General features: G+C 65.4%; 99 protein-coding genes and 3 pseudogenes (1 of these 102 only partly in view). 64 read left to right on the top strand and 38 right to left on the bottom strand.

Features of this window, described 5'->3' with window-relative positions:
• Both BIWAKO_RS25365 and asnB read right to left on the bottom strand, forming a co-directional pair.
• Positions 1-24, bottom strand: the 5' portion of a protein-coding gene (locus BIWAKO_RS25365; RefSeq protein WP_069881012.1) for an acyl carrier protein. Its footprint begins 243 nt before the window's first position; 24 of the gene's 267 nt are visible here — the first part of the coding sequence; its start codon is at positions 22-24; the stop codon falls past the left edge of the window.
• 23 nt (positions 25-47) lie between these two features.
• The gene (asnB, locus tag BIWAKO_RS25360; RefSeq protein WP_069881011.1) at positions 48-1985 is read right to left on the bottom strand and encodes an asparagine synthase (glutamine-hydrolyzing); all 1938 of its coding nucleotides are present in this window, start codon (positions 1983-1985) and stop codon (positions 48-50) included.
• Between the two features lie 509 nt (positions 1986-2494).
• On the opposite strand from asnB, the gene BIWAKO_RS25355 reads away from it, so the two are divergent.
• The 8 genes from BIWAKO_RS25355 (at position 2495) to BIWAKO_RS25320 (ending at position 10378) form a co-directional block, all read left to right on the top strand.
• A complete protein-coding gene (locus tag BIWAKO_RS25355) occupies positions 2495-3871 on the top strand; it encodes a GumC family protein (protein ID WP_069882778.1) in 1377 nt (458 codons plus the stop codon).
• A 38-nt stretch (positions 3872-3909) separates the two neighbouring features.
• Positions 3910-5220 carry an O-antigen ligase family protein gene (locus BIWAKO_RS25350; RefSeq protein ID WP_069882777.1) on the top strand — a complete coding sequence of 437 codons (1311 nt, stop codon included), beginning with the start codon at positions 3910-3912 and terminating at the stop codon, positions 5218-5220.
• Positions 5213-5974 (top strand): polysaccharide deacetylase family protein, encoded by a 762-nt coding sequence (locus tag BIWAKO_RS25345; RefSeq protein WP_069881010.1) that lies wholly within the window; start codon positions 5213-5215, stop codon positions 5972-5974. Before BIWAKO_RS25350 ends, BIWAKO_RS25345 begins: the two co-directional genes overlap by 8 nt.
• Positions 5971-7230: a glycosyltransferase family 4 protein gene (locus BIWAKO_RS25340; RefSeq protein WP_069881009.1), complete on the top strand. Its 1260-nt coding sequence runs from the start codon at positions 5971-5973 to the stop codon at positions 7228-7230. Before BIWAKO_RS25345 ends, BIWAKO_RS25340 begins: the two co-directional genes overlap by 4 nt.
• Positions 7231-7530: 300 nt before the next feature.
• A complete protein-coding gene (locus tag BIWAKO_RS25335) occupies positions 7531-8658 on the top strand; it encodes a glycosyltransferase family 4 protein (protein WP_069881008.1) in 1128 nt (375 codons plus the stop codon).
• A 77-nt stretch (positions 8659-8735) separates the two neighbouring features.
• Positions 8736-9113, top strand: a complete 378-nt coding sequence (locus tag BIWAKO_RS25330; RefSeq protein WP_069881007.1) for a VanZ family protein — start codon at positions 8736-8738, stop codon at positions 9111-9113.
• Between the two features lie 71 nt (positions 9114-9184).
• Positions 9185-9961, top strand: coding sequence for a bestrophin-like domain (locus BIWAKO_RS25325; RefSeq protein WP_210185093.1), 777 nt, complete (start codon positions 9185-9187; stop codon positions 9959-9961).
• 126 nt (positions 9962-10087) lie between these two features.
• Positions 10088-10378, top strand: coding sequence for a GYD domain-containing protein (locus tag BIWAKO_RS25320; protein WP_069881005.1), 291 nt, complete (start codon positions 10088-10090; stop codon positions 10376-10378).
• A 20-nt stretch (positions 10379-10398) separates the two neighbouring features.
• On the opposite strand, the gene hpaR is transcribed toward BIWAKO_RS25320, so the two are convergent.
• Positions 10399-10896, bottom strand: coding sequence for a homoprotocatechuate degradation operon regulator HpaR (hpaR, locus tag BIWAKO_RS25315; protein WP_084651801.1), 498 nt, complete (start codon positions 10894-10896; stop codon positions 10399-10401).
• A 214-nt stretch (positions 10897-11110) separates the two neighbouring features.
• Here hpaR and BIWAKO_RS25310 point away from each other — a divergent pair, with 214 nt between their 5' ends.
• From BIWAKO_RS25310 to BIWAKO_RS36115, 6 genes are all read left to right on the top strand, one after another.
• On the top strand, positions 11111-11509 hold the full coding sequence (locus BIWAKO_RS25310) for a 5-carboxymethyl-2-hydroxymuconate Delta-isomerase (protein WP_069881003.1): 399 nt from the start codon (positions 11111-11113) through the stop codon (positions 11507-11509).
• On the top strand, positions 11506-13056 hold the full coding sequence (hpaE, locus tag BIWAKO_RS25305; protein ID WP_084651799.1) for a 5-carboxymethyl-2-hydroxymuconate semialdehyde dehydrogenase: 1551 nt from the start codon (positions 11506-11508) through the stop codon (positions 13054-13056). Before BIWAKO_RS25310 ends, hpaE begins: the two co-directional genes overlap by 4 nt.
• A 118-nt stretch (positions 13057-13174) precedes the next feature.
• Positions 13175-14155: a 3,4-dihydroxyphenylacetate 2,3-dioxygenase gene (hpaD, locus tag BIWAKO_RS25300; protein ID WP_069881002.1), complete on the top strand. Its 981-nt coding sequence runs from the start codon at positions 13175-13177 to the stop codon at positions 14153-14155.
• Between the two features lie 280 nt (positions 14156-14435).
• On the top strand, positions 14436-16070 hold the full coding sequence (locus BIWAKO_RS25295) for a thiamine pyrophosphate-dependent enzyme (protein WP_069881001.1): 1635 nt from the start codon (positions 14436-14438) through the stop codon (positions 16068-16070).
• A gap of 133 nt (positions 16071-16203) precedes the next feature.
• Entirely contained in the window at positions 16204-16527 is a 324-nt protein-coding gene (locus BIWAKO_RS25290; RefSeq protein ID WP_069882775.1) for a c-type cytochrome, read from the top strand.
• A 79-nt stretch (positions 16528-16606) separates the two neighbouring features.
• Complete coding sequence (locus BIWAKO_RS36115) at positions 16607-16774, top strand: hypothetical protein (protein ID WP_176733403.1); 168 nt, start codon at positions 16607-16609, stop codon at positions 16772-16774.
• A gap of 129 nt (positions 16775-16903) precedes the next feature.
• Here the strand turns inward: BIWAKO_RS36115 and BIWAKO_RS25285 are convergent, their stop codons facing one another.
• Positions 16904-18088 (bottom strand): ROK family protein, encoded by a 1185-nt coding sequence (locus BIWAKO_RS25285; protein ID WP_069881000.1) that lies wholly within the window; start codon positions 18086-18088, stop codon positions 16904-16906.
• 118 nt (positions 18089-18206) lie between these two features.
• Here BIWAKO_RS25285 and BIWAKO_RS25280 point away from each other — a divergent pair, with 118 nt between their 5' ends.
• Genes BIWAKO_RS25280 through BIWAKO_RS25270 form a run of 3 tightly spaced genes read left to right on the top strand, consistent with a single transcriptional unit; the run spans position 18207 to position 21234 of the window.
• Positions 18207-18950, top strand: coding sequence for a glucosamine-6-phosphate deaminase (locus BIWAKO_RS25280; RefSeq protein ID WP_069880999.1), 744 nt, complete (start codon positions 18207-18209; stop codon positions 18948-18950).
• Positions 18950-20002 (top strand): N-acetylglucosamine-6-phosphate deacetylase, encoded by a 1053-nt coding sequence (locus tag BIWAKO_RS25275; RefSeq protein ID WP_244523543.1) that lies wholly within the window; start codon positions 18950-18952, stop codon positions 20000-20002. The genes BIWAKO_RS25280 and BIWAKO_RS25275 overlap by 1 nt, the downstream gene beginning before the upstream one ends.
• 38 nt (positions 20003-20040) lie before the next feature.
• Positions 20041-21234: an ABC transporter substrate-binding protein gene (locus BIWAKO_RS25270; RefSeq protein ID WP_069880998.1), complete on the top strand. Its 1194-nt coding sequence runs from the start codon at positions 20041-20043 to the stop codon at positions 21232-21234.
• Between the two features lie 179 nt (positions 21235-21413).
• Here the strand turns inward: BIWAKO_RS25270 and BIWAKO_RS25265 are convergent, their stop codons facing one another.
• From BIWAKO_RS25265 to BIWAKO_RS25205, 13 genes are all read right to left on the bottom strand, one after another.
• On the bottom strand, positions 21414-22418 hold the full coding sequence (locus tag BIWAKO_RS25265; RefSeq protein ID WP_069880997.1) for a Gfo/Idh/MocA family protein: 1005 nt from the start codon (positions 22416-22418) through the stop codon (positions 21414-21416).
• A complete protein-coding gene (locus BIWAKO_RS25260; protein WP_069880996.1) occupies positions 22415-23443 on the bottom strand; it encodes a Gfo/Idh/MocA family protein in 1029 nt (342 codons plus the stop codon). The genes BIWAKO_RS25265 and BIWAKO_RS25260 overlap by 4 nt, the downstream gene beginning before the upstream one ends.
• A 1-nt stretch (position 23444) precedes the next feature.
• Positions 23445-24635 (bottom strand): extracellular solute-binding protein, encoded by a 1191-nt coding sequence (locus BIWAKO_RS25255; protein WP_069880995.1) that lies wholly within the window; start codon positions 24633-24635, stop codon positions 23445-23447.
• Positions 24636-24900: 265 nt separating this feature from the next.
• Positions 24901-25803 (bottom strand): TIGR01459 family HAD-type hydrolase, encoded by a 903-nt coding sequence (locus BIWAKO_RS25250; protein WP_069880994.1) that lies wholly within the window; start codon positions 25801-25803, stop codon positions 24901-24903.
• Positions 25781-26620, bottom strand: coding sequence for a phosphonate ABC transporter, permease protein PhnE (phnE, locus tag BIWAKO_RS25245; protein ID WP_244523542.1), 840 nt, complete (start codon positions 26618-26620; stop codon positions 25781-25783). The genes BIWAKO_RS25250 and phnE (BIWAKO_RS25245) overlap by 23 nt, the downstream gene beginning before the upstream one ends.
• Positions 26617-27426, bottom strand: coding sequence for a phosphonate ABC transporter, permease protein PhnE (gene phnE / locus BIWAKO_RS25240; RefSeq protein ID WP_069880993.1), 810 nt, complete (start codon positions 27424-27426; stop codon positions 26617-26619). The genes phnE (BIWAKO_RS25245) and phnE (BIWAKO_RS25240) overlap by 4 nt, the downstream gene beginning before the upstream one ends.
• Entirely contained in the window at positions 27423-28220 is a 798-nt protein-coding gene (gene phnC / locus BIWAKO_RS25235) for a phosphonate ABC transporter ATP-binding protein (protein WP_069882772.1), read from the bottom strand. The genes phnE (BIWAKO_RS25240) and phnC overlap by 4 nt, the downstream gene beginning before the upstream one ends.
• A 23-nt stretch (positions 28221-28243) precedes the next feature.
• Positions 28244-29233 (bottom strand): phosphate/phosphite/phosphonate ABC transporter substrate-binding protein, encoded by a 990-nt coding sequence (gene phnD / locus BIWAKO_RS25230; protein ID WP_069882771.1) that lies wholly within the window; start codon positions 29231-29233, stop codon positions 28244-28246.
• Between the two features lie 131 nt (positions 29234-29364).
• The gene (locus BIWAKO_RS25225; RefSeq protein ID WP_069880992.1) at positions 29365-30156 is read right to left on the bottom strand and encodes a DeoR/GlpR family DNA-binding transcription regulator; all 792 of its coding nucleotides are present in this window, start codon (positions 30154-30156) and stop codon (positions 29365-29367) included.
• 111 nt (positions 30157-30267) lie between these two features.
• The gene (locus BIWAKO_RS25220; protein ID WP_069880991.1) at positions 30268-31761 is read right to left on the bottom strand and encodes a carboxypeptidase M32; all 1494 of its coding nucleotides are present in this window, start codon (positions 31759-31761) and stop codon (positions 30268-30270) included.
• Between the two features lie 122 nt (positions 31762-31883).
• Positions 31884-33428: a glycerol-3-phosphate dehydrogenase gene (glpD, locus tag BIWAKO_RS25215; RefSeq protein ID WP_069880990.1), complete on the bottom strand. Its 1545-nt coding sequence runs from the start codon at positions 33426-33428 to the stop codon at positions 31884-31886.
• Between the two features lie 146 nt (positions 33429-33574).
• Positions 33575-34351, bottom strand: coding sequence for a DeoR/GlpR family DNA-binding transcription regulator (locus BIWAKO_RS25210; RefSeq protein WP_069880989.1), 777 nt, complete (start codon positions 34349-34351; stop codon positions 33575-33577).
• Between the two features lie 197 nt (positions 34352-34548).
• The gene (locus tag BIWAKO_RS25205) at positions 34549-35814 is read right to left on the bottom strand and encodes an NAD(P)/FAD-dependent oxidoreductase (RefSeq protein WP_069880988.1); all 1266 of its coding nucleotides are present in this window, start codon (positions 35812-35814) and stop codon (positions 34549-34551) included.
• A gap of 153 nt (positions 35815-35967) precedes the next feature.
• Here BIWAKO_RS25205 and BIWAKO_RS25200 point away from each other — a divergent pair, with 153 nt between their 5' ends.
• The 17 genes from BIWAKO_RS25200 (at position 35968) to eutC (ending at position 55713) form a co-directional block, all read left to right on the top strand.
• Positions 35968-36846, top strand: coding sequence for a MurR/RpiR family transcriptional regulator (locus tag BIWAKO_RS25200; protein ID WP_069880987.1), 879 nt, complete (start codon positions 35968-35970; stop codon positions 36844-36846).
• Positions 36847-36887: 41 nt separating this feature from the next.
• Positions 36888-38471, top strand: a complete 1584-nt coding sequence (locus tag BIWAKO_RS25195; protein WP_069880986.1) for an ABC transporter substrate-binding protein — start codon at positions 36888-36890, stop codon at positions 38469-38471.
• Positions 38472-38507: 36 nt separating this feature from the next.
• On the top strand, positions 38508-39440 hold the full coding sequence (locus tag BIWAKO_RS25190) for an ABC transporter permease (RefSeq protein ID WP_069880985.1): 933 nt from the start codon (positions 38508-38510) through the stop codon (positions 39438-39440).
• Positions 39437-40282, top strand: coding sequence for an ABC transporter permease (locus tag BIWAKO_RS25185; RefSeq protein WP_069880984.1), 846 nt, complete (start codon positions 39437-39439; stop codon positions 40280-40282). Before BIWAKO_RS25190 ends, BIWAKO_RS25185 begins: the two co-directional genes overlap by 4 nt.
• Positions 40283-40347: 65 nt before the next feature.
• Positions 40348-41847 (top strand): M81 family metallopeptidase, encoded by a 1500-nt coding sequence (locus BIWAKO_RS25180; protein WP_069880983.1) that lies wholly within the window; start codon positions 40348-40350, stop codon positions 41845-41847.
• Positions 41848-42061: 214 nt separating this feature from the next.
• Entirely contained in the window at positions 42062-42949 is an 888-nt protein-coding gene (locus BIWAKO_RS25175) for a LysR family transcriptional regulator (RefSeq protein WP_069882770.1), read from the top strand.
• Between the two features lie 154 nt (positions 42950-43103).
• Positions 43104-43910, top strand: a complete 807-nt coding sequence (locus BIWAKO_RS25170; RefSeq protein WP_074471616.1) for a carbon-nitrogen hydrolase family protein — start codon at positions 43104-43106, stop codon at positions 43908-43910.
• Between the two features lie 12 nt (positions 43911-43922).
• Positions 43923-44591 carry an RraA family protein gene (locus BIWAKO_RS25165; RefSeq protein ID WP_069880982.1) on the top strand — a complete coding sequence of 223 codons (669 nt, stop codon included), beginning with the start codon at positions 43923-43925 and terminating at the stop codon, positions 44589-44591.
• A gap of 146 nt (positions 44592-44737) precedes the next feature.
• Complete coding sequence (locus tag BIWAKO_RS25160) at positions 44738-45718, top strand: ABC transporter substrate-binding protein (protein WP_069882768.1); 981 nt, start codon at positions 44738-44740, stop codon at positions 45716-45718.
• Positions 45719-45738: 20 nt separating this feature from the next.
• Positions 45739-46821 carry an ABC transporter ATP-binding protein gene (locus BIWAKO_RS25155; protein ID WP_069882767.1) on the top strand — a complete coding sequence of 361 codons (1083 nt, stop codon included), beginning with the start codon at positions 45739-45741 and terminating at the stop codon, positions 46819-46821.
• The gene (locus BIWAKO_RS25150; RefSeq protein ID WP_069880981.1) at positions 46818-47708 is read left to right on the top strand and encodes an ABC transporter permease; all 891 of its coding nucleotides are present in this window, start codon (positions 46818-46820) and stop codon (positions 47706-47708) included. Before BIWAKO_RS25155 ends, BIWAKO_RS25150 begins: the two co-directional genes overlap by 4 nt.
• Positions 47709-47721: 13 nt before the next feature.
• Positions 47722-48516: an ABC transporter permease gene (locus tag BIWAKO_RS25145; RefSeq protein ID WP_069880980.1), complete on the top strand. Its 795-nt coding sequence runs from the start codon at positions 47722-47724 to the stop codon at positions 48514-48516.
• 144 nt (positions 48517-48660) lie between these two features.
• Complete coding sequence (locus tag BIWAKO_RS25140) at positions 48661-50709, top strand: hydantoinase/oxoprolinase family protein (protein WP_069880979.1); 2049 nt, start codon at positions 48661-48663, stop codon at positions 50707-50709.
• A gap of 11 nt (positions 50710-50720) precedes the next feature.
• Positions 50721-52421, top strand: a complete 1701-nt coding sequence (locus BIWAKO_RS25135; RefSeq protein WP_069880978.1) for a hydantoinase B/oxoprolinase family protein — start codon at positions 50721-50723, stop codon at positions 52419-52421.
• Positions 52418-53449 carry an Ldh family oxidoreductase gene (locus tag BIWAKO_RS25130; protein ID WP_069880977.1) on the top strand — a complete coding sequence of 344 codons (1032 nt, stop codon included), beginning with the start codon at positions 52418-52420 and terminating at the stop codon, positions 53447-53449. The genes BIWAKO_RS25135 and BIWAKO_RS25130 overlap by 4 nt, the downstream gene beginning before the upstream one ends.
• Positions 53450-53530: 81 nt before the next feature.
• The gene (locus tag BIWAKO_RS25125) at positions 53531-54919 is read left to right on the top strand and encodes an ethanolamine ammonia-lyase subunit EutB (protein ID WP_069880976.1); all 1389 of its coding nucleotides are present in this window, start codon (positions 53531-53533) and stop codon (positions 54917-54919) included.
• A complete protein-coding gene (gene eutC / locus BIWAKO_RS25120) occupies positions 54916-55713 on the top strand; it encodes an ethanolamine ammonia-lyase subunit EutC (RefSeq protein ID WP_069880975.1) in 798 nt (265 codons plus the stop codon). The genes BIWAKO_RS25125 and eutC overlap by 4 nt, the downstream gene beginning before the upstream one ends.
• 80 nt (positions 55714-55793) lie before the next feature.
• On the opposite strand, the gene BIWAKO_RS25115 is transcribed toward eutC, so the two are convergent.
• Together BIWAKO_RS25115 and BIWAKO_RS25110 are read right to left on the bottom strand one after the other, a co-directional pair.
• Positions 55794-57422 (bottom strand): GMC family oxidoreductase, encoded by a 1629-nt coding sequence (locus tag BIWAKO_RS25115; RefSeq protein WP_069882766.1) that lies wholly within the window; start codon positions 57420-57422, stop codon positions 55794-55796.
• Between the two features lie 116 nt (positions 57423-57538).
• The gene (locus BIWAKO_RS25110; protein WP_084651791.1) at positions 57539-58606 is read right to left on the bottom strand and encodes a GntR family transcriptional regulator; all 1068 of its coding nucleotides are present in this window, start codon (positions 58604-58606) and stop codon (positions 57539-57541) included.
• On the opposite strand from BIWAKO_RS25110, the gene BIWAKO_RS25105 reads away from it, so the two are divergent.
• Together BIWAKO_RS25105 and BIWAKO_RS25100 are read left to right on the top strand one after the other, a co-directional pair.
• Positions 58589-59665 (top strand): C45 family autoproteolytic acyltransferase/hydolase, encoded by a 1077-nt coding sequence (locus BIWAKO_RS25105; protein ID WP_371332064.1) that lies wholly within the window; start codon positions 58589-58591, stop codon positions 59663-59665. The two genes, BIWAKO_RS25110 and BIWAKO_RS25105, sit on opposite strands and share 18 nt — an antisense overlap.
• Positions 59666-59690: 25 nt before the next feature.
• Positions 59691-61244: an ABC transporter substrate-binding protein gene (locus tag BIWAKO_RS25100; RefSeq protein ID WP_069880972.1), complete on the top strand. Its 1554-nt coding sequence runs from the start codon at positions 59691-59693 to the stop codon at positions 61242-61244.
• 113 nt (positions 61245-61357) lie between these two features.
• Here the strand turns inward: BIWAKO_RS25100 and aptA are convergent, their stop codons facing one another.
• Both aptA and BIWAKO_RS25090 read right to left on the bottom strand, forming a co-directional pair.
• Entirely contained in the window at positions 61358-62695 is a 1338-nt protein-coding gene (gene aptA, locus BIWAKO_RS25095) for an omega-aminotransferase AptA (RefSeq protein ID WP_069880971.1), read from the bottom strand.
• 105 nt (positions 62696-62800) lie between these two features.
• The gene (locus tag BIWAKO_RS25090; protein WP_069880970.1) at positions 62801-63697 is read right to left on the bottom strand and encodes a GntR family transcriptional regulator; all 897 of its coding nucleotides are present in this window, start codon (positions 63695-63697) and stop codon (positions 62801-62803) included.
• An 83-nt stretch (positions 63698-63780) separates the two neighbouring features.
• On the opposite strand from BIWAKO_RS25090, the gene BIWAKO_RS25085 reads away from it, so the two are divergent.
• A complete protein-coding gene (locus tag BIWAKO_RS25085; RefSeq protein WP_069880969.1) occupies positions 63781-64923 on the top strand; it encodes a C45 family autoproteolytic acyltransferase/hydolase in 1143 nt (380 codons plus the stop codon).
• A gap of 74 nt (positions 64924-64997) precedes the next feature.
• Positions 64998-66569, top strand: a complete 1572-nt coding sequence (locus BIWAKO_RS25080) for an ABC transporter substrate-binding protein (RefSeq protein ID WP_069880968.1) — start codon at positions 64998-65000, stop codon at positions 66567-66569.
• Here BIWAKO_RS25080 and BIWAKO_RS25075 read toward each other — a convergent pair.
• Positions 66566-67222: a GntR family transcriptional regulator gene (locus tag BIWAKO_RS25075; protein WP_069880967.1), complete on the bottom strand. Its 657-nt coding sequence runs from the start codon at positions 67220-67222 to the stop codon at positions 66566-66568. The two genes, BIWAKO_RS25080 and BIWAKO_RS25075, sit on opposite strands and share 4 nt — an antisense overlap.
• Before the next feature lie 128 nt (positions 67223-67350).
• Here BIWAKO_RS25075 and BIWAKO_RS25070 point away from each other — a divergent pair, with 128 nt between their 5' ends.
• The 15 genes and pseudogenes from BIWAKO_RS25070 (at position 67351) to cysN (ending at position 84536) form a co-directional block, all read left to right on the top strand.
• Positions 67351-68244, top strand: a complete 894-nt coding sequence (locus tag BIWAKO_RS25070; RefSeq protein ID WP_141740404.1) for an alpha/beta hydrolase family protein — start codon at positions 67351-67353, stop codon at positions 68242-68244.
• A gap of 1 nt (position 68245) precedes the next feature.
• On the top strand, positions 68246-69796 hold the full coding sequence (locus BIWAKO_RS25065; protein ID WP_069880965.1) for an ABC transporter substrate-binding protein: 1551 nt from the start codon (positions 68246-68248) through the stop codon (positions 69794-69796).
• A gap of 79 nt (positions 69797-69875) precedes the next feature.
• The gene (locus BIWAKO_RS25060) at positions 69876-71426 is read left to right on the top strand and encodes an ABC transporter substrate-binding protein (RefSeq protein WP_069882765.1); all 1551 of its coding nucleotides are present in this window, start codon (positions 69876-69878) and stop codon (positions 71424-71426) included.
• A gap of 31 nt (positions 71427-71457) precedes the next feature.
• Positions 71458-72402: an ABC transporter permease gene (locus tag BIWAKO_RS25055; protein WP_069880964.1), complete on the top strand. Its 945-nt coding sequence runs from the start codon at positions 71458-71460 to the stop codon at positions 72400-72402.
• Positions 72399-73214 carry an ABC transporter permease gene (locus BIWAKO_RS25050; RefSeq protein WP_069880963.1) on the top strand — a complete coding sequence of 272 codons (816 nt, stop codon included), beginning with the start codon at positions 72399-72401 and terminating at the stop codon, positions 73212-73214. Before BIWAKO_RS25055 ends, BIWAKO_RS25050 begins: the two co-directional genes overlap by 4 nt.
• Entirely contained in the window at positions 73214-74875 is a 1662-nt protein-coding gene (locus BIWAKO_RS25045) for an ABC transporter ATP-binding protein (protein ID WP_069880962.1), read from the top strand. The genes BIWAKO_RS25050 and BIWAKO_RS25045 overlap by 1 nt, the downstream gene beginning before the upstream one ends.
• A 146-nt stretch (positions 74876-75021) precedes the next feature.
• Positions 75022-76536, top strand: coding sequence for a xylulokinase (locus BIWAKO_RS25040; RefSeq protein ID WP_244523682.1), 1515 nt, complete (start codon positions 75022-75024; stop codon positions 76534-76536).
• 235 nt (positions 76537-76771) lie between these two features.
• Positions 76772-77713: pseudogene (locus BIWAKO_RS36840) on the top strand (ABC transporter permease).
• A 47-nt stretch (positions 77714-77760) separates the two neighbouring features.
• Entirely contained in the window at positions 77761-78702 is a 942-nt protein-coding gene (locus tag BIWAKO_RS25030) for a sugar ABC transporter substrate-binding protein (RefSeq protein WP_069880960.1), read from the top strand.
• Positions 78703-78767: 65 nt separating this feature from the next.
• Positions 78768-79541: an ATP-binding cassette domain-containing protein gene (locus BIWAKO_RS25025; protein ID WP_069882764.1), complete on the top strand. Its 774-nt coding sequence runs from the start codon at positions 78768-78770 to the stop codon at positions 79539-79541.
• Position 79542: 1 nt separating this feature from the next.
• Complete coding sequence (locus BIWAKO_RS25020) at positions 79543-80469, top strand: nucleoside hydrolase (protein WP_069880959.1); 927 nt, start codon at positions 79543-79545, stop codon at positions 80467-80469.
• 13 nt (positions 80470-80482) lie between these two features.
• A complete protein-coding gene (locus BIWAKO_RS25015; protein WP_069880958.1) occupies positions 80483-81001 on the top strand; it encodes a hypothetical protein in 519 nt (172 codons plus the stop codon).
• A gap of 180 nt (positions 81002-81181) precedes the next feature.
• Positions 81182-82003, top strand: a complete 822-nt coding sequence (locus BIWAKO_RS25010) for a phosphoadenylyl-sulfate reductase (protein WP_074471615.1) — start codon at positions 81182-81184, stop codon at positions 82001-82003.
• Positions 82000-82902 carry a sulfate adenylyltransferase subunit CysD gene (gene cysD, locus BIWAKO_RS25005; RefSeq protein ID WP_069880957.1) on the top strand — a complete coding sequence of 301 codons (903 nt, stop codon included), beginning with the start codon at positions 82000-82002 and terminating at the stop codon, positions 82900-82902. Before BIWAKO_RS25010 ends, cysD begins: the two co-directional genes overlap by 4 nt.
• A complete protein-coding gene (gene cysN / locus BIWAKO_RS25000) occupies positions 82902-84536 on the top strand; it encodes a sulfate adenylyltransferase subunit CysN (RefSeq protein ID WP_069880956.1) in 1635 nt (544 codons plus the stop codon). The genes cysD and cysN overlap by 1 nt, the downstream gene beginning before the upstream one ends.
• 50 nt (positions 84537-84586) lie before the next feature.
• Here the strand turns inward: cysN and BIWAKO_RS24995 are convergent, their stop codons facing one another.
• The 6 genes from BIWAKO_RS24995 to BIWAKO_RS24970 are packed head-to-tail and all read right to left on the bottom strand — an operon-like array spanning position 84587 to position 90009.
• Positions 84587-84994: a RidA family protein gene (locus BIWAKO_RS24995; protein WP_069880955.1), complete on the bottom strand. Its 408-nt coding sequence runs from the start codon at positions 84992-84994 to the stop codon at positions 84587-84589.
• A gap of 45 nt (positions 84995-85039) precedes the next feature.
• The gene (locus BIWAKO_RS24990) at positions 85040-86683 is read right to left on the bottom strand and encodes a benzoate-CoA ligase family protein (RefSeq protein WP_069880954.1); all 1644 of its coding nucleotides are present in this window, start codon (positions 86681-86683) and stop codon (positions 85040-85042) included.
• A 1-nt stretch (position 86684) separates the two neighbouring features.
• On the bottom strand, positions 86685-87875 hold the full coding sequence (locus BIWAKO_RS24985; RefSeq protein WP_069880953.1) for an acyl-CoA dehydrogenase family protein: 1191 nt from the start codon (positions 87873-87875) through the stop codon (positions 86685-86687).
• Between the two features lies 1 nt (position 87876).
• The gene (locus BIWAKO_RS24980; RefSeq protein ID WP_069880952.1) at positions 87877-88710 is read right to left on the bottom strand and encodes an enoyl-CoA hydratase family protein; all 834 of its coding nucleotides are present in this window, start codon (positions 88708-88710) and stop codon (positions 87877-87879) included.
• Positions 88707-89249 carry a MarR family winged helix-turn-helix transcriptional regulator gene (locus BIWAKO_RS24975; protein WP_043232269.1) on the bottom strand — a complete coding sequence of 181 codons (543 nt, stop codon included), beginning with the start codon at positions 89247-89249 and terminating at the stop codon, positions 88707-88709. The genes BIWAKO_RS24980 and BIWAKO_RS24975 overlap by 4 nt, the downstream gene beginning before the upstream one ends.
• A gap of 4 nt (positions 89250-89253) precedes the next feature.
• The gene (locus BIWAKO_RS24970; RefSeq protein ID WP_069882762.1) at positions 89254-90009 is read right to left on the bottom strand and encodes an SDR family NAD(P)-dependent oxidoreductase; all 756 of its coding nucleotides are present in this window, start codon (positions 90007-90009) and stop codon (positions 89254-89256) included.
• Positions 90010-90231: 222 nt separating this feature from the next.
• Here BIWAKO_RS24970 and BIWAKO_RS24965 point away from each other — a divergent pair, with 222 nt between their 5' ends.
• The 3 genes from BIWAKO_RS24965 (at position 90232) to BIWAKO_RS24955 (ending at position 94582) form a co-directional block, all read left to right on the top strand.
• Positions 90232-92556, top strand: coding sequence for a bifunctional salicylyl-CoA 5-hydroxylase/oxidoreductase (locus BIWAKO_RS24965; protein ID WP_069880951.1), 2325 nt, complete (start codon positions 90232-90234; stop codon positions 92554-92556).
• 72 nt (positions 92557-92628) lie between these two features.
• A complete protein-coding gene (locus tag BIWAKO_RS24960; RefSeq protein WP_069880950.1) occupies positions 92629-93384 on the top strand; it encodes a metallophosphoesterase family protein in 756 nt (251 codons plus the stop codon).
• Between the two features lie 250 nt (positions 93385-93634).
• Complete coding sequence (locus tag BIWAKO_RS24955) at positions 93635-94582, top strand: ring-cleaving dioxygenase (RefSeq protein ID WP_069880949.1); 948 nt, start codon at positions 93635-93637, stop codon at positions 94580-94582.
• A gap of 115 nt (positions 94583-94697) precedes the next feature.
• Here BIWAKO_RS24955 and BIWAKO_RS24950 read toward each other — a convergent pair whose 3' ends face one another.
• Entirely contained in the window at positions 94698-96329 is a 1632-nt protein-coding gene (locus BIWAKO_RS24950; RefSeq protein ID WP_069880948.1) for an AMP-binding protein, read from the bottom strand.
• A 146-nt stretch (positions 96330-96475) separates the two neighbouring features.
• Positions 96476-97413: pseudogene (locus tag BIWAKO_RS24945) on the bottom strand (glycine reductase).
• A gap of 152 nt (positions 97414-97565) precedes the next feature.
• On the opposite strand from BIWAKO_RS24945, the gene BIWAKO_RS24940 reads away from it, so the two are divergent.
• On the top strand, positions 97566-98501 hold the full coding sequence (locus BIWAKO_RS24940; RefSeq protein WP_069880947.1) for a helix-turn-helix domain-containing protein: 936 nt from the start codon (positions 97566-97568) through the stop codon (positions 98499-98501).
• A gap of 107 nt (positions 98502-98608) precedes the next feature.
• Here the strand turns inward: BIWAKO_RS24940 and BIWAKO_RS24935 are convergent, their stop codons facing one another.
• From BIWAKO_RS24935 to BIWAKO_RS37580, 3 genes and pseudogenes are all read right to left on the bottom strand, one after another.
• On the bottom strand, positions 98609-98914 hold the full coding sequence (locus tag BIWAKO_RS24935; RefSeq protein WP_069880946.1) for a hypothetical protein: 306 nt from the start codon (positions 98912-98914) through the stop codon (positions 98609-98611).
• Positions 98915-99254: 340 nt separating this feature from the next.
• Positions 99255-99536, bottom strand: coding sequence for a hypothetical protein (locus tag BIWAKO_RS24930; RefSeq protein WP_069880945.1), 282 nt, complete (start codon positions 99534-99536; stop codon positions 99255-99257).
• Between the two features lie 197 nt (positions 99537-99733).
• A pseudogene (locus tag BIWAKO_RS37580) lies at positions 99734-101254 on the bottom strand (DNA translocase FtsK); the annotation flags it as partial.
• A 1344-nt stretch (positions 101255-102598) separates the two neighbouring features.
• Between BIWAKO_RS37580 and BIWAKO_RS24920 the strand changes: the two are divergent.
• The gene (locus BIWAKO_RS24920) at positions 102599-103669 is read left to right on the top strand and encodes a DUF2778 domain-containing protein (protein WP_074471614.1); all 1071 of its coding nucleotides are present in this window, start codon (positions 102599-102601) and stop codon (positions 103667-103669) included.
• Positions 103670-103935: 266 nt separating this feature from the next.
• Here the strand turns inward: BIWAKO_RS24920 and topA are convergent, their stop codons facing one another.
• A complete protein-coding gene (gene topA / locus BIWAKO_RS24915; RefSeq protein WP_069880944.1) occupies positions 103936-106620 on the bottom strand; it encodes a type I DNA topoisomerase in 2685 nt (894 codons plus the stop codon).
• Between the two features lie 294 nt (positions 106621-106914).
• Here topA and BIWAKO_RS24910 point away from each other — a divergent pair, with 294 nt between their 5' ends.
• The 4 genes from BIWAKO_RS24910 (at position 106915) to dprA (ending at position 111127) form a co-directional block, all read left to right on the top strand.
• Positions 106915-107859 carry an aspartate carbamoyltransferase catalytic subunit gene (locus BIWAKO_RS24910; protein ID WP_069880943.1) on the top strand — a complete coding sequence of 315 codons (945 nt, stop codon included), beginning with the start codon at positions 106915-106917 and terminating at the stop codon, positions 107857-107859.
• Between the two features lie 72 nt (positions 107860-107931).
• Positions 107932-109224, top strand: a complete 1293-nt coding sequence (gene pyrC / locus BIWAKO_RS24905) for a dihydroorotase (RefSeq protein WP_069880942.1) — start codon at positions 107932-107934, stop codon at positions 109222-109224.
• A 36-nt stretch (positions 109225-109260) separates the two neighbouring features.
• Positions 109261-109884, top strand: coding sequence for a glycerol-3-phosphate 1-O-acyltransferase PlsY (gene plsY, locus BIWAKO_RS24900; protein WP_371332061.1), 624 nt, complete (start codon positions 109261-109263; stop codon positions 109882-109884).
• Between the two features lie 13 nt (positions 109885-109897).
• On the top strand, positions 109898-111127 hold the full coding sequence (gene dprA, locus BIWAKO_RS24895) for a DNA-processing protein DprA (protein WP_069882759.1): 1230 nt from the start codon (positions 109898-109900) through the stop codon (positions 111125-111127).
• An 82-nt stretch (positions 111128-111209) separates the two neighbouring features.
• Here the strand turns inward: dprA and BIWAKO_RS24890 are convergent, their stop codons facing one another.
• Both BIWAKO_RS24890 and BIWAKO_RS24885 read right to left on the bottom strand, forming a co-directional pair.
• A complete protein-coding gene (locus tag BIWAKO_RS24890; RefSeq protein ID WP_069880941.1) occupies positions 111210-111485 on the bottom strand; it encodes a hypothetical protein in 276 nt (91 codons plus the stop codon).
• Positions 111486-111616: 131 nt separating this feature from the next.
• A complete protein-coding gene (locus BIWAKO_RS24885; protein WP_069880940.1) occupies positions 111617-112540 on the bottom strand; it encodes an AEC family transporter in 924 nt (307 codons plus the stop codon).
• Between the two features lie 270 nt (positions 112541-112810).
• On the opposite strand from BIWAKO_RS24885, the gene BIWAKO_RS24880 reads away from it, so the two are divergent.
• The gene (locus BIWAKO_RS24880; RefSeq protein WP_141740220.1) at positions 112811-113269 is read left to right on the top strand and encodes a hypothetical protein; all 459 of its coding nucleotides are present in this window, start codon (positions 112811-112813) and stop codon (positions 113267-113269) included.
• A gap of 62 nt (positions 113270-113331) precedes the next feature.
• Complete coding sequence (locus BIWAKO_RS24875; RefSeq protein ID WP_141740219.1) at positions 113332-113703, top strand: hypothetical protein; 372 nt, start codon at positions 113332-113334, stop codon at positions 113701-113703.
• Between the two features lie 63 nt (positions 113704-113766).
• On the opposite strand, the gene ruvX is transcribed toward BIWAKO_RS24875, so the two are convergent.
• Positions 113767-114258, bottom strand: coding sequence for a Holliday junction resolvase RuvX (ruvX, locus tag BIWAKO_RS24870; RefSeq protein ID WP_069880937.1), 492 nt, complete (start codon positions 114256-114258; stop codon positions 113767-113769).
• A gap of 57 nt (positions 114259-114315) precedes the next feature.
• Positions 114316-115305: a tripartite tricarboxylate transporter substrate-binding protein gene (locus tag BIWAKO_RS24865; protein WP_069880936.1), complete on the bottom strand. Its 990-nt coding sequence runs from the start codon at positions 115303-115305 to the stop codon at positions 114316-114318.
• Between the last annotated feature and the right edge of the window lie 38 nt (positions 115306-115343).

Below are 115343 nucleotides of genomic sequence, written 5' to 3'. Positions count from 1 at the left end.
GCTGTCCCTGATTGTGTCGCTCATGTCTTTCCCTTTCATGGCCGGGTTCAGGCGGCTTCTGATCTGCGGCCGCTCGTGCCGGTGAATGTCTGCAGCCAGAGCTGCGTCGAGAGGATGCCGACAAAGGCCGCGTTGTCGCGAAAGCCGGAGGCCGGGCGCGCGCTGCATTTCTCGTGCAGCTTTGCGACGGCCCTGGGATTGAACAGGCCGCCGGCTGCGACCTGCGCCTCGCCCATGGCTGCCTGGACATAATCGGCGGCCCCCGTCCCGACGAAGGAGTGACTGTCCGGCGCGCGATAGGGCTGCTTTGCCCGTCGGCTGATCGAGGGCGGCAGCAGATCCTTGGTCGCTTCCCGCAGGATGTGCTTCTCGACCAGCCCCTTCAGCTTCATCTCGGGGGGAAGCCCGGCGGCGAACTCGACCAGTTGATGGTCGAGGAAGGGGAAGCGCCCCTCGATGCCATGGGCCATCGCCATGCGGTCGCCTTGGCTGGACAGGATATAGCCCGGCAGCAGGAAGCGGGCCTCCAGATACTGCGCCTGATGCAACGGGTGCCAGCGGCTGAAGGCTTCCGGCAGACGCGAAGCGAGTTCCTCGGCCGCGTCGTAGCCCGATAGCGTGGCCCGCAGGTCGCCCGAGAAGAACAGCTTCGTCGCCGCCGTCCCGTCGAGCCGCGGCCGGTGCGAGAACAGCGGGTCGTCGAGTGCCGCGCCGCCCGCCCCGAAGAAGGACGCGAGATATTCTGCGGATTGCTGCCTGAGGCCAGGCAGATAGGGGTAGAGCTTGCGAAACAGGTGCGGCCTGATCCGGGAGCCGGGCTGCCTGCCGCAGAAGCGCCGAACCCGCGCCTCCTTGAAGATGTCATAGCCGGCAAAGACCTCGTCCGCGCCTTCCCCCGTCAGCACCACCTTCAGCCCGGCCTCGCGCACAAGGCCGGACAGTTTGAAAAGCGGCGCAGGCGCGGTTCTGAGGATCGGCCGCTCGGTGAAACGGATCACGTCGGGAAAGACCGCGGCGATATCGCCCTCGCCACAGGCGACGGAACTGTGCTGCGTCCCGAGCGCCCGGGCCATCTCCATCTGGAAGGCGCTCTCGTCATGCTCGGCGCTGTCGAAGGTGACGGAAAAGGTCCTGAGGCCGCCCGGCGCCATGCCCGCCGCGAGCGCGGAGGTGATCGAGGAATCGAGCCCACCCGAGAGATAGGAGCCGACCGGGACATCGGCCCGCATGCGAATACGGGTCGCCTCGGTCAGCAGCGCGCGCAGTTCCTCTGCCGCAGCGCGTTCATCCGTGTGCCGGGATGGCGCCTCGCGGTCGGGATAATCCAGGCTCCAATAGGGCCGCGTCGAGACGCTGCCCTGCTGGACGATCATGAGATGCGCGGGCTCCAGTTCGAAGATGTCGCGGAAGGCCGTGCGCGGCGCGATCGGCGCCCATAATGTGAAGATCTGGTCGAGGGCGAGGGGATCGATCTCCGCACTCACGCCCGGGACCTGAAGAAGCGCCTTGACCTCCGAGCCGAAATAGAACCGATCGCCCTGCCGTGTATAGAACAGCGGCCGGACGCCCATGCGGTCCCGGGCCAGAACCATGCGGCGGCGCCGGCTATCCCAGAGCGCAAAGGCGAAATCGCCATTGAGGACGGACAGGCAATCCTCTCCCATCTCCTCGTAGAGATGCAGGATCACCTCGGTGTCGCTCGATGTCCGGAAGCGGTGCCCTTTTGTGCGCAGCTGCTCGCGCAGTTCGACATAGTTGAAGATCTCGCCGTTGAAGGCGATCGTCAGCTCACCCGTCGCATCGGACATCGGTTGCTGGCCGTCCCCCAGGCCGACGATCGACAGCCGGGCATGCCCGAGACCTGCATCCTTCGCGATGAAGAGCCCTTGCTCGTCGGGGCCACGATGCGCGATCGCGGCCGTCATCCGTTCAAGGAGTTCCCTCCCATCCCGGACTGCGCCGAAATAGCCCCCAAATCCGCACATGCCGAGATACTTCCAGGTCCTTCGTCTCCGTTGAACCATAGCCAATCTGGGCCGAGCAAGCGTTAACGCTGCGGGATATCCATGCGAATGGTAAATTTCGAAGGATCCGGCAAAGCCCCAAGTTCTTGATTAGACTTCGGATCAAGATCGAAGATCGTGCTCCCAATGGGCCTGATGACGCAGATGGACCTTGCCTGAGATCGAGGGCCGGATCGTCGTTTCCACATGCGGTGCTCGTGCTGCGATTAACGTAAAATTCAGGGCCGGAGCATACCCCTAGGGCATGTTTGCGGGGGATAGGCGCGTCTCTTCCGTCTAGAGTTGCGTGCTGAGGGCGAAGCGGGATGTACGGGCCGAAGGAGTCGGAGCAGCGACAAGCGCCTCTGCCGACAGGCCATTCGCGGATTGGCTCGGAATCGCTGCGCGATGATGTAGCCTCGTCCTCCACCACGCGCTCGGATTCCCTGCAGTCGAGCCGGGGACAGGGCTCGCTCGGGAGCGGAAGCCCGATTTCCCGTCTCCGCTTGCTCGCCGATGTCGGGGCCGACGACATCCTCGTCTGGCTGCGGCGAGGAATAGGCCTGATCGTTGCCGCCATTGTCATCTGTGTCGCCGCGGCGCTGATCTATGCGGTCACGACACCGCCTCGTTATACCGTCTACACCGATATCCTCATTGACCCCTCAAACCTGAACGTCGTCCGGGACGACGTCTTCACGTCCAATCCGCAGCGTGATGCGCAATTGCTCGAGGTCGAGAGCAAGCTCCGGGTCCTGACCTCGCGCAACGTCCTGGCACGGGTCATAGACCGGCTCGACCTGACCAACGATCCGGAATTCGTGCAACCTGGCTATCTGTCGGCGCTCAGGAGCCTGATCTCGTCCAGGGATGCCAGTCAGGACAATCGCCTTGCCGTGATGCGCGCCTTGGCTGAACGGGTCGAGGCGCGGCGCGAGGAGCGCTCCTTCGTCGTGGTCATGAAGCTCTGGGCAGAGGATCCCGAGAAGGCTGTCGCGATATCCAATGCGATTGTCGAAGCCTTCGAGGCCGAGCTTTTCCAGTCGGCGGCCGAAAGCGCCGGCCGGGTGGTGAAGAACCTCAATAACCGTCTGGACGAGTTACGCCGCAACGTGACCGAGGCGGAGCGGAGGGTCGAGGATTTCCGGCGCGCGAAGGGGCTGCAGTCCAATAATGGCGAGCTCGTCAGCACGCGACTTTCGGGCGAGCTCAATACGCAGGTTCTGGAGGCGCAGCAGCGCTTCATCCAGGCGGAATCGCGCTACCGGCAGATGAGCGCGGCGATTGCAGAGCGGCGGGCAGCCAGCGCCTCCATCTTCGATTCCACCACCATGACGAGTCTGCGCGCGCAGTATAATACGCTGCAGCAGCAGATCGGGTCGATCAGGGCGACCTTCGGCGCACGCCATCCGCAGCTGATTACCGCGCTATCCGAACAGCAGGTGATCGAGGGTGCTCTGTCCCGCGAAGCCCGCCGCATCCTGGAAGGCGCGAAAGCTGACTTCAACCGGGAACAGACGACGCTCAGAGCGCTGCAGGACAAGGCGGGCGACGGGAAATCCAACGTCTTCACCGACAACGATGCCGAAGTGCAGCTGCGCGATCTGCAGCGCGATGCGCGCGCCAAGGCGGCGATCTACGAAAGCCACCTGGCACGCGCCCAGCAGATCGGTGAGCGCCAGCAGATCGACACCAGCAATGTCCGCGTCATCTCGGCACCGATGCCGCCCAAGGCGCGCAGCTGGCCACCGCGTACGCTGATACTGCTGGTGGCGGCGGCCATGTTGGGCCTCATGCTCGGGATTGCGGCAGCCCTGGCGCGGGGAGCCTGGATTTATATCCGTGATCCGCAACCCACAGCTGCTTGATGTCGATTTCGACCATACAGCGAACTGCCGACGACGAGATGGCGGATCGAGCGCACACGTTTCGGGATCGGGTAGGCACCTTCCTGTTCGTGGCGATCTTCCTGCTGTTCTGGATCTCCCTGAATCCCTTTGTCGACCTGTCGGGTGAGGCCGTCCTCGACCAGTCCGCGCGTGCCTCCAGCGCGCTGAACCAATTGGTCTCGCTTGCCCTCTTCTTCGGCATGCTGGGATTTGGCCTACTTCACCCACTGCGGAATACAATATTACAGCCGAGAGCATTGATCGGGCTCATATTCGCTTGGATGATTGTTGTATCTGTAACTTCAAAATACCCATTTCAAGGAATAAAGGGAATTATTCTGGCCGTCATGGTCACGGCGAATGCAAGTATATTTCTGTTGCTACCTAAAACCGAGAGGCATTTCGCAAAATTACTTGGAATTTGCTGCCTTATAATTCTTTCTATCTCCTATTATGGCGTCTTGTTCAAGCCGTCACTCGCTATCCATCAGGCTTCAGAGGTATTGGAAACAATCAATGCCGGCCTATGGCGTGGCCATTTCAGGCACAAGAACGATGCCGCGGTTGCTATGGTGGTCGTTGCCCTCTTCGGCATTTTTGTCATGAATGTCTGGTCACGAACCGCGGGTATCTTGATCGTCTCGTTAGCCTTCCTCTTCCTCCTCAATACAGGTGGAAAAACGTCCACCGCTATGCTGCCGGCGGTTCTCGTGCTGGCCTGGATCTTCGAGAAAGCGCGCTCGCTACGCATTCCGGTCGTGATCGGCGGGGTGGGGCTGTTCAATCTCTTTGCTGTCGGATCGGCGGTCTTCAGGCCGCTCGGGGAGTTCGTCACAGACCTCGGAATTGATGCCACCTTCACGAACAGGGCGGATGTCTGGCGCCTTACATTCTCAGCGCTCGCTGAGCATCCATTCGCAGGTTACGGGATGAAGGGCTTCTGGCAGACGTCCCAACTCGTGAACAGCGGTGGCTCGATCGAGACTTGGGCAGTCGCCGCAGCCCACGCCCATAATTCGTATCTCGACACGATCTTGATGATGGGAATTCCAGGGCTCATTCTGACGTTGATCTGGGTGATAGTACTTCCGCTCTATCACATTTCACGCATAGGCCCGGCCGACGAGCATTCACATCTCACGCGGCTCTTCGTCCGGATCTGGCTGTATGTCATTTTTCATGCCGGCCTGGAGAGCTTGTTCTTCGACGGCGCAAGTCCCCTTTGGTTCACATTCCTGGTCGCGATCTACGGCCTGTCCCTGCAAACCTCCGCTGCTCTGACCACGGGAACCTACCCCGGGACGCAAAGGACATTGGCGCATGCCTAGCGTATCCGAACGCCTTGGAGCGAAGGTCGACAGCCTGAGCAACCGGCTGATCTGGGGGTTTGCAGGCTCCAGGCGCCGTCTGGAGACGGACACCCCGCTGGTCTCCTTCACCTTCGACGACGTTCCAGATTCTGCCCGCAGCGAGGGAGCATCGATCCTCGAGAAATATGGCGTGCATGGCACGTTCTATATCGCCGGAGGCCTTGCGGGGCAGGTCGAGCCGGACCGCGTGCTGATAACATCGGAAGGCTGCCGGGATCTGGCCGAACGCGGTCACGAAATCGGCTGCCACACCTTCTCGCATCGCAGGATCCGCGACATTCCCGGCGCCGATCTGGCGCGCGATCTGGACCGCAATGCCGACTATCTCGCGCAAGCCGGCATTTCCGTGGAGCCTGCCAATTTCGCCTTTCCCTACAATGCGGCATGGCCTCTGGCGCGCCCCGAATTCCGCCGGCGCTTCCGCACATGCCGCGGGGCAGGCGAAGCCATCAATCGCGGTGCGGTCGATCCCCTGATGCTCAAGGCCGTCGAGATTCGCCAGCCCGATGCGGAGGCGCGCGCCCTGACACGCTGGATCGACGCGGTGGTCGACATGCCCGGCTGGCTTGTCTTCTTCACGCATGAGATCGCACCGGACCCGACACCTTATGGCTGCACGCCGTGCACATTCGAGCATCTGGTGCGTCACGCCGTCGAGCGTGGATGCACGGTCCTGCCTGTCGATCGCATTCTGGATCGGATCGGCTGGTGAGAAGCCCGCACGCGGCAAAGCCCCAACCTGCGGGGAAGCGCCTGCTGGCGATCAATAACTATTTCTACCGGCGCGGCGGGGCGGAGGCGGTCTTCTTCGACCACATGACGATGTTCGAAAGGATCGGCTGGGATGTCGTCCCCTTCGCCATGCAGCATGAGAGCAATGAGCCCTCGCCATGGTCAGGCTATTTCGTCTCGGAGATCGAATATGGTCGCCCGACGAGCCCGTTGCGAAAGGTCGTCCAGGCGGCCAGCATCATCTATTCGCTCGAAGCGCAGCGGAATGTCGCGCGCCTGATCGAGCAGGCGCGACCCTCGGTCGCCCACGCCCATAACGTCTATCACCACCTCTCCCCGGCGATCTTCGCAACCTTGAAGTCGGCTGGGATTCCCGTGGTGATGACGGCGCATGACCTGAAGCTGGCCTGTCCGTCCTACAAGATGCTGCGCGACGGAAAGATCTGCGAGGATTGCCGCGGCGGCCATATCTACAACGTCCTGCGCCATCGCTGCGTCAAGGGATCCGTGCCGTACAGCGCCCTGGTCCTGGCGGAAACGATGGTGCATCGCTCGCTTGGCCTTTACTGGGAGAAGCTCGACCGCATCGTCGTTCCCAGTCGCTTCTATCTGGAGAAGCTGGTCGAATGGGGCTGGCGCCGCGAGCAACTGGAATACATACCGAACTTCGTCGATGTCGAGCGTTACCGCAGCGACTGGGAGGAGGGCGACTACTTCGTCTTCGCCGGCCGCCTCGCGCCGGAAAAGGGTCTGACGACATTGATCAGGGCCGCTGCTCTCTCGAAGCAGCGACTCGTCGTGGCCGGTACGGGGCCGGATGAAGCGGCCCTTCGCCAGTTCGCCGGCGAAATGGGCGCGGATGTGAGCTTCGTAGGGCATCTGTCCGGGCAGGATCTGCACCGCCTGATCGGGCAGTCCCGCGCCCTGGTGCTGCCCTCCGAATGGTACGAGAACGCACCGATCAGCATCCTGGAAGCCTATGCGCTCGGGCGCCCCGTGGTCGGCGCCGCCATCGGCGGCATCCCGGAGATGATCCGGGAGAGAGAAACCGGAATGCTGGTGACCTCGGGAGACGCGCAGGATCTCGCGCAGAAACTGGCTAATCTGGCTGCGCTCTCGGCGGCAGAGCGCGCCAGGATGGGAGCGGCAGGGCGGCAATGGATCGCAGCGGACTTCTCCGCCGCCGCTTTTCGCGACCGCACGTTGAATCTCTATGCCGCGCTCGGAGCCGCCTGAGAAACCACGAGATAAAAAAGCGATGTAAAGGTTAACGATTAGAAAACACGCTAGACGTAGGACTGTCTATTGCGGATGGCCGCCCGCGTTCTGTAAAATTCATCGAAATCAGGTAGATGGTTTTTCCAGAACACTGGGCTCCACTCTCTACCTTCCCAAGAGGAATCTCTCCGAGGTCCGGCGCCGAGCTGAAAGCACAATGCTCTTCAGCATCGTCGTTAAAGACCGGCCGGGCAGCGATCGGCGGAGGCGTCATTGACCAGTCTTCCCTTCGAGGGGCCTCCCGCACGGCCGGTGACCATGGCAGATCAGGATACGCGACGGCGCGTCATCTTCCTCGGATTGCGCGGCATCCCCAATGTTCAGGGTGGCGTTGAAAAGCATGTCGAGATGCTGGCCGGCGAGATGGCCGAATGCGGCTGGAACGTCGAAGTCATCGGCCGACACCGTTATCTGCCGTCTGTGCCTTCTCCCGCGAACGGTATCCGTGTCTTCTCGCTCTGGGCGCCCCGCAAGATGGCGCTGGAGGCTATCGTCCATACCTTCCTGGGCGTTTGTTTCGCGGCGGTGCGCCGGCCGGACATCCTGCACATTCATGCGGTTGGACCGGCATTGATGGTGCCTCTCGCCCGCCTCCTGGGCATGAAGGTGGTCGTGACCCATCACGGCTACGACTACGATAGACAGAAATGGGGTGGCGTTGCCCGGCGCGCGCTAAGACTTGGCGAGTACCTCGGCATGCGCCTGTCCCATGGGCGGATCGCCGTCTCGCGCCAGGTCGCCCAGACCATGAGCTCCCGATACGACACTTCGGTCAGCTTCGTGCCGAATGGTGTGGCAATGTCCCGGGGCGAGCTTCAGACCGGCGTCCTGGCGGAGTTTGGCCTGCAGCCCAAGCGCTATGTCCTGCTCGCCGCCCGCCTCGTTCCGGAGAAGCGGCAAACGGACCTCATCGAAGCATTTGCGCGGAGCGGCCGCTCCGACCTTCGCCTGGTGCTGGCGGGTGGCGCGGAGTTTGAAACCGCCTATTCCCTGCAGGTCAGGGAAATGGCCCAGGCCGTGCCCGGCGTCGTTTTGACCGGTTTCCAGTCCGGCGACAGGCTTGCCGAACTCTTCGCCAATGCCGCGCTCTTCGTCTTGCCGTCGAGCCATGAGGGGATGCCGATCGCGCTCCTGGAGGCCATGGCGTCGGGCCTTCCGGTACTCGCCAGCAATATTGCCGCGAACCGGGAGCTTGGCCTGCCTCCTGAGGATTACTTTCCGCTTGGCGATGTCGATGCTCTCGCGGCGGCGATGATGGCAAAGATCGCCAATCCGCTCAGCGAGGAGCAGGCCCGCTCCCAGATCAAGCGGGTGGAGCTGGCCTATAGCTGGCCGAACGTCGCCCAGAAGACGCTGGAGGTCTATCGGACGCTGCTGGCGAAATAGGCGGGCTTCCATTGTGATCGAGAGCGCGCGATAGAGCGCTCGCAGCTCGCCGCCCCATAGCCAGAGATCGACGGACCATGACATTCAGGAGAGTTCTACGCGCCCTGGCATGGTTCACGCTCACCTTCATCGCTTACGCAACCTTGTCCGCCATCGAGCTGCGTCCGAGAATCGGCGACGCCGTTCATCTCGAACGGTTCGGCGCATTCGGGCTCCTGGGTTTCCTGTTCGCCACCGCCTATCCCAGGCGGATTGGGATCGTGCTCCTGCTGACCGTCGGGATCGCGATAGGGCTGGAGCTCTTCCAGATGCTGTCGCCCGACAGGCATGCCCGGCTGGGAGATGCGCTGGTCAAGATCGCCGGAGGCGTGAGCGGCGTCGCGGCGAGTTGGCTGTCTGCCCGCCTGCTGCCGGGGCTCACTGCCTGCCTGGATCGTGAGCGGCTCAGGGGGTAGGCATCTCGCTGCACCTGCGGCAGGCGTCCGGCCGGCATGCTATCGTTGTTGGGAGGAGGGCGATGCTCTCGATGATACAACTGATTGCAGCCTATTCGGACGCAGTGATCCTGATCATTTGCGGATTATCGACTGCGGTGCTGGGGGTATTGCTCGCCGCCATTGCACGTCGCCTATGGTTCGCCCGGCCTCGGGACGCCGTCGAGGAACCCAACAAGCTCGCCGAGGTCGTTCATGGCAGTCTGCTGGCCTTCTCTGTTTTCGTGCTCGCCCTGATGCTTGCGGATGTCCGTGTAAATCTGGCGCGTGCTGATGATGCGGTTTCGCGTGAGGGCTCCTATATCGCGCGCCTCGATCGGGATCTCGCGAGTCTCGACGGGAGCGGGCCCGAGGCGGCGCGGAAGGCCCTGCGAGACTATGTCGGCGCCGTGACCCGCGATGAGTGGCATTCCCTCTCGACTGAGGATGCCGGGCTTTCTGCGACCGCGGATCGTGCGCTCGCTGCGTTGGTCCTGCAGGTGCGCAAGGTTGCGGTAGAGAATCCGGACGCGGCCTCCTCGCTACGCGGATTGCTCGACAGGCTGGAGGAATATCGCCAGGGGCGGCTCGAAACTGCGACCAAGAGCGTGCCGGGGATTTTCTGGTGGATGATCCTGGTCTTCCTGCTCGGCGCGATGCTGATGAACGGCCGCTTTTACCTGAACCCTGCCGCCATCGCCCTGATCGCCGCGCATATGGGCGCAATTGGCATGGTGCTCGGCCTCATCATCATCATGGACGAACCGTTCAGAGGCGAATCGAGCATTTCATCGGCGCGGGTGAGCCAGGCCATCAAGAGCCTGCCCTAGGCAAGGCGCTCCCAGGCGGACCTGGACGCGCGCCTCGCAAGGCAGGCACGCATTCCCCTAGGTACAGATCGACTGGCGTCTCCGGCTGTGGTGCATTGCGCCGGGGCTCAAAGGGAGAAGCGCGTCATGGCTACCTATGTCGTCCTCGCGAACTTCACCGATCAAGGTATCCGCAACGTCAATGACAGCGTCAAACGCCTGGAGGCATTCCGGGAGATGGCGAAATCCAAGGGGATCACCGTCAAGGACGCCTATTACACGCTCGGCAAGTATGACGTCCTCGTCACCGTGGATGCTCCCGACGAGATGAGCGCCACAGCGCTCAGCCTTGCCGTTGCCAAGCTCGGCAACATCCGCAACCAGACGATGCGGGCTTTCACCCCGGCCGAGATGACCACGATCCTCGGCAAGGTCTGAGCAGGCCGGAGCGCGGCGCGTCAGGTCGCGCTGCGCTTCCGTTTCAGCGGAATCCTTCGCTTCTTTCGCGCGGTTTCCCCTGGCGGGGGCGGCTTGCCCGCGCTCTCGTCATGGGGTGCGACTGCGCTGGCCACGTCCTCGAGCTCGCGCAGCAAGGTCTGCAGAATAGCGAGTTTCTCGTCGCCAAACCGACTGGTGATGTCGCGGTAGATCGCTTCCGAGACCGGCGTCACCGTTTCGATCAAACTGGCGCCGGCCGGGCTGATCGTGATGATGGAGCGACGCAGATCGCGCTGATCGGCCCCTCGCGTGATGAGGTGTCTGGCCTCGAGGTCGACGAGGATCCGCGACAGGCTCGGCGCGAGCAGGAAAGTTGCGCGCGCGAGGTCGGTCACCTCGAGGCTGGGCACCGAGTTCAGCGCCCGCAGCACCCGCCATTGCTGCTCCGTGATTTCAAATTGCCGCAGCGACGGCCGAAAGCAGCGCATCACCGCTTCGCGCGCCCGCAGCAGCGACATCGGCAGGGATTTCGAGAAATGGCGAAGATGGACGCGCGTCCCACCTTGCGAGGAATCATCGGGGGGTGGAGCGGAGCTTCTCAAACGTGGTCCCTTCCGGGGCGGGTGGGCAGGATCAGAGCAATGCCACCATTCTAGCGGTTCGCGCCGGCAATCGCTTGCTCAAATTAATTTAACACGTTAATTTAATTTCGAACACGAGGCGGGTGCGCTTATGCCGCATATCATAGTCGAATATTCGGCCAATCTTGAGCCGGCGCTGTCGCTCCGCCGGGTGGTCGACAAATTGCACCAAACAGCACTCGCAACCGGGGTTTTCCCCATTGGCGGCCTGCGGACGCGGGCCGAACGCCGCGATATCTTCGCAATCGCCGACGGCGATCCGACCCATGGTTTTGTTGCCGTTCTGGCTCGGATCGGGGAGGGCCGGGATGCTGCGACCCGCCGGCGGGTCGCCGAAGCGCTGATGGCGACGCTTGAAGCAGAAACCGCCGACCTGTTCAGCAAGATCGGGCTCGGTCTCACGGTCGAGGTCCAGGAGATCGACGGGACGGCCTCGCTCAAAACCAACAATCTGCACGAACGCCTCGCGCGCAAGGGAGGCCTCGCATGAACCGGGCCATCGATCCGAAATTCGCCAGCAATCTGATCGGGGCCGAGCGCGCCATGGCGCGCTTCCTCACTGGCGGGGTCGTTCCGCATGTCATTGCCGGAGAGCGCGTGCTCTCCGCCACGGGCGCGACCTTCGAAACGCTCGATCCGACCACCAATGACCATCAATGCACCGTCGCCTCCGGTGGAGCAGTGGAGATCGACCTTGCTGCCCGCGCTGCCGAGGCGGCCTTCAAGGTCTGGCGCGATGTTCCAGGCGCGACGCGCCGCAAGATCCTGCATGCGATCGCCGATGCGATCGAGGCACGAGCCGAGGAGATCGCCTTCGTCGAGAGTTGCGATACGGGCCAGCCGATCCGCTACATGGCCAAGGCTGCACTGCGCGGCGCCGAGAATTTTCGCTTCTACGCCGATCGTGCCACCGAGGCGGGCAACGGGCTTTCGCTGCCCGATACCGACCATATCAACTACACCATCCGCCAACCGATCGGCCCCGTCGGCGTGATTACGCCGTGGAATACGCCTTTCATGCTGTCGACCTGGAAGATCGCACCGGCACTCGCGGCCGGCTGCACCGTCGTCCATAAGCCGGCCGAGTGGTCACCGCTCTCCGCGGTCATCCTGACCGAGATCATGGATGAGGTGATCTGCGCCCATGGATTGCCCGCAGGCGTCGTCAATCTGGTGCATGGGCTCGGCGAAGAGGCTGGCAAGGCCCTGACCGAGCATCCCGCGATCCGGGCGATCGCCTTCGTCGGCGAGACCACGACCGGCTCGCACATCATGGCTCAGGGCGCAAAGACGCTGAAACGCGTGCATTTCGAACTCGGCGGCAAGAACCCGGTGATCGTCTTCGACGATGCCGACCTGGACCGGGCGCTCGATGCGGTGCTCTTCATGATCTACTCGCTGAATGGCGAACGCTGCACGTCGTCCTCGCGCGCGCTGGTCCAGCGCTCGATCTATGACGCTTTCAGCGAAAGGGTCGCCGAGCGTGTCCGGCATATCAAGATCGGCCACCCGCTCGATCCGGCAACCGAGATCGGGCCGCTGATCCACCCGCGTCATGCCGAGAAGGTGCTGTCCTACCCTGCGCTCGCACGAGAGGGCGGGGCGCGCATCGCCTGCGGCGGCGGGCGGGCGGTGGAGGGGGCCGGCAATTATGTCGAGCCGACGCTCTATGTCGACGCTGCAACTGGCATGCGGATCGCCCAGGAGGAGATCTTTGGCCCGGTCCTGACCATGATTCCCTTCGAGGATGAGGCCGATGCGGTTCGGGTCGCCAATGACGTCCGCTACGGGCTGGCCGGCTATCTCTGGACCCGCGATATCGGCCGCGCCCACCGTGTCGCTCGCGACCTCGAGGCCGGCATGATCTGGGTGAACTCCGAGAATGTGCGGCATTTGCCGACCCCGTTCGGAGGCGTCAAGAATTCCGGCATCGGCCGTGACGGCGGCGACTATTCCTTCGATTTCTACATGGAGACGAAGAACATCGCGGTCGCCTATGACAGCCACAAGGTTCCGAGGCTCGGGCTCGGAGGCTGAGTGGGGATGCGACGGATGTAAACGGGAACGGTGGTCGGAGCCGTGCTGCCGCCCTCATAGCCTCAAGGCCCCGATAAGCGGGCCGGCATCAAAAATGAAAGACCAAGGAGGAAGCTCTATGCCTGTCCCGCAGCCGGTGTTGAATCCGCCCTTTCAGGTGGTGCGGCTCAATCACGTCGTCCTGTCCGTGAGCGATCTGGCGGCTTCGCGAGCCTTCTGGTCCGATACGCTTGGGTTGCAGGTGACGGACGAGAGCGAGAGCCGCCTCTACATGCGTGCGATGGAGGAACGTGGGCACCATTGCATCGTGTTGGAGAAGGGTGAAAGCCCGGTCGCAAAGGTGCTCGGCTTCAAGGTTTTCTCGGAAGAGGACCTGGACAGGGCACATCATTTCTTCCGGGCGAACGGCCTGCCGGCACGGTTTGTCGAGGAGCCGTTCCAGGGCCGCACGCTCAGGACTGTCGACCCGCTCGGCGTCCCGCTGGAGTTCTATTTCAGCATGGATAAGCTTCCGTCGATCCACCAGAAATACGCGCTCTACAAGGGCGTGAAGCCGCTCCGGATCGATCATTTCAACTGCTTCTCCGACAATGTCGACGCATCCGTTGCGTTCTATAATGCGATCGGTTTCCGCACGACCGAATACACAGTGAACGAGGACGGCAGCCGGCTCTGGGCGGCCTGGATGCATCGCAAGGGCGGCGTCCACGACATGGCCTTCACCCATGGGGTCGGGCCGCGCCTCCACCATGTTGCCTTCTGGGTGCCGACACCGCTCAACATCATCGACCTGCTCGATCTGATGGCGACCACCGGCTATGTCGCCAATATCGAGCGCGGCCCCGGGCGGCACGGCATCTCGAATGCCTTCTTCCTCTATATCCGCGACCCCGACGGTCATCGGATCGAGATCTATTGCTCGGACTACCAGACCGTCGACCCCGACCACGAACCGATCCGTTGGGATCTGCGCGATCCGCAGCGCCAGACGCTCTGGGGCGCGCCGGCTCCGCGCTCCTGGTTCGAGGAGGGCACGCTCTTCGCTGAGACGCCGGTGCGTCAGCCCTCATTCCAGGCGTCCCCGATCATCGCGGTGTGAGTTCCGATGGATCAGAACGATAGTGCCGCCCAGGCCGGCCAACCCGGAGGCGACCCGCCTGCCGTCCCGGTTCAGCGAGATGTCGTCGCAGCGGGGATCGAACGCTTGGAAAGCCCGCGGAACGATCTCGCAGGCGTAGCGGGCGCAACCGCTTGAAAACGTGATGCCTCTTCCCGGGGGCATGGGTGGAATTGGGGAGCGCCCGCCCGCAGCGCGGGGGCTGCTCTCGGAGTGATGTCATGGCCCGTTGGGCCCGTCTGCAGGACAAGGTGAGGCGGACATGGTGAGAGCGACTGGCGGCGAGGGACTTGTGTCCGGGCTGATCGATCATGGCATCGATACGGTCTTCGGTCTGCCCGGGGCACAGATCTACGGCCTGTTCGATGCGCTCGCGCGGAACAAGGACAAGATCGCAACCATCGGAGCGCGTCACGAGCAGGCCTGCGGCTACATGGCCTTCGGCTATGCGCGGGCCACCGGGCGGCCCTCCGTCTGCACCGTCGTTCCCGGCCCCGGCATCCTCAATGCCGGGGCGGCCCTGTTGACGGCCTTTGGTGGCAACGAGCCGGTGCTCTGCCTGACGGGGCAGGTGCCAACCCCCTTCCTCGATCGTGGTCGCGGGCATCTGCACGAGATGCCGGACCAGCTTGCGACACTGCGCGGCTTCACCAAATGGGCCGAGCGCGTCGAGCACCCGGCGTTGGCGCCGACAGCGGTCTCCCGGGCCTTCCAAGCGATGCTCTCGGGACGGCGCGGCCCGGCGGCACTGGAAATGCCCTGGAACGTCTTCACCCAGCAGGCGGAAGTGCCGGACACCTCCGTGCTCGATCCCACGCCTCCGCCGCCCGTCGACGCCGATGCCATTGACCGCGCCGCAAGACTGATCTCGGCGGCGAAGGCGCCGATGATCTTCGTCGGCAGCGGCGCGTTCGATGCCGCCGATGACATCCTGCAACTGGCCGAACTGATCGATGCGCCAGTCGTCGCCTTCCGCAGCGGTCGCGGCATCCTGTCGAATGACCATGAACTCGGCCTCACCATGGCTGCGGCCTATGAGCTCTGGCCCCAGACCGACCTGCTGATCGGCATCGGTACGCGCCTGGAGCTGCCGGGCTGGCGCTGGTCACATACGCAACCGAACCTGAAATCGGTTCGCATCGATATCGATCCGGTCGAGATGCGCCGCTCCGTTCCCGATGTCGCGATCCTGGCCGACGCCCGCGCGGCCACGGCTGCGCTCGCCAAGGCATCCGGGCGGCTGCCGCAGAGCCGCCCCGGCCGTCGCGCGGTGATAACGGAGGCGACCGCGACGGCTGAAGCCAAGATCCAGGCGATCCAACCGCAAATGGCCTATTTGCAGGTCCTGCGCGAGGTCTTGCCGAGGGACGGCATCGTCACCGACGAACTCTCCCAGGTCGGCTTTGCCTCCTGGTACGGCTTCAAGGTCTATGAGCCCAGGACCTATCTGTCCTCCGGCTATCAAGGCACGCTCGGCTCAGGCTTCCCGACCGCGCTTGGTGCGAAAGTGGCGTGGCCGGATCGGCCCGTGGTTGCGATCACCGGGGATGGCGGCTTCCTGTTCGCGGTCCAGGAACTGGCGACGGCCGTGCAATACGGCATCGGCGTCGTTACGCTGGTCTTCAACAACAGCTCCTACGGCAATGTCCGGCGCGACCAGCTGACGGGCTTCGAGGGAAGGTTGATCGGTTCGGATCTCGTCAACCCGGACTTCGTCCAGCTCGGCCGGTCCTTCGGGGTCGAGGCAGTGCGGGTCGACACGCCCGAAACCTTCCGTCCCGTGCTGGAGAAGGCGCTGGCCGATAATCGTCCCGCGTTGATCGAGATCACCATTCCGCGCGGCACTGAGGCAAGCCCGTGGCCGTTCATCCATCCGGCGCCACCGGCGGCGCGATAGCGAGCCTGGAGGCCCGAGCGAATGCGCACCCTCTGCATTTCTCGGGCGGGAGCTTCCGCGATCTTAACGCTTACCGTGCGACAGGCTCGCCCATGGCTTTGCGGCGAAGGCTGCGATGGGAGGAGCCTCGATCATGAGCTGGTTCAGATTTGGCCTGGGGATGACGGCGGCGGCCTCGCTCACGGTGGCCGGGGTGATGATGGTTGCGCCGGTGGCGTCCGAGCCACGGACATCCCCGCTCGATGATTGCGCTGCCTGCCATGGCGCAGACGGCATCGCCCGCGACACCGAAGTGCCCCATCTGGCGGGGCAGAACGAGCGCTACCTGTTCAACCAGATGATGGCCTTTCGCAACGGCAAGCGGGCCCACAAGGAAATGCGCTACATGGCGCGGCATATGTCGGTGAACGAGATTGCGGCGATCGCGGCTTATTATGCAGCGCTGCCGCCGCGTTAGCGGAACATATGCGCCGGTTTTCCGTTATAATCAGGTTGGGTCGGCCTCTTTCATGACCCGGACGTAGCGCGGGGCTGTCATGAAACAACCGATCGTGATTCACACCGATGAGGATTATGAGCAAGCTCAGCTGCGCGTTGCGGAGCTCCAGGCTGAATCCGATACCAGCACCAAGGAACAGGAACTGCATGCGCTCGCCGAGGCGATGCTCGCCTGGGAATTGCGGCGCGAAACCGCCGAGGATTGACGCCAGGACAGGCGCTGAGACAGGCACCAGGACATCGGCCCGACAAGTCGATTTCGGCTTTCGGAAAAATTGCGTGCAAGCGCAGCCGGCGCGGTCTTCCGGCCGGCCGATATCCGGTCCGCTGACGGATCAGGCGCCTTGCAAGATGCCTTCCAGCGCCTTGCTGAGCAGCGGCGTCGCCGCTCCATGAACTTCATACTGCCGGCTTGACCGGTCGCTGACGAGTTCAGGCATCATCAACCCGTGCATTGTTCCCTCGGCCCTGAATAACCCGTCGAAATGCGCCCATAGCTGCGCATTGGCGACGAACGGGCCGGTTACGATGATCCGGGTGGGAAAGAGCAGGCGGCTCGCATTGGCGAGTGCGCGCGCCAGCAACCGCGCAGCCGTGTCGATCTCGGGCAGGCTGGTCAGGTCGCAACGCGCCAGTTGTCGGTAGAGGCGGCTCTCGTCCTCCGCGAGATCGGGCCAGCGCCGGCGCAGTTCCGGCAGGAGCGACCAAAGCGCCGCGCCGGTTTCCAGGCAGGCGGTGTTGCCGCAGCCGCAACGGCGGCCGTCGAGCGCGGCGAAGCGCCAGTGCCCGACTTCGCCGAAGGAGCCGCCGGGCGGCGCAAGCGAGCGTCCGCCAATGGCGTAGCCCAGTCCGATGCCCCAGCCCCAGTGCAGCAGGAGCGCGCCGTCCGAGAACTGCCCGGCATCCTGTGCCATGCGCGCGCGCAATTCGGCGTCGAGATTGCGGCAGACCACGACGGGCCCGACCGCTTCCCCGAGCGCAATACCGACATCGAGGCCGCGCAGGTTCGGCCAGCGCGACGACATCAGCCATTGCTTGCGCCTAAGATCGAGCAGGCCCGAGAGCGACACGGCGGTGCCGGCATGGTCCATGCCGCGAGGCATAGCAGCGAGCAGGTCCGAGCCAATCCCGGCCATCACGTTTGCGACGACGTCGTTATCTGCGTCTGAGGCGATCTCGACGACGCGCTCCTCGAGCAACTGGCCGTCGAGATCGACCAGAGCGCCGACCAGCGATTGGCTCGCGACATAGATGACGGAAGCGCCGATGCGGCGTGGATTGGCGATGAGAATTCCGGCCGGCCGGCCGCGGCCAGCCTTCTGTCCCGCGGTTTCCAGCAGCAGGCGGCGTTCCACCAGATCGCCGACGAGGCGCGATGTCGTGGTCGAGCGGAGCCCGAGCGCAGAACCGATCTCAGGCCGGGAATGGGCCTGGCCGCGTGCAACGAGCGTGAAGGCACGGGCGCGGTCGCTGCCGTGCCCGTCGGAGAACAGCATCTGGTCGATGGCCGGCAGTGTCATGGGCATCCGTATTTTAGAACCTGATGGTTCCGAAATTGAGATTGCATTTTACAGAGGCGCTCATAAGCTCGATCTGAGAATTTTGAAACAATTTGCTCTATCCGGGTTCAGAAATAGCATGATCGACATCAACATCGTCGCCGACAAGGAGACCCTCGGCGTTCAGGCTGCGGCCCGTGGTGCTGCGGCCATTCGCGAAGCACAGGCGCGGCACGGTCATGCGACGATCATCGTCGCGACCGGGGCAAGCCAGTTCGAGATGCTGAACCATCTCGTCATTGCCGAGGGCATCGACTGGTCGAAGGTCACCGCCTTCCATCTCGACGAGTATGTCGGTCTCGGCCAGGAGCACCCGGCGAGCTTCCGTCGCTATCTGCAGGAGCGTTTCGTCGCCCCGCTGGGTGGCAAGGTCGAGTTCATCCCGGTCGATGGCGAGGGCGATGCCGAGCAGGAGGCGCGCCGGCTCGGCGAACTGATCGCGGGACGACGCATCGATGTCTGTTTCGCCGGCTTCGGCGAGAACTGCCATCTTGCCTTCAACGATCCACCGGCCGATTTCGAGACGGAAGAGCCCTATATCGTGGTCAAGCTCGATGACGCCTGCCGCCAACAGCAATTCGGCGAAGGCTGGTTCCCGAGCTTTGACGCCGTGCCGGAGCGCGCCATCTCGATGAGCGTCCGCCAGATCCTGAAGAGCGAGTTGATCGTCCTTTCGGTACCCGACGAGCGCAAGGCGAAGGCGACGCGCGATGCGCTGGAAGGTCCGGTGAGCCCGCTCCACCCCGCCTCGATCCTTCAGACCCACAAGAACACCGTGCTGTTCCTCGATCCGCCAGCCGCCTCTCTGCTCAAGCGGGGCTGATGGTGAGAGAGGGCGCGATCATGCTGACGGCCGGCCTCGTCGATCTCCAGGTCAACGGCTTTGCGGCCGTCGACTTCAATTCAGGCGCGGTGACGGCGGCCGAGATCGACCGGGCGCTGGAGGCGATGCTTCGGACGGGCGTGACCATTTGCCTGCCGACAGTGATCACCGCCCATCCGCATGAACTGGAAGAGCGCCTGCGCGCGCTCGATGCCGCGATCTCGGCGAGCCGCCTCGGCCCGCTGATGTGCCCGGGCTACCATCTCGAGGGGCCCTTCCTGAACCCCGCGGACGGCTATTCCGGCTGCCACCCGGCCGCGGCGATGACCGCAGCCGATCCCACCCTGGTCGATCGCCTGGAAGCAGGGCTCGACCGGCCGATCCTGATGGTGACGGTCGCCCCCGAGGTCGAGGCCGTGCCGACCCTGATCGCGGCGCTGCATGGGCAAGCCAGGATCGTCGCTCTCGGCCATACCGCGGCTGATTTCGATCAGGTCGCTTCCGCGGCCGCGGCAGGTGCGACCCTGTCCACCCATCTCGGCAACGGCATGCCGCAGGTCACGCACAAACTCGCCAATGCGATCTTCGCGCAGCTTGCCGAGGACGGGCTCTGGGCAAGTTTCATTGCCGACGGTATCCATGTCCACCCCAAGGCGCTGAAATCGCTGTTGCGCGCCAAGGGACTTGGCCGTTCGATCCTTGTGACCGACGCGGTTTCAGCCGCAGCGGCGGCGCCCGGCAACTATCCCTTCGCCGGCATGAGCGTGGAGCGGAAGGCCGACGGTTCCGTACGCCAGCCGGGAAGCGTCTCGCTCGCCGGCTCGGCGCTCTGCCTCGATCAGGGGGTGCGCAATGTCGTGGCCTGGGGTCTGGCGACGCCGGAGGAGGCGGTCGCGATGGCCTCGAGCCATCCGCTGGCGGTGCTTGCGCCCGCCTTGCGGGCGAGGGGGCTGGAGCTGCCGCTGAGCGAGGTCGCGTGGTCCGCTGATCTCGCCGTGCAGCGCGTGCGCATCGGCCCGGAGGAACGCCGCTACGACGCGGATAAGATGTAGATCACCCAACGATCAGCCTAACCAAAGAGGGAGAGACCATGAGCAAGGATTTCACGGGAATTGACCGCCGCACCGTGCTAGGCGGCCTGGCCGCGATGGCGACGGGAGCGCCGGCGGCCTTTGCGGCTTCGCCGCCGCTGCCGACCTCGCCGGTCGGCATCAACATCATCGATGTCGGCGGCGCGCTGGCCTTGATGCAGAAGGCGTTCGAGGACTATCGCGCGGCCAATCCGAAGCTGGTCTCGCGCATCACCTTCGTGAAGGCGCCGGCGCCGGAACTCGCCAGCAAGATCAAGGCGCAGCAGGAGGCCGGCCGCGCCGATCTCGATCTCGTGCTGACCGGTAGCGACGGCCTCGCAGCGGGCCTCGAACAGAAGCTCTGGCTCAAGATCCTGCCCGACTTCGCCGACAAGTTCCCGAATATCGAAGAGAACTACGAGCCGGCCGCACTCAATCTGCACCGCGTGCAGGGCGACGGCTTTGGCGTCGTGGTCAACTACTACCCCTCCGGCCCGCTGCTCGAATACGCACCGGAGCGCGTCAAGAACGTGCCGACCACGGCCGAGGAACTGCTCGCCTGGGCCAAGGCCAATCCCGGCAAGTTCATGTATGCGCGCCCGACCAATTCCGGCCCGGGCCGTACGTTCATGATGGGCCTGCCCTATATCCTCGGCGACAAGGACCCGCAGGATCCGGTCGGCGGCTGGGACAAGACCTGGGCCTATCTGCAGGAGCTTGGCCAGTACATCGACTACTACCCCGCTGGCACCGGCGCGACGATGAAGGAGTTCGGCGAAGGCTCGCGCGACATCATCATCTCGACCACGGGTTGGGACATCAATCCGCGCGCGCTCGGCATCGTGCCGAAATCCGCGATGATCGGCACGCTGAAGGGCTTCCACTGGGTTTCGGACGCCTTCTTCATGTGCGTGCCGAAGGGCGTCCCGAACGATCGCCTCGCCGTAGTGCTCGATCTGATGGCCTATGTGCTGACGCCGAAGGCTCAGGCCTATGCCTATGACGAGGGCTATCTCTATCCGGGCCCGGCGGTGAAGAACGTGCCGCTGTCGCTGGCACCGGAAAGCAGCCAGAAGGTGATCGCCGAGTTCGGCCGGCCGGAATATGCCGACCTGATCGCGAAGAACCCGATCGAGCTGCCCTTGAAGCCCGACAAGATGGTCGTGGCCTTCCGCAAATGGGACGAACTGGTCGGCGCCAAGCGCGCCCGCTGAGCAGGACAGTCGAACAGGACGGTCCGGCATAGGACAAAGTCATCCCGGGGCGCCCTCATGGCGCGCCCCGGGCTCCAGGCCCAACTGATTGCGGGATATGCCGCCGGCATGCATCCCGGATCTCCGCTCCACGGCGTTTGCGATGCCATGATGGATCGGCAGGGCTGTAAGGCTGCGCCTCAGTGCTTCGCGGCGGCGAGGATGTCATCGACGAGGCGTTGAGACGCCAGCGCCTCATGGCCCGTCACGACGGGTTCGCCGCCGGTCGTGATCGCATTCAGGAAATCAGCGATCACCGCGCGGTGGGCGTCATGGGGGAAGTCCATGATGTTGGCGCCGCTGCCGGTGCTGCCTTCCGCCTCCACGACCTCCTTGCAGCCGTCGAGGAAGGAGAGGCTGAGCGTACCGCCTATCAATGTGGCAAAGCCCTTGGTCCCGATGATTTCGATGCGCTCGGGATGGCCGGGAAAGGCGGCGGTCGTCGTCATCAGCGTGCCCGGCGCACCATTGCCGAGCTCGAGCAGCGCGGAGGCGAAATCCTCGGTCTCCATGCGGTGCAGCGCCGTGGTCCGCGCCTGCGCCGCGACCACCTTGGACACACCCACCAATGAGCGGAACAGGTCGAGCGAATGGATCGCCTGGGTCAGCAGCACGCCGCCGCCGTCACGCGCCAGCGTGCCGCGGCCCGGCTCGTCGTAATAGGCCTGCGGACGCCACCACGGCACGCTGAGGAAAGCGGCCTCGACCGTGCCGAGTTCGCCGGCGGCGAGCGCTGCCTTGAGGCGCAGGCTCGCAGGCCGGAATCGGTGCTGCAGCACGACCCCGAAGACTTTGCCGGCACGGCGCGCGGCTTCGACCAGCGCCTCGCCGCGCGCGACCGTCAGCTCCAGCGGCTTCTCGACCAGCACATGCTTGCCATTCTCGAAGCAGCGCGCGGACACCTCGAGATGACTGCTCGGCGGCGTCAGCACAATGACGGCCTCGACCGCTGGATCAGCCAGCACGGCATCGAGATCGGTCGTCACCGGAAAGGCGAACTGCTTGCCGTAGGCCCCGGCTCGCTCTGCCGAGCGACTGACCGCCCAGCGGACATCGACCCGCTCTGCAAGGTCGATCAGGCTGCGGGAATGCGGTAGCGAAGCCGGCCCGAGGCCGACGATGGCAATGCCGATCTTGCGGGTCACGAAGCAGTCCTTTCGCTCGTGCGGGCAGGCAGCCGCACGGCCTTCGCCTGCGCTTCCAGCGCCAGCCGGCAGACCGTGAAGGCGTGTTGCTGGAACATCGCGCTCTCCGTCCTGTCTCCGATATCGGCGACCAGATTGCGGAAATAGGTCAGAGGCTCGCCGGACGCATCGATATGGCGGGTGCCCTTGCCGTCGACGAGGAAGAGATGGTCGGTGCCCGGCCGGCCGGCGATATCGACATATTTGCGCAGCTCGATCGTGCCTTCCGTCCCGAGGATGGTCAGCCGCCCGTCGCCCCAGGTTGGAAGCCCGTCGGCGGTGAACCAGTCGACGCGGATATAGCCGCCGGCCTGCGGGCTGCGCAGCAGGATCTCCCCGAAATCCTCGAAATCCGGCAGCGCCGCGCCACCGAAATGGCCCGTTCCCGACGCGACGATGTCGGCATCGCGCGAACCGGTGAAGTGCAGGAACTGGTCGATCTGGTGCGAGGCGATATCGGTGAGAATGCCGCCGAAAGCGCTCGTCTCGAAGAACCAAGACGGGCGGATCGCCCGGTTGAGGCGATGCGGGCCGACACCCAGGGTCTGTACCACCCGCCCGATCGCACCGTCGGCGATAAGCTTGCCGGCGATGATCGTCGAGGGCACCAGGAAGCGCTCGGAGAAGCAGATCGAAAAGATCCGCCCGGTCCGGGCGACCGTCGCCTCGACATCGGCAAGCTGCTGGAATGTCGTCACGCCCGGCTTGTCGACCATGACGTCCTTGCCGGCCTGCATCGCCCGGATCGCGATCGCGGCGCGCTCCGAGGGAATGGCGGCGCAGGCGACGAGATCGATCGAGGGATCGTCGATCAGCCGGTCGGCATCCATGGCCTGGAGCTGCGGAAAGCGCTCACGGAAGCCGGCAACGACACGCTCGTCGCTGGTGCGCGGATCGAAGCCGGCGCAGACAGCGCCGGCTTCGAGGAGACCTTCGACCATGCTGTAGATATGGCGGTGGTCGAGGCCGATGGCGGCAAAGCGCATGCTATTGGGGTGCTCCGTGGCCAACGCCGATCTCCTGGTCCCAGCGCCGGAAGGCGGCGACGAGCCGTTCGGGTGTCAGAGGCGGGCGGGTCGGCAGCTTGCCGATCAATTCGTCATAATGAGCGCGCCCGAATTCCTTGATGACGTCGCGGCTTTCCTGCGGCGCCATGGCAAGCGTCACCCCCTTCACGGCCGGGCCGGGATAGAAATAGCCCTTGTCATAGGTCGCGGCCTGCGGCTCGGGCTTCAGCATGAACGACATCAGCGCCAGGATGACGGCGACCTTGGCCTCCGGCACGCCCTTGGGAATGCACATGAACTGGGTGTCGGGAATCCAGTGGGTGTTTTCCAGCGCGAAGACCTCGGCCTCTTTCGGCACGATGCCGAGCACGCGCGGGTTGATGTCCCAGCCGAGCGTCGAGACGATGACGTCGCGCGTGCCTTCGCCGAGTTCCTTCATCGTCGCGGCCGTCCCGCCGGGATAGTAGTCGATGCCGGTGCCCAGCTCCTTGAGATAGGCCCAGGTCTTGTCCCAGCCATTCATCGGATCGCTCGGATCCTTGTCGCCAAGGATGTAGGGCATGCCCTGGAGGAAGGTCCAGCCAGGCCCGGAATTCAGCGGGCGGGCATAGGTGAATCGCTTGGGATTGGCCTTCACATAGGCCAGCAGGTCGGCAGCCGTCTTGGGCACGGTCTTCAGGCGGGCCGGAATGTATTCGAAGAGCGGGCCCGACGGTGAGTAGACGACCGCAACCCCTTCGTTCTGACCGAAGTTGCGCTGCATCATCAGCGCCTGCTCGTGATAGACCTCTTCCGCCTTCGGCAATTGCGACGGGTAGGACTTCCAGACGTCGATCCACAGTCCCTGCTGGATGCCGTCCGACATTGCGCCCGGCCCGGTCAGCACGAGGTCGAGATCGACCCGGTTTGCCTGCTGCTGCGCCTTGAGCTTCGCCGGCAGCTCCGGCGAGGGCGCCCGCGAGAAGTTGACCCGCGAGATCAGCTTTGGGTTTTCCCTGGCGAAGCGTTCGATCGAGGCCTGGGTCAGCTGCAGGTTGCCGGCGACATCGATGATGTTCAGCGCGACCGGGCTGGAAGGCAGGGGCAGGCCCTGGGCGAAGGCTCCTGTCGCCTGGAGAGCGGCAAGGCTGGCTGCTCCATGCAGCACGCCGCGGCGTGTGATTTCGGTCATGGTCTCTCCCTGGATAGGCCTGCTATCCGCGCAACCAGACCGGCCACGCGCCGAAGCCTTACATGTATACTAGTACACCAATCCCGAGCCGACTAGCGGATGGAGCTTGACCTGAAGGAGGGGGACGGCTTCGCGGAGAGCATGACGAAGCGGGCCGCCAGGCCCACAGGGCTTGGCAGCCTGCAAGCCGACGGCCTGAGAGCCAACGGATCGCCTGGCGGTGATGCGAACGGGGAACGGCGGCGGCCGCGTCAGGGCGCGGCAATCACCACGCGAAAGCGGGCACGACGTAACCGGGCTTCCATCCGGCCGTGGCGAAGAGCCTGGCGCAGCTCGCATGGTCGACGGTATCCGGTGTCGGCCAACCCAGATCCTGCCGATGAATGCCGCCGGCAATGAAGGCAACATCGATCCCGGCACCGGTTGCGCCGGCAACGTCATGCTCGAGCGAGTCGCCGACCGCGAGCACCCGCCGCGGAGCCAGGCCGAGCCGCTGCAGGCTGCTGCGATAGATGCGCGGTTCGGGCTTGCCGTGATAGCGGACCCGCCCGCCAAGCCCGGCATAGCACCGGGCGACAAGCCCGGGCGCCTCATGCAGCGTGCCGTCGGCATGAACGCGGTAGAGATCGGGATTGCCGCAGATCATCGGCAGGTCGCGGGCCACCGCAGCCTCGAGCACCGGGCGCCAGCCGGCCAGCGATTGCTGCGGCGGGTTCATGCTCAGCATGAACAGAAAGTCGGCGTCCTCGGTGCTCTCGACCCTGGTCAGGCCCAAACCCTCGATCAGGTGGTCCTCGCCGTCGCGCGCGAACAGGAAGCAGCGGCGCCCGAGGTCGCGATAGAACGGGTGCTGCTCGGTCAGCAGCGCGTCGCGGGCGTCGTCTCCGGCCGAAACGACATGATCGAACAACTCGCGGGCAAAACCCATCCGGGCGAGCAGCTCCTCGTTTTCGCGAGCCCCGCGGCCGGAATTGGAGAGAATGATGATCGCCTTTCCGGCCGAGCGCAGCCTCTCCAGGCAGTCGACTGCGCCGGGATAGGGGGTCGTGCCGTCATGCAGCACGCCCCACTGGTCGAGCAAAAATCCGTCATAGCGCCGGGCGATCTCGGCAAGGCCGGAGAGATGGCTGACGGCGGCTCCGGTTTCAGGTGATACGTGAACGGACATAGGCGGAAAGCGCCTCGCTGATGATGATGATCGCCAGGATGGCAATGAGGATGACCAGGACCTGGCTCCAGGCGAACTGGTTGATCGAGGCGTAGAGCAGAAGCCCGATGCCGCCGGCGCCGACGAAGCCGAGCACGCTCGACTCCCGCACATTGATGTCCCAGCGATAGATCGATGTGCCGATCAGAACGGGCAGAATCTGCGGCAGGATGGCGATGCCGTAGATCTGGAAGGTGCCGGCGCCAGTCGCCTCCACCGCCTCGATCTGGCCGGCCTCGACCTCCTCGATCGCTTCGGCGACGAGCTTGGCGATGAAGCCGACCGAGCGGGCCGCGACCGCGCAGATGCCGGCAACCGGGCCGGGGCCGAAGATGGCGACGAAGAGAAGCCCCCAGATTACCGTGTTGATCGAGCGCGACAGCACGAGGATTGCGCGCCCGAGAAGCCAGGTTCCCTGGTTCAGCGTGGTGTTGCGTGCGGCTAGGAAAGCGACCGGCAGCGCGAGCACGATCGAGATCATCGTGCCGAGCGTCGCGATATGGATCGTCTCGATCAGCGGACGTACGACAACCGGCAGATAGGACCAGCGCGGTGGCCACATCCGCTGGATCAGGTCGGCCGCCTGTTCATGCGCGTCGGCGAAGAAGGCCCATTCGATGTCGAGTGCCGAAACCGACCAGACGGCCGCGAATGCGCCGCCAAGGAGCCAGAGCCACTGCGTCAGCCGTTCGCGCGGCGTATGGCGCTCCCACTGGTCGGGATAGATGCGCTTGGGCTGTGCCCCGCCATCCCGGCGCTGGTTTGCATTCGCCTTCACCTGAGCCTCCGCCGGGCCCAGTCGCTGAACCACTCGCCGAGCGCAACGAGCGCCGCGATGGTGAGCAGGATGGCGCTCGAGAAATCGAAATCGTAGCGGGAGAACGAGGCCGATAGCGTCTGGCCGATGCCGCCGGCGCCGACGATGCCGATGACGGTGGAATGGCGCAGATTGGCGTCGAGCCGGTAGATCAGCACGCCGAGCGACTTGACCATGACCTGCGGCACCACGGCGTAGCCGACGACCTGGCCAAAGCTCGCGCCGGTGGCACGGATGGCCTCGACCGGGCCTTCCTTCATGTTCTCGATGTCCTCGGCCAGCATCTTGCCGAGGAAGATCGCCGAGGAGAAAGCGAGCGTCAGCAACCCCGCGACGGGGCCAAAGCCGAACAGTTTCACGAAGAAGATCGCGATGATGACCTCATGGAAGGTCCGCCCGATCACGATGAAGCCGCGCGCCAGGAAATAGAGCGGGCGCGGCGAGAGATTGGCAGCGGCAGCCAGCCCGATCGGGATTGCGAGCAGGGCACCGACGATCGTCGAGGCGATCGCGATCTGGATGCTCTCCACCATGCCCGAAAGCAGCATCTCCCAGCGCGAAAAATCCGGCGGGACCATGCGCGCGAAGATATCGAGCGCGCGCGGCAGGCCGGCGAGGATGCGGTTGCCGTCGATATTGAGGTCGGAGACCGACCAGATCACATAGGCGACGACGGCGGCCCAGAAGATGAACCGGCGGCGACGGCTGCCGAACAGGCTCGGCGGCCGCCATGTGGTCGGATAGGCGGGGGATGCGGTGGCGCTCATGAGGCGGAACTGAGCGCCGGTGCAGGTTCGTCGTCGCCCTCGCCGGGCAGGATCCAGTCCTCGTCGCCATAGATGACCGAGAGAACCTCGTCCGTCAGTTCGGCCGGGCCGTCGTCGAAGACGACGACGCCGTCGCGCAGGCCGATGATGCGGTCGGCATAGGCCTTTGCCAACGCGACATCGTGGATATTGATGATCGCCGGCGTTTGCCGTTCGGAGACGAGCTCGCGCACCAGCCGCATGATCTGGCGGGCGGTCTTCGGGTCCAGGCTGGCCGTAGGCTCGTCGAGGAGCAGCAGATCGGGCCGTTGCATCAGCGCACGCGCAATGCCGACGCGCTGACGCTGGCCGCCTGACAGAGCATCGGCGCGCTGGTTGTGGTAGCCGTCGAGCCCGACGCGGTCGAGAAGCGCGAAGGCCGCCTGGATATCCTCCGGCGGAAAGCGGTAGCGCAGCGAAGCGATCAGGCCGACATAGCCGAGCCGGCCCGAGAGCACGTTCTGCATCACGGTCAGCCGCTCGACCAGATTGTACTCCTGGAAGATCATGCCGATCCGCCGGCGCGCGGCTCGCAGCCCCTTGCGATCGAGAGCCACGATATCCCCGCCGTTGAGCAGGATGCGCCCGGCCGTCGGCTCGACCAGCCTGTTGATGCAGCGGATCAACGTGCTCTTGCCCGCGCCCGACGAGCCGATGATCGCGACGACCTGCGGTCTGTCGATGGTGACATCGACGCCAGCCAGGGCGCGCTTGCCCGTCGGGTAGGTCTTTTCGAGCGCCTCGATCCGCAGCAGCGGCGTGCCGGAAGGGGTCGTCATCAATCCGGCTTCAGCTTGGAGAGGCCGTCCTGGGTGTAGACGATGCCGGTATCCCGCTGAATCGTCCGGATATCGGCCCAGTCGGCCTTGTAGCTCAGCGCCTTGAAGCCCTTCTCGTCCTTGAACTCCTTGGCCAACTTGGAGTTCTTGAAGTCGAAGGTCATGAACGCCTGCCTGATCTTGTCCTGCAGCTCGGGCGCGAGGTCATGGGAGATGCCGAAAGCGGTGCGCGGGAACGGCGCCGATTCATAGACGATGCGCAGGTCGTCGGGCTTGAACATGCCGCGGGCTCTCATGCGGTCGACCACGCTCGATGCGACGGGAGCCGCGTCATAGTCCTTGTTCACGACGCCCATGATCGAGTTGTCGTGTTTGCCGGAGTACAGCACCTCATAGTCCTTGCCCGGCTCGACGCCCTTGTCCTTGAACAGGACGCGCGGCGCGGTGTCGCCGGAATTTGAGGAGGGCGCGACATGGGCGACGCGTTTGCCCTTGAGGTCGGCAATGCTCTTGATCGGGCTGTCCTTCGGCACGATCAGCTGCAAGGTATAGCCGACGCCGCCGTCATGGCGCTCCATGGCGACGATCGGAACGAAGCCGGCAAGATTGACAGCGAACGGGGTCGGGCCGCTGGCGACTCCGGCGATATGCAGGCGACCCGAGCGCATGGCCTCGATCTGGGCCGCATAGGATTCTGCCGAGAACCAGCGGATGCGCTTGCCCGTGACCTTGCTGAGATGGGCCAGGAAATCGGAGAAGACGTTCTCGTACACGGCCGGGTCCTCGACCGGCGTGTAGGAGAAGACCAGCGTATCCGGGTTCTTCTGCTGCGCCTTGTCGCTCGGCGTATCCGCGAGAAGATCGTTATCCGCATCGCAATAGCGCGCATCGAGCGTGCCGCGATTGGCGCAGCTCTGCGCATGGGCAGGCGATGCCAGGGCAAGCGCCATGGCTACCGCGCCGAGCGCGGCCAGCGAAATCCGAACCATCCGTTCCCTCCAGATTCTCTGCCGCATCTTCTTGGGCCTGAGCGGCCGGTGCGGTTGATCTGAAATGATCATAATGCGCGGGAACGATCATGCAATCATGATTTTGCCGGCTATCCTCTCAAATCGTACGTTCAGGCCACGACGCAGCGAACGCCGGCCGTGTCGAACAGGCGGCGCAGGGGCTTGGGCGGCTCGTTATCGGTCACCAGGGCATGGAAGGCCGAGAGCGGCGCGACGCGGGCAACGCCGGCCTTGCCGAACTTGGAGGCATCCGCGACCGCGATTCCATGACGGGAATGGGCCAGCGCCACCTGCCGCACTGCGATCTTCTCCAGGTCGAAATCCATCGGCGCACCGTCATCGTCGAAGCCACCGAAGCCGATCACCGCATAATCGACCCTGAACATCTTGAGGCTTTCGGTGGTGACGCTGCCGACGAGCGAGCCGTTCGCGCCACGCACGCTGCCGCCCGTCACGAACACGTCGAACTTGCCATGGGAGCAGAAGATCATTGCGACCGAGACGCTGCAGGTGATGATTCTCAGGGTCATCTTGCTCAAAAGCGCTCGCGCGACGGCCTCGACCGTCGTCCCGACATCGAGATAGACCGATGCGCCGTCGGGAATCATCTCCGCCACCGCTCTGCCGATCCGTTCTTTGCCGGCGGGGGCCGTCGTCAGTTTCTGCGCGTAGCCGGGGCGGAACGTGCCGTCCGTCAGGCCGGCGCCGCCGTGGAAGCGGTGCAGGTAATTGGCCTGCTGCAGCTTGATGATGTCGCGCCGGATCGTCTGGCTCGACACTTCGAATTCCCTTGCGAGCCCGTCGATCGTGACGAACCCGAGCTCCTGCACGGCCGCGAGCACGCTGCGCTGGCGGCGCGTCAGGGCGGCGGGTTTCGGGGAGGCTGCGCCGCGCGCTGACATGTCGACCTCTTGCACCTGAACGAAGAGAGCCGGTCGCGGGAGCGCCGCGCCCGGCCTGTTCGCGATTGTGGAAGATATCTTACATTTCTGCCAGCTCAATTGCGGGCGATGTCAGCCTTCTCCGACATAGCGTCGACGCAGATGCGCCTTGAACACTCCGGCATCGAGCGGGCGGCCGGTGGCGCGGGTCAGCAACTCGTCCGTCTCGTAGAGCGAGCCCAGGCTGTGGATATTGGTCCGCAACCAGTCGAGGAGCGGGGAGAAGTCGCCGCGGCCGATCGCGGGCAGGATCTCTGGCTGCGCCCGGCAGGCTGCGTCGAAGATCTGCGCGGCCGTCATCGCGCCGAGCGTATAGGTCGGGAAATAGCCCCAGCCGCCGCTCGGCCAGTGCACGTCCTGCAAGCAGCCGAGCCGGTCGTCCGGCGGCGTGATGCCGAGCAGCTGCCGCATCTGCTCGTTCCAGGCCGAGGACAGCTCCGAGAGCGGCATGGCGTCCGCGATCAGGGCCTGCTCCAGTCGATAGCGCAGGATGACATGGGCGGGATAAGTGACCTCGTCGGCATCGACACGGATGAAGCCGGGCTGGACCCGCGTCGCATTGCGCCACAGCGCCTCGGCGTCCCAGGCCGCACCGCTCGCGCCAAAGGCCTCGCGCATCAGCGGTGCCGCGAAGCTCATGAATTCATGGCTCCGGCAGGCCTGCATCTCGATCAGCAGCGACTGGCTCTCATGCAGGCTCATGCCACGCGCATGGCTGACCGGCTGGCTCAGCCATTCCTGCGGGCGGCCCTGCTCGTAAAGGGCGTGGCCGGTCTCGTGCAGCACGCCCATCAGGGCCTTGGTGAAGTCGGCCTCGTCATAGCGTGTGGTGATGCGCACGTCATTGTCAGCGCCCCCGCAGAAGGGATGTGTCGAGATATCGAGCCGGCCACGCTCGAAATCATAGCCGAGCGCCGCCATCATCTTCAGGCCAAGTGCGCGCTGCGCCTCGATCGGGAAGGGGCCCTCCGCCCTTGGGGCTGCAGGCCGCCTGGCCTGCGCCGCCAACGCATCCTGCGTGAAACCCGGGAGGAAGGCGGCGAGATCGTCGAACAGCCCGTCGATCCGCTGCGAGCGACCGCCGGGCTCGTAATCATTCAACAGCGCATCATAGGGCGAGAGCCCGAGCCGCTCGCCCTTGGCCCGCCCGATCTCGCGCTGAAGCTTGAGCACCTCGGCGAGAAAGGGCAGCAGGCCGGCAAAATCGGAATCGGCCCGGGCCTGGCGCCAGCGCATCTCACAGGCCGAAACCGCCTTGCTCGATGCCTCGACCAGATCGCTGGGCAACGCCGTCTCGACCGTCCAGCTGCGCCGGATCTCGCGCAGATTGGCCCGCTCCCAGGGCCCGAGCGTCGTATCGGCCTCGGCTGCCGGCAGCCAGTCGCCAATGCGGGCCTCCGTGACCATGCCATGGCGCATCACATGCAACAGCGCCATGCTCTCGGCCCGCGTATCGGCCGCTCCCTTCGGCATCATCGCGTCATTGTCCCATTGCAGGATGCCGATGGCATTGGACAGGGCGGCGACGCGGCCAAAATGGGCGGAAAGCTCGGCATAGGCAGTCATGGCGGAAACTCGCAATCCGGGACCCTAGGGCAGGGCGCAAAGTGGTGCGTCATTCCCGAAGCTTGATCAAGCGCAAGGGAGCAGACGGCGCCGCACGGGCCGATGGACGCAACCGCAGGAGGTCAGCCTCGCGTCGCGGGGGCGAGGCGCACTTCCGCGGCGCTGGTCATGAAGGCGTCGAGTGTCCGGGCCCCGGCCTCCGACAGCCTCAGGCCGAGCTTGCTCCGGCGCCAGAGCACATCCTCGGCCCTCTCGGCCCATTCCGCGCGCATGAGGTAGCGGACTTCGCACTCGTAGAGATCGGCGCCGAAATGCTGGCCAAGATCGGCGAGCGAGCCGGCGCCATCAAGGATATCGCGGGCCCTGGTACCATAGGCACGGGCGAGCCGGGTGACGGTCTCGCGCTGCAGCCACGGATACGCGGCACTGATCGAGGCGGCGAGCGTATCGAAGCCGGTCACAGGAAAGTCGCCACCCGGCAAGGGGCCGCTGACCGTCCAGCTGGGCTGCTTGGCCCAGCCCGCATGCGGCGCGAGGCGCTCGATCGCGGCCTCCGCCAGCCGGCGATAGGTGGTGATCTTCCCACCAAACACCGACAGCAGCGGCGCCTCCCTGTCGGGCGCGTCCAGGGTCAGGACGTAATCGCGCGTCGCCTCCTGGGCCATCGAGGCGCCATCGTCATAAAGCGGGCGGACACCGGAATAGGTCCAGACCACGCCGTCGCGCGTCACCGGCTGCTTGAAATATTCGCTTGCCGCCGTGCAGAGATAATCGATCTCTTCGGCCGTGGCCGACGCGGTCGCGGGGTCACCGTGATAGTCGCGGTCAGTCGTGCCGATCAGCGTGAAGTCGCGCTCATAGGGAATGGCGAAGACGATCCGGCCGTCGGAATTCTGGAAGATATAACAGCGATCATGATCGTAGAGCTTGCGCACCACGATATGGCTGCCCTGGACCATGCGCACGGCGGCCTGGGTGTTCGAGCGAACGATCCCGTTCAGGACCTGTCCGACCCAGGGGCCGGCTGCGTTCACCAGGGCCTTGGCGCGGACGCTGCCGCGCACGCCGTCCCGCACCGTGGTGATACGCCAGGCGTCCCCGTCGCGCTCGGCATGGAGCACTTTCGTGCGCGTATGGATTTCGGCGCCGCGCGCTGCAGCATCGGCCGCGTTCAGTACGACGAGCCGCGAGTCCTCGACCCAGCAATCTGAGTATTCGAAGGCCTTCACCAGCTCCGGCTTCAACGGCTGACCCTGCGGGGCTTGCCGGAGGTCGATGGTGCTGGTCGGCGGCAGGAGCTTTCGCCCGCCAATATGGTCATAGAGGAAGAGACCAAGCCGCAGCAGCCAGGCCGGGCGGAGGCCCTTGTGATGCGGCAGCACGAACCGCAGCGGCCGGATGATGTGCGGCGCAAGCTGCCAGAGCACCTCCCGCTCCATCAGCGCCTCGCGCACCAGCCGAAACTCGTAATGCTCGAGATAGCGCAACCCGCCATGGACCAGCTTGGTCGAGGCCGAGGAGGTCGCGCTGGCGAGGTCGCTCTGCTCGAACAGGATGACGGAGGCGCCGCGGCCGGATGCGTCGCGCGCGATGCCGCAGCCATTCACACCACCGCCGATGATCGCAAGATCATATGGCTGGGCGGCTTTCTCGGGAACGGCGGTCACGGCGTCTCTCCGGCTGGCGGGGTGATAGCTTCAGATTTGATTTCGTTTTGATGATGTTTTTTGAATAGGTGAACCTAAAAGCGAAAGCAATGACTCCGCCAGCACGACACGTTCGCCCGAATATGGGGCGAGCGCGCCCGTGCGGGTCAATCCTGGCGGCCGACTTCGACGAGCTGGACGGCTTCACCTTTGCATAGGGTTCGCAACGCGGGCGAGGGCAGTTCGTCGGTGACGAAGACATCGACTTCAGAAAGATGCCCGATGCGGATCGGTGCCGCCCGTTCCAGTTTCAACCGGTCGGCAACCAGCATCACCCGCCGTGCATTATCGATGATCGCGCGTGAGATCTTGACCTCGCGGAAATCGAAATCGAGCAGCGCACCATCCTCATCGATGGCCGAGGCCCCGATCACGGCATAATCGACCTTGAACTGGCTGATGAACTCGGCCGTGCTCGAGCCGATCAATCCGCCATCCGCGCGCCGGACCGGCCCGCCGGCCAGCACCACGTCGATCCTCGGCTGCCGGTACAGCAGCGTCGCGACATTCAGGTTGTTGGTGATGACCATCAGGTCCTCGTGCTGCATCAAGGCGCGCGCGACCTCCTCGGTCGTGGTGCCGATATTGATGAAGAGCGAGGCGTTGTTGGGAATCAGCCGGGCAGCCGCTTCCCCGATGGCGCGCTTCTCGGCCTGCGCAATGAAGCGGCGGGCCTCGTAGGCGACGTTCTCGACCCCCGAAGCGATGACGGCGCCGCCATGAATGCGGGTCATCAACCTGCGGTCGCACAGCTCGTTGAGGTCCTTGCGAATCGTCTGCGGGCTCACATCGAAGCGAGCGGCCAGCTCGTCGACGCCGACCTTTCCCTGCAAGCGCGCCGTGGCCAAAATCTCGGCCTGCCGAGGGGTGCTGAGCTGATCCATGAGCCTGTCAGTGCAAGTGTGATTGCGATTGGCTTTCAGTTTGCAACTGAATCACGCAAAATGTGAATGCCTGATTACACTGGGCCTGACTTGCTATGCCGGATCAGCAAGGTCTTGAGCGGGCGCCGGAGCTGTCATGCATCACGCCGCTGGCCGCCTCATAATCGCAGCGCAACCGAGCAGCCTCGGATCTCTGTTCAGCCGCGTTCGGTGAAGCGCTCGGCGGCATAGGGGCGCGGATCGGTGAACGGCTCCTCGCCGGTCATCATTTCCCCGAGCAGGCGACCGGTGACGGGCCCGAGCGTAAAGCCGTGATGGGCATGGCCAAAGGTGAACCAGAGCCCGTCATGCCTTGGCGCCTTGCCGATGATCGGCTTCATGTCGGGCAGGCACGGGCGTGCCCCGCGCCAGGGCGCGGGATCGACCGCCTTGCCGAGCGGGAAGATGCGCCGAGCGATCTGCTCCGCCTGCTTCATCTGCCGCGTGTCGGAGGGGGCATCACGGGCCGCCAGTTCGATTCCCGTGGTCAGGCGGATGCCGCGCATCATCGGCGACAGCACGAAACCGGCCTCTGCATCGCAGATCGGGTGGTTCAGCACAGCATTGCCCTGTGCCTCATAATGCATGTGGTACCCGCGCTTGTAGGCGAGCGGAAAACGGTAGCCGAAACGCCGGCAGAGATCGTCCGACCAGGGGCCGAGCGCGACGACGGCCGCTCCGGCGCGGTACTGCGCACGCGGTGTCGTGATCGCCCAGGTCGCGCCGTTCTGTTCCAGGCCCTTCGCATCGCCGGTGACGAGCTCGCCGCCACGCGCCGTAAAGAGCTTCGCATAGGCACGGGTCACGGCGCCGGGATCGCTGACGGTGACCGGATCGCGCCAGTGCAGTGCACCGGCGATATCGCCCTGCAGGGCCGGCTCCCGGCGATTGAGCGCGTGCCTGTCGAGGACATCATAGGACAGTTGGAACGGACCAAGCTCGGCCGCACCTTCAGCCGCTCGTTCGAAGCTGCGCGTTGACCGGTAGTACTCGATCCAGCCCTCGCGACGCATCAGCGGCTCGACCTCGGCCGGCCCCGCGAAAAGCTCATGCTCGCCGATACAGCGCTCGATCAGCGGCAGCATCTCCCGGGCGGCGCGGTTCAATCGCTCGCTTGCCGAGTGCCACCAGTATCGGGCGAGCCAGGGCAGGATCCGCGCCAGGAAATCCGGCTGATAGCGCACCGCGACCGAGCGGTTCGAGGCATAGGCCAGGATCGTGGCGAGGTCCCGCGGGAAGGCATAGGGAATCACCGAGGAACGCTCGATCAGGCCGGCATTGCCATGGCTGGTTTCGGCGCCGGGCAGCCCCTTGTCGATCAGCGTCACCGCACGACCACGCGCCTGCAGATGCAGCGCCACGCTGACTCCGACGATGCCCGCGCCCAGCACGATGACGTCGGATTGCTTGATCGTTTGGCCCATCGCTCCTCGGCGGCATCACTTGCGTCGCGCTCGACCCAAAGGCCGGGCGACCCGTTCGAGAAGCCTCATTTTTCGGCGATATGCAAGAAAAGAAAAATCGTTTGACACTATGAAAGAAAAATTTCTTGATTGCGCCATCAACCGGGCAAACCCATGACCCAGACGCTGCGCCATAGACTGCAGGCTTGCCTTGAGGACGGCTCCAAGGCCGACAAGGCGCTGGCGAGCTACATGCTGGCGCGCCTGAACAGCGTGCCGTTCGAGACAGCTGGGAGCCTGGCCGAAAAGGTCGAGGTCAGCGAACCGACGGTTGGACGCTTCTGCCGCTCGCTCGGCTACAAGAGCTTCAAGGACCTCAAGGAACAGCTCAGGCAGGATATCGGCGACCGGCCCTGGCTGATCAGCGACCGGCTGCGCGATTTCCAGCAGCGCAGCCTGGCCGGCGAGGATCAGCTCGCCCGCGGCCTGCAGCTCGAGATCTCCGGCCTGGTGGCCATCTACGAGCTGGCCCAGACGGATGAATGGAAGCGGGTCGCCAAGCGGCTTGCCGCGGCTTCGGCCGTCTATGTCACGGGCTTCCAGACGGAGCGGGGCCTCGCCCAGTATCTCGCCAACCAGCTCCAGTACCTGCGCGAGGGCGTCCATCTCATCGATCTTGCAGGTGGCAATTTCGCCGAGCTGCTGCTCTCGGGCGGGCCGTCGCCCTGTCTCGTGATCTTCGAGGCCCGCCGCTATTCGCGCATGGCCAAGCTTCTGGCCCGCGAAGCCAAGCAGGCCGGCATCCGGACCACGCTCGTGACCGACGCGTTCTGCGATTGGGGCCGGGACCTCGTCGACGAGGTTCTCGTGGTTTCGACCGAGTTCAACCAGTTCTGGGACTCGACCGCGCAGATGGCGAGCCTCGGCAGCCTCCTGGTCAACAGCGTCTTCATCGAGCTCGGCCCGTCCGTCGAGGAGCGTTTGAACAGGATGGCGACGCTCTACAGCCGATTCACGGGGCATGTGGGGGATGGTTCAGGCCCCGTCGAGTGAACGAAGACCCAGCATCAATCAAAAAAGAGGGGAATGGCATCATGACGAAGATGAAGGTGAGGGGAGCTGCGTTAGCTCTCGCGCTGGCCGGGACGGCGATCTCGGGAGCGTTGTCGGCTGTCGTCGCGCAGGAGGCGACCTTCGTGCTGACGGCACGTTGGGTCGGCGCGCCGACCTACAACCCGATCAAGGCGACGAAGCTGAACACGGCGACGACGCTGATCTATGACCGGCTGGTCCTTCAGGATGCCGACCAGAGCTTCCACGGCCAGCTTGCAACGTCGTGGGAGACTTCGGCCGACGGCATGCAATGGACCTTCAAGCTCAAGCCCGGCGTGAAGTTCCACAATGGCGAGCCCTTCAACGCCAAGACGATCGAATGGTGGGTGCCGCAGTTCAAGGGCACGGAGAATGCCTTCACGGTCGAGGCGATCGAGCGCGTCGAGGTCGTCGACGACCTCACCGTGCGCTTCCACATGAAGAACCCTGACCCGAACCTGCTCTCGAACCTCGCGAGCTCGTTCATGTGCATTCCCGAGCCGAAATCCTATCAGGCGCTCGGCGACAAGTTCGGCGTCAGCGAGGCCGTCGGCACCGGCCCCTACAAGCTGCAGCAGTTCACGGTCGGCCAGCAGACCGTACTTGTTCGCAATGACGACTATGCCTGGGCCTCCGACCTTTCGAAGAACCAGGGGCCGGCCAAGTTCAAGAAGCTGACCTTTCGCGAGATCGCCGAGGAATCGACTGCCTATCTCGAGCTGAAGACCGGTGGCGCCGACCTGATCGTCGCCGTCCCAACGGACTTCCTGCCGCGCATGCAGGCCGACAAGTCGATCAAGGTGGTGACGATCCCGGGCACCGAGCTGGTCTACATGCCGATCAACACCAGCGTGGAGCCCTTCACCGACATCAAGGTTCGCGAGGCGACCGCCTTCGCCGTGAACCAGGCGGAGATCATGAAGAGCCTCTATGGCGGGCTCGGCGAAGTGGCCGACACCTTCCTGATCTCCTCGCTGCAGGAATCGAAGGTCGATCCGAAATACAAGATCAGCTACGACCCCGAGCGCTCGAAGCGGCTTTTCGCCGAGGCGGGCTGGAAACCCGGACCCAACGGCATCCGCGTCAAGGACGGCAAGCCGCTCCAGGTCAAGTTCTGGGCCCAGAATGGCACGGAATTCAAGCGACTGGCCGAGGTTCTTCAAGCCCAGCTCAAGGCGGTCGGCATGCAGGCCGACATCACGATCCTCGATTCCAGCACCATCAACTCGCAATACCGCAAGAAGACCGACCATCAGCTCGCGGTCCGCGCCTATCTCTGGACCAATGCCGATATCGTCGACTGGTTCTTCAGCGCCAAGCGCCTCGGCTATCCCAATGTCTCGATGTTCAACGATCCCGAGGCCGAGAAGCTGAACGACATCGCCATGAACAAGTCGCGCAATTGGGATGAGCGCGTCGTCAACTTCACCAAGTACCACGAATACGTGCTGTCCCAGTATCCGTTCGCGCCGATCTACCAGCCGGTCCAGCTCTTCGCTCACGGCAAGCGCGTCACCATGCCGGAGAAGATCCGCGGTTCAGGTCTGTCGAGCCAGTCGATCGTCGATATCGAACCCGTCAACTGACGGGTTCGCGGACCGGTTCGAGCGGGAGAGGGCGCCTTGCTTCAATTCGCGATCAAGCGACTGCTTCTGCTCGTGCCGGTTTTCCTGGCCGTGTCGCTGGTGATCTTCCTGATCATCCATCTCGTGCCGGGCGACCCGCTCGACCACATCATCCAGGTCGGGTCGTCGCCCGAGCAGCAGGCGCAGATGATTGCGCGATACGGGCTGGATCAGCCCCTCATTGCTCAATATCTGCGCTGGCTCGGCAAGGTCGTGACCGGCGACCTTGGTGATGCGATCGTGCTGCGCCAGCCGGTGGCGAAGCTGATCGCCGAGAACCTGCCGCACAGCCTTGCTCTCGGCGGGCTCGCCTTCCTGTTCTCCACCATCATCGGCATCACGGTCGGCGTGCTCGCCGCCTCCTTTCGCGACAGCCTGTTCGACCGGGCTGTGATGGGGCTGATCCTGCTCGGCTCGACCCTTCCGAGCTTCTGGCTCGGACTCCTGATGATCCTGATGTTCGCAGTCCAGTTCGAGTGGTTCCCGGTCTCCGGCGCGCGCAGCTGGGAGGCGCTCGTCCTGCCCGTGCTGACCATCGGCATCGGCGGCACTGCGCTGATCGCCCGCGTCACCCGGGCGGCGATGATCGAGACGGCCAATCGTGACTTCGTTCGCGTGCTCTACGCCAAGGGATTGCCGTTCTGGCGCATCCAGCTCCGCCATGTCCTGCAGCATGCGTTGATGCCGGTCGCCACCATTCTTGGCCTGCGCATCGGCTGGATTCTCGGCGGCGCGGTCACTGTCGAGTTCGTCTTCGCTCGGCCGGGACTGGGATCGCTGCTGATCACCGCGCTCGGCCAGCGCGATTACCCGCTCGTCCAGGGTTGCCTGCTGATGCTCGCCATCGCGGTGATGCTCGGCACGCTGCTCGGCGATCTTGTCCAGGCAGCCATGGATCCGCGGCTGCGCGAAGTGATGGGTACCCGATGAGCCGATCTTCGCTGCCTGCGCGGATCGCGCGTTCGCCACGGGGAGCGCTCAGCGCGCTCTTCCTCCTCGGGCTCGTGCTCTGCGCGCTGCTCGCCTACTGGATCGCCCCCTATGACTATGCGAGTCAGAATCTGAGCCTCGCCAATTCGCCGCCCTCGGCAGCCCACTGGCTCGGCACCGACGAGTTCGGACGCGACCTGCTCTCGCGCATCATCCAGGGCGCGCGCACCTCGCTCAGCGTCAGCGTGCTGTCGATCTCGCTCTCGGTCGCCGTCGGCGCATCGCTCGGCGCAGCCGCCGGTTATTTCGGCGGCGTCTTCGACCGGATCGTCACCGTCATCGTCGATCTGACCTGGTCATTCCCGGAAATCCTGCTGGCGCTGATCCTGATCGCCATTCTCGGTCCGGGTCTGCACAGCACGGCCATCGCGATCGGCATCGCCTATCTCGCCCAGTTCACGCGCCTGACGCGGGCGCAGGTGATGACCCTGAAGAACGAAGTCTTCATCGAGGCATCGATCAATATCGGCGCCAGCCCGGCGCGCATCCTGTTCTGTCATCTGTTGCCGAATGCGATCACTCCGGTGATCGTCGCGGGCATGCTGGCGACGGGCGATGCCATCGTTCTCGAGGCTACTCTCGGCTTTTTCGGCTTGGGCGCTCAGCCGCCCCTGCCGAGTTGGGGGGCGATGATGAGCTCCGGTACGGCGCAGATCTTCATCGCGCCCTGGATCATCATATTTCCCGGCCTCGTCATCGCGGCGACGGTCATCGCCATCAATCTGTTCGGCGATGCCCTGATCGAGGCGCTCGATATCCGCCGGCCGCTCCGGGACGGCTGAGGCCATGCCGTTCGCCGCTCTCTGTCCTTTCCCGATCCGCCAGAAGAAACGCACGAGGAAGCGCCATGTCCTTCACTGTCCTGACCGCCGAATTCTCGCATGAGAGCAATACGTTCAGCCGCAAGCCAGCCGATTACGCCGCCTTCGCGTCCCGCAATATCCAGCTTGGCGACGAGGCCGTTGCGGCCCGTAGCGAGGCGAACACGCCGATCGCCGGCTTCCTCGATATCGGTCGCCCCAATGGCTGGACGGTGATCCACACGATCAGCGCCTCGGCGCAGCCCTGCGGGCCGGTGACCCGCGATGCCTATGAGCGGATCGCCAGCGTCATCATCGAAGCCGCGAAGCAGAACAAGGACCGGCTGGACGGCATCCTGCTCGGCCTGCACGGCGCCATGGTCACCGAGTTCAACCAGGATGGCGAGGGCGAACTGCTGGAGCGTCTGCGCGCCGTGGTCGGGCCGGACCTGCCGATCGGCATCACGCTCGATCCGCATGCGAATGTCACCCCCAAGATGGCCGCGCTCGCCAACATCATCGTCGCTTACAAGACCTATCCGCATGTCGATGTCCGCGACTGCGCCAGGCAGGCCGCCGGTATTCTGCAGCGCGCCATGACCGGCGAAATCAGGCCGGTCACCATTCGCGCCCATCGCCCGATGCTCGAAGAGATCAATGGCGGGCGCACCGATATCGGGCCGATGGTCGAGCGTATCGCGCGGGCACGTGCCTATGAGCAGAAGCCCGATGTCTTCGCCGTCAGCGTCAACGGCGCCTTCGGCAATGCCGATATTGAGGAGGTTGGCCCGACCGTCCTGGTGACGGGGCAGGGGGATCTGTCCGCCCACCGCGCCTTCGCCGAGGAGCTTGTCCATGACATGTGGACGCGGCGCTTCGAGAGCGTGAACACCTATCTCACGGTCGAGGAGGCGGCCCGGCAGGCCAATGCCTTCGACGCCAAGGACGGCCCGCTGGTCATTGCCGATTACGCCGATAATCCGGGCGGCGGCGGCTATGGCGACTCGACTGAATTGCTGCGCGCCATGATCGCAGCCGACGTCCAGGATGCCTGCTTCGGCCCGATCATCGATCCGGAAGCCGCCGAGGAGCTGCATCGCCACACAGTCGGTGACCGCGTCTCGATCCGGCTCGGCGGCAAGACCGATCCGCGCGTCGGGGGCGCACCGCTAGCAATCGAAGGCACGCTTCTTCTGTTGAGCAATGGCGACTACGTCGGTGATGGGCCGATGCTCGGCGGGTTGAAGGGAAGCTGGGGCACGACTGCCGTGCTCCGTGTCGGAGGCATCGACATCCTCGTCGCCACCTTCCCGGCCCAGATGCTCGACCTGCAGCAGTTCCGCGCCTTCGGCATCGACCCGGTTGCGAAACGGGTGGTCGGGCTGAAATCCATGCAGCATTTCCGTGCCGCCTTCGAGCCCATCGCCGGCAAGGTCGTGGTCTGCGACAGCGGCGCGCTCTGCACCCCCGACCTCACCAAGCTGCCCTACAAGCATGTCCGCCGGCCGATCTTCCCGCTCGACCGCGACATGCAGCTCGCCGGCTGACCTGAGATAAGGGCACGGCGCCTCACTATCCCCGGAGCTGCGGTGAGCAACTCTGGGGCCAGCCGGCGCCCCGCCAGCCGCATCCCTGCGTGCCATCCCGCTACCGGGGCGCTATGGTCCGGCTGTATCGGTCTTCATGTCACGCGCATCGGTTGCTTGCCGGTTGCGCTCGCATGGTCGATGGGTGACCAAGGCGGATGAGGGCTGGCCCAACGTGAATCTGAAATTCCTGGAAACCTTCGTCTGGGTCGCAAGGCTGCGCAGCTTTTCCGTCGCTGCGGACAAGCTCTGCACCACGCAGGCGTCGGTCTCCAATCGCATCGCGACCCTGGAGCGCGATCTCGGCGTCCGCCTGTTCGAGCGCGACCTGCGCAATGTCAGCCTGACACCGCACGGCCAGCGCGCCCTGGCGCAGGCGGAAGCGATCGTGCGCATGGTCAATGACTTCCAGCGCACGATCGGCGACGCCAGCAATGAGCGCGGGACGGTGCTGATCGGCGCGATCGATTCCGTCGTCTATGCTTGGCTGCCGCGGCTGATCGAGCGCGTGAAGGAAGCCTATCCGAACGTCACGATCGACCTGAACGTCGACACCAGCCTGAACCTGGCGCGCCAGATCCAGGACGGTCAGATCGATCTCGGCCTGGTCATGGGGCCGGTCGTGGCTCCCCATATCCGCAATATCGAGCTCTGCACCTTCGAATGCCTCTGGATCGCCTCGCCGAAGCTGACTCTCAAGCCTGGCAGGCTCGCGATCGCCGATCTCGTCGACTATCCGATCTTTGCCTATTCAAAGGGCTCCCAGCCGCATCAGGCCGTGCTGCGGGTGATCGAAACGGCGGGAGTTGACCCCAGCGCGATCCGCATTTTCAACTCCAACTCGCTCGCCACCATCACGCGTCTGATCCGCGACGGCGTCGGCATCGCCGTGCTGCCGCGCGTCGTCGTGCAGGAGTTCCTCGAGACGGGCGATCTGCGTGTTCTCGATGTCGATGCGCGCTTGCCGCCGCTGAATTTTCACGCGGTTTTCGCCGATGATCCTGGCAACACGCTGCCAGCCCTGATCGCGGACATGGCCGTGGAGATTGCGGCCTCCAACTGACATTCCAGTCCCTGCCAGTCCCTGCCCAAGGAAGCGGCAGGGCATGGCGCTGACGTTCTCATAAGCAATTCTTGTCGAGGCGAACAAGAATTTCGCGTTTGCCGGGCCGGCTCGCGTTTGTTCTGCTGCAGCAACGCCTGCAGGGAGAACGCCGTTGAAAGTCTCGCTCATCCAGATGAACTCGCAGGACGACAAGTCCGCGAACCTCAAGACCGCCCGGGCCATGATCGAGAAGGTCGTCGCCGAGGATAATCCCGATCTCATCGTGCTGCCGGAATACTACGCCTTCCTGGACGGCAGTCCGGCGGCGATGCGCGAGAGCGCCGAGACCTTTCCGAACGGCGAGAGCTATCGCCTGATGTCGGGCCTCGCCGAGAAGCACGGCGTCACCATCCATGCCGGCAGCGTCTGCGAGCGCGACGGCGACGACTATTTCAATGCGACCCTCGTCTTCGGTCCCGATGGCAAGCAGATCGCGCATTACCGCAAGATCCACCTGTTCGATGTCGATGCTCCCGGCGGCTCGAGCTACCGTGAGTCCAACATGGTCTCGCGTGGCAAGGAGGTCGTGACCTACAAGGTCGGGGACGCCACGGTCGGCTGCGCCATCTGCTACGACATCCGGTTCCCGGAGCTCTTCCGCAAGCTGCGCGACGCCGGTTCCGATCTGATCGTCCTGCCCGCCGCCTTCACCCTGATGACCGGCAAGGACCATTGGGAGCTGCTGGCCCGCGCCCGTGCGGCCGAGACGCAGACCTGGTTCCTGGCGACCGGACAGACCGGCACCCATGCGCAGGGCAAGAACGCCTGCTACGGGCATTCGATGGTGATTAACCCCTGGGGCCATATCGCCGCCCAGGCTTCGGATGGTGTCGGCACCACGAGCGCCAGGCTCGATTTCGACTACACCGCCAAGGTCCGCGCCGCGGTCCCGGTCGCCAATCATCACGTCATCGGCTGACCGGAGCGCAGCATGTTCATCGTCAATCCCATGCCGGCGCAGATTCCGGCCAGCCTCGTTGCCTTGCTTGAGCAATGCGAAGTCGCGACTATCGGCCATGTCCTGCATTCAGGCTTCGTCGACCGCGAGATCCGCGCGGTGCTGCCGACCAAGCGCATCGCCGGAACGGCGGTCACCATCCGCATCCCGCACGCGGATTCGACCGCGTTGCACTACCTCACCAAGCTCGTCCGCCCGGGTGACGTGGTCGTGATCGACCGCTGCGGCGATACCAAGCATGCCTGCTGGGGCGGCGTCGTCACCCACGCCATGAAGAATGCCGGAGTGGCGGCCGGCGTCATCGACGGGCCGGCGACCGATTTCTCCGAGATCGTCAAGACCGACATGCCGATGTGGTGCCGCGGCCCATCGCCGATCACGACCAAGATCCTCGGCACCGAGGGCGCGATCAACGTCCCGGTCAGCGTCGGCGGCCAGACGATCGAGCCCGGCGATGCCGTGCTCTGCGACGAGAGCGGCATTGTCGTCCTCAAGGCCGCGACGGCTGAGGCCTATGCCCGTCGCGCCATCGAAATGCAGGAGCAGGAACTCGTGCTGCTCGAGCGCCTGCGCAACGGCGAGAAGCTGCCCGATATCTCGGGCGCCACCGCCATGGTCGAGGGCAAGCTCGCCAGGGCCTGATGTCCAGGCCCTGAATGTCCGACATGTCGAAGCGGGCGGCACAAAGCCGCTCGCACAACCATAAACAGAGGGGAAGTCGCATGAAGACATATGCCAAGATCGCGATCGGAGCCGGGCTCGCAACCGCACTCCTGTCAAGCACCGCCATGGCCCAGCAGACCGTGACGGTGATGGCCTATTCCGGTCTCTTCCAGGAGCGCTACACCAAGGCGGTGGTCGAGCCCTTCATGAAGGCCAATCCCGGCATCAAGGTCGAATATTTCCCGATGCCGAACTCGGCCCAGATGCTGGGCAACCTGCGCGCCCAGAAGGCCGCGCCGCAGGCCGATGTCGTGATCATGGACGTCTCGGTCTCGAAGGCTGCAACCGACGAGAAGCTGCTGACCAAGATCGACGAGAAGAACACCCCGAACGTCGCCGATCTCTACCCCAGCGCGCGCATTGCCGATGTCGACGGCGTCGCCGTGACCTTCGACAACCTCGTGCTGCTCTACAACACCGATACGGTGAAGGAGACGCCGAAATCCTGGATGGACCTCGCCGACAAGAAGTTCGCCGGCAAGGTCGCGATCCCCGGCATGCCTGACATCCAGGGCCTCTCGCTCGTTCTGATCACCGACAAGGCGCGCGGTGGCACCGACTACCTCAAGAATGTCGACAAGGGTATCGCCGCGCTCGGCGAGATTGCGCCCAACGTGCAGACCTGGGAGCCGAAGCCCGAGGTCTATGTCACGATCATCTCCGGCCAGGCGACGGTCGGCGCCGGTTGGAACGCCCGTGCGCAGGTGAACATCGACACCTCGAACGGCAAGCTCGGTGCGACCCTGCCGAAGGAAGGCAGCGTCTTCCAGATCAACACCATCAACCAGGTCGCCGGTGGCCCCGGCAAGGATGCCGGCGCGAAGTTCATCAACTACGCGCTCAGCCCCGAGGCGCAGAAGGCTTTCACGGAAGCGATGTTCTATGCGCCCACCAATGCCAAGGCGCAGATCTCGGACGCCGCGATCGCGCGGACCGCGGTGAAGTCGATGGACAAGGTCATTCCGGTGGACTGGATCGCGCTCGCCAAGGTCCGCGAGCCGATCATGGACCAGTGGCGCCGCAAGGTGATCCCGCTGAGCCGCTGAGCCAAAGGAGGATGTCGACCATGACCAGCCGAACCGATGCACCAGAGGGCTTCCTTTCGATCCGGAGCCTGACCAAGCGCTATGGCGACTTCGTCGCGGTCGACAATCTCGATCTCGAGGTGCCGAAGGGCGAGCTCGTCGCCTTCCTCGGCCCCTCGGGCTGCGGCAAGACGACTTCGCTGAGAATGATCGCGGGCCTCGTGCCCGCGACCTCCGGGCGGATCGTCGTCGGCGGCAGCGACCTGACCGAGGTCGCGACGCATCGCCGCGACATGGGCCTGGTTTTCCAGAGCTACGCGCTGTTCCCGCATATGAGCGTGGCGCGAAACGTCGCCTTCGGCCTCGAGATGCGCAAGGTCGACAAGGGCGAGATCGCCAAGCGGGTGAAGGAGGCGATCGCACTCGTCCATCTCACCGGCAAGGAGGAGCACAGGCCGGCCCAACTCTCCGGCGGCCAGCAACAGCGCGTGGCGCTGGCGCGTGCACTCGTCATCCGTCCCTCGATCCTCCTCCTCGACGAGCCGCTCTCCAATCTCGATGCCAAGCTCCGCGACGAGATGCGCAACGAGATCCGCGACATCCAGAAACGCCTCGGCATCACCGCGATCTTCGTGACGCATGACCAGGTCGAGGCACTGACCATGTGCGACAAGGTCGTGGTGATGAACCAGGGCCGGCTCGAACAACTCGGCACCCCGGTCGAACTCTATGAGACGCCGAAGACGGCCTTCGTCGCGAGCTTCGTCGGCCGCAGCAATCGCCTGACGGCGGTCGCCCGCAATGGCGCGGCCGAGTTCGCCGGCCAGCGCATCGCCGCTCCCGCCGGCCTCGAAGGACCGGTGCAGGTGATGATCCGTCCGCATCGCCTCGGGCTTTCGCCGGCCTCTCCTGCAGCCGCGGATCCCGCGCGCCAGCACGTCTCGGGCACCGTCGCCCGCGCGATCTTTGCCGGCGACATCCTGCAATATGACGTCGATGTCGGCGGCCAGATCGTCTCTGTCGAGCTCGCGACCCGCGGCGGCGAGAGCGTGATCGAGCCGGGCCGCCCGGTGACCCTGTCCTGGCGGCCGCAGGACATCTTCGTCTACGGAGCGGCAGCATGAGCGCCGTCGCGCCCGCCGCAGCGATGGCGGCCCCGATGCCGGCCGCGGAACGGAGCAGCGGCCTGCCGCTGGTCGTTCTTCTGCTCCTGCCGATCGCGCTCGTGAACGCATTCGGCTTCCTCGCGCCCGTCTTCAACCTCCTGCGCATGTCCTTCTACGAGTCGCAGGCGACGGGCGCGATGGTCGAGGTCTATACGCTCGCAACCTGGTTTTCGGTGCTGCGTGACAGCTTCTACGCCGAGCTCATTCTCAACAGCATCCTGGTCAGCCTCGGCATCACGCTGATGACGCTGGTCTGCTCCTATCCGATCGCGCTCTATCTCCATCGCTCCAGCGGCACATGGCGCACGATCCTGCTCGTGCTGGTGATCTCGCCGCTGCTGACCTCGGCGGTGGTGCGGACCTATGGCTGGGTCGCGATCCTCTCGGAGAACGGGCTCGTCAACAATGCGCTCGGTGCCATCGGCATCGCGCCGCTCAAATTGATGTTCAACAAGACCGGCGTGGTGATCGGGCTGACCGAGATCCTGATGCCCTACATGATCCTGGCGCTGCTGGCCGGCTTCGGCCGGCTCGATCCGCGTGTCGAGGAGGCCGCCTCAACGCTCGGTGCGCCACCCTGGAAGGTGTTTCGCCATATCGTCGTGCCGCTGACACTGCCCGGCATCGCGCTCGGCTCGCTGCTCTGCTTCGTGCTGGCCGTCTCGTCCTTCATCACACCGAAGCTGCTTGGTGGCGGCCGCGTCTTCCTGCTTGCGACCGAAATCTACGACCAGGCCATCGTGACGCTGAACTGGCCGCTCGCCGCGACGCTCTCGATCCTGGTGCTCGTCATCTTCGGCGGTGCGCTGGTGCTCTATACCCGCGCCCTGCGCGCCATCATGTGAGGGGGAGGACATCATGGACGAACGCCCGATTTCTCCCGCCCTGAAGATCCTCGCCGGTGCGATGTTCATCTTCCTGCTGGCGCCGCTGATCGTCGTCGTGCCGATCTCGTTCTCCGGCGACAGCTACATGATGTTCCCGCCTTCGAGCTGGAGCACCAAATGGTACCCGGCGATCTTCGCGGACGGGAAGATGGTCTCCGCCTTCTGGACGAGCCTGGCACTTGCCTTCGTGGTGACCGTGCTCAGCCTTCTGATCGGCCTCCCGGCGGCCTATGCGCTGGTCAGGCTCAAGCCACGCGGAGCGGAATTCCTGTCGAGCCTGTTCACCGCGCCGCTGCTGCTGCCGACGATCGTACTCGGCCTCGCGATCCTGATCGTGTTTTCCGGATATGGCCTGCTCGCGACCTTCCAGGGCCTCGTCGCAGCGCATCTCGTCGTGACCTTGCCCTATGCCATCCGTGTGCTCTCGACCGCTCTCGCCACCCTGCCGATCCCGGTCGAGGAAGCGGCTGCCACGCTCGGCGCCTCGCCACTGACGGTGTTTCGCCGCGTCACCCTGCCGATGATGCGCTCGGGCATTGTCGGCACCACGGCGCTCTGCTTCCTCGTCTCCTTCGACGAGGTCGTGCTCTCGCTCTTCATGACCGGCCCCCGCATCTCGACGCTGCCGGTTGCGATGTATCACCGCGTCGAACAGCAGGCCGATCCGCTGGTCGCGGCCTTGTCCGTACTGCTCGTCGTGCTCACGCTCGTCGTCGTTCTCGTTGTCGACCGGACCTCCGGCCTCGCCAAGACCTTCGTCAAATGACCATGTCTCGAACTGTCATGAAGTAGGCCGCCAGCCCGGCCGGATACTGAAGGCGGACGGGCAAAGCCCGCCGCCACGCCGCAACGCCCACTCTTCGAACCTGGCCTGCTCGCGGCGCGAGCGGGAACCCTGGAGCTTTGCCTGATGGAACAGGATATCCGCATCGCCGTCGACATCGGCGGCACCTTCACCGATATCGAGATCCTCGACGCCGGTACCGGCGCGATCCACCAGATCAAGACGCCGAGTACGCCGAAGGATCCGTCCGTCGGCCTCCTCACCGGCATCCGCCAAGCGTCGGATCGCTTCGGTTTCCCGCTGGCGGCAGTGCAATACCTGCTGCACGGTACCACGATCGCGACGAACGCCGTGCTGGAACGCAAGCTGCCGCTCGGGGCAGTGGTCACCACGGCTGGTTTCGAAGACGTGATGCAGATCGGCCGGCACGGCCGCAAGGACGTCTACGCGATCACCTTGGAGCAGCCGGAGCCGCTGGTTGCCCGCCGCTTCTGCTTCGGTGTCGAGGAGCGTGTCGGTGCGGATGGGCGGGTGATCGCGCCGCTCCAGGAGGAGGGGGTTCGCCGGATCGCGTCCGAACTCGCCGAGGCCGGCGTCAGGTCGGTCGCGGTCTGCCTGCTGCACGCCTATGCCAACCCTACCCATGAGCGGCGTGTTGGCGAGATCCTGTCCCACATGCTGCCGGGCGTCGCCATCTCGCTCGCCAGCGATATCTCGCCCGAGATCCGTGAATATGAGCGCATGTCGACCACGGCGCTGAACGCGCTGCTGGTGCCGATCGTCCAGAGCTATACCGACCGTCTCGCCGGGCGCCTCGCCGAGGAGGTGCCGCAGACGCAGGTCTATCTCGTCCAGTCCAATGGCGGCGTCTCCGGCCTCGCCAAGGCCGGGCGTGAGCCCGCCCGCCTGCTGCTCTCCGGCCCCAGCGGTGGTGCCGCAGCGGCCAGGCGCCTGTCGGCAGAACTCGGCGAGCCCAATCTCGTCGCGGTCGACATGGGTGGGACCTCCTTCGACGTCTCCGTGGTCCATGACGGCGTGGTCTCGATGGTCAATGAAGGGGAGGTCGATGGCCTGCCCGTACGGCTTCCGATGATCGAGATGCGCACCATCGGCGCGGGTGGCGGCTCGATCGCCTGGGTCGATGACGGCAATCGCCTGCGCATCGGCCCTCACAGCGCCGGCGCCGACCCCGGCCCGGCCTGCTACGGCAAGGGCGGCACTGCGCTGACCGTGACCGACGCCAATCTTCTGCTCGGCCGGCTCGACGGCAAGAGCTTCATGGGCGGGGCGATGCCGCTCGACCGCGAGGCCGCCCGTCGCGCTGCCGAGACCGTCGCAGCGCCGCTCGGGCTCTCCGTCGACAGGACCGCGGCCGGCGTCATCGACGTCGCGAATTCCGCGCTGGCCATGGCGATCCGGCTCTCGCTCTTCGAGAAGGGGCTCGACCCCGAGGATTTCGCCATGCTGTCCTTCGGCGGTGCCGGTGGTGTCCACGCCTGCGAGGTGGCAGAGGAACTCGGCATCCGCCGCGTCATCTTTCCGGCCCATGCCTCGACGCTCTCGGCCTGGGGCATCCTCTGGTCCGATATCGCCCATGACCTCAGCGCCACGCAGATCGGCCTGTTCGACGATCTCGCGCCTGGCTTGGGAGCGACCGCCTCCCGCCTGGTCACGGAGGCGGAAGCCCTGCTCGCCGAGGACGGTGTCGCGCCCGCCGCGCGCCGTTTCGAATGGGCCGTCGACCTGCGTTATGCCGGGCAGGCCTTCGACCTGCGCGTACCACTGGACGAGGCCGATTTCTCGGCAGCAGGCGTCGCCAGGGCGAGCGCTGCCTTCCACGCCCTGCACAAGCAGCGCTTCTCCTATGACGAGCCGGAAGTGCCGGTCGAGATCGTCGCGCTACGGCTGAAAGCCGTCGGCGCGCTGGCCAAGCCCGTGCCGGCGCGCCAGGCCGCCGGCTCCGCGAAACCGGCCGTACAATCGCGCCCGGTCCATGGCCGGGGAGCGGCGGTCGACACCCCGGTCTGGGAGCGCGATGCGATCGGCACCACCGATCCCGTCAGCGGCCCGGCCGTCGTCGAAGAGCCCTACACCTCGATCTACCTGCCGGCCGGCTGGAGCATCGTCACCCATTCCGCCGGCGCCCTGATCGCCGACCGCATCACCGCGCAGTGAGGCCCGACACCATGAGCGATACTTTCAAGGGCATCGACCCCGTCCGCCTCGAAGTCATCCGCAATGCTCTGGTCGCTGCGGCCGAAGAAATGAGCATCACGATCTGGCGCACCAGCCGCTCGACCGTGGTTCGCGAAATCCTGGATTTCTCGACCGCCGTCTTCGATGCGCAAGGCAGCAACATCGCCCAGTCCGCGCGCATCCCGGTGCACCTGAACTCGATGTCCGACTGCCTGCGCACCATCCTCGACCGCTTCATACCACTCGACCAGTGGAACGACGGCGATGTCATCGTCACCAATGATCCCTATTCCGGCGGCCAGCATCTGCCTGATATCCAGACCTTCCGGCCGGTCTTCGTCGATGGCGAGCGGGTCGGCATCGTCGGCACGCTCTGCCACCATGTCGATGTCGGCGGCGGTGCGGCCGGCAGTTACTATGCCAACGCGACGGAAGTCTTCCAGGAAGGCATCCGCATCCCGCCGCTGCGCCTCGTCGACAGAGGCGTGCTCAACACCGGCGTCTTCGAGATGCTGCTGCACAACGTGCGCCAACCCGACGAAACGCGCGGCGACCTGAATGCGCAGATCGCCGCGCTCGGCATCGGCGAGCGGGCCGTGGCGCGCATGGCGCGCAAATACGGCTCCGCCTCGCTCGCGGCCGCGATGTCGGCCATCCTCGACGGCTCCGAGCGCATGGTGCGCGCCGCGCTGAAGGCGCTTCCCGACAGCGAATCCTCCTTCGTCGAACTGGTCGATGACGATGGCCAGTCGGAAGAGCCGATCCGGCTTGTGGTGAAGATCATCAAGCGCGGCGAGACCATCACGCTCGATTTCGAGGGGTCGAGCCCGCAGGTGAAAGGGCCGGTCAACAACACCCCCGCCATGACCTGCTCCGCCGTCTACTACGCACTGCTGGCAGCACTTGGCGGCGAGATCCCGGCCAATTCCGGCTGCTATCGCGCCGTCACCGTGAATCTGCCGGAAGGCAGCGTGGTCAATGCGGTCTTCCCGGCGCCGGTGGCCGGCCGCATGGTCGTCAACCATCGCATCGCCACCGCCGTCTTCGGGGCGCTGGCGCAGATCATGCCGGAGCGCATCCCGGCTGCCTATTACGCGATCTCCTATGTCTACGCCCTGCAGACGACCAACCCGAATGGCAAGCGCCAGGTCTATTTCGACATCGAGGTCGGCGGCTGGGGCGGACATGCCAGGGGCGACGGCGCGAGCGCGCTCTCCTGCGGCCTGCACAACAACACCAATGCCCCGATCGAGATGGTCGAGGCCAAATACCCGGTGACCTTCACCCGATATGGGCTCATTCCCGATTCCGGAGGCGCCGGCGAGTTCCGCGGTGGCTTGGGCCTCGTGCGGGAATGGCGGCTGGATGCAGCCGAGGGCTCGCTCTCGACCAATTTCGAGCGCTTCCGGCATGCGCCCTATGGCATCGGCGGCGGCGAGCCCGGTTCGCTCAGCCGCACCACCGTGACGCGCGCGGACGGCTCGAAAATCCCGCTGCAATCGAAGGTCTCGGGCGTCCCGCTGAAGGCCGGCGACACCGTCACCATCGAGACCTCCGGCGGCGGTGGCTTCGGCGATCCGGCGCGGCGCGATCCGAAGCGCCTCGCCAAGGACCTCGCCGACGGGCTGGTGACGCCGCACGCCGCATCCCGGGTCTACTGCGCTGAACAGGACAAGGAGGAGGCGGCATGAACACGCAGAGTTCCGCCGACGGCGTTCACCTGACGCTTGCTCAGGTCGAGGCGCTGACACGGCGCGTGCTGCTCGCCTGCGGGGTCGATCCGCGCAACGAAGCGCCGATCACGGCTTCCGTCGTCGCGGCGGAGGCAGAGGGCGTGCACAGCCACGGCCTCGCGCGCCTGCCGACCTATTGCGAGCACGCCCGCGTCAGCAAGATCGACGGCAAGGCGCGCCCGGTGCTCGATAGTCCGAAGCCGGGCCTGGTCCGCGTCGATGCCAAGGCGGGCTTTGCCCATCCGGCGATCGATTTCGGCCTGCCGGCCTTGTGCGAGGCGGCAAAGGCACAGGGCATCGCCGCGCTCGCCGTCACCAACTCCTACAATTGCGGCGTGGTCGGCTACCATGTCGAGCGTATCGCCCAGAACGGGCTGCTGGCGCTGGCCTTCGTCAATGCGCCGGCCTCGATCGCGCCAGCGGGCGGCGCGAGGCCGGTGTTCGGCACCAATCCAATCGCCTTTGCGGTGCCGCGTGCGGGGCGCGAGCCGCTGGTGCTCGACCAATCCTCCAGCGTCGTCGCCAAGAGCGAGATCGTGGTCCACCAGCAACGCGGCGAGGCAATCCCCCTCGGCTGGGCCCTCGACAGCGACGGCAACCCGACGACCGATCCCAAGGCAGCGCTCGCCGGCGGTTCGATGGTCCCGTCCGGCGGCTACAAGGGCGCGGGCCTCGCCCTGATCGTCGAGGTCTTCGCAGCCTGGCTGACCGGTGCCTGTCTCTCGATTGATGCGTCCTCCTTCGCCGATAATCTCGGCGGCTCCCCACGCACCGGCCAGTTCTTCATCGCGATCGACCCTGGCGAACTGGCGGGCGAGGGCGCTTCGTCCCGCCTCGAGCGCCTGTTCGATGCGGTGGCCGGTCAGCCCGGCGCCCGCCTGCCGGGCGAGCGGCGGGCCGCCGCCCGTGCCCGAACGGCGACCGGGGGCATCACCATCTCGCGCAAGCTCTTCGACACGATCGAGGCCTACGCCAGACCGGCATAGGCCCTGCATGGGAGCGGCGCGGCTTGCGCTCCGACGCGGCCGCTCCCACACTCGTTCGGGCATGATCCGGGGGACAGGTTGATGACATACCGCGTCACGGTCGGAGGGCATGTCCATGTCTTTGCCGATCTGAAGCAATTGATGGCGAAGGCGACGCCGCTGCGTTCCGGCGACATGCTGGCCGGCATCGCCGCCGCCAGCATGGAAGAGAATATGGCGGCGAAGATCGCGCTCGCCGACCTGCCCTTGCGGACCTTCCTCAACGAGGCGCTGGTGCCCTACGAGGAGGACGAGGTCACCCGCCTGATCCTCGATACGCATGATGCGGCCGCCTTCGCTCCGATCGCGTCGCAGACAGTCGGCGAGTTCCGTGACTGGCTCTGCTCGGAAAGGGCGACGCCGGAGGTCCTGGCCGCCATCGCGCCGGGTGTGACACCGGAAATGGCGGCGGCCGTCTCCAAGCTGATGCGCAACCAGGACCTCATCCTCGTTGCCCGCAAATGCCGGGTCGTCACGAGCTTCCGTGACACGATCGGCCTGCCCGGCACAATGGCGGTGCGCCTCCAGCCGAACCATCCGACCGACGATGCCGCCGGCATCCTCGCCTCCACGATCGACGGGCTGCTCTATGGCTGCGGCGATGCCGTGATCGGCATCAACCCGGCGTCCGATTCCCTGCCGGTGCTCGGTGATCTCGTCCGCCTGCTCGACGAGTTGATCCACCGCTTCGACATTCCCACGCAAAGCTGCGTGCTGACGCATGTCACCAGCGCGATCGCGCTGATCGGGCAGGGCGCGCCGGTCGATCTCGTCTTCCAATCCGTCGCCGGCACGCAGAAGGCCAATGAATCCTTCGGCATTTCGCTGTCCGTGCTCCAGGAAGGTCTGGAGGCCGGGCGTTCGCTGAGGCGCGGCACAATCGGCGACAACGTGATGTATTTCGAGACCGGGCAGGGGTCGGCACTCTCCGCCGACGCCCATCACGGCGTCGACCAGCAGACGTTGGAGGCGCGGGCCTATGCCGTCTGCCGGCCCTTCGAGCCACTGCTGGTGAACACCGTCGTCGGCTTCATCGGCCCGGAATATCTCTATGACGGGAAGCAGATCATCCGTGCCGGGCTGGAGGATCATTTCTGCGGCAAGCTGATGGGCGTGCCGCTCGGATGCGACGTCTGCTACACCAACCATGCCGAGGCCGATCAGGACGACATGGACACGCTCTTGACCCTGCTCGGCACGGCCGGGGTCAATTTCGTCATGGGTGTGCCCGGTGCCGACGACGTCATGCTGAATTACCAGTCCACCTCCTTCCACGACCAGCTCTATGTCCGCGACGTGCTCGGGCTGCGGCGCGCGCCCGAGTTCGAGGCCTGGCTGCGACGCATGGACATCACGGATGAATCCGGGCGGTTGAGCAGCGGGCGGGGTGGGCAGGCTTTGCTGGCAGCCATGCAGGAGCAGGCAGCGTGAGCGGTGACGACACGCTCCCGGCCGACGAGCGCTGGGCCGCGCTGACGCGGCTGACGCCGGCCCGCATTGCGCTCGGCCGCGCGGGTGCTTCCTTGCCGACGCGCGAGGTGCTGCGCTTCGGCCTCGCCCATGCGCAGGCACGCGACGCGGTTCATATCCCGTTCCGCCCCGAAGAGGTCGCGGCCGAACTCGCAGCGCTCTCGCTGGAGACGGTGCAGGTTGAGAGCGCCGCCCCCTCGCGCGATCTCTATCTGCGGCGACCCGACCTCGGGCGGCGTCTCTCTCCCGAGGCGCAGGCGGTGCTGCAGGCCCGACGCGGTGTCTTCGATCTCGCCTTCGTCGTCGCCGATGGCCTGTCCTCGACAGCAGTCCAGCAGAATGCGGCGCCGCTCGTCGCCGCGATGCTGCCGTTGCTGCAGCGCCAGGGGCTGACACTCGCGCCGGTCGTGATTGCGAGTCAGGCACGCGTCGCGCTGGGCGACGAGGCGGCTGAGACACTGGGCGCGCGCCTCGTCGCGGTGCTGATCGGCGAGCGACCCGGCCTGTCTTCGCCGGACTCGCTTGGCGCCTATCTCACCTTCGCGCCGCGGCGCGGCCTCAGCGATGCCACGCGCAACTGCGTCTCGAACATCCGCCCGGGCGGGCTTTCCTTCGAACACGCGGCCTTCAAGCTCGCCTGGTTTATGCGGGAAGCTCTCAGGCGTTCGCTGACAGGCGTCGAACTCAAGGACGAGAGCGAGCGTGCATTGGAGGCGGGTGAGACGGCGACCCGGCCTTCGATCACGACGGGATGAACCTGCCGGCACCTGGCCCCGCGACGGGCCGCGGATAAGACGCGGCCAAGCGGTCAGCAGGCTCCCGCTTGGCGTGGAGGTCAACGCCCTCGCGCGTCGTCCCGGATCATCTGGGCGCCTTTTTCCGCGATCATCATCGTCGGGGCGGCCGTATTGCCCGAGGTGATGCGCGGCATGGCCGAAGCGTCGATGACGCGCAGGCCCTCGACACCGCGCAGGCGCAGGCGTTCGTCGAGCACGGCGCCGGCATCGTCGTCTCGTCCCATTCGGGCCGTGCCTGCCGGGTGGAAGATCGTGGTTCCGAGCCGGCCTGCCGCCTCCAGCAACTCCGCATCCGACGTCACCGAAGGACCAGGCACGTGTTCCTGGGGCTTGAACCGTGCGAGCGGCTGCTGCGCGACGATGCGGCGCGCGAGCTTCAGCGCATCGACCGCGACCTGCTTGTCCTCATCCGTTGCGAGATAGTTCGGCGAGATCGCAGGAGCGTCGCTCGCGTCGGGGCTCTTCAGATGGACGCTGCCACGGCTCGAAGGTCGCAAGTTGCAGACACTGGCGGTGAAGGCGCCGAACGGGTGCAGCCCGTCGCCCCATTTGTCGAGCGAAAGCGGCTGAAAATGGAATTCGAGATTGGCCGTGGCGTAGTCAGCCGAAGATTTGGCGAAGGCCCCCACCTGCGACGGCGCCATGGTCAGCGGCCCGGTGCGCAGCGCCGCGTATTCCAGCGCCATCAGCGGCCTGCGCCAGAGTTTGGCATAGTCGCTGTTGAGCGTGCGCACACCCTCCACCTTGTAGACGGGCCTGATCTGCAAATGGTCCTGAAGGTTCTCGCCGACGCCCGGTAGATGACGCCGCGTCTCGATACCCAGAGCCTGGAGCCGTTCACCGTCGCCGATGCCAGACCGCTCGAGAATGGCGGGTGAGCCGACCGCTCCGGCGCTCAGCACGACCTCGCCGCTCGACTCCACGCGCAGCTTTTCGCCCTGATGGATGAATTCGACCGCGCGGGCACGGCCCTCCTCGATGATGATGCGCTCGACCAGCACATGGGTTTCCAGCCGGATATTCTCGCGGCCCAGAGCCGGAACCAGGAAGGCGCGATAGGAGCTCACCCGCCGACCGCGCTTCTGGTTGACCTGGAAATAGGCCGACCCTTCATTGTCGCCGGTGTTGAAATCATCGATCTTGGCGATTCCTGCCGCCTGTGCCGCGTCACGGACGGCATCGAGAATGGCCCAGCGCACGCGCGGGTTCTCGACGCGCCATTCCCCGCCGGAGCGATGCAATCCGCCGGCTGGCGGCGCGATATGGTCTTCGTGCTTCAGGAAATAGGGCAGTACGTCGTCCCAGCTCCAGCCCTGCAGACCAAGTTGCCGCCAGCCGTCATAATCGGCGGCCTGACCGCGCATATAGATCATCGCGTTGATCGCCGAACAGCCGCCGACGACCTTGCCACGCGGATAGGCGAGCGCCCGGCCGCCCAAACCCGCCTGCGGTTCGGTCTGGAACAACCAGTCGGCACGTGGATTGCCGATCGCGTAGAGATAGCCGACCGGGACGTGGAACCAGATCCAGTCGTCCATGCCGCCGGCTTCCAGCACGAGCACGCGCTTGGACCGATCGGCCGAGAGCCGGTTCGCGAGCAGGCAGCCCGCCGACCCCGCACCGATCACGACATAGTCGAAGGTGCCGATATTCCTGCGATCAGACATGGCATCCTGCTGGCAAAGGAGAGGCATGGGCTTTGCCGCCTTTCGGGAGCGGCGCCCGAACCATCGGGAAGACCGGAGGAAAAGCCAAGCCCCGGGGCAAGGGCGCGCATGCGTCTTTAGTTCTGATTGTGCCAGTCCTGTGCTGCCTGGCTCAGATGGGCCGAGAGCAGGGCGACGGCACGCGGGCGATCCCCCGCTGCCAGAGCGTCGAGGATGGCGAGATGATCCTCGCAGGACTGTTTGATCTGCTCGGGCGTCAATTGCGGGAAGTCGACGAATTGATGCATGCGCCGCAGCGCATTCTGGCGCTTGACCGCCTGCAGGAAGAAGCGGTTGCGTGACCATGAGGCGAGCGTCTCATGGAATTCGGCATTCACCTGGAACCACATGTCCGGCGCGATCTCGGAGGCGGGCTTGCGCATCAGCGCCTCATGCGCATTGCGCATCCGCTCCAGCACGGTCGCATCGATGCGGTAATCGGGCTGGCTGAGAGCCGCTGTCTCGACGGCCTCGCGGAAGGCATAGCTTTCGAGGATGGCCTGCGGGTTATCGAGGCTTTCCGAGAACTGCCAGCCATGACCGCGCTGGCGCTGGACGATTCCTTCCGCCGAGAGGCGCAGCAAGGCGCGCCGCAGATCGCCACGCGATGCGCCGAAATGCGCGAGCAAGGCGTTCTCCGTCACCGATGGCGGAATCAGACCCGCGGCGCGGTCGTTCAGGATCTTCCGGTAGAGTTCCTTGCCGCCGGCAGCATCATTGCTGCATTCCGCAATGACCGCGGCATCGATCGGGCGGTTGAGCTTGAAGCCCGAGCCGAGTTCCCGCCGCAGGATGCCGCGTTCGCTGAGATCGATCAGGGCGCGGCGCACCGGCGTTCGTGAAACGCCGAGACGAGTGGCCAGTGGCTTTTCCCCGACCGGGGCATCGACCGCCCATCCTTCGTCCCGGCCGAGCCGCAGGATGTCACCAATGATTTCGCGATGCAGTCCGCTCGACACGTGGGCGTCTCCGAAGCTTCCCTTTCTTGCCATTGACAATAAGGTTTGGCGATGGTCCAGTGTATATAATTGCAATAAAAAACACAGAGCCTGTGGATGATTGCACCATTTCCCTTCGTCTCGGTATCTGGGTCGCCTTACGAACGAGGGCGGCAGCATGGTCTGGCGGTGACGGATCGCGTGCATCGCAGCGCACGCTTCTATGCCGGACAACTCGACAGGCTCGGATCGAAGCCAGGTGAACGTGAAGCGCTGATCGCCGAGTTCAGCCGGGGAATTGCTGCCTTCGACGAGGGCTATCTCGAGGAAATGCGCGGCATCGCCGACGGGGCCGGCCTCGACCTCTCCGCGATCATCATGATCAATGCACGGACCGAGATCGTCGCCAAGGCGCGCCTGCTCGCTTCGCGCCCTATTGATGAGGATGATGAGGACGAGGAGAAGATGGCTGATGGCTGCACCGGCGCCATCATCCTGCCGGAGCGAAGCTGGAGCGGAGGCATTATCCAGGGCCAGAACTGGGACTGGCAGCCGGAATGCGCGGAAACCGCGATCGTGTTGCGCGTGCACCGGCAGGATGGGCCCGACCTGCTCACTTTCGTCGAGGCGGGCGGCCTCGGTCGTCACGGCATGAACGAAGCCGGCATCTGCGTGACCGGCAACTATCTACGCAGTGATCGCGACTACCGCCAGGAAGGCGTTCCGCTCGCCTTGGTGCGCCGCAAGGCACTGGAGCAGGAGCACCTGGCACTGGCGATGAAAGTGGTGGCGACCACGCCGAAGGCCTGCTCGACCAATATGATGCTGAGCCAGGACCGGGGCTTTGCCATCGACCTCGAATGCGCCCCGGACGAGGCGTTTCCGGTCTATCCGGAAGACGGGCTCATCGTGCACGCGAATCACTGGATCAGTCCGGTCGCGCTTGCCAAGCTGCGCGATACCGGCTTCGGCTCACCCGACAGTCACTACCGCGACTGGCGTGTCAGGCGATTGTTGACCGAGCCGCAGCGCTTCCTGACGCGGGAGGATCTGAAGGCCGCGCTCTTCGACGATTTCCTGTCGCCCTATTCCGTCTGTCGCCCGCCACGGGCCGGAACGACCGGTGATTTGACGGCGAGCGTCGCGATGATCGTGATGGAGCCAGGGCTCGGCATCATGGAGGTGGCGCCGCTGCCCGCGCTCAACCGACACTTCACCCGCTACAGCCTTTCCGGCGATCCGGTCGCCGTCGCGGCTGCGGCCTGACACGGGGATTGGGAGGTCCTTGCTCATGAGACGTGCTTCACGAACGCGCATTGCGACGGTGGCGCTGCTCGCGGCACTGTCGAGTGCTCCGGTGGCGGCGCAAACCCTGACCATCGCCCTCAGGGCCGATATTCGCGGCACGAATCCAGGCGTCAATCGCGACGACGACAGCGACGCGGTGACCCTCCACATGGTCGAAGGACTGGTCGCCTATCGCGAAGGCGGCACCGTCGGCCCCATGCTGGCGGAGAAGGTGGAAACCTCACCGGATGGGTTGAGCTACACCTTCGAACTGCGCAAGGGACTGACCTTCCATAACGGTGCGCCGCTGACCGCCGCGGACGTCGTCTGGAGTTGGCAGCGCTATATGGACCCGAAGACGGAGTGGCGTTGCCTTGCCGATTTCGACGGCCGCAGCGGGCTCAAGGTCGAAGCGGTCGAAGCCGTGTCGCCAACCACCGTGCGTATGCGCATCAACGAGCCCAACGCGCTCTTCCTGTTCTCGCTGGCGCGCACCGATTGCGGCAGCGCCGCGGTGCTTCACAGGGATTCGCTGAATCCTGACGGGTCGTGGAAGGCACCGGTGGGAACCGGGCCCTTCAAGTTCGGCGAGTGGCGGCGCGGTCAGCAGATCAGCCTGACGCGCTTTGATGGCTACCAGTCGCTGCCCGGCGGCCTCGATGGCTTTGCCGGCAGCAAGCGGCCGCTCGTTCCGGAGGTCAGGTTCCTGGTCGTCCCGGATGCAGCCTCGGTGAAGGCCGGCCTGATCGCAGGCCAGATCGACATTGCCGAAGTGCTGGGCTCCGATGTCGCCGAGCTGAAGAAGGCTCCCGGCATTACGGTCCAGACCGCGACCACGGCAGCGCGCCATGCACTGCTCTTCCAGACCAATGACCCGGTCTTCAGGACGCCAGCGATGCGCCAGGCGCTTGCAGCGGCCATCGATTTCAGCCAGCTCGTCGCGATCGTCTCCGATCACGGCGTGCAGCCGAACAATTCCACCATCCACGCCAAGTCGGCCTATCACAGCGACGTGCAGAACCTCTCGCACGGCTACGATCCAGCGCGTGCGAAGAAGCTTCTCACCGAGGCCGGCTACAAGGGCGAGCGGCTGAAGATCACCACCAATAACCGTAAATCGGCGCCAAGCTTCAACATCGCAGTCGTGCTGCAGTCGATGTTCCAGGCCGTCGGCGTCAACTCGGACATCGATGTCGTGGAGTGGGCGACCCATATGGATCGCTTCCTCAAGGGCAATTACCAGCTGATGGTGCATTCCTACTCGGCGCGGCTCGACCCGGCGCTGAGCTTCGAGCATTTCACCGGGCCGAAGGCGGACCAGCCGCGCAAGGTCTGGGATGATCCCGCCGTGATCGCGCTGCTCGACAAGGCCTCGAAGATCGAGAGCCCGGCCGAGCGTCAGAAGATCTTCGACGAACTGCACAAGCGGATGATCGACGACGTGCCGCTGGTGATGCTGTTCAACTCGATCGAAGCCTGGGCCTCGACGGCGCGCGTCTCCGGCTTCGTGCCGTGGGAGTCGCGCGCACGGGCCTGGGAGGTTGCGATCAAGTCCTGAAGAGCCGCGGCACTGGATCGTCTGACCGGATCTCGTATCCGGCCCGGCGATCCAGCGTTCTGTCCCGGCGGCGGCTTTCCCGAAAACCGCAATCCATCCTTCGGGTCGATGGCTCAGTCGATGCTGAGCAGGGCCGTCGCGATGGTCGCGAAGACCAGGTCGATCTCGCCTTCCGAGACGATGAGCGGCGGCGACAGCACGATCGTGTCCCCCGACCCGCGCACCAGCACGCCGGCCTCGTAGCAGGCCTTGGCGCAGGCAGCCCCGCGCGCGCCGGGCTGCCCTGGCCGCGGTGTCAGCTCCACGGCGCCGAGCAGGCCGATGCTGCGGATGTCGGCAACATGCGGGGAGCCCTTGAGCGCCAGCGCACGCTCCTGCCAATGCGTGCTGGTCGCCTTCGCGCGCGCCACGATGCCCTGTTCGGCGAAGACATCGAGCGTGGCGAGCCCAGCGGCGCAAGCGAGCGGGTGAGCCGAATAGGTATAGCCGTGGAACAGCTCGATCACCTCGGGCGGGCCGGCCATGAAGGCATCATAGACCGCGTTCGAGACGATGACGCCGCCCATCGGTACTGCGCCATTGGTCATGCCCTTGGCGCAGGTGATGAGGTCGGGCGTCACGCCGAATGCCTGCGCCGCGAATGGGGTGCCGAGGCGCCCAAAGCCCGTGATGACCTCGTCGAAGATCAGGAGCACACCATGCTTGTCGCAGATCGCGCGCAGGCGCTCGAGATAACCCTTCGGCGGCGGATAGACGCCGCCCGAGCCGGTGACCGGCTCGACGATGACGGCAGCGACGCTGGCCGGGTCGTTCATCTCGAGCACGCGTTCAAGTTCCTCGGCATAGGCCGCGCCGGCGTCCGGCTGGCCGCGCGAGAATGCCATGCCGGCATCATAGGGCAGGGCGAAATGGGCGACCTCGGGCAGCAGCGGGCCAAAGCCGCGCTTGTGCCGGCCGAGGCCTGCCACGGACAGCCCGCCAAAGCCCATGCCGTGATAGCCCTTGGCCCGACCGATCAGCTTGGTGCGGCGCGCATCGCCGCGCGCATGGTGATAGGCGCGTGCGATCTTGAGCGCGGTATCGACAGCCTCGGAGCCGGAATTGACGAAGAAGACGTGATCGAGCCCCTCGGGCGCGAAATCGCACAGCCGTGCCGCATAGGTCTGCGCGGACGGATGGCTCATCTTGAACGAAGAGACGAAGTCGAGGCGCCCCGCCGCCTCGCGGATCGCCTCGACGATGCGCTGCTGGCCATGGCCGGCATTGACGCACCAGAGGCCTGCCATCGCGTCGAGAACCTGGCGCCCCTCGGGAGTGAAGTAGTTCATGCCCTCGGCGCGCTCGAACAGCATCGGCTCCTGCTTGAAGCCGCGCATCGGCGTGAACGGCATCCAGAAGGCGTCCGGAGCGTTGCTGCGGTCGGTTTCGCTGTGAAGGGCAGTGGCTGACATGAAGCGATCCTCAGGCGGGGGGCGATCCCGTCACGGGCGCGCCATTAGCGAGAGCAGATACTGTCTTTATTCCGAATGAAAGACAATATCACTTCATATGCGCTGCTACCCGTCCATGGGCGGCGGTTGCCGGACTCTCCGCTTGAGCTCGCTGGCGCGCTGCAAATGCCGGCGCATCAGGACGGAGGCGATTTCCCGGTCTCCCGCCTGCAGCCGTTCGAGGATCTCGATGTGCTCGGTGCAGCTGACCTGGACCCGTTCGGTGCCGGAGCCCCAATCATAGTTGGAGAGCCGTCGCATCTGGTTTTCCCGGCGGATGGCGGAATGGATGAAGCGATTGCCCGATGCGGCCGCGAGGCCTTCGTGAAAGGCCGCGTTCATCTCGTAGAAGGCGACACTGGAGGACTCGCGCCAGGGCTGGGTCAGGGTGTGGCGGTGCCGTCTCAGCATCTCCACCGCCCAGTGCTCGTCGAGGCGAAAGCCAGGCTCGAGAAAGCCCATGGGCTCGAGCAGCATGCGGAAGCGATAGCGCTCCATCCGCAGTGACGAATCCGAGTATTCGTGCAGGAAGCGCCAGCCATAGCCCGGCTTGCGCTCCACCATCTCCAGCTCGGCCAGGCGTTTCAGGGTGCGCTGGATTTCCGGTCGCGCCATCTCGTATCGGCGCATCAGCTCCAGCTCGGAAACATCGTCGCCAAGCGCGCCGCTCTCGCGGTCGCGCGCGATCCTGACCAGTGCGAGGTCGGTCTCGTCGGGCGAGCCGCCGCCGTCTGCCGGGAGCGGAAGCGCGCTGACCAGCTCGACGCCCTTGTTGGGGTGACGAAGCACGATTCCCTGGCCTTCGAGATGGCTGAGCGCCGCCCGAACCGGGGTGCGAGAGACGTTCAGGCGCTTGGCCAGATTGTTCTCGTTGAGCCATGCACCCGCTGCGAGACCGTCTTCGCGCGCCAGTTGGATGATGCGCTCGGCCAGATCCTGCTGGAGCCGCGTCGGTTCGGCCATGAATTTCCTCTTGATTGTCTTACTGCGTGATGAAATACATTAACTGTTAGCCGGGCGCCAGAGCCGGCGCGGAGATTTGGTCCATGGTTGAGCCCTTTCCATTCATCGATGTTTCGGGATCGCCCTATGAGCGCGGCCGGCAACATGGCGCCGCGGTCCCCACGCGCGTCAAGCGCAGCATCGAGCTCTATGGCGGCCAGCTCACCGATCTCGGATACGATGCCGTTGCCAAGTCGCGACTGATCGCCGAATTCGCTCGCGAGATCGAGGCTTTCGGCGCCCATTATGTCGAGGAGATGCGCGGCATCGCTGACGGTGCTGGCGTCACGCTCGAAGATATCGTGATGGTCAATGCCCGCACCGAAGTCATGGCGAAGGCGCGGCTCGAGAAGGCCAAGCCGGTAGAGGCCGGGGAGGAGCTCGACGATGGCTGCACGGGCGCGGTCATTCTGCCCGAGCGCAGCGCGACGGGCGAACTCATCCACGGCCAGAATTGGGACTGGAAGGCGGAATGCGCCGAGACCGCCATCGTGCTGCGTGTGCGCCGCGATGACGGCCCGGACTTCCTGACCTTTGTCGAGGCGGGCGGTCTTGCTCGCTGCGGCATGAACTCCGCCGGCGTCTCGATCACCGCCAACTATCTGGAGTCCGAGCGCGACTTCACCCAGGCTGGCGTGCCGCTGGCGCTGATCCGGCGCAAGGTGCTGGAGCAGGAGCATTTCGCCATGGCGATGAAGGCCGTGGCGACGACGCCAAAGGCCTGCTCGAACAACATGATGCTCTCGACGGTCGCCGGCTTCGCCATCGACTTCGAATGCGCTCCGGACGAGGCCTTCCCGATCTACCCGGGTGATGGCCTGATCGTTCATGCCAACCATTGGGTCGGCTCGATCGCGCTCACCAAGATCAAGGACACCGGCATTCCGCGTGTGCCTGAGAGCTTCTATCGCGACTGGCGCGTCCGCAAGCTGCTCGACGATGCCGGCCGCAAGCTCAGCGTCGCCGATCTCAAGAATGCGTTCTTCGACGACTTCCTGTCGCCCTATGCCGTCTGCCGCCCACCGCGTCCCAACGAGACCGGCAACCTCTCGGCCACGGTGTCGATGGTGATCATGCAGCCGGCGAAGGGCATCATGGAAGTGGCCCCGCTGCCGGCCCTGAACCGGCAGTTCACGCGCTACAGCCTGACCGACGATCCGGTGACGCTGGCCGAAGCCGCTGAGTGAGTTCTTTGCATGCGTCGGAGCCGTAGAGGGCGGCCCGACGCCATTCGCTAACAAAAATCAGGAGGGGATCGAACATGGCTTTCAAACCGATTGCGGCAGCAGCGCTTGCCAGCGCGGCAATGACCTCGCTGCTGGCAGGTCTCGGCCCGTCGCTCGCGGCGCCGACCAGCATTCGCACGCATCTCAATGCCGATATCCGCAGCATCAATCCGGGCGTGAACCGGGACGACAATACCGACGCCGTCGTGCTGCATATGGTCGAGGGCCTCGTCGCCTATGGCGATGATGCCGAGGTCAAGCCGCTCCTTGCCGAGAAGGTCGCACTGTCCGAGGACGGGCTGAGCTACACCTTCACACTGCGCAAGGGGGTGAAGTTCCACAATGGCGCGCCGCTGACGGCTGCCGACGTCGTCTGGAGCTGGAACCGCTACATGGACCCGAAGACCGAATGGCGCTGCCTTTCGGAATTCGACGGGCGAGGGCGGGTCAAGGTCGAATCCGTAACGGCGCCGGATGCTTCGACGGTGGTGTTCAAGCTCGACAAGCCGAGCTCTCTCTTCCTTGCCAGCATCGCCCGTACCGATTGCGCCATGACCGGGATTCTGCACAAGGATTCGGTGAAGGCGGATGGCAGTTTCGACAAGCCGATCGGCACCGGGCCATTCAGCTTCGGCGAATGGCGCCGCGGCGAATACATCCGGCTCGTGCGCAATGCCGACTACGCCAGCCTTCCCGGCAAGATCGACGGCTATACCGGCGGCAAGCGTCCGCTGGTGGACGAAGTCCGCTTCCTTATCGTGCCTGACAGCTCGACCGCCAAGGCAGCATTGCTGCGCGGCGACATCGACGTCATCCCCGACGTCGCCAACGCTGAAGTCGGCGAGCTACGCAAGAACCCCAAGGTCGAGGTCTCGCTCGTCTCGAACATGGGCTTGGTCGGCCTCCTCATGCAGACCCGCGATCCGTTGCTGCAGAACCAGAAGCTGCGCCAGGCGATTGCCGCTGCGCTCGACGTCAACGAGATCGTCTCCGCCGTCACGGACGGCCTCGGCAAGCCGAACAATTCGATCGTGCCTGCGATGTCGTCCTATTACGGGCCGGTGCAGAAGCAGGGCTACAAGCACGATGTAGCGGCTGCCAAGAAGCTGCTTCAGGAAGCCGGCTACAAGGGCGAGCCAATCGTGATGCTCGCCAACAAGCGCTATCCGCAGAGCTTCGATTCCGCGGTGATCGCGCAGCAGATGCTGCAGGGCGCCGGCATCAATGTCTCGATCGAAGTGCTGGAATGGGCGACGCAGCTCGACCGCTACAGCAAGGGCAACTACCAGATGCAGGCCTTCCCCTATTCGGCCCGCCTCGATCCCGCGCTGAGCTTCGAGTCGATCGCCGGTCCGAAGGCGACCCAGCCGCGCAAGGTCTGGGACGACGCGGACTCCCTCGCGCTGCTCGACAAGTCGATGGTGGTTTCGGACAAGGCCGAACGCCAGAAGCTGTTCGACGAGCTGCACACGCGCTTCATCGCCCAGGTGCCAATGGTCATGCTCTATAATGGGCTCGATGCCGGCGTCTATGCGAAGCGCGTGAAGGGCTACCAGTCCTCGATCCTGTCCAAGCCCAGGCTCTGGGAAGTCAGCGTCACCGACTAAAGGTCCCCCGGCTCTCTCTCGGGTGCATCCTTGAGAATATGAGCTGCAATCAACTGCGAGAGGCGCGCAATGTCGCGCTTCTCGATGGCTTCGAGCATGGCGTGATGGTCACGGTCGCTGCGCAGCAGCGACTCGTGGGAGGCCCATACCGTGACGTTCGACCCGCGCCCGCGATCACGCAGGTTCCAGATCAGCTCCTCCAGCACGGGGTTGCCGCTGAGATGATACATCACTTCGTGAAATTCGGCGTTGACCCGGCTCTGGTCGGCGCGCGTGCCCTCGCGCACCGCCACGCCGAACTCCTCGGCGAGACCACGAAGCGTCGAGAGGGTTGCCGGCGTCATCCGGCCGACGATTGCGGTCGCGACGGAGGTCTCGATCACGATCCTGACAGACCGGATATGGCGCAGGGTCTCTCGATCGATCTCGGCCACGCGGTAGCCCCGGTTGGGGACATGTTCGATCGCCTTGCGCACGACGAGTTCGTCGAGCGCGGTGCGAACATCGAAGCGCGTCGCGGCGAATTTTTGCTCGATGTCGATCTGGCGGAGCCATTCGCCGGAGCGGAACTGGCCGAGCTTGATCGCCTCGGCGATCTCTCCAGCCAGGGCGTGTTTCGATTTCGGCTTACGCTTCACGGTCGTCATCGTCATCCCCTAGCTCATCTCGCCGCGATTTCGCTACCGGGCGAAGCGACCGATCCAAGCTTGCCAGCCCGAATGCAACGTGCAACATAATTGGCGCCAATTTAAAAGCCAATAAAGGATATCCGATGGCTGCGATGACTGCGACGCGTGAAGCGCCCGAAGCCAAGAAGACCGACAAGGCTGCCGCGCTCTACGACATGGACCGGACCACGGTCTTCGCCAGCCGGCACGATCCCCGCTTTGCCTATTGCCTCTACGTGCCGCCGTCAGTGGGGCAGGGCGGCGAGCCGCCGGCGCTGGTCGTCGCCATGCATGGCACCGGCCGCAGCTTCATCACCTATCGCGATGCCTTCACCGAGTTCGCGCGTTGGAACAACTGCATCGTGCTCGCGCCGCTCTTCCCGGTCGGGGTGCGGGGCGACGGCTATCGTGACGGCTTCAAGTACATGCGCGAAGCCGACATCCGCTACGATCACGAACTGCTTGCCATCGTCGACGAGGTCGGCGAGCGCTACAATCTCGACTTCAAGCGCTTTGCCCTGTTCGGTTATTCCGGCGGCGGGCACTTCGCACACCGCTTCCTGCTTCTGCATCCCGACCGCCTCTGGGCTGCCTGCATCGGAGCACCGGGTTCGGTCACGCTGCTTGATCCGACGCGCGACTGGTGGGTCGGAACGCGGAATTTCGCGGCGCTGTTCGGGCAGGAGATCGACTTGGCCGCCCTCGCCAAAGTGCCGGTCCAGATGATCGTCGGGGCTGCCGATCTGGAAACCTGGGAAATCACCCACAAGGAAGGCGGCCGCAACTGGATGCCGGATGCCAACCATGCCGGCAAGACCCGCCCTGAGCGGCTCGCGAGCCTGCAGCGCTCCTTCGAAGCCGCAGGCGTGACGGTGCGCTTCGATCTCGTGCCGAACATGCCGCATGACGGCGTCAAAGCTGTGCCCCGCGTCGAGGAATTCCTGGCGGAAACGCTGACCCGCCTGCGTGCGGACGCTGCGCCTCTCACCGTGCTGAAGGGGAAGTGAAGTGAACCTGACGTCGTCCCTGGCTATTGCTTTGACCCTTGTTGCTGCGCCGGTTCTGGCGCAGCAATCGACGATCAATGTCGCGCTCAATGCGGACATCCGTTCGACCAACCCGGGCGTCAACCGGGACGACAACACCGATGCCGTCGTGCTGCACATGGTCGAGGGCCTGGTCGGTTACCGCGAGAACGGCGCGGTCGCGCCGCTTCTGGCGGAGTCGATCGCGGTCTCGCCCGACGGGCTCACTTACACCTTCACCCTGCGCAATGGCGTGAAGTTCCACAATGGCGCGGTCATGACCTCGGCTGACGTGCTGTGGAACTGGAACCGCTACATGGACGCGAAGACCGACTGGCGCTGCCGGGCGGAATTCGACGGCCGGACCGGCATGAAGGTCACGAGTGTCGACGCACCTGATCCGTCGACCTTCGTCATGAAGCTGGAAAAGCCGAGTGCGATGTTCCTCGACACCATGGCGCGCACCGATTGCGCCATGGTCGCGATCATCCACAAGGACTCGGTGAAGGCCGACGGCAGCTGGGACCGGCCGATCGGCACCGGCCCCTTCACGCTCGGCGATTGGCGACGCGGCGAATTCGTCTCGCTGAAGCGCTTCGACGGTTATGTTTCGCCCTCTGGCGAGCAGCGCGACGGCTATGTCGGCCGCAAGCGTGCTTTGGTGCCGGAGGTGAAGTTCCTCTCCATCGCCGATGGCGCCACGATCAAGGCCGGCTTGATGTCGGGCGCATTGCATGTCGCGGACGTTCCCGATTCAGACATGCCGGAAATGAAGAAGAGCCCCAATATCGAGGTGATGAGCGCCCCGAGCGCGACGAAGCACGCCTTCCTGTTCCAGACGCGCGATGCCTTGCTCGGCGATGTCCGGATGCGCCAGGCGATCGCGGCAGCGCTCGATCTCGACCAGATCGTCGCTCACACCTCGAACGAGCTCGGCAAGACCAATAACTCGGCGATCTATGTCTCGTCGCCCTATTACAGCGACGTTCAGCGCCAGCGTTATACCCAGGACCTCGCCAAGGTGAAGAAGTTGCTCGCCGAGGCCGGCTACAAGGGCCAGCCGATCAAGCTGATCGCCAACAAGCGCTCGACGGTGCCGAGCTTCCCGGCCGCGGTCGTGGCCCAGGCCATGCTGCAGGCCGCCGGCATCAACAGCGAGATCGAGGTGCTGGAATGGGCGACCCAGCTCGACCGCTACGCCAAGGGCAACTTCCAGATGATGTCCTTCAGCTATTCCGCCCGCATCGATCCTGCCCAGAGCTACAACCAGTTCAGCGGACCCAAGGACACATTCCCGTCCAAGGCCTGGGACAGCCGGCGTGCCGACGAGCTGATCGAGAAGGCGACGCTCGTCGGCGATCCGGCCGAGCGCCAGAAGCTGTTCGACGAATTGCACAAACTGATGCTCGCCGAAGCGCCACTGATCTTCCTCTACAATCAGGTCGACACGGCCGGTGTCTCCAGGAAGCTGCGCGGCTTTGCCCCCTGGGTCGCTGGGAAGCCGCGGCTCTGGGAGGTCAGCTTCGCCAATTGAGGCGTTGCTCCTGGCCCGCGCCAGACCCGGGCCAGCTCATCTCAAAACCAAAAAGAACGACGACAACAGGGACATCGACATGAACCGCATCTACGCCTCGGCCTTCGCATTGGCGACCTCAGCTCTCGTGGCTGGCCCGGCCGCCGCCCAGTCCGTCACGGTCGCGGTCGCTGCCGATATCCGCAGCTCCAATCCCGGCGTGAACCGCGACGACAACACGGATGATTTCGTGCTGCAGCTCGTGGAGGGCCTGGTCGGCTATGCCGAGGATGGCACGGTTGGGCCGCTTCTCGCCGAGAAGGTCGAGATGTCTGCCGATGGCAAGGCCTACACCTTCACCCTGCGCAAGGGCGTGAAGTTCCACAATGGTGCGGAGTTGACCTCGGCCGACGTCGTCTGGAGCTGGAACCGCTACATGGATCCGAAGACGGAGTGGCGTTGCCTGTCCGAATTCGACGGTCGCAATGGCCTGAAGGTCGAGACCATCGAGGCTCCCGACGCCAACACCGTCGTGATGCGCATCAACTCGCCCAGCGCGCTCTTCCTCGACGCGCTGGCGCGCACCGACTGCGCCATGGCCGCCGTCATCCACAAGGACTCGCTGAAGGCCGACGGTTCCTGGGACAAGCCGGTCGGCACCGGGCCGTTCAAGATCGGCGATTGGAAGCGCGGCGAGTATTTCACAATGACCGCCTTCGACGGCTATGCGTCGCCGAAGAGCGACAAGCGCGACGGCTATATCGGCCTGAAGAAGCCGCTCATCAAGGACGTGAAGTTCCTTGTCGTGCGCGATCCCGCGACGGTGAAGGCCGGCCTGATCTCAGGCGCCATCGACATGGCCGAAATCCTGCCGAGCGATGTCGAGGAACTGCGCAAGAATCCCAAGCTCGACGTGAAGGTCGCCCCGAACGCCGTGCGCCACACCTTCCTGTTCCAGACGAACGACGCGCTGATGAAGAACGTCAAGCTGCGCCAGGCCATAGCCGCCTCGCTCGACATGACCGAGTTGGTCGCAGCTGCCTCGAGCAACCTCGGCACGCCGAACAATTCGGCGATCTATCCGAGCTCGGCCTATTTCGGACCGGTCGAGAAGCAGGGCTTCAGCTATGACCCGGCCAAGGTGAAGAAGTTGCTCCAGGAGGCCGGTTACAAGGGCGAAAAGATCTCGATCATCGCCAACAAGCGCCCGACCGTGCCGAGTTTCCCGGCCGCCGTCGTGGCTCAGGCGATGATGCAGGCCGCCGGCATCAATGCCGAGATCGAGGTTCTGGACTGGGCAACCCAGCTCGATCGCTACAACAAGGGCAATTACCAGATGCAGTCCTTCTCCTATTCGGCACGCTTCGACCCCGCGCTCGGGTTCGAGCAATTCGCCGGGCCGAAGGACAAGCAGCCGCGCAAGGTCTGGGACAATGCCGAGGCGCAGGCACTGATCGACAAGTCGATGGTCGTTTCGGACAAGGCCGAACGCCAGAAGCTCTTCGACGACCTGCACAAGCGCATGATCGAAGAGGTGCCGCTGATCATCTACTTCAACGGCCTCGACGTGATCGCGCATTCCAAGCGCGTGCGCGATTTCCAGCCGTGGCAGTCGAAGATGCGGATGTGGGGCGTCAACCTCGCCAATTGAGGCGCAGGTCTGACGGGGAGGGGAAGCACAAATGCTGCGTTTCGCGCTCACGCGCATCCTGATGGCGTTGCCGACACTGTTCATCGTGGCAGTCTCGGTTTTCGTCCTGATCCGGTTGATCCCGGGTGATCCGGCCCAGCTCATGCTGGGCGACCTCGCCGATCCGGCGAGCCTGGCCGATCTCCGGGCACGCCTGGGCCTCGATCGCAGCCTGCCGATGCAGTTCGCGATCTGGTTCGGCAATCTGCTGCAAGGCGATCTCGGCCAGTCGATCAATTCGCAACAGGCGGTCCTGCCGCTCATCGCCCAGCGCTTCTTCATCAGCGCGCAGGTGGTGCTGGTTGCGGTGCTGTTCGCCTGCCTGGTCGCAGTACCGGCCGGCGTGATCGCCGCCTGGCGCCAGAACAGCTCGCTCGATCTCACCCTGGTCGGGCTGGCGACGCTGCTGCTCTCGATCCCGACCTTCTGGCTCGGCCTGCTCCTGCTGCTGTTCTTCGGGCTGAAGCTCGAATGGCTGCCGGTCGTCGGCTATGTCTCGATCGGGGAGGACACGACACGCGGCATCCTCTACCTCGTCATGCCGATCCTGACGCTGTTCCTGCACGAGATCGGCGTGATCCTGCGCATGGCGCGCGCCTCGACGCTGGAGGTGCTGCGGCTCGACTACATCACCCATGCCCGCGCCAAGGGCCTCTCGGAAGGCGCCGTGCTCTGGCGCCACGCCTTCAAGAACGCCTTCGGGCCGACCTGGACGCTGATCGGGCTCGTGCTTGGCAACCTGCTCGGCGGCATCGCCGTGGTCGAGACCGTCTTCACCATTCCCGGCCTCGGCCGGCTGCTGGTCGATTCGATCTTCGCGCGCGATTACCCGGTGATCCAGGGCTGCCTGCTCTTCGTCGCCTTCACCTATGTCCTCGTCAATCTGGTGATCGACCTGTGCTATCCCATCTTCGACCCGCGGGTGACAGCCGAATGAAGCTCCCCGCACCCAACGCCCTGCTGGGCGGTCTGCTCATCGGTGTCCTGCTCGTCGTCGCCCTGACCGGCGCGGTCTGGACACCCTACGATCCCCTGCAGCTCTCGTTCCGTGCCAAGCTCGCGGCACCGAGCGCCATGCACTGGCTCGGCACCGACGAGTTCGGCCGCGACGTGCTCTCCCGCCTGATGGCGGGCGCCGCGACCAGCGTCTGGATCAGCCTGCTGACCGTGACGCTCGCCGTGACGCTGGGCACCGTGATCGGCGTCTTCAGCGGTTATCTCCGCGGCTGGTTCGACCGCATCGTCATGGCCTTCAACGATGCGCTGCTCGCCTTTCCCGGCATCCTGCTGGCGCTCGGCCTGCTCGCGGTGGTGGGCGCCAACAAATACGGCATCATCGTCGCGCTCGGCATCGCCTATGCCCCCTCGGTCGCACGCATCGTGCGCGGTACAGTGCTCTCGCTGCGCGAGCGCGAATACATCGCCGCCTCGCGCGTGATGGGCAATTCCGAGGGCTTCACCATGGCCCGCCACATCCTGCCGAACTGCATCGCGCCGCTGACCGTGCTGGCAACGTCGATGTTCGGCTATGTGCTGCTGGCAGAAAGCGCGCTCTCCTTCCTCGGGCTCGGCGTGCCGCCACCGGCTCCGACCTGGGGCAACATGCTCGCCGGTTCGCGGCCCTATATCGGCCAGGCCGTCTGGCTCGGCATCTTCCCCGGCCTGTGCATTTCGCTGACGCTGCTCGGGATCAATCTTCTCGGCGATGCGGTGCGTGACAAGCTCGACCCGCGCATGAGGGGAATGTGATGGCCTCGTCCGAAACACTTCTGCGCGTCGACGACCTCACGCTCGAGATCGGCAGCACCGGCAAGCGCGTCGTCAACGGCGTCAGCTTCTCCGTCTCGCCAGGCGAGATCGTCGGCATCGTCGGCGAGTCCGGCTCCGGCAAGACCCTGGCTGCGCGCGCCCTGATGGGCTTCATCCCGCCAGCGGTCAGGCGTGTCGCCGGCTCGATCAGGTTCGAGGGCCAGGAGGTCACGACCATGGAGCCGAAGCAGCTGCGCGCCATGCGCGGCTCGCGTGTCGGCATGGTCTTCCAGGAGCCGATGACCTCGCTGAACCCGTCGATGCTGATCGGGCGGCAGCTCGACGAGGGGCTGGCGCTGCATCGCAAGCTCAGCGCGAGCGAGCGCAAGGAGCTGATCCTCGACATGCTCAGGCGTGTCGGCATCCGCGATCCCGAGGGCGCGCTGACCTCCTACCCGCATCAGTTCTCCGGCGGCATGCGCCAGCGCATCATGCTGGCCTCGGTGATGCTGCTGAAGCCGGCGCTGCTGATCGCCGACGAGCCGACGACGGCGCTCGACGCCGTCGTGCAGCGCGACGTGCTGGAGCTGATGGTCGACCTGACCAAGGCCAACAACACCGCCGTGCTGATGATCAGCCACGACCTCGGCATGATCGCGCGCTATTCCGACCGAGCGATCGTGATGTGCCAGGGCGATGTCGTCGAGCAGGGCCGGACCGAGGAACTGCTGGCGCGGCCGAAACACCCCTATACCCGCAAGCTGCTCGCCGCGATGCCGCATCGCGGCCCGGCGCGCGCACTGCCGGAAGCCGGGACGCCGATCGTCTCGGTGCGTGATCTTGTGATCGACTATGGCGGACGCCAGGGCTTCTTCCGCAAGGAGGCGCCGAAGCGCGCGCTGCACGGCATCAGCCTGGATGTCGCGCCGGGCCAGGTCGTCGCCGTCGTCGGCGGCTCTGGCTCCGGCAAGACCACGCTCGGCCATGCCATCGCCGGCCTGATCAAGCCGACCAGCGGCGAGATCCGCTTCCAGGGCAAGCCGATCGACAAGAGCGAGACGGCCTATTGGGATTACCGGCTGAACTGCCAGATGGTCTTCCAGGATCCGTATTCCTCGCTCGATCCGCGCATGACGATCGGCGACCTCGTGGCCGAGCCGCTCCGGCTGGTGCCCGGCATGACGGCGGCCCAGAAGGCGGCGCGGCTGCAGGAGGTGCTGGCGGAGGTCGGCCTCGCCGACGGCTTCGCGTCACGCTATCCGCACGAGCTCTCCGGCGGCCAGCGCCAGCGCATCGCGATCGCACGCGCCGTCGTGCGCCGTCCGAAATTCGTGATCGCCGACGAGCCGGTCTCTGCCCTCGACGTCACCGTGCGGGCCCAGGTGCTGGAACTCTTCGCCGAGCTGCAGCGCAAGCACGGCTTCTCCTGCCTGTTCATCAGCCATGATCTCGGCGTGGTCGAGCAGGTCGCCGACCGTGTCGTGGTGATGAACGAGGGCCGGATCGTCGAGGACGGGACCCGCGACGAGATCTTCGACCGGCCGCAGCACGCCTATACCCGCAAGCTGCTCTCCGCCGTGCCCGGCCTCGAAACCGCGCCGGATGGCGGTGTGCGCCTGTTCTGGCGGCTGGTCGACGAAACCGAAGCCGCGCTCGCCTGATCCCCAGCTTCCGGCGGCGGGCGCTACGCGCCCGCCCGCTCTCCTGCTATGAGGCAGGCCCCTGACAGGGAGCGACGGATCAAGGCGATGCAGGTGAGTGTGATGTCCGGCAGGCGTAGCGGCGACGGGAGTATTCGCCCGTGAGCATGGTTCTCGCCTGCGATCTCGGCGGCACCAGTTTTCGCGCAGCTCTCGTCGACGAGGCGGGGCAGCTTCGGGCCCGCCATAGCATCGTCATGCGGGTACCGATCGAGCAGGGCGGCGCCGCCGAGATCGATCCCGATCTCTGGTGGAGCGCGCTCCGCGAGAGCGCAGCCGTGCTCCAGACTTCCCATCCCACGCTTTTCGGCCAGATCGAGGCCTTGGCGATCTCGGCGCTGACGCGCACGCAGGTCTTCGTCGATCGCAACGGCCAGGTGCTCCGTCCCGCCATGCTCTGGAGCGATACGCGCGCCGGCACGACGCTGCCTTCGCTTCTGGCCACGTGCCCGAAGGAGCATCCGGAGACAGCGAGCCTCAATGCCTTCCACCCGCTCGCGCGGCTCTGGTGGCTGAAACAGTCAGAGCCGGACATCCTCGCGGCCACGGCACATGTTCTCGATCCCAAGGACTATCTGAATCTGCGCCTGACCGGGGTCGTGGCGAGCGATACCGTTTCGCTCGCGCGGCTGGAGGCGGCCGCTGCAGTCGCGCCCGCCGGCGGTTCGCTGTTCGACGCTGCCGCCCTGCCGGCGACGCTTCTTCCGCCGCTGCGCGAGCCGGTTTCGATCATCGGCCATGTCCAGACGGGGCTGGAAGGCGCACTTGGCCATCTTGCCGGCCGGCCGGTGATCGCCATGGCGAACGACACCTGGGCAAGCGTGGTCGGGTTGGGCGCCCTGCGTCCGGATTTCGGCTACAACCTGTCCGGGACGACGGAGGTGCTGGGTCTCGTCAATGCCCGGGCTGCGTGGGCCGAGGGGCTGATGACCGTGGACTGGGGAGCCGGCCTCACCCAGCTCGGCGGCCCGAGCCAGACCGGGGCCGACACGCTGATCTGGCTGCTCGAACTGCTCGGTCGCTTCCAGGGCGAGCCGGCCCAGGCCGGTCGCGAGCTTGGCCGCGTCCTTGCGGAACAGCGCGATGCCGACCCGGCGATCTTCCTGCCCTATCTCCAGGGCGAACGCGTACCATACTGGGACCCGTCGCTACGCGGGGCTCTGGTCGGGCTCAATCGCCGCCACCGCGCGGTCGACCTGGCCTGGGCTGTGATGGAGGGCGTGGGCTTCCTCAATCGCGTCGTGCTGGAGCGTGCCGAGGCAGCGTCAGGCCGGCCGATCGCGGAACTTCGCTTCGGCGGTGGCGGGGCTGCCAATCCCCATTGGTGCCAGATCAAGGCCGATATCCTCGGCCGCCCGGTCGGCGTCGTCGAAGGCGAAGAGCATGGTCTGCTCGGTGCCGCCATCGTCGCCTGGACCGCTCTCGGACGCTTTCCGGATCTCGCCTCGGCGCAAGAAGCGCTTGTCAGGCTGGCGCGGGTCTACCAGCCGAACCCGGCCTCACGCGAACCCTATGACCGGCTGTTTGCACTCTTCCGGCAGGCAGAGCAGGCTCTGGCCCCAATCGGTCGTCAGCTCGCCAACTGGCGCGAGTGGGAGGCCGCGCGTGCAGCAGAGGCCTGACGTTGCGCAATTGGACGTGGAGAATTCGCTCTCAACCCGTTGCGCCGGCTCGCATTCGCCCTGGCCCCGCACTAGGGTTGGGTTGTTCCATTCGGTACAGCTTCGGCCGGTTCGGATGAAATGCCCGCTCGCCCGCTGTCATGACATGATGCCCCGACCTTCGATCCCGTCTCCCCATCAGCCTTTTGCGACGCCCGGAGGCCGCATGGCGCGTCCGCTGCGGGGAGCGCACTGAATGTGCACGCTTGTCGAGCGGCATGGCACGGCATTGGCGGGGCTCGCCCTGATTGGGTTCTTCGTCGCCTTTGCGCCGAACTTCGCAAGCCCGGGCAATCTCCTGAACATCGCCAAGGACACGAGCTTCCTCGCCATTCTTGCACTCGGCTTTGCGCTCGCCCTGACCATCGCCGAGCTCGATCTCTCGATCGCCGAGGTCGCGAGCCTGGCTGCAGTCGCCGCCGGCTGGTTCATCCAGGCGGGCTATGACCCCGCGATCGCGGTCCTGGCCGCTCTTGCGGTGGGCGCCGGGCTCGGGGCCTTCAACGGTTTCGGCGTCACGGTGCTGAAGGTTCCTTCGCTGATCGTGACGCTCGGCACGGCCGCCATCGCCAAGGGGCTCGCCTTCATGATCACGCAGGGCGTCGCCTTTGTCGGGCGCTGGCCGGCCGGATTCACCGGCCTGGCACGCGGCACGACGCTCGGCCTGCCCAATCTGATCTGATTCCTGCTTGCAGCAACCGGCATCTCCTATGTGCTGCTGAAATGGACCCGCACCGGCGCCCATATGGCGGCAACCGGCGAGGCGGATGAAGCGGCGCGGCTTGCGGGCATCGCGACCATGCGGATGAAGCGGCTTGGCCTGCTGCTCGCCGGCGTTTTCGCCTCGATCACCGCCGTGCTGCTCGCGGCGAGCCTGTCCTCCGCCGCTCCGAACATGGCCGGCGACTATTTTCTCTACGCCATTGCTGCCGTGCTGCTCGGCATGACGATGTTCGAGCCCGGCAAACCCAATGTGGCCGGCACGGTCTTTGCCGCGCTCGTGCTCAAGGTTCTTGGCAACGGGCTCGTGCTGATGGGCGCAGCCTACTACGTGCAGGATATCGTGCTTGGCATCATCATCATCGGCTCGGTCGCATTCTCGGCCAGCGTGGTGCGGAAGGCAGCCTTCAAGGTTTGAACGCAACAACGCCGCGTAGCCATCCGCGCGGTCCGGAGGGGATAGTCATGAAGTTCGTGAAGATGGTTGCGGCCAGCTGTATGGCGCTGGCCTGGGGCGTCGGCAGTGCCTCCGCATTCGAGCTCGGCGTCATCGGCTTCCAGTTCACCTCGGAGACGCATGCGCGCGTTGCAAACGCGGCTGCGGCCGCGGCCAAGGCCAAGGGCTGGAACGTCACCCTGCTGAATTCCGAAGGCGCGCTGCCGAAGCACGCCGAGCAGTTCGATGCGCTGATCGCCAAGAAGGTCGACGCCATCATCGTCGCCATGGGCAAGCCGGTCGAGGCGGAAGCCCAGTTCAAGGCCGCGAAGGACAAGGGCATCCCGGTCATCACGGTCCAGTCGGGCGCCGGGCCGTACTCGCTGTTCGACATCCAGACCAATGAATACAAGGTCGGTGCGGACGCAGCCCTCTATCTGCTCGGGCAGATGAGCTACACCGGCAACCTGATGTCTGTGCGTTTCGACGGCAATATCGCCTCGCGCATTCGCGGCAAGGTGCTCGACGTTGTCCTGTCCGAGAACACCGCGGTCAAGGAAGTCGGCAAGCACGGCATGGCGCGCACTCAAAGCTGGCGCGACGATGTCCGCAGCGGCGTGCAGGCGCTGCTCCTGCGCAACCAGGGCAAGATCAACGGTATCTGGGCCTCCTTTGACGGTCAGGCCTATATCATCGACGATTTGCTCAAGGCGCAGGGCGTCAAGAAGGGCGAAATTCCGCTCGTTTCCGTCGATGGCGGTGCCGAAACCTATCGTCGCATTGCCGACCCGGACAGCACCTTCCTCGCGACCGTCACCGTCCCCTTCGAGGAAATGGGCGTGAAGGCGGTCGAGGCTGTCGAGGCCATCGCCGTGAAGAAGCAGCCGGTGAGCGCCATCACGACCGGCCCCTATCTCTTCATGGACGCGGTCGTCGTCGACAAGAACAACGTCAAGGACTTCCTGAAATAGGGCGGCCCTCGGCCGGGCCGGCCTTTGCGGCAGGCCCGTTTGCGCGCCCTCCGGAGAGCATGCGGATGACAGACAAGGCGGCCTCGGAGCCCATCTTCGCGATGCGCTCGGTCGGCAAGAATTACGGCGCCGTCCAGGCATTGAGCGGGATCGATCTCGACGTCCATGCCGGCGAGGTCCTGGCGATCTGCGGCGACAACGGCGCCGGCAAATCGACGCTGATCAAGATCATGTCGGGCGCCGAGGCGCCGACCGCCGGCACCATTCGCCTGCGTGGCCGCGAGGTGCATTTCCGCTCGCCGCATGACGCGCTCGAGCAGGGCGTGGCGACGATCTACCAGGAGCTTGCACTCGCGCCGCGCCTGTCGATCGCCGCCAATGTCTTCATGGGCGCCGAACTGACGCGCCCGCTCGTGCTGCCTTTCCTGCGCGTGCTCGACAAGGCGCGGATGGCTGACGAGGCGAGGGGCTATCTGCGCCGGCTATCGGTGCAGATCGAGGACATGACGCGCCCGGTGGAGCGGCTCTCCGGCGGGCAGCGACAGGCCGTGGCGATCTCGCGGGCGCTTCGCTGGAACGCCGAGGTCATCATCATGGACGAGCCGACAGCTGCGCTCGGCGTCAAGGAAACCGCGCAAGTGCTTGATCTTGTGCGCCATCTCAAGGCGGAGGGGCGCACTGTCCTGCTGATCAGCCACAACATGCGCGACGTGGTCGCGCTGGCGAGCCGGGTCGTCATCCTGCGCAGCGGCCGCAAGCTGCATGACCTGCCGATCGGCAGCCTCACACCCGACGATCTCAGCCATCTCATCATGTCCGCCCCGGCACTGGCGGCCTGAGATGGCACGGCCGATCATCATCGACACCGATCCCGGGCAGGACGACGCCGTTGCCCTGCTGCTCGCCTTTGCGCAGCCGGACGAACTCGACATTCGCCTGGTCAGCACGGTCGCCGGCAATGTCGGGATCGACCTGACCACCGCCAACGCGCTGCGCGTCCGCGATCTGGCGGCGCGCCCCGATGTACCCGTGCAAGCGGGCATGGCGCGGCCGATGCTGGAGCCGCTCGAGACAGCGGAATTCGTGTCCGGCCCCGACGGCCTGAGCGGCGCCGGGCTGCCGGCCGCCGCGTCGTTGGCGGCTCCCGGCCATGCCGTCCAGGGGATCGTCGAGATCCTGCGCGCAGCCGCAGACGGCAGCGTCACGATCTGCGCGCTCGGCCCGCTGACCAATGTCGCGATGGCCTTGCGCCTCGCACCGGAGCTTGCGCCCAGACTGCGCGAGATCGTGGTGATGGGCGGAGCCATGGGCCTCGGCAACATGACGCCGGCAGCCGAGTTCAATTTCTATGTCGATCCGCATGCCGCGGCCGTCGTCCTCGGAGCGGGCGTTCCTGTCACGCTGTTTGGCCTGCATGCGACGCATCAGGCCATCGCCTCGTCGGCGGCCATGGCGCGGTTGGACGGGCTCGGCACCCGCACCGGGCGAGCGGTCCACGGAATGCTGACGCGTCCGCGCCCAGGGGGCCTGGGCACGGCGGCCCACCCCATGCACGACCCCTGCGTCATCGCCTGGCTGCTCTGGCCCGAACTGTTCAAGGGCCGTGATTGCCATGCCGAGATCGAGCTCGCCGGCAATGTCCGGGGCCGATCGACCATCGACTGGAACGGCCGGACGAAGCGCCCGGCAAACGCTTTCGTCGTCAACGAGGTCGATGCCGACCGCCTGTTCGAGCGCATGATCGATGCGCTCGCCTGCCTGCCCTAAGGATTGCTGGATCATGACCCATCCGGTCGACGAATGTCTCGCCGACGCCGAGGCCGCGATTGCGCGCATGAAGGGGGCTGCGATCGCCGCGCGCAACCAGCATGCGCGCGCCGAGTTGATGCGCCATATGCGGACCACGGCCGGCAAGGTCGTCGCGCGCCCGCTCGATGAGGCGGTCGCGCTCGTCTCGCATGAGTGGATGAAGGCCTGGAGCCTCGATGCCGGCGCCTATCCCGAGCTGGCCCATGACGTCACCGCTTTCACCGCCGCCTTCTGCGCCGATGCGCGCGAAAGCACGGAGCAGACGCAGGCTGCGATCCGCAATGCCGTTGCCGCGCTGGAAGCGGGCTTCCGGGCCATCGGCACGAGCCTGAGCGACCAGATGGCGTTCCGCTCCGAATGCGCCCATGGCTGGTGGCAGAGCGTCGTGCCACTGCCGGCCGAACTGCGGGCCACTGAGCGCCGCAGCATTCCGCGCGCCGGCGAGGATGCGCCATTCTGGAGCGCCGGCGCCCAGCCGCATTGCGGCTGAGGGCCTCACTCTCCCCGCGTCGGGACGGCAGTCGCTCCCGGCGTGCCTGCCTCCGCAAAAGGTTCTTCTCTTCAATTCGTGAAATAGGAAAAACCACACTACCTCATGTGAATTGCCTCGGCGGGCGTTCGGGTATAGCTGAATTGTTCGATTTACAGAACAATACAGGCGGCCAAGACCATGGCCAGAGACCACATCGATCCGCGCCTATCCGCCCAACAGGGCGCACCCGCCGAGGCAATTGACTTGCGCGACCGCGCCGCTGACCTCGTTCGCGCGTTCGGCAAGTCGGATGCGCGCGACCGTCTCATCGGACTGCGCCAGGCGGTTTCGGGACGGATCGTCTTCACCACCAGCTTCGGCCTTGAGGATCAGGTCCTCATCCATCTGATCGCTCGTGCCGGGCTTCCCATCGAGATCGTCACCCTCGACACCGGCAGGCTCTTCCCGGAGGTCTACAGCCTCTGGGAGCAAACCGAGCGCCGCTATGGCGTAGTGATCCGACCCTTCTATCCGCGCCATGAGGCGATAGAACTCTATGTCCGTCAGAACGGCATCAACGGCTTCTATGCTTCCCGCGACGCCCGCAAATCCTGCTGCGACATCCGCAAGGTCGAGCCACTTGGCCGGGCCCTGGACGGGGCGGAGATCTGGATCACCGGCCTGCGGTCCGACCAGTCGGCAGCGCGCGGCGGCGTGGCGCTCGCGGAGGCCGAAACGGAGCGCGGCCTGATCAAGTTCAACCCCTTGCTAGACTGGTCGCGTGAGGCCGCGCTGAGTTTCTCCAAGACTGAAGGAATACCGCTCAATCCTTTGCACGAAAAAGGCTTTATCTCGATCGGCTGCCAGCCCTGCACCCGTGCGATCGCGCCGGGCGAGCCGGAGCGGGCCGGGCGCTGGTGGTGGGAAGACGACGCGGCCAAGGAATGCGGGCTGCATGTCGGGCCGGACGGGAATCTGGTCCGGGCCAAGGCTGCCACTGCGGCGGAGGCGCGACCATGATCCAGCTCAGCCATCTGCAGAAGCTCGAAGCCGAGGCGATCTTCATCATTCGCGAGGTTGTGGCGACCTGCGACAAGCCGGTGCTGCTTTATTCGATCGGCAAGGATTCCGCCGTTCTGCTGCATCTTGCCCTGAAGGCGTTCTATCCGGCGAAGCCGCCATTCCCGTTGCTCCATGTCGATACGACCTGGAAATTCCGTGAGATGATCGCCTTCCGGAACGAGACGGCGGAGCGGCTCGGGCTCGACCTGATCGTCCATGTCAACCAGGACGGGGTCAGGGCCGGCATCGGGCCCTTCGCCTCGGGCTCGCGCGTTCATACCGACGTGATGAAGACGCAAGGGCTGAAGCAGGCGCTCGACCTGCACAAATTCGATGTCGCCTTTGGCGGCGCGCGGCGCGACGAGGAGAAGAGCCGCGCCAAGGAGAGGATCTTCTCGCTGCGCAGCGCCGAGCATCGCTGGGACCCCAAGAACCAGCGCCCGGAGCCCTGGCAGCTCTTCAACACCCGTAAGCACAAGGGCGAGAGTTTTCGCGTCTTCCCGCTCTCCAATTGGACCGAGCGCGATGTCTGGGACTACATCGCACTCGAGAACATTCCGGTCGTACCGCTCTACTTCGCTGCCCCGCGTCCGGTCGTGCACCGCGACGGAGCCTGGATCATGCGCGACGACGAGCGCATGGAGCTTGGGCCCGGCGAGGTCGTCGAGACCCGCATGGTCCGCTTCCGGACGCTCGGCTGCTACCCGCTGACCGGCGCGGTCGAGAGCGAAGCCGCAAGCCTCACCGACATTATCGCCGAGATGCGCTCATCGCGCGCCTCCGAGCGCCAGGGCCGTGTCATCGACCATGACGGCGCCGGCTCTATGGAACAGAAGAAGCAGGAAGGGTACTTCTGATGGCTGTCGCCGCCGAGAAGAAGCGCCCGGGCGCCACGGCTCCGCTCCCCGCGAATGATTCCTCCGGGCTCAGCGAAACCGCCCAGCATTCGCTGCTGCGCTTCATCACCTGCGGTTCGGTCGATGACGGCAAGTCGACGCTGATCGGACGCGTGCTCTATGAGGCCGGTGCGGTCTTCGACGATCAGCTCAGCGCCCTCGACGCCGATTCCCGCAAATTCGGCACGCAGGGCGCGGAGCCTGATTTCGCGCTGCTGGTCGACGGGCTTTCGGCCGAGCGCGAGCAGGGCATCACCATCGATGTCGCCTATCGCTATTTCGCGACGGAGAAGCGCAGTTTCATCGTCGCCGATACGCCGGGCCACGAGCAATATACCCGCAACATGGCGACAGGGGCCTCGACCGCCGATCTCGCCATCATCCTGATCGACGCCCGCAAGGGCCTGCTGCCGCAGACGCGCCGCCACTCCTTCATCGTCTCGCTGGTCGGCGTCCGCCACGTCGTGGTTGCGATCAACAAGATGGACCTCGTCGGATACGACGAGGCGGTCTTCGACCGGATCGCTGCGGATTATCGCACGGCGGTGAAGAGCCTCGGCTTCAGGTCGATCGACATCATCCCGGTTTCGGCGCGGGACGGCGAGAATGTGATGCGCCCCTCAGCCGCGATGCCCTGGCATAAGGGGCCGGCGCTGCTGCCTCTGCTGGAGGCGATCGTCGTCGAACAGGAGACGCGCGACGAGGCCGGCTTCGTTCTGCCCGTGCAATGGGTGAACCGGCCCGATCTGGACTTCCGTGGCTATGCCGGGACAGCGGCCCGCGGCCGTGCCCGCGTCGGTAATGCCGTCACGGTGCTGCCGTCCGGGCGCAGCAGCACGATCGCGCGGTTGATCACCCCGTCAGGCGAAGCCAGCAACGCGGCAGCGGGGCAGGCCGTCACCCTGACACTGGCTGACGAGATCGACATTTCTCGCGGCGACGTCATCGCTTCCGCGGAGAGCCCGGTTCCCGTCCGGCGCGAACTCCGGGCGCGGCTGCTCTGGACCGGCGAGCGCGCCATGCTGGAGGGCGGTCAGTTCGTGCTGAAACTCGCGACCCAGGCCGTGAACGCCACGATCGGTGCGCTGGATCACAGCATCGACATCGAGGGCTTCAAGCCGGTGCCGGCGCAGGTCCTGCGCATGAACGGGATCGGCCTGGTGACTCTGCGGCTCGACCGGCCGCTGGCCACCTTGCCCTATCAGGAGAGCCGGGATCTCGGCGGCTTCATCCTGATCGACCGGATCAGCAATGAGACGGTCGCCTTTGGTTTCGTGGCCGCCGAGCCGGGCGCCGGGCGAAGCCTGAACCCGGCGGAGGCGCTCGGTACGGCCGACCGTCTGCGACAGGCGCGCAACCGCCTGATCGGAGCTCCCGGCACGCCGGATCGGCGGCTCTGGTGGAGCGCGGTGAGTTGGCGCCTGCTCAGCACGGCAGGCCTGTTCGGAGCAGCCCTTGTACTGACCGGCCGGCCCGGCGTGTCGGGCGTCCTCGCGCTCGGCGATCTCGCCCTGCGCCCGACCTTGCGCGGCCTTCATGCCCGGCTGTGGCAGAAGCACCCATCAGCCGCGCTTCAGGACGGCGCCGGCATCTGATCGATCGAGATCGTTTCGCCGAATGCACGATAGGGTGGATCGCTGCGCCGTCAGGCCGCGACCACCGCCGTCGCCTCGATCTCGATCAGCGCCTGCGGCTCGACCAGCGCGACGACCTGAACGACCGCCATCGCCGGAAAATGCCGCCCGAGGGTCTCGCGATAGATCGGCCCCATATCCTTCAGGCTGGCGCGATAGGCCTCGATGTCCGTGACATACCAGGTCAGCCGCACGATATCCTCGATGCGCCCGCCGCCGGCCTCGACCACAGCCTTGATATTGGCGAGGGTCTGACGGAGTTGCGGCAGAAACCCCTCGGCGAAGACACCGTGCGCGTTCCAGCCGACGAGGCCACCTGTCACGATCACACGGCCTTCGGCGACCATGCCGTTGGCATAGCCGCGCGGCACCGGCCAGCCCTGGGGCAGGATCGCGCGTGATGCTGGAAGGTTCGACATGGCGGAGCCTCGGTCTTCGGCCGTTTCGGCCTGTTCTTGCGGGAATCAGGTCTCGGTGAGCGCCAACTGACGCAGTGCGAAACGCTGGAGCTTGCCGGTCGGCGTCTTCGGCAGAGCCGGAACGAACGCAATGGCGCGCGGGTATTTATAGGGCGCGATACCCGCCTTCACATGCTCCTGCAATGCCTTGGCCAGGGCCGTGTCGCCGCGGATGCCCTCGCGCAGCACGACATAGGCCTTGACGATCTGGCCACGGTCCGGACAGGGCGCGCCCACCACGCCACACTCGGCGACATCGGGATGGGTGAGCAGGCAGGCTTCGACCTCCGGCCCGGCAATGTTGTAGCCGGCAGAGATGATCATGTCGTCCGAACGGGCCTGGTACCAGAAATAGCCGTCCGCATCGCGCAGATAGGTATCGCCGGTGATGTTCCAGCCGCCCTGCGCATATTTCGCCTGCCTGGGATCGGCGAGATAGCGGCAGCCGGTCGGTCCGCGCACGGCGAGGCGTCCGGGCGTGCCATCGGGCAGGGGATCGCCGGCCTCGTCGACGATCCGCGCCTCGTAGCCCGGCACAGGCAGGCCGGTGGCGCCCGGCCTTATCGCCTCGCGCGGCGCGGAAATGAAGATATGCAGCATCTCGGTCGCGCCGATGCCGTCCATCAGCGGCAACCCCGTCTGCTTCAGCCAGGCCTCGAAGGTCACCCTGGGCAGGGCTTCCCCGGCAGAGACGCAGATGCGCAGGGAAGAGATATCGCGGCCGTCGAGCTTGTCGAGCATGGCGCGATAGGCCGTCGGCGCCGTGAAGCAGACGCTCGCCTTGTGGCGCTCGATCGCTGTGACGAGATCGGCGGGGGCGGCCTTGTCGGGCAGCACCATCGCGGCACCGATCCGCATCGGGAACAGCACGAGCCCGCCGAGCCCGAAGGTGAAGGCGAGCGGCGGCGAGCCGACGAAGCGGTCTTCCGGTGCGGCCTTCAGCACGCGCGCGCCATAGGTGTCGCAAATGGCGAGCAGATCCTGATGGAAGTGCATGGTGCCCTTCGGCTCGCCGGTGGTGCCCGATGTGAAGCCGATCAGGCAGACATCATCGCGGGCAGTATCGGCGGCGGAGGCGTTCTCGTAGCCCGCGCGCGCCATCAGCGCTTCGAGATCGGTCGGCGTGCCTCCGCCCCAGGTCACGATGCGCGGGAGCTCTGGTGTCCGTGTCTGGGCGGTCCGGAGATCATCGATCAGGCGGTGATCGCACAGGGCCAATGTGATCTTCGCCTTGCGGATGGGGTAGGCGAGTTCGCCGGCGCGCAGCATGGGCATGGTCGCGACCGCGACGCCGCCCGCCTTCAGCACGGCGAGATAGGCTGCGACCATCATCGGCGTATTGGCGGCCCGCAGCAGCACGCGGTTGCCCGGCCGCATCCCGAGATCGCGGGTCAGCACGTTGGCGATGCGGTTCACGCGCTGGGCGAGCTCGGCATAGGTCCAGACCTCGCGGTCCGAGATGATGGCGATGCGTTCGCCATGGCCTTCGCTGACGTGACGATCGAGCAGTTCGGTCGCGACATTGAGCCGCTCGGGATAGGCGAGGCCAGCATCTGTGACCTTGAGGTCGGGCCAGCTCTCGCGCGGTGGCAGATTGTCCCGCGCGAAACTGTCCAGATGTCCTGACCGCACGAACTCCGCCTGCGCCATCTCAGCCTCCGCTCATGGCATGCGCCTTCAGGAGATCGCGCGCGATGACGACCTTCTGAACCTCGCTGGCGCCCTCGTAGATTCTGAGCGCCCTGATCTCGCGATAGAGCTCCTCGACCTTGACGCCTCTGGTCACGCCGAGCCCGCCATGGATCTGGACGGCGCGGTCGATGACGCGCTGGGCGTTCTCGGTAGCGACGAGCTTGGCGAGCGCAGCTTCGCGCGTGACGCGCGGCGCTCCCTTGTCCTTGGTCCAGGCCGCCCGATAGACCAGCAGGGCAGCGGCATCGACCTCGGCCGCGCTGTCCGCGATCGCGGCCTGCGAGAGCTGGAGATCGCCGAGCGTTCCGCCAAAGAGCTTTCTGCGATTGGCGTGCGACACGGTCTCGTGCAGCGCGCGCCGGGCGAATCCGAGCGCCGCGGCACCGACCGTCGAGCGGAAAATGTCGAGGGTGGCCATGGCGACCTTGAATCCGTCGCCAGGACCGCCGATCCGGTTGCCGACCGGGACCCGGCAGGCGTCGAAGCGGAGCGTGGCAAGCGGGTGCGGCGCAATCACATCGATGCGCTCCGCAATGCTCAGGCCGGGCGTGTCGGCCTCGACCAGGAAGGCAGAGAGGCCGCGCGCGCCGGGCGCCTCGCCCGTCCGTACGAAGACGACATAGTGGTCCGCGATGCCGCCATTCGAGATCCAGGTCTTCTCGCCGTCGATGCGGACATGGCTGTTGCCGTCAGGCGTGGCCGTCGTCGCCATGGCGGCGACATCCGAGCCTGCTTCCTTCTCGGAGAGGGCAAAGGCCGCGATGCGCCTGCCGTCGCGGATGCCTGGCAGGATGCGGGCCTGCATGGCCTCCGAACCGGCAAGGGAGATCGAACCCGTGCCAAGCCCCTGCATGGCGAAGGCGAAATCCGCGAGCCCGTCGCGCGCCGCCAGAATTTCGCGGGCGAGGCAGAGTGTGCGAACGTCCAGGGCCTCGCCGAGCCCGCCATGCGCCGCCGGCACGACGGCTCTCAGGAATCCGGCCTCGCCAAGCGCCTTCACCCGCGCCCGGCAGGCGGCATCGACATCGCCATGCGGCAGGCCGGGCAGAGTGGCGTCGGCCCAATCTGAGAGATCCCTGGCAAAGGCGCGATGACGGTCCTCGAAGAACGGCCAGTCGAGCGTATCGCCAAGAATGCCGGTCCCGATCATCTCAGTTCCCCTCGAAGGCCGGCTTCTGCTTGGCCGCAAAGGCGTGATAGGCGCGGGCGAAATCCTCGGTCTGCATGCAGAGCGCCTGCGCCACGGCTTCGGCCTCGATGGCGGCCTCGACCGACATCGCCCACTCCATCTCGAGCATGCGCTTGGTCATCGCGTTGGCGAAGGTCGGCCCGTCCGCCAGTTCGCCCGCCAGTGCCTGCGCCTCGCCGAGCACCGCTTCCTTGCCGACGAGCCGGTTGAGGAAGCCCCAGCGTTCGGCTTCCTCACCCTTGAGCACGCGGCCGGTATAGAGCAGCTCGGCCGCCCGGCCCTGGCCGATGATGCGCGGCAGCATCGCACAGGCGCCCATGTCGCAGCCGGCAAGGCCGACGCGGTTGAACAGGAAGGCGATCTTGGTCTCGGCCGTGCCGTAGCGAATATCAGAGGCCATCGCCATGATCGCGCCCGCACCGGCACAGATGCCGTCGATCGCCGCGATCACCGGCTGCGGACAGCCGCGTATCGCCTTGACCAGATCTCCGGTCATGCGGGTGAATTTCAGCAGATCCTTGGTGTCCATCGCGACCAGCGGCCCGATGATCTCGAAGACGTCGCCGCCAGAGGAGAAATTGCCGCCGGCTCCCGTGATCACGATCGCCTTGACCTCTTCCTCCTTCTGCGCAGCGAGGAAGAAATCGGTGAGCTCGCGGTAGCTCTCGAAGGTGAGCGGGTTCTTCTTCTCTGGCCGGTTCAGCGTCACCGTTGCAACCTTGCCGGCAACCGACAGGCCGAAATGCGCCGGTTGGAACCCCGCGAGCGGCAAGGTGGTGGCGTTGGCGATGCTCATGCGTTCTCTCCCCGGCCCGCCGCTTCATCGGCGCGGCGCTTGATGGCCTGGTGCAGAGAGGCCTTGGTCTGTCCGAGCAGGCGGAAGAGCTGGACGATCTCGGGCTGGTCAAGGCCGGCGAAGAGCTCGGCGATCCAGCCTTCATGCCGCTCCGCCATGGCGCGAAAGCTCTTGCGGCCCAGCGCCGTCAGCGTCAGCACCTGGACGCGCCGGTCCTGCGCGGCCGGGCGCTTGTCGACCAGCCCGTCGGCCAGCAGGCCGGCAACGACGGCGGTGACATTGCCGTTCGACACCATCAGCCGCTGCGAGACCTCGCCGACCGTCATGCCCGTCGTCGATTTGTCGAGCTGCGCCATCAGGTCGAAGCGCGGCAGCGTCGTCTTGAATTCCTCGCGCAGGCGATTGCGGATCTCGGTCTCGATCAGGGTCGAGCAGGTCAGCATCCTGAGCCAGAGCCTGAGTTCGTCCTTGTGATCGCCGGGACGCTCGCTTGCCTTGGTCTCACGGTCGAGGATGAGGCCGGGGGAGGGTGTTTCCATCGCTCTAGAACTCCCCGCCATTGATCAGGATCGACTGGCCAGTGATCCCGGCGCTGGAGGGACCGCAGAGGTAGAGCACGGCTGCCGCCACCTCTTCCGGAGCGATCAGCCTGCCCTGGGGGTTACCCTTGACCAGCTCCGCCAGCGCCTGTTCGCCCGGCTTTCCCGTCTTGGCGGTGATCGCCTCGATGCTGTCCGCCACCATGGCAGTATCGGTGTAGCCGGGGCAGATCGCATTCACCGTGACGCCGGACCTGGCCGTCTCGAGCGCGAGCGAGCGCGTCAGCCCGATCACCGCGTGCTTGGCCGCGACATAGGCCGAAACATAGGGATAGCCGCGATGTCCGGCGGTGGAGGCGATCGCGATCAGCCGGCCCTCGCGGCGCTCGGTCATACCGGGCAGGGTGGCCCGGAAGGCATTGACCGTGCCAATCAGGTTCAGCTCCAGCATCCGCCGGAAGCGCTCGGCGTCGCTCTTCAGGAATGGGCCGGTCTCGACTCCGCCCGCATTGGCGACGACGATATCCAGCGGCCGTTCACGGGAGAGAGCGCTGACCGCCGCCGCAACGGCTGCCTCATTGGTGACATCGGCAAGGGCAAAGCTGTCGGCATCGCCCTCGGCAATGGCGCTCTGCAGGGTCGCCGCGCTGCGGCCGATGATCGAGACATGGGCGCCGGCCGCCTTGAGCGCGCCGGCAACAGCCCGCCCGATGCCACGCCCGCCGCCCGTCACCAGAGCATGTCGTCCCGCCAGGTCCATGACGCCGAGCCTCCTCATGCCGAACAATATATTTTAGGTCTGAAGCAATTTGCAAGCGAGGCTTGAAACGAGCCCATGATCGTGAATTGCGCACGGCAATGGCGGAATACGTATAGCATTGGCGGTGTGACCGCCCGCCGTGCCGAAGCCGTGGCGATCCCCCTTGAGGAAAAAATATTTCAGGCTTAAAATAATATCCGTCACAGCCGGGGAGGATGGGTGATGCGCATTGCGGTCGTCGGGGGCGGTCCTGCCGGACTCTATTTCGCGCTGCTGATGAAACGTGACTGGCCGGCGCTGGACGTCACGGTCTTCGAGCGCAACCAGCCTGACGACACGTTCGGGTTCGGCGTCGTCTTTTCCGACCAGACGCTCGATACCTTCAAGGCGGCCGACCCTGAGAGCTACGGCGCGATCGTCGACAATTTCGCCTACTGGGACGATATCGAGATCCGCTTCAAGGACACGCTCCATCGTGTCTCCGGCAATGGCTTTTGCGGCTGCTCGCGCCGCTCGCTGCTGATGCTGGTGCAGGAGCGCTGCCGGCAACTCGGCGTCACGCTGAAATTCGGAACGGAAGCCGATGACATCGAAGCGCTGAAGCGCAATTTCGATCTCGTGGTCGCGGCCGACGGCATCAACAGCCGCATCCGCGAAGGCTGGCGGGAACGCTTCAGACCACAGGTCGATCTCCGGCCGAACAAGTTCACCTGGATGGGCTCGACCCGCCCCTTCGACGCCTTCACCTTCTTCTTCAAGGAAACCGAGCACGGGCTCTTCATTGCCCATTGCTACCAGTACGAGGCCGGGCGCTCGACATGGGTGCTGGAGACGGACCCCGAGACTTTTGCGAAGGCTGGCCTGGAGGGCATGGACGAAGCCGCCTCGGCCACCTTCCTTGAAGGCGTCTTCGCGGAGGAGCTGCAGGGACACCGGCTGATCACCAATCGCTCGCTCTGGCGCAATTTCCCGATGATCCGCTGCGAAAACTGGGTCTCGGACAATGTCGTGCTGATCGGAGACGCCAAGGCGACTGCGCATTTCTCGATCGGATCGGGCACCAAGCTGGCCATGGAGGACGCGATCGCGCTCCATCGTGCCTTCGGCGAAGCGAAGCTCGACGTCTCCGCCGCCCTTTCGCTCTACGAACGGACCCGGCGCGAAGAGGTCGAGAAGACCCAGCACGCGGCGGATGTCTCGCTGGTCTGGTTCGAGCAGCTGCGTCGCTTCTGGGATTTCGATCCGTTGCGTTTTGCTTTCGGTCTGATGACGCGCTCGAAGGCGATCACCTATGACAATCTCGCTCTGCGCGCGCCCGGCTTCGTCGCTGCCATCGACACGCTGGTGGCAGACGAGGTCGGCCCCACGGCGCGGCGCAAGCGCGACGGTTCCCCCGTGGCACCCGCCTTCCAGCCGTTCCGGCTCCGCGAGATGCAGGTCGAGAACCGCATGGTGCTCTCGCCCATGTGCCAGTATTCGGCGGTAGAGGGCCTGCCGACGGACTGGCACCTGATGCATTACGGCTCGCGGGCCATCGGCGGGCCGGGCTTGGTCGTCAGTGAGATGACCTGCGTCGCCCCCGACGCCCGCATCACGCCCGGCTGCACCGGCCTCTACAGCGACGAGCAGGAGGCGGCCTGGACGCGCATCGTCGACTTCGTTCACGCGAACTCGGCCGCGAAGTTCTGCCTGCAGCTCGGGCATGCCGGCCGCAAGGGCGCGACCAGGCTGATGTGGGAAGGGATGGACCGGCCGCTACCCGCAGGGGCCTGGCCCATCATCTCGGCCTCGCCTTTGCCCTATAATCCCGAGAGCCAGGTGCCGCGCGAGATGACGCGCGCCGACATGGACCGCGTGCGCTCGGAGTTCGTCGCCGCGGCCAAGCGCGGCGAGCGGGCAGGCTTCGATATGCTGGAACTGCACTGCGCCCATGGCTATCTGCTGGCGAGCTTCCTCTCGCCGCTGACGAACCACAGGACGGACGCCTATGGCGGCTCGCTCGAGAACCGCCTGCGCTACCCGCTCGAGGTGTTTCGGGCGCTGCGCGAGGCCTGGCCGCGGGAGAAGCCGATGTCCGTCCGCATTTCGGCGACGGACTGGAAGGAAGGCGGCCTGTCGCCTGAGGATTCAGTCGCCATTGCGGCCGCCTTTGCCGGGGAAGGCTGCGACCTCGTCGATGTTTCCACGGGGCAGACCGTGAATGACAGCCGGCCGATCTATGGCCGCATGTTCCAGACGCCGTATTCGGACCGCATCCGCAACGAGGCGCGCATCGCCACCATGTGCGTCGGCAATATCACGACCGCCGATCAGGTGAACACGATCATTGCCTCCGGCCGCGCCGATCTCGTCGCGCTTGGCCGACCGCACCTGGCCGACCCGTCCTTCGTCCTGCGCGCCGCGGCCTGGTACGGCGTCGATACAGCCCAACCGGTCCAGTACCAGCCCGGCAAGGACCAGCTCATGCGCAACACGCCGCGCGAGCGCGAGGACCTGACCGAGCTCAAGCTCAAGGCCAAGCCGGGGCGGCACGCGGACGCACATTAGCCATTCGCCCTTGCCGCGCGCGAAACGACGGGCGACAACGCCCGGCGATCAGATATCGCCGGAGCCGAGCCCATGGATGCCGCCAACCCGCCGCTCGCCGGCCGCCAGCCGGCAATACCTGACGGCCTGCGCATCTATGCGGTGGGCGACGTCCACGGCCGCCTCGATCTGCTGCGCGAGATCGAGGCCCAGATCGAAGCGGATGCCCGTTCAGCCTCAGGCAAACGCGTCATCCAGGTCATGCTTGGCGACTATATCGACCGCGGCCCCGACTCCTCTGGCGTGATCGCTCATCTCATCGACAAGCGGCGCGAACGCGAACTCGTCACGCTGCGCGGCAATCATGAGGACTACACGCTCGGCATTCGCCATGCGCCCGATCTCGTGCTGCGCTGGTGCCGGTTTGGCGGCGTCGAGACGCTGGCATCCTACGGCATCGACGTGGCCGAGTTCGACGAGGTCGAGGAAGATCTGGCGTGCCGCCAGATCGTGCAGCGCTTCTTCGCAGCGCAACCGGCCGACCACGCCACATTCATCGCGCAGGCGCCCCTGAACTGGCGCTGCGGTGACTATCTCTTCGTGCATGCCGGCATCCGCCCGGGCATTCCGCTCGGCGAGCAATCCGAGCAGGACATGCTCTGGATCCGGCACGAATTTCTCGACAGCGAAGAGGATTTCGGTTTCGTCGTGGTTCACGGGCATACGCCCACGGCTGCTCCGGTCATCCGCCCGAACCGCATCGGTATCGACACGCGCGCCTATGAAACGGGGCAACTGACCTGCGTGGTGCTCGAAGGCACCGACCGGCGAATCCTGACGACGGGCTGAGCCGGTCGCAACCCGGAACCTCGCCGGCCACCGTTTGTTCGGGAACCAATGGTCCTGGCTCGCTCCGGACCTGTATCATGGGAAGGACGGGGCAACCCGCCTGACCCACTCGCGGGTACAGGCAGAGTCCAGTTTATTGCATTTTCGCAATGTCATCGTGGCAACGGGTGATCTGTTGTTGCATTCGAAAGCGGTTATCTCTGCTGCGAACACTGGCCAACGGGCCAAGGAAGCGATCAGGAGGTCACCTATGAATCTCACGGGCATCCATCACGTCACCGCAATCTCGGCCAACGCGCCGCAGAACCGGCGCTTCTATGTCGAGACGCTCGGCATGCGCATGGTCAAGAAGACGGTCAATCAGGACGACACCTCGGCCTATCATCTGTTCTACGCCGACGGCGCCGGCTCGCCCGGCACCGACCTGACCTTTTTCGACTGGCCGGCTCCTCCGGCCAAGCGCGGCACCCATTCGATTACCCGCACCTCCCTGCGCGTCGCTGACGAGACGTCGCTGGACTGGTGGCGCGAGCGGCTGACGGCGGCTGGCGTCGCGGTTTCGGATATCCGCGCCATCAATGGCCGCGCCGCGATCGATTTCGAGGATCCGGAAGGCCAGCGCCTGACGCTGATCGCCGATGGCGGTGCGATTCCCTTCGTGGCTTGGGACAGGAGTTCCGTGCCCGCCGAACATCAGATCCGCGGCCTTGGCCCGGTGACGATTTCCGTGCCGAAGCTGGAGCGGACCGAGCTCGTGCTGGGCAAGCTGCTCGGCCTTGAGCGCATCGCAGACTATCGCGACGCGGCTCATGCGACCGGCGACATCCACGTCTTCAAGATCGGCGATGGCGGGCCGGCGGCGGAGCTGCATGTCGCGGTCGAGCCCGACCTGCCACAGGCACGCGAAGGGGCGGGCGGTGTCCACCATCTCGCACTGCGGACGCCGACCTTCGGTGAGTACGATGAATGGGCGGAGCGCCTGCGCGCAACCGGCTATCCCAATAGCGGTCCGGTCGATCGCTTCTACTTCCGCTCGCTCTATCTGCGCGAGCCGAATGGAATCCTGATCGAGATCGCCAGCGATGGTCCCGGCTTCGCGACCGATGAACCGGCGGAAACGATGGGCGAAAAGCTCTCGCTGCCGCCCTTCCTGGAGCCGAAGCGCCGGCAGATCGAGGCCAATCTGAAGCCGCTCTGAAAGCGTCGGCCCGAAAAATGGATTGCGGCTTTCGCGAGAGCCGATGCGCAAAGAGAAGGCGAGATCAGCGGATCGGATCTCGTATCCGGTCCGATGATCAAACCCGCCGGGCGGCTCAGCCGAGCCGCTCGGCTCTGATGCGGATCCCGGCGGCGTCACGGTCGAATGTATCGGCCGTGACGCCTTCGCTGCGCAGAACATGCTTCTGCAGCTTGCCACTCGCCGTCTTCGGAAGTTCGTCTACGACGCGGATGAAGCGTGGCACCATGTAATGCGCGATGCGCCCCGCCAGGAAGCTCACAAGCTCGGTCTGGTCGAGTGCGCCGCTTGCAACCGGGGTGACGACGGCCAGCACCTCATCCTCGCCATGCTCGCTCGGCACCGCGACGGCAACCGCCTCACGAACCCCGGGATGGGCCAGGATCTCGCTCTCCAGTTCAAAGGAGGAAATGTTCTCGCCGCGCCGGCGGATCACGTCCTTGAGCCGGTCGACGAAGAAGAAGCGGCCGTCCGGCATCTGGCGAAAGGCGTCGCCAGTATGGAACCAGCCATTGCGCATCGCCGCGACCGTCGCCTCGGCATTCCCGTAATAGCCTTTCAGCAGCGCCCAGGGCCGGTGCGAACGAACCAGCAATTCGCCGACCTCGCCCCTTGGCACCTCCCGATCGTGGACATCCGCGACCCGCAACTCGAACCAGGGGCGCGGCAATCCTGCCAGCCCTTGCTCTGCAATGCCGGGACCGGCGCTGAGCGGACTGGCGATCTCCGTCATGTTGTAGACGGTGTGCAGATCGACGGCGAAGCGATCGCGGAAGGGCACGGCGTCCTCGCCGAAGGGCACAATGAACGCCTTCTTCAGCGGGTGATCCCGGTCTCGCTCGCTGGCCGGCTGCTTCAGCAGGAATGTCGCCATGACGCCGAGCAGCAAAACCAGCGTGCTGCCCGTGCCGCGAACGGCATCCCAGAAATCCGACGTGCGGAACTCGCGGACCATGCCGATCGACCCGCCGCAGGCCAGCATCGCATAGACATAGAGCGTCGAGCCGCAATGGAAGATCGGCCCGCAGACCAGGCAGCAATCCTCGGGGCCGATGCAGTCGAATGCGTCAGGCCCCATCGTGTAGAGCTGCACATAGGACGACACCACGCCCTTCGCATTTCCGGTCGTGCCCGACGTGTACATGATCGCCTGGGTGTCCCAGGGCTCGATCGCGCGCTCCAGCGCCAGGGCATCGTCGCCAACCACCGCGGGGAGCGCGAACGGCGCGATGGTGATGCCTGGGATCTGCGGCTCCGGGTGCTCGCTCTCGCCGACCAGCAGAACCTGCCGCAGCTTGCCGGGATTGACCTCCGCCAGCCTCGGCACCAGCGCCCGATGTCCGATCATCAGCGCGGCGTCGGCATCGTCGAGCACATATTCGAGCGGGCGGCCGCGCGCGGCGGTGTTCAGCGGGACATAGACGGCGCCGAGATAGTTGATCGCGAACCAGGTCGCCAGCAGATCGGGGCCATTGCCCATCCAGCACAGAACATGGTCGCCCTGCTTCACGCCGGCCGCGGCGAGGGCGGCAGCGCGCAAGCGCACCTGTCGCAGCGCTTCGCCGTAGCTCCAGGTCGCGCCCGGCCAGAACTGGACGAAGCGCCGATCCGGAATTGTCCTGGCCTGGCGCTCGAGCATGTAGCGCAGCACGCACGCGTCGCTCCCGGGCACTTTCGCGGCATCTGCCAAATCCTTGCCAACCGTCATCAGCCGCGCTCCTCCAGGGTATCGCTCTGATCCGGCCAGGGGCGGGGCGGCGATTTCCGGTGAAAGCCTGCGGCAGATCCGGCCCCAGCGTCAATTACGAACGGCGCTCTGCGGCGTTGCCGCTGCTTCACACGAGAGCGGAGGGCTCAACCCGGCGCCTGTTCACGGATTGCCCTGGCGGTCTCCTTCTGTATGTCGAAGGCGGCTCGTCGCTGCCGGATCTCATCGGGCGAGAGACGTTCGATATTGCAATAGTCCAGCTTCCAGTCCGGGGTAGCCCCCCAGAGCAAGGGGGACTGAACCGTGGTCCTTGGCGCCGGTGCCCGCTCCAGCGTGGCCAGAGCCAGATCGAGCGTGACGTCCTGGGAGCTGCGGTCATTCGGTCGTCCGGCGGAATTGCCGAGCGGAAAATCCGAAAACAGGAAGCGCGGCACGCCGACATATTCGACGATGTCCTTGGCGCAGCCCATGACAACGGTCGCGATGCCATTCTCCTCCAGCGCCCGGGCGGCGAGACTGACGCTCTGATGGCAGACGGGGCAATTCGGAACCAGAATCGCTGCATCGACCGCATCCGCCGTGCAGCGGGCGACGATCTCCGGGCAATCGATCTCGAGCGTCACGCGGTGGCTGCGATTGGTCGGCAAGCCATGGAAGCGCGGCGCAATCGAGCCGAGCCGCCCTGAAATCGCCGCTCGGCGCAGTGCGGCCAGCGGGAAATAGCTCCCGAGATCTTCGGCGGTCGTATGCGTGCGGTCGATCGCGACATGGGCAATGCGCAGGTCGTGCTCGTCGCCGGTATCGGCGGAATAGACGGAATAGAACTTGGCTGCAGCGTTGTAGGGCGCTCCCGGTCCCTGATCGCCCTTCTCCGGTTGGTACGGGGCAGCCGTCGTGATGATCGTCACCGGCACTCTGAAAGCGGCTTCGCCAAAGCCTGAAACGGCACCGCTGCGTAATGCGCCCATGCGTAGGGCTGACCATATCCCAGCGCCTGATAGTAGGAGCTGACACGCTGAAGATAGGGGACCGGCGCATCATGGGCGGGCGCAAACCCAAATATGTCACTGCGTTCGCCGACCATCGCGGGCGCTCCCGTTTCTGCCGCAGCGCGGCATGAGCCGTACGGTAGAGCAGCGCCGCGAGGCGCTGCAATGTGCGGAGACCCTGAATTGATCGGCCGCCAGTTCCGGCAGCGCTTGACCCTCCATCTGGTGGAGACCCTAGGACGACGCCATGAAGGAAGAACGGCACACGATTGGCGAGCTTGCAAAGCTCAGCGGCGTCTCGGTCAGGCGGATTCGGTTCTATTCCGACAGCGGATTGCTGCCGCCGGCGACGCGAACCTTCAGCAACTACCGTGTGTATTCCGCGGAGGATGTCGCGCGTCTCGATCTGATCCGGGCGCTGCGCGATATCGGGCTCGGCCTCGCAGTCATCCGAAAGATCCTGTCGAGGCGGCTTTCGCTGACGGACGTTCTGACCATGCGCCTTCGCGCACTGGAGGCGGAGATCGCCTCGCAGCGCCGTGTCGCCGCCGTCCTGCGCGCGACCTTGAAGTCGCCGGACCCCACCGAAACCGATCTCAGGAGATTATGGACCGTGACGACCCTTTCCAATGCCCAGTTCCGGCTGCTGGTCGAGCGCTTCTACGACGAGGTCGCCGGAGGCGCGCAGATGGACGATGCCTGGAAGCGCCAGATGATCGAGGCCAGCACACCCGAGCTCCCGGACGATCCGACGTCCGCGCAGATCGATGCCTGGGCCGAGCTTACAGCGATCATCACCGATGAAAGCTACGTGGCCGAGATGCGGGCGAATGCTGGGGCCATGTGGACCGCTGAGTTCGACCCCGCCGCCTATGCCGAAGCCGCGAACCGGACCCTCGCCAAGGTTCGCGCCGCGATGGACGACGGCGCAGAACCGGATTCCGCAAGCGGTGCCGCGATCGCGCAGGAATGGCTTGAAGGATTAGCCCGCGCAATGAAGCGCGCTCCCGATCGGGCTTTCCTGGATTGGCATCTCGATCAGTATCGGAAGCACCACGCCCGTTCGATCCGCTATCAGCAGTTGCTCGCCATCTTGCGCGGCAACGACACCGGAAGCCCCGTCGGCTCCGAATGGCACTGGATCAATGAAGCGATGAGACCGCGTCTGGCTCAACCGGAGTGAGCTTCAGCGAGGGGCGAGGGCGCCGTGACAGTCGGCCTCGCCCCTTCGGAGCGAGAAAGGGCTCTCCTCCGCTTGGGATGCTGCACGCGACGGTGCCCACCCGGTAACTATTGTGGTGTCGTCGTGGCGAAGCGAATGGCCCCGAAGATATGGTCGAGCTCTCTGGAGAAGCTCGTGCTGAAGATAACCGTGTCCGCCTCGCTGCGTGGCACGGACATCGATAGCAAGGTCTCCCTCACTTGCTCGCAATGGGCCCGGAGTTCCGCAAGGACGACATGGGCCTCCTCCGCAGAATCGGCTCCCATGAGCGCCACCTGACCGAGGATCACGATCACGGCCGCCTCCAATGCGGTGATGCTCGCGAGCAGCGCAATATTCCGCGCCGGTCCGTAAGGATCGATTGCATATCCCATGACGCGCTCCTCCCTCCACCAAAGTTCCGCCCAACAAGATGTGCGGCCGCGTGACGAAGGCCTCCGGATTCGATCGCTGGAGTGGTGTCCGTCGCGTGTCCGTCTTCAGAAAGGTCTGCGCTTAGAAGTTCAGTTTGCTCCCCTGTTCAGGGGAACCTCAAGTGCAAGTTATCCGACAATTCGGCTCGCAAACCTGACATGACTTGTCAGCGTAATGTCAGCTTGACTGTCTTAGGATTGAGGGTTGCCAGGCCGAGATGAATGCTCGCTCGCGCACGGTGTTCCAAGCAAGGACCGGACCGGTCAAGGCACTCGCGCCATTCCCGTGCGCAGGCTCTGCCTAGTCATACATACCGCTCTTGCAGCGATAGCCGACGAAGCAGCTCGCCGTGTCGCGGCTCGGGACCCAGGCAGGATCGGTATACTCGTCGAGCTCGCAGAAGCTGCGGTCGCGCACGAAGCGGTCATAGGTGTAGCCACCGGTGCCGAGCACGATTGCGCCGTTGGCAATGACATCGTGCCGGCTGGCGCTGCAGGGCCTGTTGACGGTGGAGGGGCGCGATTGCGCCACGGCAAGGTCCGCAGCCAACAACAGCATCAATGACAGAACAATTCGGTTCATTGTCGCCTCCGGTGCGAGCGAAGCTACGGCGACATAGTAACCGAACCGGTCTTCCTATGCGCGCTGCGCAGGCGAAGGTGATCCGCAACCCGTCCGGCATCCCGCCAGGTCCCCCTTCAGGTCCTGCCGAACTCGCCACTGCTACCGCACGACGCTGCCAGAGCGACAGCGCCGTCTCCGCCCACTGGCGAGGAGGATCAAGGCGAGGCGCTGGCCTCGACGAGGATCTCTCTCTTGCCGGCGTGATTGGCGGGGCCGACGATGCCCTCGTTCTCCATGCGCTCCATGATCGAGGCGGCGCGATTGTAGCCGATCTGCAGGCGGCGCTGGATATAGGAGGTCGAGGCCTTCTTGTCGCGCAGCACGACCGCAACCGCCTGGTCGTAGGGATCCTCGCTCTCGGCCTGGCCCATGCCGCTCTTGTCGAAGACGGCGCCGCCATCCTCGTCATCGCTGCCGGCCTCCTCCTCGGCGGTGACCGCGTCGAGATAGTCCGGCCGGCCTTGCGTCTTCAGATGCGCGACGACCTTCTCGACCTCGGCATCCGAGACGAACGGCCCGTGCACGCGGGTGATGCGGCCGCCGCCGGCCATGTAGAGCATGTCGCCCTGGCCGAGCAGTTGCTCGGCGCCCATCTCGCCGAGTATGGTGCGGCTGTCGATCTTCGAGGTGACCTGGAACGAGATGCGGGTCGGGAAATTGGCCTTGATCGTGCCGGTGATGACGTCGACCGAGGGCCGCTGGGTCGCCAGCACGACATGGATGCCGGCGGCGCGCGCCATCTGCGCCAAGCGCTGGATCGTGCCCTCGATCTCCTTGCCGGCGACCATCATCAGGTCGGCCATCTCGTCGACGATGACGACGATATAGGGCAGGGGGCCCAGATCCATCACCTCTTCTTCGTAGATCGCCTCGCCGGAATGCTTGTCGAAGCCGGTCTGCACGGTGCGGGTGATGATCTCGCCGGCAGCCAGCGCCTCGCCGACCCGGACATTGAAGCCGTCGATGTTGCGCACGCCGAGCCTCGACATCTTCCTGTAGCGCTCCTCCATCTCGCGCACCGCCCATTTCAGCGCGACCACCGCCTTCTTCGGATCGGTGACGACGGGGGTGAGCAGATGCGGGATGCCGTCATAGACGGAGAGTTCGAGCATCTTGGGGTCGACCATGATCAGCCGGCACTGCTCGGGCTTGAGCCGGTAGAGGATCGACAGGATCATGGTGTTGATCGCGACCGACTTGCCCGAACCGGTGGTGCCGGCGACGAGCAGATGCGGCATGCGGGCGAGATCGGCGATCACCGGCTCGCCGCCGATGGTCTTGCCGAGGCAGAGCGCCAGCTTGTGCTTGGTCGATTCGAAATCCTGGCTGGCGAGCAGCTCGCGCAGGAAGACGGTCTCGCGCTTGGCATTGGGCAGCTCGATGCCGATCGCGTTCTTGCCCTGGACGACGGCGACGCGCGCCGAGATCGCGCTCATCGAGCGGGCGATGTCGTCGGCCAGCGAGATCACCCGCGACGACTTGATGCCCGGTGCCGGCTCGAGCTCGTAGAGCGTCACGACCGGGCCGGGACAGGCCTGGACGATCTCGCCGCGTATGTTGAAATCCTCGAGCACCCCTTCGAGCAATCCCGCATTCTGTTGCAGGGTCTCGGTCGAGACCGCCGCCTCGGGCTGGGTCTTCGGCTCGGCAAGATAGCTCAGCGGCGGCAGCTCGAAGACACCCGTCTGCATGATGGGAGCGGGCGCAGGCAGCACCTTGCGTCGCCTTGCCTGGCGATCGACAGCGACAGGTTCGTCGGCCCCGCCATTCCGGGTTGGCTCAGGCTCGTTTTCCAGCTTCGCAGCAGGCAGAGCGGCTTGCGCCACGGGGGGCTCGGCATGCGAGCGGCCTTCGCCGGACGCCGGCACACCGGGCGCGATGTCGGCCTTGGACCATGCTGCACCTCCGAGCTGGAGGTTGACCGTGTAAGTTTGCGACCAGCTCAGGGCCGGAACGGAACTGGGAATGACGTTCAGTGGCAGATCGCTACCCGGAAGAGCAAGGACTGCTTCAGTGTCCCCGCTCTCGACGGAGGATGGAGCGTCTTCGGCATAGTCCCGGAGCCGAGGCGTCGCTGGCTCCTCCCACGGCGCCTCAGGCGCGGGGCTGGACATGCCTTCGGTAGAGATAGAGCCAAGATCCCAGAACGCGTGGTCCGAGATATTCGTGTAGAGCTGGAGTGCGCCATCCGCCTCGCCCTCAGCGGGAACGATTTCCATGACGCCCGGCGTGGCTACTTCCGCCGCGTCTTCTTCCGGCGCGGCTTCTTCGAAACTCACACGGTCTTCGCCCGCAGGCGGGATCGCATCGCATGGATCGATCTCGACCTTGGCCTCAACGACCGCATCGACGTCCACCATGGGTGTCGTCGTAGCCTCCAGCCCACCCCACACCTTCCGCAGGAGATGGTCCGGCGTCCTTGTGTAGCGGACACGACTGGGCGCCGCGTCAGGGTCTGGCGCCCGGTGCACGGGAGTGATGACCGGAGAAACGGGCAGCTGAGCGCGCAGACCGTGAGGGATGGGCCTTGCGGCCCTCTCATCGGAGCTGCCGGGCATGGATGTCGAGCAATGATCGTCGTTTCCGTCGACACGTTGCGGATAGAGTTTCAACTTACGCATCGACAGTTACGGCTACTATTTTGGAAGGGACGGTGCTGCTGAATGGGTATCGGGGCAGGGTTAACGCCTCGTGAAACTCAGCTTGAGCGGAGCGGGTCGCGCAACGCCACAGCTTCCCTCACCGTCGTTAGATACGGGGCCTGCCGCAGTGCTTGCCGAGGGGACGGAGTGTCGGACGCGCCAAAGGGTCGCACTTTGGAAAACATCATTCAGCTTCATTCATGATTAACCAAGCGCGAGCTTAATCAGATCGAACACAGTTAGGGTTTCCCAGCACTGAAGATCGGGACAGCAAGCCGGCCCGCTTGCGGCTCATCGTGATGAGTCTGCGTGAGTGGGATGGGTGTTGGCGCGCGTCGGAGGCGGGAAGAGTACCAGAGTATCCCGAGAGTACGACGCATGAGTTTTTCGTCCGGTCCGACTGCTGGCCTCGCCCCTCGTGCGCGCAATCGCCGGCACAGGATCCGTTTCTCCCGAATTGCCTTCGTCGTCGCGACCCTGGGTCTGAGCGCCGCAGCGGGCTTCTGGGCACAAAAGGGCGGTCAGCCGATCGTCTCTGCCGTGCGTGAGCTTGCCCCCATGCTGGAACCGGTCATGGTCGCTTCCAGCGGACGCTACGATCCGCTCCTTGATCCCGGCTATTCGCTGGGGCCGGCTCCTCTCCCCCTTGGCGAGCACTCTCCCCTGGCCGCCGGCTTCCTATCCGCTGCGGCGCCCCCTGCCGACCCCGTCGAGCCGCCGGCTCCGGCCATCGAACCGGAGATCGTTGCGCCGGTGCCGCAGCCGCAGGACGCGCCCAAGCTCGTTCAGATGACGCCGCTCCCGGTGCCGCGCCCGTCCGAGCTTCGCCTTCCCGCCGATCCGGAGGCACCGCGCGTAGCCGAGCGCCAGACCACCCGGCGGACACGGACAGCAGCCGTCCCGCCCGCACCGACGGCAGCGGATAACCGCTCGTTCTTCGAGAAGATCTTTGGGGTGCAGCGCTCGTCCGGGCCGGCTCTCGCCTATGCGGCGCCGGAGGACGACGTCGTCGACAGGAGCCGTGGCAGAAGACTAAGCCCGACCTTGCCGAGTTCGTCGGGCGTCTCGGCCCAGGCGACGGCCATCTACGATATCTCGGCGCGCATGGTGTACATGCCGAATGGCGACCGGCTCGAGGCGCATTCCGGCCTCGGCGACAAGTTGGACGACCCACGCTTCGCGCATGTGAGGATGCAGGGTGTCACGCCGCCGCATGTCTACGACCTGAAGGAGCGCGAGGCTCTTTTCCACGGCGTGCGGGCCATCCGGCTCCACCCGGTCGGTGGCAGCGGCGCCATCCACGGCCGCGCCGGCCTGTTGGCGCATACCTACCTCCTCGGACCAAGGGGCGATTCGAACGGATGCGTCTCGTTCAGGGACTATGACAAGTTCCTGCAGGCCTATCTCAGGGGTGAGGTCAAACGCCTGGTCGTCGTAGCCAGCATGTAGGCAGGCCTTCGCGGCCCGCGTCCGAGGGCCGCGTTTCCCCCACTGTGCAACGATTGCAATCGGCCCCCGCATTGTGCCGCCCCAGGCTGGCCGCTTCACCTGGGGCAGAGGAAGCCTATCGGCATCAAGGAACAGCCCTGGCCCTATGGCAGCATGCCCATAGGGCGCGATGATTGAGCCGCGCCGAAGCCTCGCCGCGATGAGCTTGTCCAGCCTCTCTCCAGGAGGTTGAAGCGGAGAGCTGCTTTGCCAGGGAACGCCGAGGGTCAGCCCTCGGCGTCGGCCTTGGTCTTGGCCTTCGACTTCGGCGCAGCCTTCGCCGCCGTCTTGCCAGCAGCCTTCTTTGCTGGCGCTTTGGCGGGCGCCTTCGCTGCGCTTGGACGCTTCGTCTTGGCGGCTGCCTTGGCTCCGCCCTTCGCGCCGCCGGCTTCGGCCTTGGCGTTGACGAGCTCGACCGCCTGTTCGAGCGTAAGGCTCTCCTGCGTCATCGCCTTGGGCAGTGTCGCGTTGACCTTGCCCCAGTTGACATAGGGGCCGTATTTGCCGGCGCGCACGACGAGCTTGCCGCCAGCAGGATGCTCGCCGAGTTCACGTCCGGGCACCGCCGCTCCACGGCCGAACCGTCCTCCACCCGCACCGCTTTCCTTGGCGACGATAAGGTCGATGGCGCGGTTGCCACCGAGCGCGAGGACATCGTCGTCCTTGTCGATATTGGCGTAGGTCTTGCCGTGCTGGACATAGGGGCCGTAGCGACCGATGCCGACCAGGATCGGCTCGCCGCTTTCCGGATGCTTCGCGACCTCTTTGGGCAGTGCCAGCAGTGCCAGCGCCTTGTCGAGATCGACGGCAGCCGCGCTCATGCCCTTGGGCAGGCTCTGGCGCTTCGGCTTCTCGCCCTCGCCGAGCTGGACATAGGGGCCGAACCGACCGTCGCGCAGCGTCACGTCCTGTTCCGTGACCGGATCCTTGCCAAGGACCCGCACGCCAGGCGCGCCCTGGCCACCCTCGGCCGTGGCCTCGCCGTCATTGGCCGGAACGGTCAGCGGCCGGGTATAGCGGCATTCCGGGTAGTTCGAGCAGCCGACGAACGCGCCGAACTTGCCAAGCTTCAGCGAGAGCTGGCCGGTGCCGCAGGTCGGGCAGGTACGCGGATCGCCGCCATCGCCGCGCGCCGGGAAGATGTGCTCTCCCAGCACGCCGTTCAGCGCTTCCAGCACCTCGGTGACGCGCAGGTCCTTGGTGCCGGCGATGGCCTGGGTAAACTCCTCCCAGAACTCGCGCAGCAGCGCCTTCCAGTCGATCTCGGCATTGGAGACACGGTCGAGCTTCTCTTCCAGACTCGCCGTGAAATCGAACTCGACATAGCGTCCGAAGAAGCTCTCGAGAAAAGCCGTGACCAGCATGCCCTTGTCCTCGGGCACCAGCCGCTTCTTCTCGATGCGGACATATTCGCGGTCGCGCAGCGTGGCCAGCGTCGCGGCATAGGTCGAGGGTCGGCCGATGCCGAGCTCTTCCATCCGCTTGACCAGGCTCGCCTCGGAGAAGCGCGGCGGCGGCTCGGTGAAGTGCTGATCGGCGGCGATGGCGCGCTTTTCCAGCCCGTCACCTGCCTTCATCGGCGGCAGCTTCTTGCTGTCCTCATCCTCTTCGTCGTCGCGGCTCTCCTGATAGAGCGTCAGGAAGCCGTCGAAGAGCACGACCTGGCCGGTGGCACGCAGTTCCAGATGGCGCGAGCCGACCTTGGCGGCGACGTCCACCGTCGTGCGCTCCAGCGAGGCCGATTCCATCTGGCTCGCGATGGTGCGCTTCCAGATCAGCTCGTAGAGCTTTGCCTGTTCGGGTTCGAGATGGCGCACGACCATCGCCGGCAGCCGGGCGAGATCGGTCGGGCGGATGGCCTCGTGGGCTTCCTGCGCGTTCTTCGCCTTGACCGTGTATTTGCGGGGCGCGCTCGGCACATAGGCCGCACCGAACTCCTTGCCGATGACGCTACGGGCGGCCGTGATGGCGCTGCCGTCCATGTCGACGCCATCAGTTCGCATATAGGTGATGAGACCGACGGTCTCGCCCCCGATGTCGACGCCTTCATAGAGCCGCTGCGCCACCTGCATGGTGCGGGCAGGTGCCATGCCGAGCTTACGCGAGGCTTCCTGCTGCAGCGTCGAGGTCTGGAAAGGCGGGTAGGGGTGGCGCTTGACCGGCTTGGCCTCGACCTGCGCCACGTTGAAGAGGGCAGTCTCCAGCGCCGCCTTGAAAGCTTCGGCTTCCGCCCCGGTGCCGATGTCGAGCCGGGTGATCTTCTTGCCGTCGGCGCCGACCAGGCGGGCGTCGAAGGTCGCGCCGGTATCGGTCGCGAGCGTCGCGACCAGCGACCAGTACTCCCGGGCCCTGAAGGCTTCGATTTCGCGTTCGCGCTCGCAGACGAGGCGCAGGGCCACCGACTGGACGCGCCCGGCCGAGCGGGCACCGGGCAGCTTGCGCCAGAGCACCGGAGACAGGGTGAAGCCGACGAGATAATCCAGCGCGCGACGCGCCAGATAGGCGTCGACCAAGGCCTGATCGATCTGGCGCGGGTTGGCGAGGGCCTTCTGCACCGCATCCTTGGTCACGGCGTTGAAGGTGACGCGCTCGACCGGAATCCCCTTGATGGCGCGCTTCTGGTTCAGCGCCTCCAGCACGTGCCAGGAAATCGCCTCGCCCTCGCGATCCGGGTCGGTTGCGAGAATGATCTTCTCGGCACCCTTGGCCGCCTTGGCGATCTCCGCGACCTGCTTGGCGCCGCGCCCCTCGATTTCCCAGAGCATCTTGAAGTCGTCTTCGGGATCAACCGAGCCGTCCTTCGCGGGCAAGTCGCGAATATGCCCGAACGAGGCGATGACCTCGTAATCGGAGCCCAGGTACTTGTTGATCGTCTTGGCCTTGGCCGGCGACTCGACGACGAGGAGCTTCATGGCAGCTAAAGTCTCATGACAAAGGGGCAGGGCCAGCACGCATCGTGCCGGTCCGGCCTGGCTTGGCGCTGGGCGCCCGGGGTCAGGTTCGGAATTGCGCGCGAAAGTGGTTCAGCACGACAGCGCTGTCAAATAGGGATTGCTGCGCGAATGCAACAGTGGTGCGGCGATCAACTGTAGCTTTCCGGCCGGTCCCCGCGCGGGCGCTCCGGCCCGACCTTGGACGAAGCGCTGGACAATGGCCATCTCGCCGCTTGCGCCGTCTTGAGTCTGTGCCTAAACAACCACCTTCAAATGACATCGCCAGCCCCGACCTATCCGCACCGCCACCTCCTCGGCATCGAGGGCCTGTCGCATCTGGATATCGAGGCTCTCCTCGATCGCGCCGAAGACTATGTCGCGCTTTCGCGACAGGTCGAGAAGAAGACGGCGACCCTGCGCGGCCGCACCCAGATCAATCTCTTCTTCGAGCCCTCGACACGCACGCAGGCTTCCTTCGAGCTTGCCGGCAAGCGCCTCGGCGCCGACGTGATGAACATGTCGGTAGCATCCTCTTCGGTGAAGAAGGGCGAGACGCTGATCGACACGGCCGCAACGCTGAACGCGATGCGGCCCGATATTCTGGTGGTGCGCCATCACGCAGCCGGTGCGGTCAACCTGCTCGCCCGCAAGGTCGACTGCTCAGTAGTCAATGCCGGCGACGGCGCGCATGAGCACCCGACCCAGGCCCTGCTCGATGCGCTGACGATCCGCCGCAACAAGGGCCGGATCGCCGGGCTGACCGTCGCGATCTGCGGCGACATCGTGCATTCGCGGGTCGCGCGCTCCAACATCATCCTGCTCAATGCGCTTGGCGCAAAGGTCCGCCTGATCGCCCCCTCGACCCTGCTTCCGGTTGGCATCGAGCGTATGGGCGTCTCCGTCTTCACCGACATGAAGAAGGGACTGGAAGGGGCTGATATCGTGATGATGCTGCGCCTCCAGCTCGAGCGCATGCACGGCGCCTTCGTGCCGTCGCCGAAGGAGTATTTCCGCTATTTCGGCCTTGACCGCGACAAGCTCGCGCTGGCCAGCCCTGACGCGCTCGTGATGCATCCCGGCCCGATGAATCGCGGCGTCGAGATTTCCTCGGAAGTCGCTGACGGCGCTCAGTCCTTGATTCGCGAGCAGGTCGAGATGGGGGTCGCCGTCCGGATGGCGGTTCTGGATGCGCTGGCCCAGCATCTGCCCAATGGCTGAGCGCGGCCGAGCCATTCCCCGGCCGGCTGGAACACAACACTGAAGGCGAGACCGAGCGAGATCATGTCCGAAATGCGCGAGCTTGCGATCGTCAACGCCCAACTGGTCGATCCTGCATCGGGCCGGCAGGGGCCGGGTGCGCTTCTGCTGCGCGATGGTGCGATTGCGGAGATCGCCTGGGGCGCCGCTCCGGCAACGGGCGAGGGCGTGCAGCGGGTCGATGCCGGCGGTCTGATCGTCGCGCCGGGGCTGGTCGATCTGCGCGCCTTTCTCGGTGAGCCGGGAGCGGAGTTTCGCGAAACGCTTGGCACGGGCTCGCAGGCTGCTGCAGCCGGAGGGGTCACCACGGTCGTCTGCAGGCCGGATACCGATCCGCCGATCGACGATCCCGCCATTATCGATTTCATCAAGCGCCGTGCCCGCGACAAGGCGGTCGTCAACGTGCTGCCGGCTGCCGCCCTGACCAAGGGGATCGAAGGCAGGGAGATCACGGAATTCGGCCTGCTTCTCGAAGCCGGCGCAGTCGCCTTCACCGATGGCTCCCGGGCCGTGCGCAATCCGCAGGTCATGCGCCGCGCCATGATCTACGGCCGCGATTTCGACGCGCTGCTGATGAACCATCTCGAGGATCCGGACCTGCGTGGCGCCGGCGTGATGAACGAGGGTGAGTTCGCCAGCCGCAAGGGCCTGCCGGGCATTCCGAACGAGGCCGAGACCGTCATGCTGGAGCGGGACATCCGCCTCGCTCGGGCGACCGGAGCACGCTACCACGCCGCGATGATCTCCTGTGCAGAATCCGTCGAACTCGTGCGCCGGGCCAAGGCCGACGGCGTGCGGATCACGTGCGGCATCTCGATCAACAATCTGACGCTGAACGAGAACGATGTCGGCGACTACCGCACCTTCTGCAAGGTCTCGCCACCACTACGCCATGAGGACGAGCGGCTCGCCATGGTGGCCGCGCTGGCCGAGGGCGTGATCGATGTCGTCGTCTCCGACCATGACCCGCAGGATGTCGAGACCAAGCGCCAGCCCTTTGCCGAGGCCGCCAATGGCGCGCTCGGCATCGAAACCATGCTGTCGGCGGCGCTGCGCATGGTCCATGCCGGGCAGACCGATCTGCCGACGCTGCTGGCGGCGCTTTCGACGCGCCCGGCCGCTCTGCTTGGATTGTCGTGCGGGCGCCTCTCCGTCGGGGCTCCGGCCGATCTGATCCTGCTCGATCCCGACGCGCCCTATGTCGTCGACAAGCGCAAGCTGAAATCGCGGGCCAAGAATTCGCCCTTCGACGAGGCTCGGCTCGACGGGTTGGTACGCACAACCTTCGTTGCCGGACGAGTGGTCTACGAGGCTGACGCAGTCTAAGCTCTTGCGGCGATGGCCTGGGGAAGCGGGGGCGCAATGCCTGAGATGATGAGTTTGGGCCTGTCCGGCTCGGCGGCTCTGGCTGCCGTGGCCATCGGTTATCTGCTGGGCTCGATCCCTTTCGGCGTCGTGTTGACACGCCTCAGCGGCGGACCTGATCTTCGCAGCATCGGCTCGGGCAATATCGGCGCCACCAATGTCTTGCGCACCGGCAACAAGAAGCTGGCGGCACTGACCCTGATGGGAGACATGCTCAAGGGCACGGCGGCCGTGCTCGTCGGGCTCTATCTGATCGGCGGCCAGGATGCCGCGCTCCTCGCCGGGCTCGGTGCCTTCCTCGGGCATCTCTTCCCCGTCTGGCTGCGCTTCAAGGGCGGCAAGGGCGTCGCCACCTATCTCGGCATTCTGATCGGGTTGAAATGGCCGATCGCGGTGACCTTCGCGGCGATTTGGCTCAGCGTCGCCTATCTCAGCCGCTATTCGTCGCTTGCTGCGCTGCTCGCCAGCCTGCTGACCCCACTGCTGCTCTGGTTCTGGGCGAACGAGCCGCGCATGGCCGTCCTGATGGCCGTCCTGACGGTGCTGCTCTGGTTCATGCATCGCGAGAACATTGCAAGGCTGCTGGACCGCAGCGAGGGCAAGATCGGCCAGAAGGGCTGATCAGGTGGCTGGCATCGCACTCACCGATCGCCAGCGTCTCGACTGGCTCCGGCTGATCCGCAGCGAGAGTATCGGCCCACGCACCTTTCGCGCCCTGATGAATCGGTATGGCGGTGCCGCAGCCGCGCTCGATGCCTTGCCGGAACTGGCGCGGAGCACCGGTCGCAGCATCAAGATCTGCTCGACTGCCGAAGCGGAGCGCGAGATCGAGGCGCTGCGCCGACGCGGCGGCCGGTTGATCGCCCTGGGAGAGCCTGACTATCCGCGGCCACTGCAGGCGATCGATTCCGCGCCGCCGCTCCTGCTCGTGCTTGGTCGCGGCGAGGTGCTTCTGCGCCCCTGCGTCGCGCTGGTGGGCTCGCGCAACGCCTCGGCGGCCGGCCTGAAATTCACCGCCAGGCTGGCGCAGGATCTCGGAGAGGCCGGTTTCGTGGTGGTGTCGGGGTTGGCGCGCGGCATCGATACCGCCGCCCACGGCGCGAGCCTGGGCACCGGTACCGTCGCCGTGCTCGCAGGCGGGCTCGACGAGATCTATCCGCCCCAGAACGCTCAATTGTTCGAGCGACTGATCATGTCGGGAGCGGCGATCAGCGAAATGCCGATGGGGTGGGCCCCGCGTGGACGCGACTTTCCGCGGCGCAACCGCCTTGTTTCCGGGCTCGCGCTCGGCACTGTCGTAGTCGAGGCAGCGCGCAAATCTGGGTCGTTGATCACCGCCCGCTTCGCCAATGAACAGGGACGCCAGGTCTTTGCCGTACCGGGCTCGCCGCTTGATCCGCGCGCCGAGGGTGGCAATCACCTGATCCGTGAAGGCGCGACCCTATGCGCGGAGGCTGCGCATGTCATCGAGGCGCTCGCGCCGTTGCTGGGCCATGGCGGCGCCCTGCCGACAGGTCTCGCACAGGCACGCGAGGGCTATGACCCGGAATCAGAGTATCTCTGGGACGAACTCGATCTGCCGGAAATCTCCCCGGCGCCGAGGACCGTTCCGCCCCCTGCCGTCGCCGGCTCCGATCTCGTACTACCGCCGGAAGCGGCAGGCGAAGCGGAAGGAGAAGGGGGAAGCGAAGAGATCCGCGCGCGCGTCCTGGCCCTGCTCGGAGCGGCTCCCGTTTCCTTGGACGACCTGATCCGGGCCAGCGGCCAGTCCGCCCGCGATGTCGGCCGGCTGCTGATCGAGCTGGAACTCGACGGTGCGATTCTGCGCCATCCCGGCGGCGCGCTTTCGCGCGTCATGCCCTGAGTGCCTCGGGACGGCCCGCCCGGTCATCAAATCTCGCGGAATCGGCCGTCAGTCGGAGGGCTTCCTCGGTCGGAGAACATCCTCAGTCGGATGGCTTGCCGAGCGTCCCGTGATTCTCGATCTGGATCGTCGCCTCGATCCGGGCCATGTCGAGGAAGTAGACCAGTGTTTCGAGCTTGGCCGCCCGGGCCAACATGCGCAATTCCACACAGATGCTCTCGATGTACTCGGCAACCCCGAGTTGCTGCGCGGCGAAGCTCTCCTGGTTGAAGGGAGTGGTCCAGAACGAAGCTGCCTCGAACGGGGTAGGGGGAGGATTTCTGGTCTTGCGGCTTGGCTTCAGCCCTCGCGCAGTCATGGTGGCTTGCCCTTGATCGATGCGGCGCTGCGGTCGTGCAGCGACGCGATCTCAGGCCGCAGAATGACCTAAGGGAATGACGATTTCAATTTCTGCGTGCATACGCATTTAGGCCTGCCACACGCCTGGAATCAGCCCAGCAGCAGGACCGCCACCGGCAATGTCACGAGCGCCAGAAGGGTCTGCATCGTGGTGATCTCAGCCATCAACGGGGCGTCGCCACCCATGTCACGCGCGAGGAAATAGGCCGCGGTAGCCGTCGGCACCGCAGCCGCGACCACCGTGATCGTCAATGCGGTGCCGGTGACGCCGAACTGTCGCGCCAGCATCCAGGCGACGAGCGGCATCACGACGAGCTTGAGGCCGATGGCAAGGCCATGTGCGAATCGCGGCTGCCTCAAGCGATGAATCTCGAGTCCGGCGCCGACGACGAGCAACCCGACACCCAGCGCCGCCCGGCCAAGGATATCGACATAGGTCGTGAGGGCCGCGGGCAGCATCCATTGCATCTGATTGAGCAGAAGTCCGACGGCAGACGACCAGATGAAGGGATTCACCGCGATCGAGCGCGCCGTCTCCGCCGCGCTCATCGGGCGCCCAACGGCAAAGCGCGCCAATACGAGGACGCAGAGGACGTTGAGCAGCGGGATCATCGAAGCCACCGCGATCGCCATCAGCGTTGCGCCCTCGCGGCCGTGCAGCCCGGCCGCCAGGGCCAGCGCGACGAAGGTGTTCCAGCGCACCGAACCCTGCAGGACCGAAGTGAAGGCCGGGCCGTTGATCCCGACACGAGAAAGCAGGGGGCGAACGATCAGGAGGACGGTCGATACGCCGAGGATCGCAGTGACCAGGGTCAGCCCCATCGCCAGCACCGGCAACTGGCTCAGATCCGCGACGGCCAGGGTGTGAATGACGACGGCCGGGAACAGCACCTGATAGGTCAGCCGTTCGACCCCGGCCCAGTGGTTGGGGGAGACGAAACCGCGAGCCTTCAGGGCCCAGCCGGTCGCGAGCACCAGGAAGATCGCCACCAGGCTGTTGATGATCGGATTCATATCGGGACCTGGCTGCGACGATCTTTGGCACCGGCCGCGCGAATCCGAGCGCCGGAACAATCTGCCAAAGCTGACGTTGATGGAGGGGGAACTGTCATCGGAGGCGTTTCGTAACCCCTCTCACGACAGCCGGCCCCGAACAAGCGCGCGTCCCGCGCAGTCCGAGTTGCATCCGCCGCAATCCCGCCGTGATTGGTTCAGGCCGCATTCAATCATGATGCCTGATCATGAGATCCAGGTTCAGGCGAGTGAATCGCAGGAGATATGACAGTGTCTTCTCTCAGGAAATCCGCCATCGTGGCTTTGGCCGCCGGCTCAGTCTCGGCGGCTGGATTCGTCCTGCCGGCGGCGGCCAGCGAGCCCCGTGTCGGCGTCGACGCAAGCCGCCTCGAGAAGGCCGGCGCCGGATACAGCTACTATCGTGGTCGGGGCTGGGGCTGCTGCAATCGTAACGCTGCGATCGCAGGCGCCGTTGGCGTTGGTCTTCTCGGCGCGGCTGCCATCGCAGCCAACCGGCCGGCCTATTCCGGGACCTACTATTACGATGATGGCTACGCCTACGTCGGATACGGCTACCAGCCCGCCTATGTCTACGAAGAGCCAGTGGTTGTCTATCAGCGCCCGCGCTACCATGGCGGGTATTACGGTCCCGGTAACTATTATTCAGGGCGTGGCCCCTATGGTGGTTCCCGTAACGGAACCACCGATCCGGCACGCGGTGGCAACTGATCGCCGCATCGCGATCTGAATTTCGAGGCGGACCGGCCCTGCGCACGGTCATGGAGGACGAAATGAGCGTTTACGGCAAGGCCCTGCTGGTCGGCCTTGGACTTGCAGCTTCGGCAGTGCTTTGGGGGGCTCCCGCCTCGGCGCAGTACTATGGCGGCGGTAACCGCGATCCGTATTATGAGCCCGGCCCGCGTTACGGGCGTGGCCCTGATCGCGGGTATGACCGCGGCTACGATCGCGGCCCACGCTATGACGACCGGCGCGGCCCACGCTACGACGACCGCCGCGGCTCCTATGATGGCGGCGGCTATGATCGCGGCCAGCGCAACAACAATCCCATGGCAGGCATGAGCCTCGAGGATCAGAAGCGCGCCATTAAGAACCACCGAGAGGCGCAGAAGAAGGCGATCAAGCGCGGTTACGTCATTCCGTAACCGGCCGCCCGGCAATGTCGCGATGAAGCCGCCGCCGCGGGAAACCGTGGCGGCGTTCGCATGTCAGGCTTCTTCGGTGTCCGGGGGCTCCATGCGCATCAGGCGATCGAGGGCGCCCTGCAGGATGTAGGCCGCAGCCATCTTGTCGACGACCTCGGCGCGCTTGGCTCTGGAGGCGTCCGCCGAGAGCAAGGTCCGGGTCACGGCCAGCGTCGACATGCGCTCGTCCCAGAATGCGATCGGCAAGGCGGTGAGGGGGGCGAGATTGCGGACGAAGGCCCGTGTCGACTGGACGCGCGGTCCTTCCGTGCCATCCATGTTGAGCGGCAGGCCGATGATCAGGCCTCCGACTTCGAACTTCGCGGCGACCTTCAGGAGGGCAGCTGCGTCGAGCCCGAACTTGACCCGCTTGATCGTCTCCAGCGGCGTGGCGATCTGGCGCTCCACATCGGACAGCGCGAGGCCGATCGTCTTGGTGCCGAGGTCGAGGCCGAGCAGCCGCGCGTGATCGGGCAGGTTCAGGAAGGTTTCAAGCGGAACCAGATTGGCTGACATCAGGGCCGGGTAGCACGCACCGTCCGCACTGGCGAGCGGCGCGTGGGGGATGGCGGGCTAGTTGACGTTCTGCGGGGTCACGCCGGCGGCCTTGAGCGAGGCCGCCCATTTGCTGATTTCGCTGCCAAAGCGCTTGGCATGGGCGTCGCGGCTCCATTCAGCTTCCGGAAAGGCGCTGGTGCCGACCGATTTGAAGCGCTCCAGGACGACGGGGTCCTTGAGAGCGGCCTTCAGCGCGCCGTTCAGCTTGTCCAGCGCCGCTACTGGTGTTGCCTTCGGCGCGTAGAGCCCGTGCCAGATCGTCATCTCCAGATCGGTGCCGGCCTCGCGTGCGGTCGGCGTGTTCGGCAGCACGCCGAGGCGCTCGGTCGAGGTCACCGCATAGGCGCGGACCTTGTCGCCCTGGACCTGCGGCACCGCGGTGGTCGACTGGTCGCAGAGCACGTCGACCTGCCCGGCGACGAGATCGTTCATCGCGGGGCCCGTGCCGCGATAGGCAACCTGTGTGAACTTCGCGCCGAGCGCCTGCGAGAGCAGGACCGCGCAGAGATGGGCGTTCGAGCCGATCCCGGCATGGGCGATGGTCAGCTTGTCGGCCTGCAGCTTGGCGAAGGGGAAAAACGCCTTGGCGTCCACCGGCGGCAATGCGAGCTTGCCGGCCACCACCATGGGCCCGGTATTCACCAGCCCGACGGGAGCGAAGGCGGTCTGCGTGTCGTATCCGAGATTGTTGTAGAGCGAAGGCGCAGCCGCGAGCGCGAGATGGTGGATCAGCAGGGTGTGGCCGTCGGCATCGGATGCGGCGAGGCGCTTGGCGCCGGCCGTGCCGCCGGCACCGGCGATGTTCTCGACCACCACCTGCTGGCCGAGCGTGCGGCCCATATGGTCGGCAAGCAACCGCGCGATCACGTCGCTCGGCCCGCCTGCCGCGAAGGGCACGATCAATGTCAGTGGCTTGGTTGGAAATCCCTGCGCCGCCGCGGGCGAGGCAAGTCCTAGCGCCAGCAACCCCGCGAGTGCGAGGCGTCTCGTCGTCTTGGCAATCATTCATTTCCTCCGGTCGTGACGAACCGCTCTCCGGCGGC

The organism is Bosea sp. BIWAKO-01, assembly GCF_001748145.1.
Lineage (GTDB): Bacteria > Pseudomonadota > Alphaproteobacteria > Rhizobiales > Beijerinckiaceae > Allobosea.
Note: the sequence above shows the minus strand (reverse complement) of the source record. Positions and strands in the feature narration are given on the sequence as shown.

What these genes read in the sequence shown, in the direction of transcription:
- BIWAKO_RS24940 (WP_069880947.1), top strand. Translation starts at nt 97,566, where the DNA reads ATGAAGGAAGAACGGCACACGATTGGCGAGCTTGCAAAGCTCAGCGGC.
- aptA (WP_069880971.1), bottom strand. Translation starts at nt 62,695, where the DNA reads ATGTCAGCCACTGCCCTTCACAGCGAAACCGACCGCAGCAACGCTCCG.
- BIWAKO_RS25310 (WP_069881003.1), top strand. Translation starts at nt 11,111, where the DNA reads ATGCCGCATATCATAGTCGAATATTCGGCCAATCTTGAGCCGGCGCTG.
- BIWAKO_RS24865 (WP_069880936.1), bottom strand. Translation starts at nt 115,305, where the DNA reads ATGATTGCCAAGACGACGAGACGCCTCGCACTCGCGGGGTTGCTGGCG.
- BIWAKO_RS24995 (WP_069880955.1), bottom strand. Translation starts at nt 84,994, where the DNA reads ATGTCGAACCTTCCAGCATCACGCGCGATCCTGCCCCAGGGCTGGCCG.
- BIWAKO_RS25075 (WP_069880967.1), bottom strand. Translation starts at nt 67,222, where the DNA reads ATGACGATGACGACCGTGAAGCGTAAGCCGAAATCGAAACACGCCCTG.
- BIWAKO_RS24890 (WP_069880941.1), bottom strand. Translation starts at nt 111,485, where the DNA reads ATGACTGCGCGAGGGCTGAAGCCAAGCCGCAAGACCAGAAATCCTCCC.
- BIWAKO_RS25350 (WP_069882777.1), top strand. Translation starts at nt 3,910, where the DNA reads ATGGCGGATCGAGCGCACACGTTTCGGGATCGGGTAGGCACCTTCCTG.
- BIWAKO_RS25160 (WP_069882768.1), top strand. Translation starts at nt 44,738, where the DNA reads ATGGCCCAGCAGACCGTGACGGTGATGGCCTATTCCGGTCTCTTCCAG.
- BIWAKO_RS25140 (WP_069880979.1), top strand. Translation starts at nt 48,661, where the DNA reads ATGGAACAGGATATCCGCATCGCCGTCGACATCGGCGGCACCTTCACC.
- BIWAKO_RS25045 (WP_069880962.1), top strand. Translation starts at nt 73,214, where the DNA reads ATGGCCTCGTCCGAAACACTTCTGCGCGTCGACGACCTCACGCTCGAG.
- BIWAKO_RS25185 (WP_069880984.1), top strand. Translation starts at nt 39,437, where the DNA reads ATGAGCCGATCTTCGCTGCCTGCGCGGATCGCGCGTTCGCCACGGGGA.
- BIWAKO_RS25125 (WP_069880976.1), top strand. Translation starts at nt 53,531, where the DNA reads ATGACATACCGCGTCACGGTCGGAGGGCATGTCCATGTCTTTGCCGAT.
- BIWAKO_RS25275 (WP_244523543.1), top strand. Translation starts at nt 18,950, where the DNA reads ATGGTGAGAGAGGGCGCGATCATGCTGACGGCCGGCCTCGTCGATCTC.
- BIWAKO_RS24875 (WP_141740219.1), top strand. Translation starts at nt 113,332, where the DNA reads ATGAGCGTTTACGGCAAGGCCCTGCTGGTCGGCCTTGGACTTGCAGCT.
- BIWAKO_RS25135 (WP_069880978.1), top strand. Translation starts at nt 50,721, where the DNA reads ATGAGCGATACTTTCAAGGGCATCGACCCCGTCCGCCTCGAAGTCATC.
- phnE (WP_069880993.1), bottom strand. Translation starts at nt 27,426, where the DNA reads ATGAGCGCCACCGCATCCCCCGCCTATCCGACCACATGGCGGCCGCCG.
- BIWAKO_RS24930 (WP_069880945.1), bottom strand. Translation starts at nt 99,536, where the DNA reads ATGAACCGAATTGTTCTGTCATTGATGCTGTTGTTGGCTGCGGACCTT.
- BIWAKO_RS25200 (WP_069880987.1), top strand. Translation starts at nt 35,968, where the DNA reads ATGACCCAGACGCTGCGCCATAGACTGCAGGCTTGCCTTGAGGACGGC.
- BIWAKO_RS24950 (WP_069880948.1), bottom strand. Translation starts at nt 96,329, where the DNA reads ATGACGGTTGGCAAGGATTTGGCAGATGCCGCGAAAGTGCCCGGGAGC.
- BIWAKO_RS25325 (WP_210185093.1), top strand. Translation starts at nt 9,185, where the DNA reads ATGATACAACTGATTGCAGCCTATTCGGACGCAGTGATCCTGATCATT.
- BIWAKO_RS25290 (WP_069882775.1), top strand. Translation starts at nt 16,204, where the DNA reads ATGAGCTGGTTCAGATTTGGCCTGGGGATGACGGCGGCGGCCTCGCTC.
- ruvX (WP_069880937.1), bottom strand. Translation starts at nt 114,258, where the DNA reads ATGTCAGCCAATCTGGTTCCGCTTGAAACCTTCCTGAACCTGCCCGAT.
- BIWAKO_RS25070 (WP_141740404.1), top strand. Translation starts at nt 67,351, where the DNA reads ATGACTGCGACGCGTGAAGCGCCCGAAGCCAAGAAGACCGACAAGGCT.
- BIWAKO_RS25195 (WP_069880986.1), top strand. Translation starts at nt 36,888, where the DNA reads ATGACGAAGATGAAGGTGAGGGGAGCTGCGTTAGCTCTCGCGCTGGCC.
- BIWAKO_RS25285 (WP_069881000.1), bottom strand. Translation starts at nt 18,088, where the DNA reads ATGACACTGCCGGCCATCGACCAGATGCTGTTCTCCGACGGGCACGGC.
- BIWAKO_RS24935 (WP_069880946.1), bottom strand. Translation starts at nt 98,914, where the DNA reads ATGGGATATGCAATCGATCCTTACGGACCGGCGCGGAATATTGCGCTG.
- BIWAKO_RS25280 (WP_069880999.1), top strand. Translation starts at nt 18,207, where the DNA reads ATGATCGACATCAACATCGTCGCCGACAAGGAGACCCTCGGCGTTCAG.
- phnD (WP_069882771.1), bottom strand. Translation starts at nt 29,233, where the DNA reads ATGGTTCGGATTTCGCTGGCCGCGCTCGGCGCGGTAGCCATGGCGCTT.
- asnB (WP_069881011.1), bottom strand. Translation starts at nt 1,985, where the DNA reads ATGTGCGGATTTGGGGGCTATTTCGGCGCAGTCCGGGATGGGAGGGAA.
- BIWAKO_RS25335 (WP_069881008.1), top strand. Translation starts at nt 7,531, where the DNA reads ATGGCAGATCAGGATACGCGACGGCGCGTCATCTTCCTCGGATTGCGC.
- BIWAKO_RS24920 (WP_074471614.1), top strand. Translation starts at nt 102,599, where the DNA reads ATGAGTTTTTCGTCCGGTCCGACTGCTGGCCTCGCCCCTCGTGCGCGC.
- BIWAKO_RS24955 (WP_069880949.1), top strand. Translation starts at nt 93,635, where the DNA reads ATGAATCTCACGGGCATCCATCACGTCACCGCAATCTCGGCCAACGCG.
- BIWAKO_RS24990 (WP_069880954.1), bottom strand. Translation starts at nt 86,683, where the DNA reads ATGGCGCAGGCGGAGTTCGTGCGGTCAGGACATCTGGACAGTTTCGCG.
- cysN (WP_069880956.1), top strand. Translation starts at nt 82,902, where the DNA reads ATGGCTGTCGCCGCCGAGAAGAAGCGCCCGGGCGCCACGGCTCCGCTC.
- BIWAKO_RS25130 (WP_069880977.1), top strand. Translation starts at nt 52,418, where the DNA reads ATGAACACGCAGAGTTCCGCCGACGGCGTTCACCTGACGCTTGCTCAG.
- BIWAKO_RS25115 (WP_069882766.1), bottom strand. Translation starts at nt 57,422, where the DNA reads ATGTCTGATCGCAGGAATATCGGCACCTTCGACTATGTCGTGATCGGT.
- hpaE (WP_084651799.1), top strand. Translation starts at nt 11,506, where the DNA reads ATGAACCGGGCCATCGATCCGAAATTCGCCAGCAATCTGATCGGGGCC.
- BIWAKO_RS25050 (WP_069880963.1), top strand. Translation starts at nt 72,399, where the DNA reads ATGAAGCTCCCCGCACCCAACGCCCTGCTGGGCGGTCTGCTCATCGGT.
- cysD (WP_069880957.1), top strand. Translation starts at nt 82,000, where the DNA reads ATGATCCAGCTCAGCCATCTGCAGAAGCTCGAAGCCGAGGCGATCTTC.
- pyrC (WP_069880942.1), top strand. Translation starts at nt 107,932, where the DNA reads ATGCGCGAGCTTGCGATCGTCAACGCCCAACTGGTCGATCCTGCATCG.
- BIWAKO_RS24980 (WP_069880952.1), bottom strand. Translation starts at nt 88,710, where the DNA reads ATGAGCATCGCCAACGCCACCACCTTGCCGCTCGCGGGGTTCCAACCG.
- BIWAKO_RS25040 (WP_244523682.1), top strand. Translation starts at nt 75,022, where the DNA reads ATGGTTCTCGCCTGCGATCTCGGCGGCACCAGTTTTCGCGCAGCTCTC.
- BIWAKO_RS25100 (WP_069880972.1), top strand. Translation starts at nt 59,691, where the DNA reads ATGAGACGTGCTTCACGAACGCGCATTGCGACGGTGGCGCTGCTCGCG.
- BIWAKO_RS24910 (WP_069880943.1), top strand. Translation starts at nt 106,915, where the DNA reads ATGACATCGCCAGCCCCGACCTATCCGCACCGCCACCTCCTCGGCATC.
- BIWAKO_RS25150 (WP_069880981.1), top strand. Translation starts at nt 46,818, where the DNA reads ATGAGCGCCGTCGCGCCCGCCGCAGCGATGGCGGCCCCGATGCCGGCC.
- BIWAKO_RS25055 (WP_069880964.1), top strand. Translation starts at nt 71,458, where the DNA reads ATGCTGCGTTTCGCGCTCACGCGCATCCTGATGGCGTTGCCGACACTG.
- hpaR (WP_084651801.1), bottom strand. Translation starts at nt 10,896, where the DNA reads ATGTCGCTGCTGCGGGCGCGCGAAGCGGTGATGCGCTGCTTTCGGCCG.
- BIWAKO_RS25090 (WP_069880970.1), bottom strand. Translation starts at nt 63,697, where the DNA reads ATGGCCGAACCGACGCGGCTCCAGCAGGATCTGGCCGAGCGCATCATC.
- BIWAKO_RS25270 (WP_069880998.1), top strand. Translation starts at nt 20,041, where the DNA reads ATGAGCAAGGATTTCACGGGAATTGACCGCCGCACCGTGCTAGGCGGC.
- BIWAKO_RS25345 (WP_069881010.1), top strand. Translation starts at nt 5,213, where the DNA reads ATGCCTAGCGTATCCGAACGCCTTGGAGCGAAGGTCGACAGCCTGAGC.
- BIWAKO_RS25330 (WP_069881007.1), top strand. Translation starts at nt 8,736, where the DNA reads ATGACATTCAGGAGAGTTCTACGCGCCCTGGCATGGTTCACGCTCACC.
- plsY (WP_371332061.1), top strand. Translation starts at nt 109,261, where the DNA reads ATGCCTGAGATGATGAGTTTGGGCCTGTCCGGCTCGGCGGCTCTGGCT.
- BIWAKO_RS24965 (WP_069880951.1), top strand. Translation starts at nt 90,232, where the DNA reads ATGCGCATTGCGGTCGTCGGGGGCGGTCCTGCCGGACTCTATTTCGCG.
- BIWAKO_RS25030 (WP_069880960.1), top strand. Translation starts at nt 77,761, where the DNA reads ATGAAGTTCGTGAAGATGGTTGCGGCCAGCTGTATGGCGCTGGCCTGG.
- hpaD (WP_069881002.1), top strand. Translation starts at nt 13,175, where the DNA reads ATGCCTGTCCCGCAGCCGGTGTTGAATCCGCCCTTTCAGGTGGTGCGG.
- BIWAKO_RS25060 (WP_069882765.1), top strand. Translation starts at nt 69,876, where the DNA reads ATGAACCGCATCTACGCCTCGGCCTTCGCATTGGCGACCTCAGCTCTC.
- BIWAKO_RS25010 (WP_074471615.1), top strand. Translation starts at nt 81,182, where the DNA reads ATGGCCAGAGACCACATCGATCCGCGCCTATCCGCCCAACAGGGCGCA.
- BIWAKO_RS25180 (WP_069880983.1), top strand. Translation starts at nt 40,348, where the DNA reads ATGTCCTTCACTGTCCTGACCGCCGAATTCTCGCATGAGAGCAATACG.
- BIWAKO_RS25080 (WP_069880968.1), top strand. Translation starts at nt 64,998, where the DNA reads ATGGCTTTCAAACCGATTGCGGCAGCAGCGCTTGCCAGCGCGGCAATG.
- BIWAKO_RS24975 (WP_043232269.1), bottom strand. Translation starts at nt 89,249, where the DNA reads ATGGAAACACCCTCCCCCGGCCTCATCCTCGACCGTGAGACCAAGGCA.
- BIWAKO_RS25205 (WP_069880988.1), bottom strand. Translation starts at nt 35,814, where the DNA reads ATGGGCCAAACGATCAAGCAATCCGACGTCATCGTGCTGGGCGCGGGC.
- BIWAKO_RS25320 (WP_069881005.1), top strand. Translation starts at nt 10,088, where the DNA reads ATGGCTACCTATGTCGTCCTCGCGAACTTCACCGATCAAGGTATCCGC.
- BIWAKO_RS25250 (WP_069880994.1), bottom strand. Translation starts at nt 25,803, where the DNA reads ATGTCCGTTCACGTATCACCTGAAACCGGAGCCGCCGTCAGCCATCTC.
- BIWAKO_RS25260 (WP_069880996.1), bottom strand. Translation starts at nt 23,443, where the DNA reads ATGCGCTTTGCCGCCATCGGCCTCGACCACCGCCATATCTACAGCATG.
- BIWAKO_RS24985 (WP_069880953.1), bottom strand. Translation starts at nt 87,875, where the DNA reads ATGATCGGGACCGGCATTCTTGGCGATACGCTCGACTGGCCGTTCTTC.
- BIWAKO_RS25085 (WP_069880969.1), top strand. Translation starts at nt 63,781, where the DNA reads ATGGTTGAGCCCTTTCCATTCATCGATGTTTCGGGATCGCCCTATGAG.
- BIWAKO_RS25165 (WP_069880982.1), top strand. Translation starts at nt 43,923, where the DNA reads ATGTTCATCGTCAATCCCATGCCGGCGCAGATTCCGGCCAGCCTCGTT.
- BIWAKO_RS25145 (WP_069880980.1), top strand. Translation starts at nt 47,722, where the DNA reads ATGGACGAACGCCCGATTTCTCCCGCCCTGAAGATCCTCGCCGGTGCG.
- BIWAKO_RS25110 (WP_084651791.1), bottom strand. Translation starts at nt 58,606, where the DNA reads ATGCACGCGATCCGTCACCGCCAGACCATGCTGCCGCCCTCGTTCGTA.
- BIWAKO_RS25220 (WP_069880991.1), bottom strand. Translation starts at nt 31,761, where the DNA reads ATGACTGCCTATGCCGAGCTTTCCGCCCATTTTGGCCGCGTCGCCGCC.
- BIWAKO_RS25210 (WP_069880989.1), bottom strand. Translation starts at nt 34,351, where the DNA reads ATGGATCAGCTCAGCACCCCTCGGCAGGCCGAGATTTTGGCCACGGCG.
- topA (WP_069880944.1), bottom strand. Translation starts at nt 106,620, where the DNA reads ATGAAGCTCCTCGTCGTCGAGTCGCCGGCCAAGGCCAAGACGATCAAC.
- BIWAKO_RS25025 (WP_069882764.1), top strand. Translation starts at nt 78,768, where the DNA reads ATGACAGACAAGGCGGCCTCGGAGCCCATCTTCGCGATGCGCTCGGTC.
- BIWAKO_RS24885 (WP_069880940.1), bottom strand. Translation starts at nt 112,540, where the DNA reads ATGAATCCGATCATCAACAGCCTGGTGGCGATCTTCCTGGTGCTCGCG.
- BIWAKO_RS24960 (WP_069880950.1), top strand. Translation starts at nt 92,629, where the DNA reads ATGGATGCCGCCAACCCGCCGCTCGCCGGCCGCCAGCCGGCAATACCT.
- BIWAKO_RS25295 (WP_069881001.1), top strand. Translation starts at nt 14,436, where the DNA reads ATGGTGAGAGCGACTGGCGGCGAGGGACTTGTGTCCGGGCTGATCGAT.
- BIWAKO_RS25155 (WP_069882767.1), top strand. Translation starts at nt 45,739, where the DNA reads ATGACCAGCCGAACCGATGCACCAGAGGGCTTCCTTTCGATCCGGAGC.
- BIWAKO_RS25255 (WP_069880995.1), bottom strand. Translation starts at nt 24,635, where the DNA reads ATGACCGAAATCACACGCCGCGGCGTGCTGCATGGAGCAGCCAGCCTT.
- BIWAKO_RS24970 (WP_069882762.1), bottom strand. Translation starts at nt 90,009, where the DNA reads ATGGACCTGGCGGGACGACATGCTCTGGTGACGGGCGGCGGGCGTGGC.
- BIWAKO_RS25015 (WP_069880958.1), top strand. Translation starts at nt 80,483, where the DNA reads ATGACCCATCCGGTCGACGAATGTCTCGCCGACGCCGAGGCCGCGATT.
- BIWAKO_RS25020 (WP_069880959.1), top strand. Translation starts at nt 79,543, where the DNA reads ATGGCACGGCCGATCATCATCGACACCGATCCCGGGCAGGACGACGCC.
- BIWAKO_RS36115 (WP_176733403.1), top strand. Translation starts at nt 16,607, where the DNA reads ATGAAACAACCGATCGTGATTCACACCGATGAGGATTATGAGCAAGCT.
- BIWAKO_RS25225 (WP_069880992.1), bottom strand. Translation starts at nt 30,156, where the DNA reads ATGTCAGCGCGCGGCGCAGCCTCCCCGAAACCCGCCGCCCTGACGCGC.